This window comes from Vibrio hepatarius (assembly GCF_018860525.1).
In the GTDB taxonomy this organism is placed as follows: Bacteria; Pseudomonadota; Gammaproteobacteria; order Enterobacterales; family Vibrionaceae; genus Vibrio; species Vibrio hepatarius_B.
In genome coordinates this window covers 1-106,416 of record NZ_JAHKPM010000035.1, presented here as the reverse complement: position 1 = coordinate 106,416, position 106,416 = coordinate 1, and the positions used below count along the sequence as shown (strand labels likewise).

The 106,416-nt window shown below is 41.3% G+C and carries 90 protein-coding genes and 3 pseudogenes; 50 read left to right on the top strand and 43 right to left on the bottom strand.

Features of this window, described 5'->3' with window-relative positions; translation table 11 throughout:
* Positions 1 to 207 precede the first annotated feature (207 nt).
* Positions 208 to 744 (top strand): GNAT family N-acetyltransferase, encoded by a 537-nt coding sequence (locus tag KO511_RS10435; RefSeq protein WP_215987376.1) that lies wholly within the window; start codon positions 208 to 210, stop codon positions 742 to 744.
* Between the two features lie 324 nt (positions 745 to 1,068).
* On the opposite strand, the pseudogene KO511_RS10430 reads toward KO511_RS10435, so the two are convergent.
* From KO511_RS10430 to KO511_RS10415, 4 genes and pseudogenes are all read right to left on the bottom strand, one after another.
* Positions 1,069 to 1,621 (bottom strand): annotated as a pseudogene (locus KO511_RS10430) (GNAT family N-acetyltransferase).
* A 56-nt stretch (positions 1,622 to 1,677) separates the two neighbouring features.
* Positions 1,678 to 2,451, bottom strand: coding sequence for a peptidoglycan binding protein CsiV (locus KO511_RS10425; RefSeq protein WP_215987375.1), 774 nt, complete (start codon positions 2,449 to 2,451; stop codon positions 1,678 to 1,680).
* 53 nt (positions 2,452 to 2,504) lie between these two features.
* Positions 2,505 to 5,966: a transcription-repair coupling factor gene (gene mfd / locus KO511_RS10420; protein WP_215987374.1), complete on the bottom strand. Its 3,462-nt coding sequence runs from the start codon at positions 5,964 to 5,966 to the stop codon at positions 2,505 to 2,507.
* 7 nt (positions 5,967 to 5,973) lie between these two features.
* On the bottom strand, positions 5,974 to 6,543 hold the full coding sequence (locus KO511_RS10415) for a PilZ domain-containing protein (RefSeq protein ID WP_215987373.1): 570 nt from the start codon (positions 6,541 to 6,543) through the stop codon (positions 5,974 to 5,976).
* A gap of 165 nt (positions 6,544 to 6,708) precedes the next feature.
* Between KO511_RS10415 and lolC the strand changes: the two genes are divergently transcribed.
* From lolC to lolE, 3 genes are read left to right on the top strand one after another with little or no spacing between them, the layout of a single operon-like run.
* Positions 6,709 to 7,917 carry a lipoprotein-releasing ABC transporter permease subunit LolC gene (gene lolC, locus KO511_RS10410; protein WP_215987372.1) on the top strand — a complete coding sequence of 403 codons (1,209 nt, stop codon included), beginning with the start codon at positions 6,709 to 6,711 and terminating at the stop codon, positions 7,915 to 7,917.
* Positions 7,910 to 8,596 (top strand): lipoprotein-releasing ABC transporter ATP-binding protein LolD, encoded by a 687-nt coding sequence (gene lolD, locus KO511_RS10405; RefSeq protein WP_215987371.1) that lies wholly within the window; start codon positions 7,910 to 7,912, stop codon positions 8,594 to 8,596. Before lolC ends, lolD begins: the two co-directional genes overlap by 8 nt.
* Before the next feature lies 1 nt (position 8,597).
* Positions 8,598 to 9,842, top strand: coding sequence for a lipoprotein-releasing ABC transporter permease subunit LolE (gene lolE / locus KO511_RS10400; protein ID WP_215987370.1), 1,245 nt, complete (start codon positions 8,598 to 8,600; stop codon positions 9,840 to 9,842).
* Positions 9,843 to 9,916: 74 nt separating this feature from the next.
* On the opposite strand, the gene KO511_RS10395 is transcribed toward lolE, so the two are convergent.
* Positions 9,917 to 10,462, bottom strand: a complete 546-nt coding sequence (locus tag KO511_RS10395) for a DUF2062 domain-containing protein (RefSeq protein WP_215987369.1) — start codon at positions 10,460 to 10,462, stop codon at positions 9,917 to 9,919.
* Between the two features lie 8 nt (positions 10,463 to 10,470).
* On the opposite strand from KO511_RS10395, the gene KO511_RS10390 reads away from it, so the two are divergent.
* The 5 genes from KO511_RS10390 to kdsB are packed head-to-tail and all read left to right on the top strand — an operon-like array spanning position 10,471 to position 16,410.
* The gene (locus KO511_RS10390; protein ID WP_215987368.1) at positions 10,471 to 12,708 is read left to right on the top strand and encodes a DNA internalization-related competence protein ComEC/Rec2; all 2,238 of its coding nucleotides are present in this window, start codon (positions 10,471 to 10,473) and stop codon (positions 12,706 to 12,708) included.
* A 30-nt stretch (positions 12,709 to 12,738) separates the two neighbouring features.
* Positions 12,739 to 14,487, top strand: a complete 1,749-nt coding sequence (gene msbA, locus KO511_RS10385; protein ID WP_215987367.1) for a lipid A ABC transporter ATP-binding protein/permease MsbA — start codon at positions 12,739 to 12,741, stop codon at positions 14,485 to 14,487.
* A 3-nt stretch (positions 14,488 to 14,490) separates the two neighbouring features.
* On the top strand, positions 14,491 to 15,498 hold the full coding sequence (gene lpxK / locus KO511_RS10380; RefSeq protein WP_215987366.1) for a tetraacyldisaccharide 4'-kinase: 1,008 nt from the start codon (positions 14,491 to 14,493) through the stop codon (positions 15,496 to 15,498).
* Positions 15,479 to 15,658 carry a Trm112 family protein gene (locus tag KO511_RS10375; RefSeq protein WP_125320194.1) on the top strand — a complete coding sequence of 60 codons (180 nt, stop codon included), beginning with the start codon at positions 15,479 to 15,481 and terminating at the stop codon, positions 15,656 to 15,658. Before lpxK ends, KO511_RS10375 begins: the two co-directional genes overlap by 20 nt.
* The gene (kdsB, locus tag KO511_RS10370) at positions 15,658 to 16,410 is read left to right on the top strand and encodes a 3-deoxy-manno-octulosonate cytidylyltransferase (RefSeq protein WP_215987365.1); all 753 of its coding nucleotides are present in this window, start codon (positions 15,658 to 15,660) and stop codon (positions 16,408 to 16,410) included. The genes KO511_RS10375 and kdsB overlap by 1 nt, the downstream gene beginning before the upstream one ends.
* Positions 16,411 to 16,591: 181 nt before the next feature.
* On the opposite strand, the gene KO511_RS10365 is transcribed toward kdsB, so the two are convergent.
* From KO511_RS10365 to pflA, 5 genes are all read right to left on the bottom strand, one after another.
* On the bottom strand, positions 16,592 to 18,130 hold the full coding sequence (locus tag KO511_RS10365; RefSeq protein ID WP_215987364.1) for a SpoVR family protein: 1,539 nt from the start codon (positions 18,128 to 18,130) through the stop codon (positions 16,592 to 16,594).
* Between the two features lie 10 nt (positions 18,131 to 18,140).
* A complete protein-coding gene (locus KO511_RS10360) occupies positions 18,141 to 19,409 on the bottom strand; it encodes a YeaH/YhbH family protein (protein WP_215987363.1) in 1,269 nt (422 codons plus the stop codon).
* A 135-nt stretch (positions 19,410 to 19,544) separates the two neighbouring features.
* Positions 19,545 to 21,479, bottom strand: a complete 1,935-nt coding sequence (locus KO511_RS10355) for a PrkA family serine protein kinase (RefSeq protein WP_215987362.1) — start codon at positions 21,477 to 21,479, stop codon at positions 19,545 to 19,547.
* A 308-nt stretch (positions 21,480 to 21,787) separates the two neighbouring features.
* Positions 21,788 to 21,937, bottom strand: a complete 150-nt coding sequence (locus tag KO511_RS22535) for a YfbU family protein (protein WP_215987361.1) — start codon at positions 21,935 to 21,937, stop codon at positions 21,788 to 21,790.
* Positions 21,938 to 22,056: 119 nt separating this feature from the next.
* Positions 22,057 to 22,797: a pyruvate formate lyase 1-activating protein gene (gene pflA / locus KO511_RS10345; protein WP_215987360.1), complete on the bottom strand. Its 741-nt coding sequence runs from the start codon at positions 22,795 to 22,797 to the stop codon at positions 22,057 to 22,059.
* Positions 22,798 to 23,022: 225 nt separating this feature from the next.
* On the opposite strand from pflA, the pseudogene KO511_RS10340 reads away from it, so the two are divergent.
* Positions 23,023 to 23,488: pseudogene (locus KO511_RS10340) on the top strand (methyl-accepting chemotaxis protein); the annotation flags it as partial.
* A gap of 101 nt (positions 23,489 to 23,589) precedes the next feature.
* Here KO511_RS10340 and KO511_RS10335 read toward each other — a convergent pair.
* From KO511_RS10335 to KO511_RS10325, 3 genes are all read right to left on the bottom strand, one after another.
* Complete coding sequence (locus tag KO511_RS10335) at positions 23,590 to 24,597, bottom strand: lipid A deacylase LpxR family protein (protein WP_436840217.1); 1,008 nt, start codon at positions 24,595 to 24,597, stop codon at positions 23,590 to 23,592.
* 179 nt (positions 24,598 to 24,776) lie between these two features.
* Positions 24,777 to 27,053 carry a formate C-acetyltransferase gene (pflB, locus tag KO511_RS10330; RefSeq protein ID WP_215987359.1) on the bottom strand — a complete coding sequence of 759 codons (2,277 nt, stop codon included), beginning with the start codon at positions 27,051 to 27,053 and terminating at the stop codon, positions 24,777 to 24,779.
* Positions 27,054 to 27,341: 288 nt separating this feature from the next.
* Complete coding sequence (locus KO511_RS10325; protein ID WP_215987358.1) at positions 27,342 to 28,889, bottom strand: DUF3360 family protein; 1,548 nt, start codon at positions 28,887 to 28,889, stop codon at positions 27,342 to 27,344.
* 620 nt (positions 28,890 to 29,509) lie between these two features.
* Here KO511_RS10325 and KO511_RS10320 point away from each other — a divergent pair.
* The 4 genes from KO511_RS10320 to KO511_RS10305 all read left to right on the top strand — a co-directional run bounded on the left by KO511_RS10320 (position 29,510) and on the right by KO511_RS10305 (position 32,679).
* Positions 29,510 to 30,280, top strand: coding sequence for an ABC transporter ATP-binding protein (locus KO511_RS10320; protein ID WP_215987357.1), 771 nt, complete (start codon positions 29,510 to 29,512; stop codon positions 30,278 to 30,280).
* A gap of 63 nt (positions 30,281 to 30,343) precedes the next feature.
* A complete protein-coding gene (locus KO511_RS10315; RefSeq protein ID WP_215987356.1) occupies positions 30,344 to 31,114 on the top strand; it encodes an ABC transporter substrate-binding protein in 771 nt (256 codons plus the stop codon).
* Positions 31,115 to 31,257: 143 nt separating this feature from the next.
* Positions 31,258 to 31,998 carry an ABC transporter permease gene (locus tag KO511_RS10310; protein WP_215987355.1) on the top strand — a complete coding sequence of 247 codons (741 nt, stop codon included), beginning with the start codon at positions 31,258 to 31,260 and terminating at the stop codon, positions 31,996 to 31,998.
* A 3-nt stretch (positions 31,999 to 32,001) separates the two neighbouring features.
* Positions 32,002 to 32,679 carry an ABC transporter permease gene (locus KO511_RS10305; protein WP_215987354.1) on the top strand — a complete coding sequence of 226 codons (678 nt, stop codon included), beginning with the start codon at positions 32,002 to 32,004 and terminating at the stop codon, positions 32,677 to 32,679.
* A 46-nt stretch (positions 32,680 to 32,725) separates the two neighbouring features.
* Here KO511_RS10305 and KO511_RS10300 read toward each other — a convergent pair whose 3' ends face one another.
* The 7 genes from KO511_RS10300 to KO511_RS10270 form a co-directional block, all read right to left on the bottom strand.
* Entirely contained in the window at positions 32,726 to 34,408 is a 1,683-nt protein-coding gene (locus tag KO511_RS10300; protein WP_215987353.1) for an aspartate:alanine antiporter, read from the bottom strand.
* Between the two features lie 179 nt (positions 34,409 to 34,587).
* Positions 34,588 to 34,854: a GrxA family glutaredoxin gene (locus KO511_RS10295; RefSeq protein ID WP_215987352.1), complete on the bottom strand. Its 267-nt coding sequence runs from the start codon at positions 34,852 to 34,854 to the stop codon at positions 34,588 to 34,590.
* Positions 34,855 to 35,055: 201 nt separating this feature from the next.
* Positions 35,056 to 35,910 (bottom strand): MurR/RpiR family transcriptional regulator, encoded by an 855-nt coding sequence (locus KO511_RS10290; protein ID WP_215987351.1) that lies wholly within the window; start codon positions 35,908 to 35,910, stop codon positions 35,056 to 35,058.
* A 274-nt stretch (positions 35,911 to 36,184) separates the two neighbouring features.
* Complete coding sequence (gene panP / locus KO511_RS10285) at positions 36,185 to 37,831, bottom strand: pyridoxal-dependent aspartate 1-decarboxylase PanP (protein WP_215987350.1); 1,647 nt, start codon at positions 37,829 to 37,831, stop codon at positions 36,185 to 36,187.
* 140 nt (positions 37,832 to 37,971) lie between these two features.
* Positions 37,972 to 38,487 carry a hypothetical protein gene (locus KO511_RS10280; RefSeq protein ID WP_215987349.1) on the bottom strand — a complete coding sequence of 172 codons (516 nt, stop codon included), beginning with the start codon at positions 38,485 to 38,487 and terminating at the stop codon, positions 37,972 to 37,974.
* 101 nt (positions 38,488 to 38,588) lie between these two features.
* A complete protein-coding gene (locus KO511_RS10275; protein WP_215987348.1) occupies positions 38,589 to 39,503 on the bottom strand; it encodes a lysine exporter LysO family protein in 915 nt (304 codons plus the stop codon).
* Positions 39,504 to 39,531: 28 nt separating this feature from the next.
* Positions 39,532 to 40,452 carry an HDOD domain-containing protein gene (locus tag KO511_RS10270; RefSeq protein WP_215987347.1) on the bottom strand — a complete coding sequence of 307 codons (921 nt, stop codon included), beginning with the start codon at positions 40,450 to 40,452 and terminating at the stop codon, positions 39,532 to 39,534.
* A 345-nt stretch (positions 40,453 to 40,797) separates the two neighbouring features.
* Here KO511_RS10270 and KO511_RS10265 point away from each other — a divergent pair, with 345 nt between their 5' ends.
* On the top strand, positions 40,798 to 41,385 hold the full coding sequence (locus KO511_RS10265; RefSeq protein ID WP_215987346.1) for a TfoX/Sxy family DNA transformation protein: 588 nt from the start codon (positions 40,798 to 40,800) through the stop codon (positions 41,383 to 41,385).
* 48 nt (positions 41,386 to 41,433) lie between these two features.
* Here the strand turns inward: KO511_RS10265 and KO511_RS10260 are convergent, their stop codons facing one another.
* Positions 41,434 to 41,988, bottom strand: coding sequence for a hypothetical protein (locus tag KO511_RS10260; RefSeq protein WP_215987345.1), 555 nt, complete (start codon positions 41,986 to 41,988; stop codon positions 41,434 to 41,436).
* Positions 41,989 to 42,435: 447 nt separating this feature from the next.
* Here KO511_RS10260 and KO511_RS10255 point away from each other — a divergent pair, with 447 nt between their 5' ends.
* Entirely contained in the window at positions 42,436 to 43,704 is a 1,269-nt protein-coding gene (locus tag KO511_RS10255) for a DUF945 family protein (protein WP_215987344.1), read from the top strand.
* Positions 43,705 to 43,828: 124 nt separating this feature from the next.
* The gene (gene serC, locus KO511_RS10250; RefSeq protein WP_215987343.1) at positions 43,829 to 44,911 is read left to right on the top strand and encodes a 3-phosphoserine/phosphohydroxythreonine transaminase; all 1,083 of its coding nucleotides are present in this window, start codon (positions 43,829 to 43,831) and stop codon (positions 44,909 to 44,911) included.
* Positions 44,912 to 44,982: 71 nt separating this feature from the next.
* Here serC and KO511_RS10245 read toward each other — a convergent pair whose 3' ends face one another.
* The gene (locus tag KO511_RS10245; protein ID WP_215987342.1) at positions 44,983 to 47,244 is read right to left on the bottom strand and encodes a YgiQ family radical SAM protein; all 2,262 of its coding nucleotides are present in this window, start codon (positions 47,242 to 47,244) and stop codon (positions 44,983 to 44,985) included.
* Between the two features lie 193 nt (positions 47,245 to 47,437).
* Here KO511_RS10245 and KO511_RS10240 point away from each other — a divergent pair, with 193 nt between their 5' ends.
* The 3 genes from KO511_RS10240 (at position 47,438) to KO511_RS10230 (ending at position 50,994) form a co-directional block, all read left to right on the top strand.
* Positions 47,438 to 49,900, top strand: coding sequence for an EAL domain-containing protein (locus KO511_RS10240; protein ID WP_215987341.1), 2,463 nt, complete (start codon positions 47,438 to 47,440; stop codon positions 49,898 to 49,900).
* 144 nt (positions 49,901 to 50,044) lie between these two features.
* Positions 50,045 to 50,725 carry a hypothetical protein gene (locus tag KO511_RS10235; protein WP_215987340.1) on the top strand — a complete coding sequence of 227 codons (681 nt, stop codon included), beginning with the start codon at positions 50,045 to 50,047 and terminating at the stop codon, positions 50,723 to 50,725.
* A 68-nt stretch (positions 50,726 to 50,793) separates the two neighbouring features.
* Positions 50,794 to 50,994: a DUF4250 domain-containing protein gene (locus tag KO511_RS10230; RefSeq protein ID WP_215987339.1), complete on the top strand. Its 201-nt coding sequence runs from the start codon at positions 50,794 to 50,796 to the stop codon at positions 50,992 to 50,994.
* 29 nt (positions 50,995 to 51,023) lie between these two features.
* Here the strand turns inward: KO511_RS10230 and metR are convergent, their stop codons facing one another.
* On the bottom strand, positions 51,024 to 51,935 hold the full coding sequence (gene metR / locus KO511_RS10225; RefSeq protein ID WP_215987338.1) for an HTH-type transcriptional regulator MetR: 912 nt from the start codon (positions 51,933 to 51,935) through the stop codon (positions 51,024 to 51,026).
* Between the two features lie 321 nt (positions 51,936 to 52,256).
* Between metR and metE the strand changes: the two genes are divergently transcribed.
* From metE to KO511_RS10210, 3 genes are all read left to right on the top strand, one after another.
* A complete protein-coding gene (metE, locus tag KO511_RS10220) occupies positions 52,257 to 54,539 on the top strand; it encodes a 5-methyltetrahydropteroyltriglutamate--homocysteine S-methyltransferase (protein ID WP_215987337.1) in 2,283 nt (760 codons plus the stop codon).
* Positions 54,540 to 54,708: 169 nt separating this feature from the next.
* Positions 54,709 to 55,167 (top strand): MarR family winged helix-turn-helix transcriptional regulator, encoded by a 459-nt coding sequence (locus KO511_RS10215; RefSeq protein ID WP_215987336.1) that lies wholly within the window; start codon positions 54,709 to 54,711, stop codon positions 55,165 to 55,167.
* A gap of 217 nt (positions 55,168 to 55,384) precedes the next feature.
* Complete coding sequence (locus KO511_RS10210) at positions 55,385 to 56,176, top strand: hypothetical protein (RefSeq protein WP_215987335.1); 792 nt, start codon at positions 55,385 to 55,387, stop codon at positions 56,174 to 56,176.
* A gap of 56 nt (positions 56,177 to 56,232) precedes the next feature.
* Here KO511_RS10210 and KO511_RS10205 read toward each other — a convergent pair whose 3' ends face one another.
* Both KO511_RS10205 and KO511_RS10200 read right to left on the bottom strand, forming a co-directional pair.
* On the bottom strand, positions 56,233 to 56,832 hold the full coding sequence (locus KO511_RS10205) for a thiol:disulfide interchange protein DsbA/DsbL (protein ID WP_215987334.1): 600 nt from the start codon (positions 56,830 to 56,832) through the stop codon (positions 56,233 to 56,235).
* A gap of 71 nt (positions 56,833 to 56,903) precedes the next feature.
* Positions 56,904 to 57,137 carry a hypothetical protein gene (locus KO511_RS10200; protein WP_215987333.1) on the bottom strand — a complete coding sequence of 78 codons (234 nt, stop codon included), beginning with the start codon at positions 57,135 to 57,137 and terminating at the stop codon, positions 56,904 to 56,906.
* Between the two features lie 330 nt (positions 57,138 to 57,467).
* On the opposite strand from KO511_RS10200, the gene KO511_RS10195 reads away from it, so the two are divergent.
* Positions 57,468 to 57,860 (top strand): GFA family protein, encoded by a 393-nt coding sequence (locus tag KO511_RS10195; protein ID WP_215987332.1) that lies wholly within the window; start codon positions 57,468 to 57,470, stop codon positions 57,858 to 57,860.
* A 3-nt stretch (positions 57,861 to 57,863) separates the two neighbouring features.
* Here KO511_RS10195 and KO511_RS10190 read toward each other — a convergent pair whose 3' ends face one another.
* Entirely contained in the window at positions 57,864 to 58,883 is a 1,020-nt protein-coding gene (locus tag KO511_RS10190) for a helix-turn-helix domain-containing protein (protein WP_215987331.1), read from the bottom strand.
* Between the two features lie 185 nt (positions 58,884 to 59,068).
* Here KO511_RS10190 and KO511_RS10185 point away from each other — a divergent pair, with 185 nt between their 5' ends.
* The 3 genes from KO511_RS10185 to KO511_RS10175 all read left to right on the top strand — a co-directional run bounded on the left by KO511_RS10185 (position 59,069) and on the right by KO511_RS10175 (position 60,411).
* Positions 59,069 to 59,404, top strand: coding sequence for a DUF805 domain-containing protein (locus KO511_RS10185; protein ID WP_215987330.1), 336 nt, complete (start codon positions 59,069 to 59,071; stop codon positions 59,402 to 59,404).
* A complete protein-coding gene (locus KO511_RS10180; protein WP_215987329.1) occupies positions 59,398 to 59,883 on the top strand; it encodes a hypothetical protein in 486 nt (161 codons plus the stop codon). Before KO511_RS10185 ends, KO511_RS10180 begins: the two co-directional genes overlap by 7 nt.
* Before the next feature lie 219 nt (positions 59,884 to 60,102).
* Positions 60,103 to 60,411, top strand: a complete 309-nt coding sequence (locus tag KO511_RS10175) for a hypothetical protein (RefSeq protein WP_215987328.1) — start codon at positions 60,103 to 60,105, stop codon at positions 60,409 to 60,411.
* Positions 60,412 to 60,519: 108 nt separating this feature from the next.
* Here the strand turns inward: KO511_RS10175 and KO511_RS10170 are convergent, their stop codons facing one another.
* The 6 genes from KO511_RS10170 to KO511_RS10145 all read right to left on the bottom strand — a co-directional run bounded on the left by KO511_RS10170 (position 60,520) and on the right by KO511_RS10145 (position 69,177).
* Positions 60,520 to 61,560, bottom strand: coding sequence for a hypothetical protein (locus KO511_RS10170; RefSeq protein WP_215987327.1), 1,041 nt, complete (start codon positions 61,558 to 61,560; stop codon positions 60,520 to 60,522).
* A gap of 318 nt (positions 61,561 to 61,878) precedes the next feature.
* A complete protein-coding gene (locus KO511_RS10165) occupies positions 61,879 to 63,135 on the bottom strand; it encodes a Y-family DNA polymerase (RefSeq protein WP_215987326.1) in 1,257 nt (418 codons plus the stop codon).
* A 10-nt stretch (positions 63,136 to 63,145) separates the two neighbouring features.
* Entirely contained in the window at positions 63,146 to 63,547 is a 402-nt protein-coding gene (locus KO511_RS10160) for a LexA family protein (RefSeq protein ID WP_215987325.1), read from the bottom strand.
* A gap of 212 nt (positions 63,548 to 63,759) precedes the next feature.
* The gene (locus tag KO511_RS10155; RefSeq protein ID WP_215987324.1) at positions 63,760 to 66,567 is read right to left on the bottom strand and encodes an Hsp70 family protein; all 2,808 of its coding nucleotides are present in this window, start codon (positions 66,565 to 66,567) and stop codon (positions 63,760 to 63,762) included.
* A 52-nt stretch (positions 66,568 to 66,619) separates the two neighbouring features.
* The gene (locus tag KO511_RS10150; RefSeq protein WP_215987323.1) at positions 66,620 to 68,545 is read right to left on the bottom strand and encodes an Hsp70 family protein; all 1,926 of its coding nucleotides are present in this window, start codon (positions 68,543 to 68,545) and stop codon (positions 66,620 to 66,622) included.
* Complete coding sequence (locus KO511_RS10145) at positions 68,545 to 69,177, bottom strand: DUF2760 domain-containing protein (protein WP_215987322.1); 633 nt, start codon at positions 69,175 to 69,177, stop codon at positions 68,545 to 68,547. Before KO511_RS10145 ends, KO511_RS10150 begins: the two co-directional genes overlap by 1 nt.
* A gap of 308 nt (positions 69,178 to 69,485) precedes the next feature.
* On the opposite strand from KO511_RS10145, the gene KO511_RS10140 reads away from it, so the two are divergent.
* Positions 69,486 to 70,016 (top strand): 3'-5' exonuclease, encoded by a 531-nt coding sequence (locus tag KO511_RS10140; RefSeq protein WP_215987321.1) that lies wholly within the window; start codon positions 69,486 to 69,488, stop codon positions 70,014 to 70,016.
* A 45-nt stretch (positions 70,017 to 70,061) separates the two neighbouring features.
* On the opposite strand, the gene KO511_RS10135 is transcribed toward KO511_RS10140, so the two are convergent.
* The 3 genes from KO511_RS10135 to KO511_RS10125 form a co-directional block, all read right to left on the bottom strand.
* Complete coding sequence (locus tag KO511_RS10135; protein WP_215987320.1) at positions 70,062 to 71,609, bottom strand: methyl-accepting chemotaxis protein; 1,548 nt, start codon at positions 71,607 to 71,609, stop codon at positions 70,062 to 70,064.
* Between the two features lie 15 nt (positions 71,610 to 71,624).
* On the bottom strand, positions 71,625 to 72,188 hold the full coding sequence (locus KO511_RS10130; RefSeq protein WP_215987319.1) for a hypothetical protein: 564 nt from the start codon (positions 72,186 to 72,188) through the stop codon (positions 71,625 to 71,627).
* A 359-nt stretch (positions 72,189 to 72,547) separates the two neighbouring features.
* Complete coding sequence (locus KO511_RS10125) at positions 72,548 to 74,155, bottom strand: BCCT family transporter (RefSeq protein ID WP_215987318.1); 1,608 nt, start codon at positions 74,153 to 74,155, stop codon at positions 72,548 to 72,550.
* A gap of 304 nt (positions 74,156 to 74,459) precedes the next feature.
* Between KO511_RS10125 and KO511_RS10120 the strand changes: the two genes are divergently transcribed.
* The 9 genes from KO511_RS10120 (at position 74,460) to KO511_RS10080 (ending at position 81,010) form a co-directional block, all read left to right on the top strand.
* Positions 74,460 to 75,188: a substrate-binding periplasmic protein gene (locus tag KO511_RS10120; protein WP_215987317.1), complete on the top strand. Its 729-nt coding sequence runs from the start codon at positions 74,460 to 74,462 to the stop codon at positions 75,186 to 75,188.
* Between the two features lie 225 nt (positions 75,189 to 75,413).
* Positions 75,414 to 75,812 carry a VF530 family DNA-binding protein gene (locus KO511_RS10115; protein ID WP_215987377.1) on the top strand — a complete coding sequence of 133 codons (399 nt, stop codon included), beginning with the start codon at positions 75,414 to 75,416 and terminating at the stop codon, positions 75,810 to 75,812.
* A gap of 105 nt (positions 75,813 to 75,917) precedes the next feature.
* Positions 75,918 to 76,463, top strand: coding sequence for a GNAT family N-acetyltransferase (locus tag KO511_RS10110; RefSeq protein WP_215987316.1), 546 nt, complete (start codon positions 75,918 to 75,920; stop codon positions 76,461 to 76,463).
* 25 nt (positions 76,464 to 76,488) lie between these two features.
* On the top strand, positions 76,489 to 76,860 hold the full coding sequence (locus KO511_RS10105) for a DUF4440 domain-containing protein (RefSeq protein ID WP_215987315.1): 372 nt from the start codon (positions 76,489 to 76,491) through the stop codon (positions 76,858 to 76,860).
* 713 nt (positions 76,861 to 77,573) lie between these two features.
* Positions 77,574 to 77,993 (top strand): rhodanese-like domain-containing protein, encoded by a 420-nt coding sequence (locus tag KO511_RS10100; RefSeq protein ID WP_215987314.1) that lies wholly within the window; start codon positions 77,574 to 77,576, stop codon positions 77,991 to 77,993.
* A gap of 41 nt (positions 77,994 to 78,034) precedes the next feature.
* Positions 78,035 to 78,337, top strand: coding sequence for a hypothetical protein (locus KO511_RS10095; RefSeq protein ID WP_215987313.1), 303 nt, complete (start codon positions 78,035 to 78,037; stop codon positions 78,335 to 78,337).
* Positions 78,309 to 78,980, top strand: a complete 672-nt coding sequence (locus KO511_RS10090) for a hypothetical protein (protein ID WP_215987312.1) — start codon at positions 78,309 to 78,311, stop codon at positions 78,978 to 78,980. Before KO511_RS10095 ends, KO511_RS10090 begins: the two co-directional genes overlap by 29 nt.
* Before the next feature lie 36 nt (positions 78,981 to 79,016).
* Positions 79,017 to 79,886 carry a methyl-accepting chemotaxis protein gene (locus KO511_RS10085; RefSeq protein ID WP_215987311.1) on the top strand — a complete coding sequence of 290 codons (870 nt, stop codon included), beginning with the start codon at positions 79,017 to 79,019 and terminating at the stop codon, positions 79,884 to 79,886.
* An 83-nt stretch (positions 79,887 to 79,969) separates the two neighbouring features.
* Entirely contained in the window at positions 79,970 to 81,010 is a 1,041-nt protein-coding gene (locus KO511_RS10080) for an IS481 family transposase (RefSeq protein ID WP_215987310.1), read from the top strand.
* Positions 81,011 to 81,062: 52 nt separating this feature from the next.
* On the opposite strand, the gene KO511_RS10075 is transcribed toward KO511_RS10080, so the two are convergent.
* Both KO511_RS10075 and KO511_RS10070 read right to left on the bottom strand, forming a co-directional pair.
* Complete coding sequence (locus KO511_RS10075; protein ID WP_215987309.1) at positions 81,063 to 81,233, bottom strand: hypothetical protein; 171 nt, start codon at positions 81,231 to 81,233, stop codon at positions 81,063 to 81,065.
* 60 nt (positions 81,234 to 81,293) lie between these two features.
* Positions 81,294 to 81,485: a hypothetical protein gene (locus tag KO511_RS10070; protein WP_215987308.1), complete on the bottom strand. Its 192-nt coding sequence runs from the start codon at positions 81,483 to 81,485 to the stop codon at positions 81,294 to 81,296.
* A 722-nt stretch (positions 81,486 to 82,207) separates the two neighbouring features.
* Here KO511_RS10070 and KO511_RS10065 point away from each other — a divergent pair.
* The 9 genes from KO511_RS10065 (at position 82,208) to KO511_RS10025 (ending at position 93,930) form a co-directional block, all read left to right on the top strand.
* Positions 82,208 to 83,215, top strand: a complete 1,008-nt coding sequence (locus KO511_RS10065; protein ID WP_215987307.1) for a TauD/TfdA family dioxygenase — start codon at positions 82,208 to 82,210, stop codon at positions 83,213 to 83,215.
* A 30-nt stretch (positions 83,216 to 83,245) separates the two neighbouring features.
* Positions 83,246 to 84,445 (top strand): pyridoxal phosphate-dependent aminotransferase, encoded by a 1,200-nt coding sequence (locus KO511_RS10060; RefSeq protein WP_215987306.1) that lies wholly within the window; start codon positions 83,246 to 83,248, stop codon positions 84,443 to 84,445.
* Positions 84,442 to 86,355, top strand: a complete 1,914-nt coding sequence (locus KO511_RS10055) for an FAD/NAD(P)-binding protein (RefSeq protein WP_215987305.1) — start codon at positions 84,442 to 84,444, stop codon at positions 86,353 to 86,355. Before KO511_RS10060 ends, KO511_RS10055 begins: the two co-directional genes overlap by 4 nt.
* 17 nt (positions 86,356 to 86,372) lie before the next feature.
* Entirely contained in the window at positions 86,373 to 86,966 is a 594-nt protein-coding gene (locus KO511_RS10050) for a cysteine hydrolase family protein (protein ID WP_215987304.1), read from the top strand.
* A 27-nt stretch (positions 86,967 to 86,993) separates the two neighbouring features.
* Positions 86,994 to 88,289, top strand: coding sequence for an MFS transporter (locus KO511_RS10045; protein WP_215987303.1), 1,296 nt, complete (start codon positions 86,994 to 86,996; stop codon positions 88,287 to 88,289).
* Entirely contained in the window at positions 88,290 to 88,646 is a 357-nt protein-coding gene (locus tag KO511_RS10040; RefSeq protein ID WP_215987302.1) for a cupin domain-containing protein, read from the top strand. It abuts the gene before it with no gap.
* 75 nt (positions 88,647 to 88,721) lie between these two features.
* Positions 88,722 to 90,671, top strand: a complete 1,950-nt coding sequence (locus KO511_RS10035) for an aconitase family protein (protein ID WP_215987301.1) — start codon at positions 88,722 to 88,724, stop codon at positions 90,669 to 90,671.
* 237 nt (positions 90,672 to 90,908) lie between these two features.
* Positions 90,909 to 92,486: a 2-isopropylmalate synthase gene (leuA, locus tag KO511_RS10030; RefSeq protein WP_215987300.1), complete on the top strand. Its 1,578-nt coding sequence runs from the start codon at positions 90,909 to 90,911 to the stop codon at positions 92,484 to 92,486.
* 169 nt (positions 92,487 to 92,655) lie between these two features.
* A complete protein-coding gene (locus tag KO511_RS10025; protein WP_215987299.1) occupies positions 92,656 to 93,930 on the top strand; it encodes a valine--pyruvate transaminase in 1,275 nt (424 codons plus the stop codon).
* Between the two features lie 183 nt (positions 93,931 to 94,113).
* Here the strand turns inward: KO511_RS10025 and KO511_RS22435 are convergent.
* From KO511_RS22435 to KO511_RS10010, 3 genes and pseudogenes are all read right to left on the bottom strand, one after another.
* Positions 94,114 to 94,365 (bottom strand): annotated as a pseudogene (locus tag KO511_RS22435) (HopJ type III effector protein); the annotation flags it as partial.
* Positions 94,366 to 94,494: 129 nt separating this feature from the next.
* Positions 94,495 to 94,767: a hypothetical protein gene (locus tag KO511_RS10015; protein WP_215987298.1), complete on the bottom strand. Its 273-nt coding sequence runs from the start codon at positions 94,765 to 94,767 to the stop codon at positions 94,495 to 94,497.
* A 162-nt stretch (positions 94,768 to 94,929) separates the two neighbouring features.
* Positions 94,930 to 96,039, bottom strand: a complete 1,110-nt coding sequence (locus KO511_RS10010; protein ID WP_215987297.1) for an FAD-dependent monooxygenase — start codon at positions 96,037 to 96,039, stop codon at positions 94,930 to 94,932.
* A gap of 249 nt (positions 96,040 to 96,288) precedes the next feature.
* Here KO511_RS10010 and KO511_RS10005 point away from each other — a divergent pair, with 249 nt between their 5' ends.
* A complete protein-coding gene (locus tag KO511_RS10005) occupies positions 96,289 to 97,200 on the top strand; it encodes an N-acetylmuramoyl-L-alanine amidase (RefSeq protein ID WP_215987296.1) in 912 nt (303 codons plus the stop codon).
* A gap of 42 nt (positions 97,201 to 97,242) precedes the next feature.
* Here the strand turns inward: KO511_RS10005 and KO511_RS10000 are convergent, their stop codons facing one another.
* From KO511_RS10000 to KO511_RS09990, 3 genes are read right to left on the bottom strand one after another with little or no spacing between them, the layout of a single operon-like run.
* Positions 97,243 to 97,698 carry a TerB family tellurite resistance protein gene (locus tag KO511_RS10000; protein WP_215987295.1) on the bottom strand — a complete coding sequence of 152 codons (456 nt, stop codon included), beginning with the start codon at positions 97,696 to 97,698 and terminating at the stop codon, positions 97,243 to 97,245.
* 42 nt (positions 97,699 to 97,740) lie between these two features.
* The gene (locus tag KO511_RS09995) at positions 97,741 to 99,684 is read right to left on the bottom strand and encodes an alkaline phosphatase D family protein (RefSeq protein ID WP_215987294.1); all 1,944 of its coding nucleotides are present in this window, start codon (positions 99,682 to 99,684) and stop codon (positions 97,741 to 97,743) included.
* Entirely contained in the window at positions 99,684 to 100,052 is a 369-nt protein-coding gene (locus KO511_RS09990; protein ID WP_125321956.1) for a hypothetical protein, read from the bottom strand. The genes KO511_RS09995 and KO511_RS09990 overlap by 1 nt, the downstream gene beginning before the upstream one ends.
* A gap of 153 nt (positions 100,053 to 100,205) precedes the next feature.
* Here KO511_RS09990 and KO511_RS09985 point away from each other — a divergent pair, with 153 nt between their 5' ends.
* The 3 genes from KO511_RS09985 (at position 100,206) to KO511_RS09975 (ending at position 106,196) form a co-directional block, all read left to right on the top strand.
* A complete protein-coding gene (locus KO511_RS09985; protein WP_436840218.1) occupies positions 100,206 to 101,492 on the top strand; it encodes a MipA/OmpV family protein in 1,287 nt (428 codons plus the stop codon).
* Positions 101,493 to 101,634: 142 nt separating this feature from the next.
* A complete protein-coding gene (hrpA, locus tag KO511_RS09980) occupies positions 101,635 to 105,564 on the top strand; it encodes an ATP-dependent RNA helicase HrpA (protein ID WP_215987292.1) in 3,930 nt (1,309 codons plus the stop codon).
* Between the two features lie 131 nt (positions 105,565 to 105,695).
* Complete coding sequence (locus KO511_RS09975) at positions 105,696 to 106,196, top strand: outer membrane beta-barrel protein (protein WP_215987291.1); 501 nt, start codon at positions 105,696 to 105,698, stop codon at positions 106,194 to 106,196.
* Positions 106,197 to 106,416 lie beyond the last annotated feature (220 nt).

Below are 106,416 nucleotides of genomic sequence, written 5' to 3'. Positions count from 1 at the left end.
ATGTAACCGGAGAAGAGCCAATAAAACTTATCAAAACTCACCCACCCAGAAATTATATCTCACAGCGCAGACTAACTTTTTAATTTGCTGACTTAGCTAATGATTTTTTGTTGAAAGCTTGAAAGAAAGGCCACATTATAACCTCGTAAAAACGGCTTATCGCTGTACGAAAGCGATATATGACAATCGGAAGTTATAAGGGAAATCATGCAATTGAAACTAGACGGTTACTACCTTCGCTCACTGGACGTCGAAGATAAGGAAGCATTTTACCGGTGGTCTCTAGACCGTGAAGTTACACTTTATAGTCTTTCTTCATACGCGTATCCTCAATCAAAATCAGATATTGAAAAATGGCTTTTATCCATAAATTCAAACGCTAAAAATGTTTCTTTTGGCATATGTAGTGATGAGAATGATAAGCTACTTGGATATGCTGGTATATCTGGGATTAGTACTCTAAATCGTAGCGGTGAATACTTCATTCTTATTGGAGAAAAAAGTTATTGGGGTAAGGGTGTTGGCACATCAGTAACGAAACTCGTAACAGATTACGCTATACGCACTCTTGGTTTACACAGAGTTCAGCTTACAGCAAGCTCCCTTAATTACGGTGCAATTAAGGCTTATGAAAATGCAGGTTATCAACATGAAGGTGTGATGCGACAATCAGGTTTTCGTAATGGTGAATTTGTCGACAAAGTACTCATGTCAGTCCTGTCTACAGAGTGGTCAGGCAAATAACAAACTGTTCAGATGTTAGCTTGGTTGAGTTGACAATATCGCCGCTGATCACTGCGATCGGTTTAGAGGTAGGCTCCACATTAAAACTCCTTCTTTCATGTAGATACCAACTTAGTCTTTTATGGCTAATAGATGGGAGTTAGCCATTTAGAGCTAAACGGTTCATGAAACTTGTCGTTACCTTAGTTTGACTGTCATCGCTTTTGCGAGTGCCGTTCGACTACTGTGGTAGTGATCCAATATGATCAGCACCATCAATAATGAATACTGAGTTAAGCGACTTTTCCATACTTGAAGTAATTCATCAAATGGAGTTGAAAGAGTTTAAGACTCAGGTGGTAGGATGGAGTAAACCAAACCTTGATATGGCTTACCATTGTATATATATCGGTTAGGTGAACTGACTTCAAATACTGCTCCACATGACTTGGCGAGATTTTGGCTTGGAATATTATCGGGGTCACACACCACTTCGATGCGAGTTATTTTCAAAATTGAAAAACAAAATTCAATCAGTGCATTGACCGCTTCTCTTGCATAGCCTTGTTGCTGATAGTTATCGCCTAGCCAATAGCCAATAGCCAATACTAGCCATGTTGAAGGTATGGTATAGCTCATTTATCGCTACCATACCGATGAAAGTATGTTCTTTACGTGTATAAAGACCGAACCCATATGCCTCAGACCTAATCCAGTTGAGACGCGTTGCAAGAATAAACTTTTCTGCATCATCAAGAGAAAAGTCTTGATGACACCAGTCTATCCAACGGTGTAAGCCAGGAGAGGCGATAACGCATTGAGTAAGCTGCTTGTCGTCTTCCTGAGGTATCAATTTTAAAACCAATCTAGGGGTAATAATCTGATAGTCTGGCTTCATAATATACCTCAGTTTGACAAACAGCTCTTATAAAGAGCGACTTTAATTTTCAATAGTTATTGTGGCACACGCCTTACTTGAATGATGATCCCGAGTAATGGGTGATCCAAAAAGTGGGTTTCTGTGCTGCGCATACGTCTTTTTTGGTCCATACGATAGCTTTTAAGAAATTGCTCTGTGTGTACCTCAGGTGTTACGTCTTCCATTAACCCAGCTTGTACTGTCTCTGTTTGCTCGGAATCATTGAGCTGAGTAAATACCATAGGGTTATTTTCAAGCTTAACCTCATGAGTGCTTGGCGCTCTCATATCGAGTTGAACATCGGCATATAGATAATGTTCAACGTAGATTTGTAATTTGCCATCTAATTCGTATAACGGTCTGGAGATACTTTCTTCGGTGACACCATCAATAATTTCTGTTCCTAAATTGGTTCCTTTAGGGCTACCATCAGAATTAAATTGCCCTGAGAAATCTCGTCCTGCTTTGATACGAAAAGTTGGGGCAACGTAACGATTGCCGTCACCTTGGCGCCAAGCCATATGCGAAAGAATTTTAAAGCCAGCATGGCTTTTTAACTTCTGCACTTGTGGGTTTAGTTTGTAAGACGAGCTAGGCAGCAAAGTGACACCTTTTCGGTTGCGATAATTAGTGTCATTGAGATAGCCAACTTTATCCATCGATAGTTCAGGCAGGGAATCGGGCCAAGACTCAGAAGTCTGCTCTGGATTCAATGCGCGTTTAAAAATGATCACTTCTATATCGAATTGACGCTGGGCCCATGATGGCATTGCGACAACGAGTAGTAGTAGTGGGATCAGTTTTTTCATTGCAACTCCGTAATAAAGGTGAATTCACCTTGAATTAGTTAAGCCTGAGAATATCAGGCTTGTGGTAGAAGGTTATGGCGGAACTCTCCCAACATATCACCAACAAATTGAATCCTCTTGCGTCTATCCACTAATGGTACCGTAAACTTAAACTTAGTTGGGCCTTCCATTGCGAATTTTTGCGGTTGTGATTGCAGTAGTTTAACCAAATAGGTCGGATTAATGTCAGCGTCTGGGTAGAACTCAATGAATCCACCTTTATCATGCGCTTCTATTTTTTTCACTTTTAGGCTGCCTGCTTCGAGCTTTACTTCAGAAACGGCGAGTAAATTCTTTGTGGCATCTGGCAGAAGACCAAAACGGTCAATAAGTTCAATTTTCAGGTCTTCCAACTCTACTTGATCTGACACACTAGCAATTTGCTTATACATGGACAAACGAGTATTAACATCGGGTATGTAATCGTCAGGCAGCAAAGCAGGTAGGCGCATTTCGACTTCTGTTTGTTCACGAAGTAGCTCATCGAGAGAAGGCTCTTTACCTTCCTTGAGAGCTTCTACAGCCTGCTCGAGCATTTCCATATAAAGAGTAAAACCAACGGACTGAATTTGCCCGCTTTGCTCATCGCCTAGTAATTCCCCGGCACCACGAATCTCTAAGTCATGCGTTGCTAGAGTAAATCCAGCGCCTAAATCTTCGAGTGATGCGATAGCGTCTAAGCGTTTTATCGCATCTTTGGATATGGCTTTAGGTGGCGGAGTAAGTAGGTAAGCATATGCCTGGTGGTGAGAGCGTCCCACTCGGCCACGTAGCTGATGCAACTGCGCAAGGCCTAGATTATCGGCTCTGTTCATTAGGATAGTATTGGCGGTAGGGACATCAATACCGGTCTCAATAATGGTGGTACACACTAAAAGATTAAAGCGCTGGTGATAGAAATCGTTCATGATCTTTTCAAGTTCACGCTCACGCATTTGTCCATGTGCAACGGTAACGCGTGCCTCGGGAATCAATTTTTCTAGATCAGCGGCTACTTTTTCAATGGTGTCTACTTGATTGTGCAAAAAATAAACTTGTCCACCCCGCATGATCTCACGCAGTGCTGCTTCTCTTATCACCGCGGTATCATACTGGCGAACGAAGGTCTTGATTGCTAAACGTCTAGCAGGAGGTGTGGCAATAATTGACAAATCACGCATACCACTCATGGCCATATTTAAGGTACGTGGGATTGGTGTTGCCGTAAGAGTTAAAATGTCCACGTCTGCTCGCATCGCTTTCATTTTTTCTTTTTGACGAACACCGAAGCGATGCTCTTCGTCAACAATAAGTAGCCCAAGATCGTTAAATTTGATGTCATCAGATAAGAGTTTATGGGTTCCAACGACCAAATCGACTTTACCAGCTTCGATATCTTTTAGTATTTGTTTTTGTTCTTTTGCTGTTTTAAACCGTGATAAGACTTCGACTCGAATTGGCAAGTTTGCAAAGCGATCTCTAAAGTTCTCAAAGTGCTGCTGAGCAAGGAGTGTCGTTGGAACTAATACCGCTACTTGCTTTCCATTATCAGTTGAGACAAATGCAGCCCGCATGGCGACTTCTGTTTTACCAAAACCTACATCGCCACAGACTAGGCGGTCCATAGCCTTAGCTTGGCACATGTCAGACATGACCGCGTTGATTGCTGTAGATTGATCGTCAGTTTCTTCAAATGGGAAACCAGCTTTAAACGTGGCATATTGATCGCGGTCTAAGGCGAATTTATAACCAGGTTTGAGTTCCCGTTTTGCGTATACATCCAGCAACTCGGCCGCGACATCACGTACTTTTTCCGCCGCTCTTCGCCGAGCTTTGATCCAGGCTTCGCCTCCTAACTTGTGCAGCGGTGCTGATTCTTCGGCGCCTCCTGAGTAACGACTGATTAAATTCAGTGATGCCACAGGCACGTAGAGCTTGGCTTCATTTTGGTATTCTAAAGTAACATATTCGGTTTTTAGACCGCCCGCTTCGAGCGTTTGTAGACCAATATAGCGTCCGATGCCGTGGTCTATGTGGACAACAGGTTGACCTGATTTAAGCTCTGCAAGGTTACGAATTACTGCATCACTATTGGTTGTTTTGCGATCTTTACGACGTCGTTGAATGACTCTATCGCCAAGCAGATCACTTTCACATATGAATGCTAGTTGTTGGTTACCGTATAAAAAACCATGTTCAGCAGCGCCAAGCACTAAAGCAAATTTATTGTCTGCTTTAATTGCTGAAGAAAAGCTATCTAGCTCAATGGGTCGAAGCTTGATACGTTGCAACAGTTCTAACAACGCTTCTCTGCGGCCTTCTGATTCGACTGAAAATACAATTTTGCCGGAAAACGTTTCACTAAATTGGCGTAGTGCTGCCATTGGTTCTTTATTCTGATGTTGAGCCGAGAGATTCGGTAAAGGCTGAATGCTTGGATTGACTCTACCTTGTTTTTCGACGATTGCATCTGTTGATAAATGAATTTGAGGCAATGCTTTGAAGTGACTAAACAGCTCATCTTTTTTTAGCCAAAGTTCAGCCGGTGGCAGTAGAGGCCGCAGTGGGTCTATTTTTCGCTGCTCATAGCGATAATCAGCATCTGAGAGGAAATGGTCAATGGCGCCTTCAAGATCGCCAACAGTAATTAATTGACTATCGTCTGCAATATAGTCAAACAGTGTTTCCGAATGTTCAAAGAATAAAGGTTGCCAGTATTCTATTCCAGCGGGCCATGTCCCTTTTGATACTTGAACGTATATAGATTCTGGCTCTCTTCTTGTTTCAAATCTTTGGCGCCAGCGGATACGAAAGTCTTCAATTGCTCCTTCAGAAGTTGGGAATTCGTGTGCAGGAAGCAGACAAATTTCCTTAACATCTTCTATTGAACGTTGATTTTCTGGATCAAAAGTTCGTATTGTGTCTATCTCATCATCGAAAAAGTCAATTCGAAATGGGTCACTAGAGCCCATAGGGTAAAGGTCAATAATCGATCCTCTACTGGCATATTCACCGGGGCCAAAGACCTGTTCTACATGACGATAACCAGATTTTTCGAGTTGGATACGGAGTTTCTCAAGAGAATACAAGTCGCCAATTTTTACCATCAGGCTATGTTGCAATAGGAAATCTCTAGGGGACTGCCTTTGCAATAATGTGCTGACTGGAATGATGGTAATTCCATGCTTTTGAGTGGGTAGCTTGTATAAACGAGCAATGCGATCAGAAATGATTTCTTGATGAGGGGAAAAGCTGTCGTAAGGCAGCGTTTCCCAGTCAGGAAATAGTGACACTTCTTGATCTGTAAATTGCTCAATTTCCTGTAAAAGTTTTAGAGCAGTTTGTGGGTCGGCGACGGCTAATAAAGTATGGCTGTCATGCTGGTTTGCGAGTTCAGAAACCGCAAGCGCCATGCTAGCACCCTGCAAATTACCGACCTGTTTTTTATCTCCGGCTCCAGTTGCACTGGCCAGATTGAAGAGTAATGTAATAGGCATAATAAGATTATTTTTTGTCGCGATCCTTGGAGCGCTGACGGAGTAATTTTTGTTGTTGATAAAGTGCCGCTTTAATTAAGAGATCTTCATCCTGATCGCGTAGTAAATCATATTTTATAGTGATTAGGAAATCATCGCCATCTTGTTCACAGGTTTCTACATGTCCATAGCAGTAGACAGCTGTCGCTGGATGCTCAATAAACATTTTCACAAGGACTTTGGTTGCTATTGCAAGTGCACTTTCCGCGCTATAGCAGAATTTACTCGCACCAAAAGAGTGAGTTTGATGGCGATACTGAACTTCATCTTGCTGAGAGAGCATAAAAGTCAATAATAAGTTGAGCTTAGAATTTTGTGCATCGAGTAGATCAATGACATGTTTGAAATCATTATTTTTCAGCTCAATTCGAGCTTGGTCATTTAGCATATCTAGATGGCTGAATTCACTTGCGACCAGAAAAGGAGCTGGAATTTCTTTTTCGAACTGATCATAGCTTGGTAGAATCTGGCTTGTAGGCAAAGGCTCAACGTTAACAGACATGTTGTGATGAACGGTAAAATATTCTTGATCAGACATAGGCAAATTCCTTGAAACTATGTGTTGATTATCGCCATAAGCAGCAACTAATCAAGGTATGTCATTGTTTAGCACTTAAATTGACGTCATTTTGTCTATTAAAGGCTACAATCCGAGGCGATAAATCGTTACAGTAGCGTTTATCAAACGTTTTTGGTTATAACTATGTTCCATCCTGTATCTGCCTTCATTGGCTTTCGTTATTTACGAGGTCGCTCTGGCGATAGGTTCAGCCGTTTTGTTTCATATATGTCGACAGCCGGCATTACAATCGGTGTGATGTCCTTAGTCACGGTTCTTTCAGTGATGAACGGTTTTGAAGCACAGCTTAAAGGGCGAATCCTCGGTGTTTTACCTCAGGCTATAGTGTCTAAATCTGATGGACAAACTCCTTATACTTCGCCACCACCTGAATTTGCTAGCCAGTTGTCTACTGCAGCGCACCCTGAGCCTATTGTTCAGAGTGAAGCTATCATTCAGAGCGCTGACAATCTATCGGCTGGTTTATTAATTGGCATTAAACCAACTGATCATGATCCGATAGAATCATTTTTAGTTTCGGGCAGACTTTCTTCTCTGCAGCCAAAACAATATCAAGTATTTATCGGCCTGAATTTGGCCAGAGCAATGAAGGTATCTCTTGGTGATAAAGTACGTCTTATGGTGACTAGTGCGAGTCAGTTTACACCGCTAGGGCGTATTCCCAGTCAAAGAATTTTTACTGTTGCAGGTATCTACAACACAGGTTCCGATGTTGATGCTCAATTGATGCTGACTCATATCGATGATGCTGCACGTTTGCTGAAGTTACCAAGCGATAGGATAACTGGATGGCGGCTATTCTTTGATGACCCTTTTGTTGTCAGTGAATTAGGTAAACAACCTCTACCAGAAGGATGGCGCTGGCAAGATTGGCGTGACCAACGCGGAGAATTATTTCAGGCAGTTCGTATGGAAAAAAACATGATGGGACTTATGCTTGGTCTTATTGTGGGGGTTGCTGCATTTAATATTATTTCTGCTCTTATTATGGTGGTTATGGAAAAACAGTCAGAAGTGGCGATTTTGAAAACTCAGGGGATGACAGATAGACAATTACTCGCTGTTTTTATGGTCCAAGGCGCAAGTAGTGGAGTCATTGGCTCTTTATTTGGTGGAACACTCGGTGTGTTGCTGGCGAGTAATCTTAATACTTTGCTCGACAGTGCAGGTGTTGCTTTATTTTCTGTTGGTGGGCAGTTACCAGTTTTAATTAACCCTGTCCAAATTGGTACCGTGATTGTTATGGCCATTCTACTTAGTTTGTTGGCGACACTTTTCCCTTCCTATCGTGCATCTTCTGTTAAACCTGCTGAGGCTTTGAGATATGAATAATCTCCTTCAATGTCATAATATTTGTAAAACATATCGTGAAGGCTCTCATGATACTCAAGTACTCAAAGGGGTGAGTTTTGATCTCCAAATTGGTGAACTGGCTTCTATTATGGGGTCTTCAGGATCGGGTAAGAGCACCTTACTCCATATTCTTGGTGCCCTTGATGATGCAACACAAGGAGAGGTTCGTATTCTTGGTCAAGAAATTGCTAAGTTAAGCTCGAATAAACAGGCGAAACTTCGCAATCAGCATCTTGGCTTTGTCTATCAATTTCACCACCTTTTAGCCGATTTCAGCGCGTTAGAAAATGTGGCAATGCCACTGCTGATTGGTGGGGAGAAGCCGGCTCAAGCAAAACAGTCTGCCAGAGCATTATTGGATAAAGTAGGGCTCACTCATCGAATTGAACATCGACCGTCTGAGCTTTCTGGGGGGGAACGCCAACGTGTTGCCATTGCACGCGCATTAGTGAATAACCCTTCTTTAGTTCTTGCCGATGAGCCAACAGGTAATTTGGATTATAAGACTGCCTTATCTATTTACGATTTAATGAGGGAGCTTAATCAACAATCAGGCACTGCATTCTTAGTCGTTACCCATGATGGGGAATTGGCTACCAAAATGGACAAGAAGTTACATATGCAGGATGGCTTGTTACTTGATAATAAGGAGGCATAACTTGTTCTCTTCATTATCTTTGTTTATTGGTGCGCGTTTTAGCCGTGCTAAGCAACGCAATAAAATGGTGTCATTCATTTCCCTATCTTCAACAATAGGAATTGCTGTTGGTGTTGCTGTGATTATTATTGGCCTGTCGGCAATGAATGGCTTTGAAAGAGAGTTGAAAAATCGCGTTCTATCTGTTGTGGCTCATGGTGAATTTGAAGGTGTGCGTGGTCCAATATTTGAGTGGGAATCGGTGATGAAGCAAGCCGAGAAGCATCCCAAAATTGAGGCAGCGGCCCCCTATGTGGCCATTACCGCATTAGCTGAAAAGGGTCAAAAAGTGAAAGCTCTAGAAGTTCGTGGAGTTGAGCCAAATATGGAAGCAAAAGTGTCTAATATCAATGATTATATTGATGGACAGACATGGAAAGAGTTTGTTCCTGGTGAGCAACAAGTGATCCTTGGGCAGGGGGTAGCGACATTTTTAGATGTCTCAAAAGGTGATTATATTACTTTGATGATCCCAACTTCAGGTTCAACAAGTCAAGTACAAGCACCAAAGCGAGTGCGAGTGAAAGTAACTGGGCTGCTTAAGCTCAATGGCCAAATTGACCATACTCTTGCTTTAGTACCGCTGAAAGATGGCCAAAAGTATGCGCAACTAGGTGAGGCTGTAACTGGCGTTTCGTTAAAAGTATCTGATGTGCTAAATGCAACACAAATTGTACGCGAGGCAGGGAATACCTTAAACGTTTATGTCTACCTGAGAAGTTGGCAGCAAGAATATGGTTTCCTGTATCGTGACATACAACTGGTGAGGACCATTATGTATTTAGTTATGGTTCTTGTGATAGGTGTTGCGAGTTTTAATATTGTCTCTACTTTGATGATGGCAGTGAAAGATCGTGCAGGTGAAATAGCCATCTTGAGAACAATGGGTGCTACTGATGGATTGATTAAGCGTATTTTTATCTGGCAAGGTGTTTTTTCTGGGGTACTAGGTAGTTTAATTGGCAGTATAATTGGTGTGTTAGTTGCCACTAACTTAACTTACTTGATAAACGCGCTAGAAAAAGCCATTGGCCACCAATTTCTTTCTGGGGATATATATTTCGTTGATTTTCTTCCATCGCAAATTATTTGGACGGACATATTACTCGTGTCTGGGACTGCGCTGATTTTGAGCCTACTCGCTACGTGGTATCCAGCTTCTCGAGCATCTAAACTTAATCCTGCTTCGGTATTGAGTTCGAAATAAAGTTAGGGCCATTATGGTCCTTTCATCTTCACACAACACATCAGTTACAAAAAGCCTACAACTCCATCGTAAGGCTAGGGTTTGCGCTTTCTTTTTTTAAGTAATCTACCTAATCTAATTTTTCGTTGCTGCCAACTTCTTACAACTGAATAACGCCAAAGTGCTTTAATGCCAAAATACCCAGCCATGGCTGAGAAAACACCACAAATCATACACCCAAGTATAAACGGAGGACCGATGGTGCTCATTTGTTGCATGATAAAGTCCCAAGAAAGTTCAAAATGAAAAGCTTGGGGAGGAGTATGCATGACCCAAGCGCCAATTTTGTATGCGAAGTAAAACATTACAGGCATGGTAATAGGGTTGCTTACCCAGACAAGAGCCACCGACAGGGGTAAATTTACACCACATAAAATGGCTAAGCCGGCAGACATAATCATTTGACTTGGCAGGGGCACAAAAGCCATGAATAGCCCCACAGCAAATGCACCAGATGCAGAGCGGCGATTCAGGCACCAGAGATTGGGGTTATAAAGCACATTACCAAAGATTTTTAGTGCTTTTTGGCGCTTTATCACCTCGTGGTCGGGCATAAAACGTTTTATGAGTTTTCTTGGCATAGGGAAATATGACTCTCTCTTTAAATTACTGGACACTCATTTCGTTTTGTTTCCTTATATCCACCATCTCGTCATGGTGGTTTATACCATCATGGGAATGGCTATTTCCCTGTCTCTTGATCCTGATATTCAGTATAAGGTTAAAATGGCTAAGATGGAGCCTAGGATCTGTGGTCGCATGCCTGATATTAATAATACACAACAACTTTTTACGCCATCAGCAAGGAATACTTTTCCAAGCTGGGAAGAATATTACCATAAATGCGGAGGTTGACAGCTTTTTTAAGCAAGTAAGTCATGGTTTTCAAGGTGAAGTGACAGTGTTTTCTATTAATGGAAAACACATTTTAGCGCCGCTGAGGCCAAGTATTTGGTTAGTGTCTCCGACGATTCTAACCCCTAACGATGAGATTAAGGCGCAGGTAAGGGTAAAGCCGATCGTAGGGCTACTCAATGATGTGGGTTTTGATGCTGAGAAATATGCGCTGCAAAAACGTATTGTTGGTCGAGCACATGTGTTAACCAATCAAAGTTATTGGGTAAGGTATGTGGCATCTTTACGTTCTGAATGGTTTAAAAAAATGGTAAGTTCGGTGGAAGAGTTACCGAGTAAAGGAATTATATTTGCTTTAACATTTGGCATGCGTGATGAGTTGTTAACCAAAACAAAACAGAAACTTAAGTTCAGTGGTTTGAGTCATGTAATTGCTATATCAGGGCTCCACATTGGCATTGTTTTCTCTATTGGCTGGTTTATTGGTAAGGCACTTTTCCGAGTTGTTCATAGTTGGGTCTCTGCTCCGATGCTGATTGCTGTTTTGCTGAGCGGTTGTTACGCTTGGTTAGCGGGGTTTTCTATTCCAACTCAGAGAGCGATATGGGCATGCTGTTTAATGTCCATATTATTGACTTCATTAAAAAGAATACCGTCTAGTTATCAATGGCTAATCATTCTCTCTTGGTTGCTATTTATAGACCCCTTTTCCTCGGTATCGGCGAGTTTATGGCTAACAATGTGGGCTGTAGCCATTATTTTGCTCTTTATGTCGCTGCAACCTTACCATAGCGCATATTGGAAAAAAGCATTACTACTCCAATTCTCATTGGTCTTAGGGATGATGCCTGCCATTGCCATGCTCTTCTATGGTGTGAGTTTAAGTAGCTTTTTATACAATATTCTGTTTGTCCCATGGTTTAGCTTTGTTGTGGTGCCATCAGCTTTGCTGGCACTTTTGCTTGATATTGGATTTGATATAACCTTTTTATGGGATTGGGTCGACTGGACAATACAACCTGTATTTTATGCGATTACTTTCGCAGAAAAGAGTTGGCTCTCATTAACGAATCAGCAAGTCATATGGTTATGCTTTTTGATAGCTCTATGTGGTGTGGCTCCCTTTCTTAGTTGGAGGGGAAAGAGCCTATTGCTCACATGTGTATTGACCGTTTTAATTGACTGGAAATCTAGGCCTACTTGGCAAGTTTTTGTGCTTGATGTCGGTCATGGACTAGCGGTAGTTATTAAGCAAGGACCAAATGCCATCATTTATGACACTGGTATAGCTTGGCAAGAAAGCAGTATTGCAGAGCGGATTATAACCCCTTTTCTCCATTATCATGGCATTAAGAAAGTGGATATTTTAATTTTATCGCATGCAGATAATGATCATGCTGGTGGAATGGAGACGATTATAGAAAATTGGCACCCAGAGAGCATAGTCAGCAGTCAGAAAACGATCAATGGGCCAAAATGTATAGCTGGCCAGAAAATGGTTTGGGGGGAACTAGATATAGAGTTTATATGGCCAAATCATTCAGTATTTAGGGCCTATAACCCTCATTCATGTGTCGTGAGAGTTATTCATCAAGCGACAAGCAATTCACTCCTTTTAACTGGCGATATTGACGCTGTCGTTGAATGGATGTTGGTTAGACATCCTCAGTTATTAAGGAGTGATATTTTAATTGTGCCTCACCACGGTAGTCGAACTTCTTCAATTAACCAGTTTATAAAAGTGGTAGGTCCAGAAGTCGCCATTGCCTCAACCGCTAAAATAGGAAAATGGTCACTTCCCGACCAGAAAGTTGTTGAACGATATGCTGAAGCTAATGTGGACTGGTTAGATACAGGGACGTCTGGTCAAATAAGTATCAGCTTTTATCACTCGCACTGGAATGTCGATGTATTAAGGGAAGGGAAAGGGCAGTCTTGGTATAGGCAGATGCTACGTAAGGGAGTAGAATAAGCACCATATTGTAAAAAAATAAGCTCTTTTATGTCTCTTAATCAAGATGAAACGACCTGGCAAACTTTTAAACGCCTGTGGACATACATTCGCCTATATAAAGCGGGGCTCTCTGTAGCTATTGTTGCTTTGATCATTAATGCGGTGGCTGATACCTACATGGTATCATTATTGAAGCCCCTTCTTGATGAAGGTTTTGGCGATGCAGAGTCCAACTTTCTTCGTGTGTTGCCTTTTATTATATTTGGAATGATGCTCCTAAGAGGAGCGAGTGGTTTTGTTTCTTCTTATTGTTTGAGTTGGGTGTCGGGCAATGTAGTGATGTTAATGCGCCGGCGTATTTTTAGTCAATTCATGCATATGCCAGTTGCTTACTTTGATAAAGAATCTACCGGAGGTTTATTATCACGCATTACTTATGATTCCGAGCAAGTTGCTGGTGCAACGAGCCGTGCCTTAGTAAGCATTGTCCGTGAAGGAGCTAGCATCATTGGTTTTCTGGTGCTGATGTTTTGGTATAGCTGGCAGCTTTCCCTTGTACTATTTATTGTCGCTCCTGTTGTTGCTTGGGGGATTGGTGTTGTGTCAAAGCGCTTTCGTAAAATCTCTAAGAATATGCAGGATACAATGGGGCACGTTACGGCATCTGCAGAGCAAATGCTCAAAGGGCACAAAGTGGTATTGAGTTACGGTGGTCAAGAGGTTGAACGCAAACGCTTCGATGCTGTGAGTAACCAGATGCGCCAGCAGTCAATGAAGCTTGTTGCTGCTCAGTCTATTGCCAACCCTGTTATTCAGACTATTGCATCTGTTGCCTTAGTTGTTGTGCTTTTTCTAGCGAGTGTAGATTCGATTAAAGAGCAACTCACGCCGGGTACTTTTACTGTGGTGTTTTCCGCCATGTTTGCTTTGATGAGACCACTTAAAGCCTTGACTAATGTGACCTCCGAATTTCAACGTGGTATGGCTGCTAGCCAGACGCTGTTTGAGTTAATGGATCTAGACACAGAGAAAGATAAGGGTATATACAAGATAGCTAAAGCCAGTGGAGAAATTAGCGTTAAGGATGTAACTTTTACCTATCAGGGTAAAGATGCCCCTGCTCTGCGAAGTGTAAGCTTTGATATCCCTCTTGGAAAAACAGTCGCACTCGTTGGTCGTTCTGGTTCAGGTAAGAGTACTATTGCTAACCTGTTTACACGTTTTTATGATGTTGATTCTGGAAGTATTGAACTTGATGGCCGTGATGTTCGTGATTATAAACTGACAAATTTGCGCAGTCACTTTGCTTTAGTTTCGCAAAACGTATATTTATTCAACGATACTATTGCTAATAATATTGCCTATGCTGCAACTGAAGAATATAGCCGTGAGCAGATAGAAGAAGCAGCACGCCTTGCTTTCGCGATGGATTTTATTGAAAACATGGAGCAAGGCTTGGATACGGTGATTGGTGAAAATGGTGCTAGTTTATCTGGAGGTCAGCGTCAGCGTATTGCCATTGCTCGTGCTCTACTGCGTGATGCTCCGGTACTAATTTTGGATGAGGCTACATCGGCTTTGGATACAGAGTCGGAAAAAGCTATTCAATCTGCATTGGATGAATTACAAAAAAACAAAACGGTATTGGTCATCGCGCATCGGCTATCTACAATTGAAAATGCGGATGAAATCTTAGTGGTCGATGAAGGCGAAATCATAGAACGTGGCCATCATTTGAGCCTATTAGAAAAAGATGGCGCTTATGCTCAGTTGCACAGAATTCAGTTTGGTGCTTAAAGCATGATTGGAAAAGTCTGGTTTGAGAAATCTGTTCTTTTTTATATATTGTGGCCATTCTTGTGGCCGCTAAGCCACCTATTTGGGATACTAAGTCGTCGTCGACGTGAGGCTTTTTTGTCAGGGAAACGGCCAAGCTACCGTCCTCCAGTCCCAGTCATTGTTGTGGGCAACATTACAGTTGGTGGAAATGGTAAAACTCCTGTTGTCATTTGGTTGATTGAGAAGTTACAGGCCCAAGGTTATAAACCTGGTGTTGTATCGCGTGGTTACGGTGCAAAGGCGAACAACTATCCATTGATTGTTGAAGAGCAAACATCAACTAAGCATTGTGGTGATGAGCCCAAGCTTATTTTCAAGCGAACTGGCGCTCCAGTCGTTGTTTCTCCAACGCGCAGCGATGCGGTAAAGGCGCTACTCCCTTTCGGTATCGACATTATTATTGCGGATGATGGCCTACAACATTATGCCTTAGAGAGAGACATAGAGCTGGTTGTTGTTGATGGCCAGCGCCGTTTTGGCAATGAGCATCTTATGCCTTTAGGGCCATTGAGAGAGTCTACTTCTCGTTTATCAGAAGTTAACTTTATTGTGACCAATGGTGGTGAATCAGAAGCTGGCGAAATGGCGATGAATCTAACACCAAGTCTAGCGGTTAACTTAAAAAATAACCTAAAGGCACCTGTTAGCCAATTGGAGTCACTTGTTGCGATTGCGGGGATAGGTCACCCCCCTCGCTTTTTTGATACGCTTGAAGGCTTAGGTGCTAAGCCATTATTAACCAAAGGTTTTTCCGATCATCAAGACTTTGAACCTTCAGAATTACACGCTTTAGCTGCCCAAGGGCAACACATTATTATGACCGAAAAAGATGCGGTGAAATGTGGTCATTATGCTGAAGATAATTGGTGGTATCTCCCTGTAACGGCTACATTCAGCCCACAAGACGAAACGCGTATTTTAAGTAAGATTAAAGAGGTTAAGGAACAGTATGGATCATCGCCTACTTGAGATAGTTGCATGTCCAGTTTGTAAAGGAAAACTGACATTCGATAAAGATAAACAAGAGTTGATTTGTAAGTTAGATCGCTTGGCTTACCCAATTAAAGAAGGTATTCCCGTATTATTAGAGCCTGAAGCACGTAGTATGAGTATGGAAGAGGGGAGGTAATGGCCTTTACAGTTATTATTCCAGCCCGATACGAGTCAACACGTTTGCCGGGTAAACCGCTTGCTGATATCGCTGGAAAGCCGATGATACAGTGGGTTTATGAACAAGCTATTCAAGCTGGTGCTGATGAGGTTATTGTTGCGACCGATGATCAACGAGTAGAAAACGCGGTTAAAGTTTTTGGTGGTCAAGTGTGTATGACCTCTCCGGAGCACCAATCAGGGACAGAGCGTTTAGCGGAAGTTGTTCAAAATATGGGGATCTCTGACGATCAAGTGATTGTTAATGTTCAAGGAGATGAGCCATTAATTCCGCCAGTTACGATCGCTCAAGTCGCGAATAACTTGGTGAATCATCAAGCGCCAATGGCTACTCTTGCGGTCGAAATTTCTCATAAAGATGAAGTGTTTAACACTAACGCTGTTAAAGTGGTTACGGATAGCAACGGTTATGCGTTATATTTTAGCCGTGCATCGATTCCTTGGGATCGTGATAACTTTACAGGTGGCGAACAGCTTGTTGTGCAGCCGTTAATGAGACATATCGGTATTTATGCTTACCGGGCAGGTTTTATTAACACCTACATTAATTGGGCGCCAACAGCTTTAGAGAGAATTGAAAGTTTAGAGCAGCTTAGAGTACTTTGGTATGGCGAAAAAATTCACGTTGAGGTTGCAAAGCAGGTGCCTCCTTCAGGTGTAGATACACCCGAAGATCTCGAAGCCGTAAGACGTATTGTCAGTACTATGTGAGTTTACGGGCACATGCTCAGTAAAAATTTGTCATATAAGCAGATACTACCATTCTCGCATCCAGCGTGTGAATTAAAGCCTAAGTTAGGTTTGTGTCTAGCGACGGTTAATGTTGGTTAAAAACGAAAAATGGAGGTCACTTCAAGTGAACTCCATTTAAGATTAGGTTTGGCTTTCAGGTTTAAATTTGACCGTCATAATCATTTCTCTTAGGGCAAGTCGTGAGAATCTCCCGTCGTCCTGATTCCTTAACTTCTTCGAGAATGATATCAAATCCCCAGAGGCGATATAAATGTTTCAAGACTTCTTCATAACTTTCATCAAGCGGGATCCTGTCATGAGGTACATATTGAAGTGTCAGAGATCGATCACCTCGTACATCAACGTTAAATACTTGTATATTGGGCTCTAGACTGCTCAGGTTGTACTGGCCAGCTAGCTTTTCCCTTATATCTCGATAGCCTAGATCATTATGTATAGCAGTGACTTCAATGTGATTTTTTCGGTCGTCATCAGTGATAGCAAAAAGTTTAAATTCACGCATGAGCTTAGGTGACAAGTACTGGCTTATAAAGCTTTCATCTTTGAAGTTTTTCATAGCGAAATGAACGGCTTCCAGCCAATCAGTATCGACAAGTTCTGGGAACCACTCTCTATCTTCATCTGTAGGCTCTTCGCAAATTCGGCGTATATCGCGAAACATTGCAAAACCGAGAGCATAAGGGTTAATGCCACTGAAATATGGACTATTGTAAGCGGGTTGTGCAACAACGCTGGTATGGCTGTGGAGGAATTCTAGAATGAATCGGTCAGACACTAAACCTTCATCGTACAAATGGTTGAGAATAGTGTAATGCCAGAATGTGGCCCAGCCTTCGTTCATTACTTGGGTTTGTTTTTGCGGGTAAAAATATTGACTAATTTTACGCACAATACGGACGGTTTCACGCTGCCAAGGTTCAAGAAGAGGAGCATGTTTTTCAATAAAATAGAGGATGTTTTCCTGTGGTTCAGAAGGGAAATGGATTTTTAGCTCCTCTGGTTCGACCTTACCTTTTGGTACTGTACGCCAAAGATCATTGACTTGAGATTGAAGGTAAGTTTCGCGCTCTTCCTGACGCATTTTTTCTTCTGCAATAGAGATTTTTTCTGGTCGTTTATAACGGTCGACTCCGAAATTCATTAAGGCATGACAAGAATCAAGTAATTCTTCAACTTCTTTTACACCATATTTTTGCTCACATTCAATAATATAGTTTTTGGCAAATAGAAGGTAATCAATAATAGAGCTAGCATCTGTCCATGTTTGAAATAAGTAATTGCCTTTAAAGAAGGAGTTATGCCCATAACAAGCGTGAGCCATAACCAAAGCTTGCATAGTAACGGTATTTTCTTCCATTAGATAAGCAATACAAGGGTCTGAATTAATTACGATTTCATATGCTAATCCCATTTGCCCATGTTTGTAACCTTGTTCTGTTTGGATGAATTTCTTGCCAAATGACCAATGGTTATAATTAATTGGCATACCAATACTAGAGTATGCATCCATCATTTGTTCAGATGTGATAACTTCTATTTGATTCGGATAGGTGTCTAATCGGAAGAGTTCTGCCACACGCTTGATTTCTACATGATAGCGATCGAGTAACTCAAAGGTCCAATCTGGCCCATCTGGCAGAGTTTTTTTCTTAGTCGCTTTTTTCGTTTTTGTTGCCATGTTAGCCTCCCTAAGCTGTTTCTTTTCTGAATAGCTCTCGGAATACAGGGAAAATATCCTCAACACTACGGATGTTTTTCATCGCAAAGTTGTCGAAAGCATCTTCCAATTTTTCATATTCATGCCACAGGGTCTGATGGGAACGACGAGTAATTTCTATATACGAATAATACTGGCAATTAGGCAGTAAATTTTTTGTAAGTAGTTCACGGCAGCGTGGTGAGTCATCAGCCCAGTTATCCCCATCTGAAGCTTGAGCGGCGTAAACGTTCCATTCAGCAATCGGATATCGCTCAGCAACAATCTCTTTCATTAACTTTAGTGCACTAGAAACAATGGTTCCCCCGGTTTCTTGGGAGTAGAAAAATTCATGCTCATCGACTTCTTTGGCTTGGGTATGATGCCGGATAAACACAACTTCTACATTTTCATAAGTTCTTGTTAAGAAGAGATATAGCAATACATAAAAACGTTTAGCGATATCTTTTGTTGCTTGATCCATAGAGCCAGATACATCCATTAGACAAAACATGACTGCTTGGCTAGAGGGAATGGGTCGACGTTCGTAGTTTTTAAATCTTAGGTCAAAGGTATCAATGAAAGGGACCGAATCAATCCGCTTACGCAGCGCTTTAATTTCCTTTTTAAGTCTTTTTTCTTCGAGTAGCTGAGCGGGTTCACTCATTTTAACGTTATCTAGCTCTTCTTCTAGCTCCCTCATCATACGCCTTTTACCAGCTGTCATAGCCGTTCTGCGTGCAAGAGATTGTTGTAATGACTTGACAATGGCGATGTTGGCTGGAACCCCGGCAGTTTGGTAGCCTGATCTGTGAGTTTTCCACTCTGTGATTTTGTTGATTTGATTCTTTTCTAAGTTTGGCAGCTCCAGATCTTCAAATAAAATGTCTAAGTACTCATCTTTTGAAATCTGAAATACAAACTCATCTTGACCTTCTCCATCTGGGCTAGCATCACCTTCTCCGGAGCCTCCTTGGCCTCCACCTTTAGGTCGTTCTATTTTGTCCCCAGTAATAAATTGATCGTTGCCTGGATGCACACGTTCTTTAACGCCGCCTTTTCCCTGATGGAAAATAGGCTCTTTAATATCCTTATGAGGAATTGCAACGTCTTCGCCGGTTTCTGTATTAGTAATAGAACGGCGATTGACTGCGTCTGCAACAGATTCTTTGATTTGTTCTTTATGACGACGTAAAAATCGCTGGCGGTTTACCGCGCTTTTATTTTTGCCGTTCAGTCGTCGGTCAATAAATTGCGCCATGAGTCATCCCTCGTTTTATACATGTTCTTGTTAAAAACATGTTGTCGCATCCAATAAACAGCCAGATATTTAAGTCTGGCTGCTAAACCATTGGTATATTCCTCTGTTAAGCAAAGAGGAATATTTTATTAGCTATTATGATGATTTACGAACTCGTAAATACCATTCCGACAGTAAGCGAACTTGCTTCTCGGTATAGCCTTTCTCCATCATACGAGCGACGAAATCGTCATGTTTCTTCTGATCTTCAGAAGATGTTTTCGCATTAAAGGAGATAACAGGTAATAGCTCCTCTGTATTTGAGAACATTTTTTTCTCAATGACTGTGCGAAGCTTTTCATAGCTGGTCCAAACTGGGTTCTGCCCCTTATTACTTGCACGTGCTCGAAGAACAAAATTGACAATCTCGTTACGAAAATCTTTAGGGTTGCTAATTCCAGCTGTTTTCTCGATTTTTTCTAGCTCGTTGTTCAGCGCCGAACGGTCAAATAACTGACCTGTTTCCGGATCTCTGTATTCTTGGTCTTGAATCCAGAAATCAGCATAAGTTACGTATCTATCGAAGATGTTTTGTCCGTATTCTGAATAAGATTCAAGGTAAGCGGTTTGAATTTCTTTACCAATAAACTCAACGTAACGCGGTACTAGGTAACCCTTGAGGAACTCTAAATACTTTTCGGCCGTTTCTTGCGGGAACTGCTCGCGTTCAATTTGCTGTTCAATAACGTAGAAGAGGTGAACAGGGTTGGCAGCTACCTCAGTCTGGTCAAAGTTAAATACACGAGAAAGTATTTTAAATGCAAAACGTGTCGACAGACCTGACATGCCCTCGTCAACACCAGCAAAGTCTCTATATTCTTGATAACTTTTCGCTTTGGGATCGGTATCTTTTAACGTCTCTCCATCATACACACGCATTTTTGAAAAAACGGATGAGTTTTCTGGGTCTTTTAGCCTAGACAAGATACTGAATTGTGATAACAGCTCGAGAGTGCTGGGAGAGCAGGGTGCTTTGGATAGTTCAGAGTGATCAAGCAGTTTTTGGTATATCTTGATTTCTTCTGATACTCGCAAGCAATACGGAACTTTGACTATATAAACGCGATCGAGGAAAGCTTCGTTATTTTTGTTGTTACGAAACGTTTGCCACTCGGACTCGTTGGAGTGCGCTAGAATCATTCCATCAAATGGTAGAGCTGATAGTCCTTCCGTCCCGTTGTAATTACCTTCTTGGGTCGCAGTAAGGAGAGGGTGAAGCACTTTAATCGGTGCTTTAAACATCTCAACAAACTCCATAACCCCTTGGTTAGCACGACATAGAGCACCGGAGTAGCTATAAGCATCAGGGTCATCTTGTGAATAATGCTCTAACTGACGAATATCGACTTTACCTACCAATGAAGAAATGTCTTGGTTGTTTTCATCTCCAGGTTCGGTTTTGGCAATCGCAACTTGATCTAAGATAGATGGGCGCACTTTGACGACTTTGAATTTAGTGATATCACCGCCAAACTCATGTAAACGTTTTGCTGCCCAAGGAGACATGATAGAGCGAATATAGCGTTTTTCTATATCATACTCACGTTTAAGAAGATCCCCATCTTCTGTAACATCGAATAAGCAGAAAGGGTGGTCATTAACTGGGCTTCTTTCGCCGTTAGCGGATAGAACGTAAATAGGAACTTGTTGCATTAATGCTTTGAGCTTTTCGGCTAACGAAGATTTACCGCCGCCTACAGGGCCTAGTAAGTAAATGATCTGTTTTCTTTCTTCAAGCCCCTGTGCGGCATGTTTTAGATAGGAAACAATTTGTTCTATCGCTTCCTCCATACCGTAAAAATCTTTAAATGTTTCATACTGAGATATCACCCGATTGGAAAAAATTCGGCTTAGGCAAGGATCTTGCGCAGTATCAATTAATTTTGGTTCCCCAATAGCCATCAGAAGACGCTCTGCGGCATTTGCATAAGCACTTTTATCATCTTTACAAAGCGCCAAGAATTCTTGTAAAGACAATTCTTCATCCTTGGCCGCTTCGTAGCGCGCTTGGTAATGGTCGAAAATACTCATAATGACTTCCCCTCTGAACCTGCCTTTATAGACAATCACCCGCATAGAAAAAAACAAATCCCTTCATAATAAAGGTTAGTAGATTTTTAGAATTTTACTTAAAAAATATGTATTTATTTGCAAATTGTGATGTTTGACCACTTGTTTCTGGGGAGGTAGTAAATACTTATAAAAAGGTAGTAAATTGGTGATGACTAGGTTGATAATTTTATTAAATCTTGGAAGGTTACGCTGGGTCTAGGCTACTGGTCGCGTAATGGTGTTATGGGTAAAAAAATGGAGAGTTGTCAATAAACAGCTCTCGTCGTTTATGCATTAAGTATCTGCTTGATTTTATTATCGCATAAACGATATTGATGTCGACAACTAAGCCAAATTTCTAACATTTGGCAATATTTGTCTAATAATGGCATTGATGTATTGAATAGCCGAGTCTGGTCAACACTAGGGGGACGCACCTTAAAAATCTGTTAAAAACGCACTTAATAGACATGCTGTGACTCAGTATTTATACCAAAATTAAGAAATGTGAATCGTCTAGTCTCAAAATTGTTTATGCAGTGATAGTGAATTGGGATTAGTATTTGACATTAGAGTGGTATTGCTCAAGGATTGTAACAATATTATCCATAGTTTGCTTGGATGGTGGCTCAACGCCCTCTAAAGGATAGTCTAAGCCTAATGCTTCCCACTTATGAGTACCTAACTTGTGGTATGGCAACAGCTCAACTTTTTCTATATTATCCATTTCTTTAATGAATTCACCAAGTAGGTGAGCGTCCGTGTTATTGTCAGTATAACCAGGAACGATAACGTAACGAATCCACGTTTTTTGACCCACTTTTTGAAGGTAACGGGCGAAATCTAATGTGCGTTTGTTGGAAACACCAATGAAATCATGATGGATATCATCATTAATGTGTTTTATGTCCAGCATAACTAGATCGGTTGCTTCAAGGACCTCGTCAATAACGTCACTGTGTTTTCGAATGTAGCCGTTTGTATCAAGGCAGGTATGAATACGTTCAGCTTTGGCTGCTCGGAATAAATCGCGCACAAAATCCGGCTGTAACATGGCTTCGCCACCAGAACAGGTAATACCACCCCCAGATGCATTCATAAAATGACGATAACTTTTGGCTTCATTTATGATTTCTTCAACCGTTATTTCCTTGCCTTTATGGATATCCCATGTGTCTCTGTTGTGGCAATACATACATCGCATTAAGCATCCTTGCATAAAAACGATAAAACGAATCCCAGGCCCATCGACTGTTCCACAAGACTCAAAAGAATGGATACGACCGATAGTCGACATATGCACTTCTCTATTGATGAATGTTCACGCCATTTTATTACAAAAAGTAGGGTTTATGTAGAGTTTTTCGGAAGAAGGGCTTGGTTTTTATCGACTAATAAAAAAACGTTATTTAAGCTAAAATGTATGTAAGGAAAATAATACTAATATGAAAGTTTATAACCATTAATATATAACTTGGCTAGGTAAGCTTGAGATATAACATACTGATGTAAAGGATCTCATATGAATATACTTGCGCTTTCACAGAAACAAAAAGTTACTGCGTTTCTAATTGTGCTGACAATAGGGTTTATTACTCTAGCTATATTTACTTCCTCAGGCTCTATTTCAATTTATAAAACTCAAAGTAAAATTTTGACCTTAAGCAGTGGATTGGATAATTTGCAAGGCTCCCAAGTATCAAAAGCGAAAGAGGATATTGTAAGCATCGTCGCTGCAGTAAATAAGGATATTTCTTTTTTAAATACGCTGGGTTTGCAGAGCTACGCTAATGAACTAGGAACAAGTATTGGAGATTTTGAAGCCGCAGTGAACCCATGGCTGGCACTGATGCAAGAATTGGGATTTAAGATCGATGAAGGTAAGTTGGGCGAACTGAAAATAGCTTGCCAGTATTATTGAACAGAAAGTTGCTGAGACAGGTATGGTAACGCTCAATTCTGATTTTCAAGCAATGGTAAAATCACAATAAAATTACTTGCTTCAGCCTAATGAGCAGCTACGCTCTGTAAGTCAAGTTGTTGAGCAAAGGGCCGGCAGTCTAAATAACGACTGCCAAAGATTTACGATTTAGAAAAATGCGTATAAGGCTAAGCCCCCAGAAGTGTAGATAGACTTTTTAGCTTCGTCATAATCTGGAGTTTTGGCTGCGGCTGTTACTGTTGCTCCAAAATGGTCATTGTACCATGCAAGCCCTGTTACCGCTGTAGCTTGCTTTTCCTCTAAGGTGACCGAATAAATACCTGGATTTTCTCCGTTTTGAATAGCATATTTATTTACGCCAGAGCGATCGCCCTCGATAGTAATATCATTAAATCTGTATCGCGCTTCAATACCACCAAATAGAAACCAACCTGTTTTGGAAGCTCCAAGCATACTTGCTCTGAATGGATTCTCGTTATCAATGTTTGCAGCCCCTATACTACCGGCAAGATCGGTACCCCAGCGAAACATCAAACCAGTAGATATATCACTGCGAAAATTACCTACATTGACCTCTGAAATATTGGATAATTCCCAATCTGTATTGGCTAGTGCGGTATTTCGCCACAGATTAAAGTGAGTTAGGTAGCCAACACTTCCAACTATTTTGTCATCAACTTGGTAAGCCCAGCCTCTGGGTTCATCTGAGCCAATAATACCATGAACGATATCTTGAGCATCTTCCGCTAATGAGTCTTCGCCAGTAGTGCCGATGGTAAAATTGAACCTCTGCGCTTGTTCAGGATGTATGCTTATGTAGTTAAATTCGCTATGTAAGTAACCAGCATATGGGCGATCATTAATTTGTGGTGTGGTGGCCTCAATATCTGATGGAGTGTACATCTTATGGCCAAGAAGAAATTCAAATTTATCTAATGATGTACCACCCCAATATGAAAGACTTAACGGGCTAAATAAAGAGTAGGGTGTGATTGCACCTGTTGCGTAGCTCAAAAATAGGCCATTAGTATAGTCTTGATCGACACCAAAAATACCATCGTTATCAATAGAAAAAACAATAGTAGACTTTTCTGAAGCTAGGCCGAAGGCCGAGCTGAATACTAAAGGAAAAATAAGAATACTTTTAAATTTCACAGGTTTGCTCGCAACTCAATCAGAATTTAGATAGTACAGTATAGGGTGAATTAATCGATGGAAATTTACACCTGAGTACAAGCATTTGTGCGCTATATCTCTGAATTCTCATCAAAGGGAGGTAATTAAAAAAGCCCTGAGTATTTCAGGGCGTTTAAGTAGAGTGTTATGAGTGGTTATTATATAGACTCAGTAAATGTACGCGCAATAACATCTTGTTGTTGCTCTGCTGTCAAAGAATTAAACCTAACAGCGTAGCCTGATACTCTTATGGTCAATTGTGGGTACTTGTCAGGATTTTTAACTGCGTCCTCAAGTGTATCTCGGTTAAGGACATTAATATTAAGATGTTGTCCTCCTTCAATACCGGATTCATGATGGAAATAACCATCCATCAGTCCTGCGAGATTGGCTCGTTGTGAACCTTCCTCTTTACCAAGTGCATTAGGTACGATTGAGAAGGTGTAAGAAATACCGTCTTTGGCGTGGGCAAATGGTAGTTTTCCGACTGATGTTAAGGAAGCTACTGCTCCTTTTTCATCTCGTCCATGCATAGGGTTTGCTCCTGGAGCGAATGGTGCTCCGGCACGTCGTCCATCTGGAGTATTACCTGTTTTTTTACCATATACAACGTTCGATGTTATGGTAAGTATGGACTGTGTTGGGGTGGCATTGCGGTAAGTTTTCAGTGAACGGATTTTGTTCATAAAGACTTCCACTAGCTCACAAGCGATATCATCAACGCGAGAATCGTTGTTACCAAATTTTGGATAATCCCCTTCGATTTCGAAGTCGATTGCAACACCATATTCGTCACGAACTGGTTTTACTTGAGCGTATTTAATAGCAGATAAGGAGTCTGCTGCTACTGATAAACCAGCAATGCCACAGGCCATAGTACGGTGAACATCGCGATCATGAAGTGCCATAAGCGCGGCTTCATAACTATACTTATCATGCATAAAATGGATACTATTTAGTGCAGTTACGTATTGTTTTGCAAGCCAATCCATGAATAGATCTAACTTACTCCAGATATCATCGAAATTTAGCACTTCATCAGTAACCTTAGGCATTTCAGGGCCGACTTGAATTTTGAACTTCTCATCAACACCACCATTGATAACATACAGCAGTGTCTTCGCAAGGTTTGCGCGAGCGCCAAAGAATTGCATGTGTTTACCAATAACCATAGGAGAAACACAACAGGCGATAGCATAATCATCTGATGCAAAATCCGGACGCATCAAGTCATCATTTTCGTACTGGATAGAAGACGTATCAATTGAGACTTTCGCACAGAACTTCTTAAAACCAGTAGGTAGTTGTTCTGACCAAAGTACAGTAATGTTAGGCTCTGGAGAAGGGCCCATGGTGTATAGGCTGTTTAGGAAACGGAAGTTGGAACGTGTAACGAGAGTACGGCCGTCAAGCCCCATACCACCCATGGATTCGGTTGCCCAGATAGGATCACCGGAGAATAGGTCGTCATATTCAGGCGTACGTAGGAATCGCACCATACGCAGCTTCATTACGAAGTGATCAATCATTTCTTGAGCTTTAACTTCATCGATTTTTCCTGCGGCAATATCACGTTCAATATAGATATCTAGGAAGGTAGAAGTGCGGCCAAGAGACATCGCGGCGCCATTTTGAGATTTAACGGCCGCTAAGTACCCAAAGTATGTCCATTGAATTGCTTCTTGAGCTGTTTCTGCTGGGCGAGAGATGTCAAAGCCATAAGATGTCGCCATTTCTTTCATTTGGCCCAAAGCTTTGTGCTGCTCAGCAATTTCTTCCCGAAGTTGCATCGTCATCTGTAGATCTTCGCCATTTTCAAAACGTTCTTGCAACGAAGAAAATTGTGCCAGTTTATCTTTCATTAGGTAATCTATGCCGTAAAGTGCTACTCGGCGGTAGTCACCGATAATACGGCCACGACCATAGGCATCAGGAAGGCCAGTTAGAACACCGGACTTACGGCATTTCAATATATCAGGGGTGTAGATATCAAAAACACCAGCGTTATGCGTTTTACGGTACTCAGTGAATATTTTTTTCACTTGGGGATCTAATTCGCGATCGTATGCTTTACATGAACCTTCAACCATTCGGATACCACCATTGGGAATGATGGCACGTTTAAGAGGTGCTTCAGTTTGCAGGCCAACAATAGTTTCTAAATCTTTGTTGATATAGCCAGCTTGGTGAGAGGTTATGGTTGAAATAACTGATGTGTCAAAGTCGACAGGGGAGTGAGTCGCATTTTCTTGCTTTATCCCTTCCATAACTTTTGCCCACAAGACGTTAGTTGACTCTGTGCCTTCAGAAACTAGAAAAGATTCGTCGCCTTCATAAGGTGTATAGTTATTTTGAATAAAACTACGAATGTTGACTTCAGTTTGCCAATCACCTTTAGCAAAACCTTCCCAAGCTTTAGCAAATTTCTCTGCCATGACATACCTACCTTATTTATTAAAACGAGTGTTTCTGGCCTTTTTAAGTCAGCCAGCACTCCCATTCAGGAGTGGCGCTCTATCTATGAATTACAATATGTATGGTCGAACTAGTATATATGGGTAACTTGTCTACCATACATATTGTTACTAGGTAATAAAATTTCTTAGCCTTGATAGGTACAATAAATTAAAAAAAATCTGCAAACCTTAAACTAAATCAATAAAAGATGAACTTTTAGAATAAAGTTTAGGGCGATAATTACACCGCCCAAGGAAAATATGATTTTATAACCAAGATTGAATTCCGTATTGACCTTCAAGCATCCCTACGGCTAGCATGGCCGTTAAACAAATAATCAAAACCACGACAGGAATAATAATCTTATCGACAACGGATAAGCGTGCAGCACGTGCTTTATCACCAATTAAACCATTGTTATCTAAAAGCATAGTTAATGCCCAAGCGAATACAGGGTTAACAATTGCAGAACCAAAAATGCAGATACCAGCCGCTTGAGAATCTTTGGAATCTTTGACCATTTGCATACCTGCCTCGAGAAGTGGCAGTGATACGCCTACCAGCAAAGCGACCCGCATTACGGGAGGCCAAACAGCTACATCCATTGGAAAACCAAGAATAGCGATTAACATGACAAGTAGGCCAAGAAGAATAGATCCTGCTGGAATCGGTCGCTTGGCAATGGCCGCAGGAATCATGTATGTTCCCCATGACGATGTAATATTGCCCCCACCTATTGCAGTGCCGACCATCTGTCGAACGGAGCACATGGTCATAGTATCATCTACGTCCATAAGAACTTTTTCAGTTTTTTTAGGGTAGTTTAATTCTTGGAATATACGGTGACCGAGAAAGTCAGGTGACCACATAGCGACAGCTAAAATTGCAAAGGGCAATGAAGCAATAAAGTGCTCTGCGTTTGGTAGGCCAAGCATCCAGCCTTCTTCAGTGCTCCCCCACCAGTAAACAGGGCTTAGGTTTGGTAGGCCTGTTTCAGTGACAAATTGAATGTCAAAGCCAGCGCCTAAGCTTAGAGCTAGTACCAAGCTTGTAAAAGCACATACAGGTATCGCGAGCCAACGCTTGTTTAGTTTTGCTAACAAAGCGTATAAGGCTATGGTAACGCCTAACACAATAAATCCGATATACCCCATACTGCCAGATGAAACCGATCCAGATTGTAGCCCTACAGCCCAATCTTGAATCGAGTTAATTTGACTTATTGTTCCAGTTAGGCCAAGAAAGATGAGTAAGCCTCCAGCTGTTCCCTCTGAAGTGAGATTAACCAGTTTAGACCCCCCTTTGAAAAAACTGAGTAGTAGTCCAAACATGCCTATCAGAATAGCGAGAGCTAGAGGGTGCGCACCAGCTAGTGCAATGGTTCCGATTAAAGGGATCATGGGGCCGTGGTTACCCGCTAAGTTTGCTTTTGGGTTCACTATTCCGGAAGCTAATACACAAAATAAAAGTGCAGGGATTAGCATTTCAACCCGTGAGACTTCTATCGCAAACTCTTTACCTAAGTTAACGTGGTCCCAAGCTGCTGTTAGCCCTTCTGCCCAAGACATCATCACAGCAGAATACATGGCGATGATGCCTAACGTTCCCGCTAATGCAGGTACAAGATCTTCCAGTTCGAACCTGAAATCTCGTATAGGTAGGTTTAAACCAAAGCGGCGAGGTTTCATGATTTTCAGTTCATGATCTAAGTAATCTGATCGACATTCAAACTGAGAAGCGGGGCGGTGCAGATCGCGATAGCTTTTAGCTTCGATATCTGAATCAGAGTGCGGTATTTTGACTGCGTCTGACATAGATTCCTCATATTTAATCTAGAGAGTGGTTGTGGCTAAGGGAGTACATAATGTTTGCGACAAAAATAAGCGCGCCTTACCACTTTATTGAGGCCGGTATACGGTGATTGGCCAACACTAAGAAAGACACACCCATTATTGAGAGTTTTATCTTTTGTATGAGTTTAAATGTCAATATAGAGGGGGTAGTTGATTTAGATCACCTTATAAATAGATATGAAAATAAACTACATTCCGATTACTTTAGGCGATACAGAGCAAAAAAATGAAAGCGACTTTCATTGAAATAAATATGACACTATAACCAATAGTGCAACGAGCAATGCTATTGATTAAATTATTGAGATAGTTCCGGTTTTTTACAGAAATGTTAAATTATAGAGAGTTGTTGATAAATGCTTTTATTTCACTTTATGCATATGTGAATTGCAATATGGCTGTTTTTTTGATTTTTAATTTTAATATATTGACTATTAATTCACTTTTTGATGGTTAATGATTTGTTGCTTATTAAGCGGTGCAGTGCTAGTTTGTAGCGAGATAAGGCATGATTCTAGCACTTTCAGTGCCAAGCTTCTTTGTTTGGGGGAAGTGATAATTAAACAGGGAGTAACGAGCGCATGAATGATGCAGCAGCGCTAGATATAAGGGAACTGCATAAGACATTTGGTCACAATGAAGTGCTGAAGGGGATTTCGCTTCAAGCACACAAAGGCGACGTTATTTCTATCATAGGGTCGTCTGGCTCTGGTAAAAGTACCTTTTTAAGATGTATTAATCTTTTAGAAACACCGACCAAGGGTGAGATATGGGTCAATGGAGAATTGATTCAGATGAAAGACGGCCGTCAAGGCGAAGCCATGCCTGCAAACGAGAAACAAGTCCAGCGGATACGTTCGAGGTTGGCAATGGTATTTCAAGGTTTCAACTTATGGTCTCATATGACAGTGCTTGAAAATGTGATTGAAGCGCCCGTTCATGTATTAGGTGTTTCAAAAGCCCAGGCCAAAGAGGATGCAGAGCGACTGCTAAAAAAAGTTGGCCTTTACGAGCGAAAGGATTATTACCCTGGTCACCTTTCTGGTGGACAACAACAACGAGCAGCTATCGCTAGGGCGCTTGCTGTCGACCCTGAAGTGATGTTGTTTGATGAACCTACCTCTGCACTTGATCCTGAATTAGTGGGTGAGGTGCTTGGGGTAATGCGAGATCTTGCTGAAGAAGGTAGGACAATGTTGGTTGTAACACACGAAATGGCATTTGCACGCGATGTTTCTAATCATGTCATGTTCTTACATCAAGGCTTAGTGGAAGAGCAGGGTAACCCTGCTAAGCTCTTCACAGATCCAGACTCAGAGCGTTTACAACAGTTTATCTCATCGATTTACTGAGTTTGTTGTTAATGCCGAAGCAGGTTCTGCGAATACTAAAAATCATGACGAAAGGAGTATCAAATGAAAAATTGGTTAGTGGTTGCAGCTTTGACTACGACTGTAATGACAGGCGTCGTTCATGCTAAAGATTGGAAAACGGTTCGCTTTGGCATAGAAGGGGCTTATCCACCATTTAGTTGGACTGAAGCCGACGGTTCATTAAAAGGCTTTGATGTTGATATGGCCAACGCTCTTTGTAATGAAATGCAAGTAAAGTGTAAGATTGTTGCGCAAGACTGGGATGGGATTATTCCATCACTTTTAGCTCGAAAATACGATGCGATTATAGCCGCTATGTCTATCACTGAAGAGCGTAAAAAGAAGGTAGACTTTACCGGAAAGTATGCACTCATCCCGAATAAATTTATAGCAAAGAAAGGTGCTAACCTAGATTTTGATAACTTGGATGGACAAAAAATCGCAGTGCAAAGAGCGACTACTCATGATAAATACTTGACCGATAATTACGGTGATAAAGTTGAAATCGTACGTTATGGCTCTTTTGATGAAGCATACCTTGATTTAGCCAATGGGCGTGTGGTAGCAGTACTTGGAGATGCTTCAGCACTTGAGGAAGGGATGCTAAATAAAGCAGGTGGTGATGCTTACGAGTTTGTTGGACCATCACTCACTGATCCGAAGTGGTTTGGGGATGGTTTTGGTATTGCGGTCCGCAAACAGGATAAAGATCTAACTCAAAAATTGGATAAAGCCATTATGTCACTTCGTGAGAAAGGTGAGTATCAGAAGATTGCTGGCAAATATTTTGACTACGATGTATATGGGCAATAGGCCTGATTAACATAGCTGCTGATTTATGTTCCTAGGGTAGATCAGCGGCTTCGCTATTTTTGTGGTTGATTGTTGAAGTTGTTCTATTTATAGCTGAGATAAGTACTTTCTAACCACATACCTTAGGGCTTAGGAACTCACCTATGTTGGATTTACAAGGATACGAAGCTTCTATATTAAAAGGGGCTATCGTCACTATAGAAGTTGCATTGTTTTCTTTACTACTTGCTATGGTTTTGGGGATGTTGGGGGCATTGGCAAAGATGGCTCCTTACCGTTGGGCACGAGCGATTGCAACTCTTTATACCACAGTCATCCGTGGTATCCCTGATCTCGTTTTAATGATGCTAATATTCTTCGGTGGGCAGATTCTACTCAATAACAGCTTATATTCGGTTAATGAATGGTTAAATGAGTGGTTTGCTGCGAGTGATCCAAATCACGAGTGGACATCGTACCTACCTGATTATGTTGACGTTAGCCCGTTTATCGCCGGAGTACTTACAATAGGGTTTATATTTGGCGCTTATATGGCTGAAACATTTCGAGGAGCCATTATGGCTGTCGATAGAGGAGAATTAGAGGCAGCAAAAGCCTATGGTATGAGCTCATCTCTCGCTTTTCGTCGTATATTACTGCCACAAATGATCCGCCATGCACTACCTGGTTTTGGAAATAATTGGTTAGTACTACTCAAGACAACAGCGCTGGTATCCATCATTGGTCTTGAAGATATGGTTCGTATTAGTGCGTTGGCAGCAGGCTCGACCAAAATGCCATTTACCTTTTACATGACAGTAGCAGCTATATTTCTTTTCTTCACTAGCGTATCGACTGGTTTACTCAAGCTTGTAGAGCGCAAATTTAGTATTCATGCGAGGTAAAAGATGGACTTGTCATTGATAATAGAAAGTTTGCCAATCTACCTTGCGGGGCTGTGGACTACAACTTGGCTAGTTGCACTTTCACTGATTATTGGTTTGCTTGTAGCGATTCCGTTAGGTATAGCTCGAAATAGTATACATTATGCTGCGAAGGGGCCTAGCTGGGCATTTATCTATTTCTTTCGTGGTACACCGCTCTTAGTTCAACTCTACCTTATTTATTATGGCATGGACCAATTTTTCCCAGTTAAAGATACGTTGTGGGAAAACGCGTGGTTTTGCGCGCTTGTGGCTTTTGTTCTTAACACATCGGCTTATACTGCAGAAATTATCCGAGGTGCGATAAATGGATTACCTAAAGGTGAGGTTGAAGCTGCAAAGGCATATGGCATGAGCACATTCATGACATATCGGCGTATTATTCTTCCAAGTGCTCTACGACGTGCTTTACCAGCATACAGTAACGAAGTTATTTTTATGCTCCATGGAAGTGCAGTTGCAGGCATTGTAACTATAATGGATTTAACTGGCGCGGCTCGCTTAGTTAACTCCCGCTACTATGCACCATTTGAGTCATTCTTGACTGCGGGGGTATTCTATATGTCGCTAACGTTCATTATTATTTGGTGCTTCAAACAGGCAGAAAAACGCTTTTTGGCTTATCTAAGACCACTAAGCTAGCTCAAAAAAGGCTTCTTCAATGAAGCCTTTTCTCTATCAGATAGGTTCAACTCAAAATAATGAGTACAGTACCTGCTAAGGTCATCAGTATATTTGCGATGGCATAGGTACCTGCGTAACCAAGAGCTGGGATAGTTGACTTGGTATAGTCGTTAACAATATCCATTGCAGGTGCACAAGTTCTAGCACCAATAATTGCGCCAAACAATAATGCTCGATTCATTTTAAGTATGTAAGCACCAACAAGATATGCAAGTGCAACAGGAACGACGCTGACCAAGAAAGAAAGCCCAATCACCTGTGGCCCAAATTCTGCGAGGTGTTCAAACATTTTTCCACCAGCACTTAGGCCAATACCCACCATGAAAAACATCAAACCTAAGTCTTTGACCATGTTTAAGGCACCTTGAGGTACGTAACCAAAAGTTGGGTGATTAGCACGTAAAAAGCCTAACAAAATTCCAGATATCAACAAGCCTACAGCATTACCTAAGCCAAACGAAACCTGACCAAAAGTCATGGTAATAAGGCCGAACATAATCCCGAGAATAAAGAAGCTACAAAATGCTAGCAGATCGGCCATTTGGCTATGAATGGATATAAACCCGATCTTTTTTGCCAATCCATGTACACGACTTTTCTCACCACTAACCTGAAGAACGTCACCTTTAGCGAGTACAATATCGAGATCCATTGGCATTTCTATTTGCGCTCGAACTACTCGATTAAGAAAACAACCGTATTCGGATAAATTCAGATCAGATAGACGTTTGCCGGCCATGGCATCACTCTTCACGACGATTTCTTCTTCTACGATTCGTAAATCAAGTAGGTTGCGATCGAATACTTCTTTACCATGGCGAAAGCTCGGGTCTAGCCGAGCGTGGCTATCGGGAAAACCGAGCAGTGCGATTTCATCACCTTGCTGCAAAATAGCGTCTCCATCCGGATGAGCAAGAATACCATTGCGGCGAATACGCTCGATATAGCAACCTGTTTGGCGGTAAATACCTAACTCGCGGAGATTTTTGCCATCTATCCAATCGATGAGTTCTTGTCCCACACGGTAAGCACGAATGATTGGCAAATAGACTTTACGTTGGCCGTTACTTCCTAGTCCTCTTTCTTGGGCGATTTGTTGAGCGGAGTCAGATAAGTTTTGCTTTTGCAGCTTGGGCAATAATTTAGCAAAAGCAATCATACTTATTAAGCCTACAAGGTAGGCCATAGCGTATCCTACGGATAGATTTTCAATCACTTCAGAAAAATCCATAGCATGTGGTGTTGTGGCAAGGCCAGAATTGAGTGCGTCTTGCGCACCGACTAAAACAGGTGTGGCGGTTAAAGCGCCTGCCATCATTCCAGCCGCTAATCCGAAGTCAAGACCTAGGTTGTGACTGGCAAAATAAGTAATAAAGATAGCACTGGATAATACCACCATACTTAGGATGAAATAGTGTTTACCATCTCTAAAAAAGATACCGAAAAAGTTGGGACCAGCTTCTATGCCCACACAATAAATAAATAGCATGAAGCCAACGGTCAATGCATCCGCATTAAATGTAAACCCTAGGTGACCCATAACTAATGAAGTCACTAAAACACCAATTGAATTGCCGAGTTGGAAGTTGCCGAATCGAATTTTTCCTATGGCTAAGCCAATCGCAAGGGCAACAAAAATTAATAGGATAGGGTTTTGTTCAAGCAGATTTAAAACGTTGATGTTCACGGGGCAGCTCTTACTTCAGTGCCATAGAATAAGTGAGCAAATTGTAACTTAATGTGGGGAAATGATAAGTGCTAAATTATATAATTGACGATTTACTGACTTGTGCCATATATTTTTTAATACGATTAAATAACAGGCACAAAAAAGCCGCTATCAGGAGCGGCTCAATAAATTTGTGATTATGCGTCAAAAAGGCCTAAATGCTCTTTTGCATACGCTTCAAATTCATCACAGCCACCGATATGATTCTCATCAATGAAAATTTGTGGAACCGTTTCTACTGGTTTACCAACCGTTTTTTCTAGATCAGCTTTTGAAATGCCTTCTGCATGAATATCCACATAACGGTAGTTGAAGTCATCACGCTTGGCTTTTAATGTTTCCGCGTGTTCTTTTGCACGAACACAGTAAGGGCAAGCTGGACGACCAAAGATAACTACGAACATATTGTGATTCTCCTTTATTCTGATTGCCGCCACTATGCCCGAATCGCACTGGAAAATAAAGTGGCATTTATCTTTTGCTTTAATAGGTCAAAGCTATCCCTTTCGATTTGGTTATTCTTTAACTCCCACGTTATTCAAATGGAGTTAATAGGGGTAATTGTGTCAATATATGAGAGAAAAAGAGCGCGTATGCGCTCTTGGTTAGAATTGAGAAAGCTTATCGTAGCGTGAATCCTTGAGTGCTTCTTTCACTCGTTTTAGATTGTCCCTAAAGCCGGAACCACGTCTTAAGGTAAAGCCTGTTGCCAAGACATCAATCACAGTCATTTGTACGACACGACTTGCCATCGGCATGTATACATCGGTGTCTTCAGGCACGTCTAAAGAAATAGAGAGCGAACTGGCTTGATCGAGAGGAGACTCTTTTGCTGTAATAGCAATGACGGTTGCCCCATTTTCACGAGCAAGATTGGCAATTTCAACTAGGCTTTTGGTCCGGCCAGTATGAGATATCAGCACAATAACATCATTGTCTGTACAGTTTATACAGCTCATGCGCTGCATAACGATATCATCAAAACAAGTGATAGGGATATTAAAGCGAATAAACTTATTTTGTGCATCGCGTGCAACTGCTGATGATGCGCCTAGACCGAAGAACGAAATGCGTTTAGCTTGGGTAAGCAGATCAACGGCTCGATTAATTTGCATAGAATCCAAGCTATTTTTCGCAACATCCAAACACGCCATAGTAGACTCAAAAATTTTATGTGTGTACGCGTCCGGACCATCATCTTCCTCAACATTGCGATTCACATAAGGCGTACCATTGGCAAGGCTTTGTGCTAGATGAAGTTTAAAATCAGGGAAGCCTTTAGTGTCTAATCGACGACAAAAACGGTTAACGGTTGGTTCACTGACATCTGCCATTTTAGCCAGCGTTGCGATACTAGAATGTATGGCAGTCTGAGGTGATGCCATAATGACTTCAGCAACTTTACGTTCAGATTTGCTGAAGTTTTCTAGATTTTTTTGGACTTTTTCTAATGTATTCATAGTGTTCACAAAGGTATAGAGAACAACTCGCTGGATAGACCTGCTCGTTGATAGGCCATAGTCACCTAAGGGTAATTCCTATCCAGCGCCATGGGCTCCAGTATAAACCCAAGCCAAAGGTTTATTGTAATATTTACACCTTTCGAGAGGTGTAAACATGACAAGCCTCAAACTAAATCGGACCAAAGCGCCTTTCGCGATAGCTATTGGTAAAAATTCGTTCGATTTGAGGCAATTAATGGTCGGCAAATTACAAGTGTACAGAAAGAAGTTTTCAACTTTCCACGATAGTGTGCCCTGCGGCTAGTATTTTTGCCATCAAGTTAGGAGCTTGGCTGGCTATCGCTCTTTGCTCTTCTATTACTGAGCTTAGAATATCGTGCCCAGTTAAAGGATTAGCAAGTACAACACGAAAGACAATAGTATCGAGTCTGTCCCATTGTTGAGGGTTTAGGCGTGTTCTAGAAACAAAAGACTTGCCCGTTTCTCGTTGGCGCTTTTGAATAAACTGGGTCAATTCATTGATTAGCCCATTGAGGTGCACTTTTTGTTCATGGTCAGCAATGTCTAGCGCTTTACGGACTTTTTCGGGAATATAGCGATAAGTGAGTAAGCAAAGCTCTGGTTCAGATACCAGCTCGAAGTCGTCTTGTTGCTTAATCAATTCGGCGAAATATCTTGCCTTATCAATACTTTGATCAATCAGTAATTCATAACCAGGTCGACTAATGATGTGCATTGCAGCGTACACCAGCATTGCCATACCTGAACGTGATCCTTCTAAGGTATGGCTACCCAGATCTTTTGAGCCTTTACGTAGGATATATTGAGCATGATGCTCTATTGATTTCATTGCTTCAGGGTTTTTGAAAAGTACCATGCCAGCACCCATTGGAACATAGAGCTGCTTGTGGGCATCAATGGTGACTGAATCTGCTTTTTCTATACCATTCAATAGATTACGGTAGTTATTCGACATTAATGTGGCGCCACCCCAAGCTGCATCTACATGAAAGTGGCAGTCGTGTTCGCTACATATTTCGGCCATTTCTAATAGTGGGTCGACAGATCCCGTTTCTGTTGTACCTGCAACACCCACAACGGCAAAGGGTTTGATGTTTTTCTGTTTGAGCTCAACGATTTTTTCAATTAAGGCTTGGGGGCAAATACGGTTATTTGAATCGGTTTTAACCGCTACCAGACCTTGTTGCCCTATTCCGAGAATATCGGCGGATTTTGTCAACGAATAATGTCCTCTCTCAGAAACCAGAATGGCTAGACCCTGATAGCCATAGTGTTGCATCGCTTGGTAAAGTCCTTCTTTCTCAACACCTTTGAATTTACCTTGCGCTTTTAAAGCGCTGTTTCTTGCTACCCATAAAGCGGTAATATTTGCAATCGTTCCACCAGAACAAAAAGCGCCTAGTGAATGCTGCGCACTGTGCATCCATTTTGAATAGAAGTGGTCATCTTGGTTGTACACTAACCGGTGTAGCATACCTAATACTTGGCGCTCTAATGGTGTAAAAGCTTTGGAAGTTTCAATCTTCACCAAGTTTTGATTCAGCGCGATCATGATTTTTGATAGCGGCATTAAAAAATAGGGTAGTGCTGACGTCATATGGCCGATAAAGCTTGGCGCAGATGTATGGACAGAATGAGATACTAAGGTATCTAGAAGGTGTTGAGTATGTTCAGAAACAAATTCAGGTATTTCAGGAATGGATGCAGAAGAGAAGTCTTTTTCAATTTCTTTGAGCGGTTTTTCTTCAGCAACAATATGCTCACGCAAAAACTGGTTAAGGTTTTGTGAGAGGCTTTCTTCAATTTTTGTAAGTGTGGAGTCTGGTCCTTCAGGGACGGTAAATATTCGCAGTAGGGTGTCGAAGCTTACATCAGCCTTTCTATGTGTGGTTATCATACAACTACTTTGCTCTAATCATTGTTGTTGCAGCGCGTAAATCTAAACGAAAACGGGCGCAAAGTCCCGTTTAATTTTCTGATACTCGATATCAATGTGTGGACGATCACTACTGAGAAAAAATCTCAATAGTGATTGGGTTAGGTCTCACATGAAAGGCTTTCTAGATCTTTAATTGCTGTGTTGTAACGTTTAAGCGCAACATCAATTTTGGTTGGATGGCTGAGTAAGTCAGCGAATGCTGAGCGAAGATCGTAGTTTTTATCATGGGGTTTGGACTGGCGGTCGCTAAACGTTACTTGTGCGAGCCGACCTAATTCATCACTGCGAGTGGACAAGGTTTTAATATCTTTTTGTTCAAGTTGAAGCCAAGCCTCAACGGGCTGATTCGTGGCGATCTTTGAAGGGTCGTTTTCTAAATAGTATTGGACTGCCGCTCGATTCAGTTCAAAATGATTTTTTCGACCTTCTAAAAACCATTCGCTAACTTCCTTCAGATCTGGGTACTGCTCAGAAGTCAGTTTGGCTAAATCTTCGTACCAATGAAGAGAAGCATCAATATAAGCATTGTATTTTTTGGACAAACATGCATTGTCAGCAGCAGTAACCATAGTGGAGGTTGCGCTTAACAGCAATGCAATCAGTAAACGTGTCATAATGATTCCTTTGAAGAACATTTATTATAAAGCCACTGAATGTGAATTATTAAATTGTATAACATGGCTGAGTTATTAATATAATGAACTGAAATATAAAATCATGCGATCTGCTCTGCAAGAGAGACAAAGACCAGCATCAATATAGGTACCAAAAGGCTTAATATGAATCCGCTGACTATAGCAATTGGTACGCAACGCACCCCTCCAGTACTTTGAATAACCGGAAGTGTAAAATCCATCGCAGTCGCTCCAGCATACCCAATGGCCACACTGGGTCTTGAATGTATAATCAGAGGAATCATAACTAAGGCAACAAGTTCTCTTACTAGTTCAATCATAAACGATGCTCCGCCAAAAATTGGCCCAAAGGCGTCACCCATAAGAATTCCAGAAAGAGAATACCAACCGAAACCACAAGACATAGCGATAGCTTGGTAAAGATTAATATCGAGAATTCTGGCTGCAATAACTCCTCCGATTAAGGATGTAGTAATGATGGTTGTTGCGATTACCATACCTTGCTTGTTGAGTAATATCTGACGTAGAGATAAGCCGCTGTTGCGCAATTGTATGCCGATAAGGAACAGTAATATGAACAAGACTGACTCGCTGGCTATATCGACCCAATTGAGCTCTAACGGTAGTTGCGTGCCCGCTAATAGCCCGACACCGACGAATAATATAAGCTTCATAGACTCCAAAGCCATACTAGACAGGGGAAGTTTGGTTCGTTTGCCATCAATCTCAATCGGGAACAGTTTATCTACCAATGGAAGTGCCCCTAAGTTACTGACACTAATACAAGTTGAGAATACGACAACATACTTAAGTATAAGTTGTAGGTTCTGACCAAGGTTATCAAGTGCCGCAAGGCTTAATCCCATTAAGGTCAAGATAACATATATTAGATATGAGGTGGTTTTGTTAATCTTGGATAGAATGGATGGGTTGGTACTAGGAATCAAATACCCCGCAAAGAGCGGGGCAATAATAAAAAGCATTCCGGAAAACATGATACTCCTGAGTTATAATTTGTATTCGTTAGAGCCCGCTGGCGCTAATGAGCTGATTGATTTTTGTGTTGAACTCAATATCACTCAAATTACTCAGTTTGTACAGTATGTCAGCTCCTGCTACGTCAAATTCGACAGTATGTTCATCTATTTTATCATCTTGACGACGGAACAGTAAAATGTGATTTGCTATACGTGCGATGTCAAGATAACTGACATTCACATCCTTTGATTGGATTACTTGGTTACTTGCGACTTCAAGAAAATCATGATCAAAGCCCCATTGCTTTAATACTAGCTCACTAGCACTGGTACATAAGTTATCAAATACCTGAAATGCAATTTCTTCGTTTAAGTAGTTACCTTTTTCCAGATAAGCATGGTACTCACTAACGATACAAAATAAGCCAATGTCAGCTAGCAATCCTGTCAGCAAAGCCTTATCAGTTTCAAGGTTGTCATATCTAGCTGGGTCAATTTCTTTGAAGCCTTTAACCACCATAACCATAGTTGCGGCTAGTTCTCTGGAAGTATGGGCACTATTTATTAGAATTTGGTTACAGTCACGACTCAAATTCACTGAATGTTTTAATTGTTCAATCGCTTGAGCTGTAACAATATCACGAACCCTTAAGATACCGAGGCGGGAAACTGCAGTTACTATGTCTGTACAAGTGATATTACGACGGTTAAATATCACCGAGTTTGCTACCCTAATCACGATGGCGGCAAGACTTGGATCTTCAAATAAGCAGTCAGCAACATCAAACACAGTTGTACAATCTCGAGTGCAGAGCCTTTGTATTTTCAATACGACATCAGGAATTGGTGGTAAAGTGATTTTACCTAATGTTATTGCGTGTTTAATTAAAACACTAAATTCAGATTCAATGCCTTTAACGAGGAGATCATTGTTTTCTGGGAGCCAGAAAAAAGATAGATGGTTCATTCTTGATTAGCTATATGTAATACCCAATACATTTTACCTGCCTTAGTAATCAATATGCAAATCATTGATATAACATATGGATTGGCGTATGTGTATATTGGTGTTGACTTTACTTGGGTTGCGACTTTATGTGATTTCAATCGCGCTTTGGAACGAATATAAGCTGATTAATATAAGCTGTGCATAGATTTATTTTTTATCGTTAACTACCATTTACTGACTTGAAGTCAGTGTACAAAACAAATCATAATTTATAGTGGTACTGACACAGGCTATATTTTTCGCTTACAGCTGCTGCTATCTGGTGATCGTCAATAATCGGGGTTTTCTGGGTTAGAAGGATCAATGGATATGACAGAGCAAAAATTTATCTCGTACGTTAATAAGTTTGGTAGTTTCCAAAAGCGCTCAATGTTTGGGGGGTTAGGCCTTTTCAGACATGATGCAATGTTTGCCTTAATCAGTTCTGGGCAGGTGTTTATTCGAGGCGGTGAGCAACTTGATAGACAACTCACGCAACTAGGCTGTACCAAATATCGCCATATCAAGAAGCATACGACAGCAACGGTAAACTATTATGATGTCACGCGTCTTTTTGTTTCGCGTAATGCAATGCTTGACGATATTGTGCAGCAATCAATTCAATTTTCAATCTCTCAGCGTGATCATAAAAAATCGTCGGCCAGCCGTCGTCTGCGTGACCTACCGAACATGCAGCTCACACTGGAACGTATGGTGAAAAAATCCGGTATTGGTGATGTAGATACTTTTGTTGAGCTAGGTGCACCGAAAGTATTTTCAAAAGTAAAGGCGACATACGGAAACGATGTAGACGTTAAGCTACTATGGAAGTTCGCAGGTGCGATAGATGGTGTGCATTGGAAGTTAATTCAAGAACCCCGCAAGCGGCAGCTACTTGCAAGTTGTATATAAATTGATGAGGAGAACGACAAGCCGAGTTTGTACTCGGCTTGTTAGTAATTAGAATTTAAAACGAGTTGTGAACATTAATTGGTCACCATAGAAATCGTTGATTCTGACTTCGCCACCGATAGAAAAGAGTTCTGTTGCATGGAAACGAGCATAAGCAGAGCCAATCCAATCGTCATTGTCATCAATATTTACATAGCCGGCTTTACCACCAACCTCGAGTTGAGGTCCTAGCCATTGGCGAACTCCTAGATTTAATTCCATGCCAGTGTCGGTACCTTTGCCATCTTTTCCACCAAAATCCACTACACGGAAAAGCATTTCACCTGTGAAATCTGCCCAATTGTTAATTGGAGCATGAAAGCCAAAGCCTGCTGCAGCATCGTAATCACCTTCGAACTCAGAATCAATACGGCCAATAACATGAGCATTCGGATGGATAGACTTACTGACAGCTGTGCCGAAAGTCACTGGGCTTGCGCCGATACGAGCTTCTAAGTAATCGTAACTAAAGTTACTCATTACGGCGGGGCTGTTTGGGTCTGTCTCTGCAAGAGCTTGACCAGATGCTAGCACAATGGCAGCAGCTAAGATTGTATTACGCATATGAAAGAAAAACCTTTTCTTGTTAATTTCCTCGGTCTATTGCGACTGAGCACTGTCATACCATAACATCATAATGCATTCTCGTAGTGCGACACCACTAAAATGTCATTGTTTTGTCGCTATTTCTGTCAACATGCAAAACCCACACCAAAATCAATTTTAAAAAGAGACCTATTACACATATTAATACCCATTTGTATTTTGTATGTTTAAGGAGCTAGGCAATACATAATTGCGTAACTTATGCTGACTTAATTGTTGATTATATAGTGGGCTGAAAAAACCTTGCCTCGAATTGACCAAGCTTTAGATAGTTTGCACTAAACTGGTATCATTGATACCAAATAAGAGGTTGTGAGCCTTTTAATTTGGCTTTAAGCCAATACTCTGATTTAACAGAGTGTTTTTTGGTGTAAACTGCAATAAATACATGAGTAAAGATAAAACATGCATCAATTGAAAAAATATGGCGCTATTGGTGGCGCGATTGCATTAGTACTATGCTGGCCTTTGGCTGTTGGTCAAATTGGGCAAAATGTTATTGAGGATGGGGTTGCTCATTTAAATAATGAATCTATCAAGGCTGAGGTTGTCTCCTATGATCGAGGTTATCTATCTTCTGAAGTAACAACTCGTTACACGGTGGTAGACCCAATTCTAGCAAAGGAGTTAGAATTGGATGGTTTGCCAACAGAGTTCGTCGTAAATAGCCACGTTACTCATGGGCTATTAAGTTTGCAGGCAGAGTCGACTTTAGAGGATAGAGAACGCTTTCCGTTGGCACTGACTACGGTTACTCAGCTTAATGGCAACACGGACTATTCACTTGAGCTGGGTAATTGGCATCAATCTTCAGAGGGAGACGATGCTGCGATGATATCTGTCACTTCCTCAACTCTCAAAGGGCATCTGACTGTGCTCGGGGAAGTGAGCTATGACTTAAATATTCCTTCGATCGAAATCGACTTTAACTCTGGTGAAAAAATGCTGATATCAGAAGTTAAAGGCTCGGGAAGTGGCCGAAAGCAGGATAATTTTTGGTTAGGTGAGCAAGAAATAAGTATTACTGACGTAAAAGTTTCTGATGCGCAGCAGTCTTCCTTGTTTACGATGGAAGATGCTAAGTATCAGTTTTCTTCATCACTTGATGACGCGTCTTCGCGTGTCGACAGTCAGCATGTGGTAAATATCTCTAAATTGCACATGCCGGAAGGTAAAATCGAGAATGTTGAGCTTGATCTGGAGTTTGGAGGTTTCGACAGTAGCTCATTTAACCATCTAATTAGTCTTTATCAAAATAGTCCGGTATTAGCACCCGAAGATATTCAAGAAGCAATGCCTTATGTTGATATTCTATTTGATAAAGGATTCTACCTTTCATTGAATAAGATGACGATGACATTGGGTGATAACGGTGAGTTTAACAGTGTTGGAAAAGTGACCGTTCCGGTAGGTACAAATGATATTACTAAAAACCCCGCTAAGCTTTTACCTGCTCTAACAGGTGACCTTGATACCTTCTTTTCTAATGGCCTTGTGGAGCAATATCCATTTATTAAGCAAGGCGTTGATGAAGCATTAGTTCAAGAGTTTATCTTCCAGAAAGAGGAAGGGTATCAGCTTAAAGCTCAGTTGAAAGATGGCAACATAGTGTTTGAGAGCGGTCAAAAAATTCCTTTAATAGCTTTATTGTTCCCCGCAGTTACTCAGCCTTAATCATCTACTTTGTGTTGTTTCATGAGAAAAGAGGTTGTAAGACCTCTTTTCTTGCTTTTTATACATCGAAAAACATGGTATTAATCCCCTAAACCTTTTTGAAGTATAAGCAAGGAATTTGGGAATGGAGAATGTATATAACTTTAGTGCTGGCCCAGCAGGTCTGCCTAGAGAAGTCATGCAAACAGCGCAAGCAGAATTCATTGAATGGAATGGGCTTGGAACTTCAGTGATGGAAATTAGTCATCGTAGTAAAGAGTTTATTAAAGTGGCTGAGGAAGCAGAACAGGATCTTCGGGACTTACTTTGTATACCAGACAACTACAAAGTTCTATTCTGTCAAGGCGGCGCTCGCGCACAATTTGCTGCTGTTCCTCTTAACTTGCTTGGAAGTGCTAAAAAAGCCACTTACATAGATGCAGGTTATTGGGCCCAGAGCGCAGTAAAAGAAGCTGGAAAATACTGTGTTGTGGACGTGTTTGAGGCGAAAACAACAAAAGACGGTAATGTGGCGGTTATTAATCCATCGGATTGGAAGATAGATCCTCAGTCTGCCTATGTCCATTTCTGCCCAAATGAAACGATTGATGGGATTGAAATATCGGATCTTCCTGACACACATCTCCCTATTGTTGCTGATATGTCTTCTAACATACTTTCACGTAAGATAGATGTTTCACAATATGGTGTCATTTACGCTGGTGCTCAGAAAAACATAGGCCCAGCTGGGATTTGTATTGCCATTGTTCGTGATGATTTGCTTGATTTGGCTCATGATCTTTTACCAAGTTTTATTAGCTATAAGGTTTTAGCGGAAAAGGACTCAATGTTTAATACCCCACCAACTTTTGCTTGGTATCTATCAGGCTTAGTCTTCAAATGGCTGAAAGAGCAGGGTGGAATAGAGGTTATTGAGCAAAGAAACGTTGAGAAAGCTAGGGTCTTGTATGACTATATCGACAGTTCTGAATTTTACGCAAATGGTGTGCATACTCAGAACCGCTCTCGCATGAATGTACCTTTCCAGCTTGCGAAACCTGAATTAGATGAACTTTTCCTCATTCAAGCATCAGAAAGAGGTCTCGTTTCGCTTAAAGGGCATAGGGCAGTAGGAGGAATGCGCGCATCAATTTATAATGCGATGCCGCTAGAGGGAGTGAAAGCACTGGTAGAATTCATGCAAGAATTTGCTGCTGACAACGCTTAACCCCCCCTACCTATGAAAAAGAGCATTAGATTGTTGTATCAAGTGCTCTTTAATGTATAGGCATCTATATTTTAGTGGTATTTCTTGCTGCGTTTTGCCTGGTGATTGCCCTTGGCGTTAGCATCAGACTTGGTGTTTGCATTGTTTTTACTAGATTTATTGGTGCTTTTAGTACCAAGTTTGCGCTTAACATTACTCTCTTTACCATGCATTTTTTCAAAACCAGGTTGGCTTTTTGTATGTTTGGTAGCGAAACGGTTTGCGCCATGCCTGCCAGATTTTCTTCGCTGAGCTGGAGTTAATGCCTGTACGTCTTCTTCGGGGACGAGGCAGCTAGTTTTATCACCAATCAAGTGCTTCTTACCCATGTGAATGAGTGCTTCACGGATGATGGGCCAATTTGCTGGATCATGGTAGCGCAGTAAAGCTTTGTGTAAACGACGTTGGCGCTCACCTTTCGCGACAGGAACGTCCTCACGTTGTTTGTATTTCACTCGTTTGAGTGGGTTTGTTTCTGAGTAATACATAGATGTTGCATTACACATAGGCGATGGATAAAAGTTTTGTACCTGATCGCACTCAAAGTCATTTTTCTTAAGCCATAGAGCTAGATTAAGCATATCTTCATCTTCAGTGCCTGGATGCGCTGAAATAAAGTAAGGGATAAGATATTGTTTTTTCCCTGCTTCTGCGCTGTATTTTTCAAACATCTCTTTGAACTTGTCATAAGTGCCCATCCCAGGCTTCATCATTAAATTAAGTGGTCCTTTCTCTGTATGCTCTGGAGCGATTTTAAGGTATCCCCCGACATGATGGGTCACAAGCTCTTTAACATATTCAGGAGACTCGATCGCCAAGTCATAGCGAACACCAGACGCAATCATCACCTTCTTGATACCTTTGACTTTACGTGCTGCACGATAAAGGTCGATAGTATGTTGGTGATCTGTGTTGAGTTTGTTACAAATTCCGGGGAAGACACAAGATGGTCGTCGACAATTTGCCTCAGCTTTAGGGTCACTACAACCTAGGCGGTACATGTTAGCTGTTGGACCGCCAAGATCTGAAATTGTGCCAGTAAAGCCAGGTACTTTATCTCTGATTTGTTCCAGCTCATTGAGGATGGACTCTTGTGAGCGATTTTGAATTATGCGCCCTTCATGTTCAGTAATTGAGCAAAAAGAACAGCCCCCAAAACAGCCACGCATGATATTTACGGATGTTTTTATCATGTCGTATGCAGGAATTTTCGCTTTTCCGTACTGAGGGTGAGGGGTTCTTGCGTAAGGAAGGCCAAATACATAATCCATTTCTGCCGTTGAGAGAGGAATAGGTGCTTGATTTACCCACAATTCACGATCGCCATGACGCTGTATTAAAGCGCGGCCAGAATAAGGGTTAGTTTCTAAGTGCATAATACGACTGGCATGAGCATAGAGAATCCGATCGTTATTCAACTTCTCAAAATTTGGAATGCGGACGGCTGTAGTTGCTGCATCATGGCGTGAAGGCCGGATCGTGATTGGTTTTGCTTGTTGGTTTTGTTCTTTAGCTTTGGTTTCGCATTGCTCTTCCACCACATAGGGATTTGGCGGAACAAATGCTTCTTTGCGAGGTTTTTCAATGCGTGAAGAATCAATGATCTTATAGTCTTCAGGTTCAGAAGGTAAGCTGATAACCGTACCACGTATATTGGTCATGCTAGCAATACTCTCACCGTCTGCGAGCTTGTGTGCAACGTCGACTAATGCTCTCTCAGCGTTACCAAATAGCAAAATATCCGCTTTGGCGTCAAATAAAATTGAACGACGAACTTTGTCTGACCAATAATCATAATGAGCAAGACGACGTAAGCTAGCTTCAATGCCACCAAGTACAATTGGAACCCCTTTATAAGCTTCACGACAGCGCTGAGAATAAACAAGAGTGGCTCGATCTGGTCTTTTACCGCCTTCATTATTTGGCGTATAAGCATCATCATGACGCAATTTTCGATCAGCGGTGTAGCGGTTGATCATTGAGTCCATATTGCCAGCGGTGATGCCAAAAAATAGATTGGGTTGCCCCAATTGTGTGAAAGCATCTTTGTTGTGCCATTCAGGTTGTGCGATGATCCCGACTCTAAAACCTTGAGCTTCAAGTAATCGGCCTATGACAGCCATACCAAAGCTTGGGTGGTCAACATAAGCATCTCCCGTGACTATGATGATGTCACAGCTATCCCATCCAAGAGCTTCCATCTCCTTGCGACTGGTCGGTAGGAATGGAGCAGTACCGTAGCATTCCGCCCAGTATTTTTTGTATTCATGGATAGGGGTTGTTTTACCGTACATATGATCATCTCTACTTCAAGGAGCGCGAATTATAGCGACTTGTCTGTTTGCTATCTACCCCAATAAAACGTTGAAGTAAAATGCTTGAAATGGGTAAAAAATATTCAAGCTGCAAACCGCTTAACGAAAATCCTGCCAATATGCGGCTAACATCATATTATCAGTAGGCATCAGCAAAGTAGGACAAGTCAATATGGAGAAAAGTCATTCAGACGTGGTTATATCTGGATCTAAGCAATCATCTCGTTGGCATAAATACAAAAGTTATGTATGGCAGCTTGATCTGGTTAAGCAGGAGTTTAGTTGTGACCCCGAAGCGATGAGTTCACTTTTTGGGCACTCGCAATCGTCGATTGCAGCTAAGAAATTGCTAAAATTATTACCTAAGGCACAGAGGTGTAAAGCTCGTGCTGTGTTCAAATCTGTCATTGCTTCACATAAAACACGCTATTTCCACTGCTGTGTAATGACGCCTAACAGTCTTTTTAGCTATGTAGAATTTAGAATTACAGCAGAAAGCCAATCATTGTTAAAAGGCACGGTGTTACCTTGTTTAGTTATCCCTTCTGGTGTTGTTGCAGCAGAATTATTTTACTCTATATTCGAGAACCAACACCATGGCATATTAGTGACTGATAATAAAACACGTATATTAGCCTGCAATCGTCATTTTGAAAAAACTACGGGGTATGTGTTGGAAGATCTCATTGGTTTAAAAACCAGTGTTTTTAATGCTAAAAAGTTGCATGAAAATTTCTATCAGACTCTATGGGAGAATATCGAGACTGATGGCCACTGGAATGGGGTTATTCTCACTAAAAAAGCGGATGGCACAACATTTCCTCAAGAATTGACCATTCATAGAGTTTCTCCAGGTAATGGAGAATCTTATTTTTTAGGTTTATCAACTGACTTATCTAATCAGTTGCAACGTATCGATGGGCGAGAAGCTGGTGGGGTTGATTTACTGACTCAGCTGCCTGATGCCGAAAATTTTATTAGAAAAATGGAAAGGGAGAATGAAGAAACAGGTGAAAATAATCTTCATATTATGCTTGCTCTCCAGCCACAGTTTCCGGTTATAAATGGGCCTGAAGTAAAACGCCAGTTCGCGAGTTATATTATGGAAAACAAGCTGGTATCCCTTGCAAGCTATGTTGGAGAGGGACGTTTTGCGGTTGTCTTGCGCGCAAACATTACCCAAGAGTATGAAAATATTCGCATCATCAGGCAATCAATTAATGCATTTTTCCACAGCTTTAAACATGCTCAAATACCGGTTGTATTGGCTTTAAAGCACGGTTTAACAGGAGTATCATTGAGTGACTCTAAAGCAGTGGCACCAAAGAAATTACTGTCCCATGCATTACAAGCATTATTAGAACTTCACTTAGAGGAGAATAAACGAGTCGCGTTTTATGACCGACATTTTCACGCACAAGTTGAACGTACCAAAAAATTAGAGATTTGGGCTAATGATGTTATATCGAATGGTCTGGTTGAGGTTTTTTTCCAACCTATAGTCGATATTAAGAAAGGTCGAATTGATAAGTTTGAGGCGCTTTGCCGTTTTCCTCAACACCCAGAGATAAAGGTTTCTACACAAGAAATCATTAGCATTGTTGAAGATATTGATAAAGTCGTTGAGCTTGATGATATTGTTAATCTCAAAGCCATTTCTACCCTAGCAGAATTACAGAGCCTATTTGGTGAGCATGTCGGCTTGTCGGTTAATCGTTCATTCAATTCCACGCAAGACATTAGCACAATATTGAGCCACTCCATTGAACTTATTGAAAAAACAGGTGTGTCAATGGATAGTATGACGATTGAATTTACCGAAAGTGCTTATTTTGAGGGTGATAGATATCAGGAAGCGTTACTCTCCTCAATACGTAAAGCTGGGGTATCAATTGCAGTTGATGATTTTGGTACTGGCTTTGCCTCGTTTGATTATCTAAATAAAAACTATTTTGATGTGCTTAAAATTGATCAGAGCCTAATTAAAGGTATTGGCGTTAAAAACAGACAGTATCATGTGGTTAATACGATTGTTCAGTTGGCACAAAAACTCAAACTTAAAGTGGTTGTCGAAGGGGTAGAAACACAAAATGAATATATGACGTTGCGGGATTTAGGTGTCGATTGTATCCAAGGGTATTTTTTCTCTAAGGCATTATCTATTGATGAACTGAAAAAGGTGAATGAATATTGTGTTTTGCCTGTGATAAATGGGAATGCAGAAAGTACGCATGGAACGATTTTAGATCTGGTTACACCAAATTTGCCGCGTGTTGACCCTGGAGAATCGCTGTCTTTGATTTACAATTATTTTGGTGCACACGATCTCGAAGTATTACCTGTAGTTGAATCTAACCAGTGTGTTGGCTTAATTGATAGGGGAGCGATGAACTTACATATGACACCCAGTATGGGAACTGACCATGAGACCAATAAAGAGCAGAGCATTTGGCAAAAAGCTGCACATCGCATGATGTCTGCTCATCATTCTACTCTAGATTGGCAATTACCTCTTTGTGAAGTTAAGACCTTACTAAGCATGCATCCATTACCATGGGTACTTGTCGATAGCGATTCTCGATTCAAAGGAGTGGTTGAGCAGCGGTTTATTATTGGGCATTTAATCGCAATTTAGCCTAGCACCCAACTTATCACATATAGATAGAAAAGGTTTATGTCTGTACTTTTCTAAAGCGTGAGGAGGATGGCAGTAGCCGTTTGAGTCATATGTTTGCTATTATTCGCTCCCATATACATTAACTACAATTTTTTGGCAGTGATGATTCAGCCTATTATATCCTTTTTTCCACCTATGCTTTTGGGTGCTCAATTAGTATTAACTCTTATTTTGGTGAAAGGGGATATCTGTCCTGGTCAAAGAGGGCGGATTCATAAAGTTTTGCCCGCCATCGCTTTGATGTGGCTTGCTGTCGCCTCACTGAAAATCGAAGCTATGGTGGTTGTATTTGCCATTGCGTATTTCTATTCTCAAGTACAAACGGGGAAAACGCGGGTACAGGGACCGCTTTGGGCTATGCATCTCGCTAATGGCTTAGCCTTCTCTTACGTGGGTATAGTGATAAGCGAACAATTTGATATTGTGACTGCAATCAAGGTGTTTGTTGAAATATTGTTGCTTGGCGCCCTGTTTTCTCACCTTCTCCTCACTGTGGCAAAGACTCGTTTACAAGCCTTTCACCGTATTTTGCCTGTTACTGGAGTAGTATCAGTCATGTTGCTCAGCTTGGTTGTTCTGGTGAAAAGTACCCAGATAAACCAGCAAGTGTTAGTTGATAATACTCAGGCTCTACTGAGCGGTTTTGCATTATTGATTACTTCGGTTCTTATCTGGTGCTGGCATCTTGTGTTTTCTAAGGCAGTACATAAAGTTCAGCTTTGGGTGGCACTTTTTACCCTGTTCGTTGCGATGTTTTTCGTTCAGCGGCTATTCTCTCTTTAGAGTACATTCTCTTCTATTTCTTGCAATTGACGCTACGCTTAAAAAGAGATGGTTAATACGGGCTGGCTATGGACTTAAGTAATGTTACGAGATTAGATAGCAATATTCTACTGGGTATTGTGAACGAAAAGCTTAGGCTTGAATGTGGTAGTTTTGAGGAGCTGGTGGCCATGTATGAGATGGACACAGCCGTGGTGACCCACAAGCTTGATAGTCTTGGCTATCACTATGACCCTTTGACCAATCAATTTAAGTCTTACGATAGATAATACAGGTTAAGCCTTCTTTTAAGCGATTATTAAACCATTTTTATCCCTTCTAAGTGGTGGCTAGATTGCTGTTTGGCAGTGCTATAAAATGCCTGTAAGTAACGTTTATCTTTTTCACATTGACGAGTCGCAGCAAACAATCGACGCCATAATCCCTTGCCCAAAGGTAGGCTACTAATCAGCCCTTGACGGGAAAACTCATGAATGGCCCAATTTGGTAAAGCAGCGACTCCAAGCCCTGCTGAAACCATTTGTACGAGCATCAGAGTATTGTCGGCTTGCTTCCATTTGGCTGGCTCAACTCCAGCAGGTTGAAGGAAGTGCTTGACCACATCGAGGCGATTTTTTTGTACTGGGTAAGAAAGCAAGGTTTCGTTTTTTAGATCTGATGGTTGGACTTGTGTCTGACTTGCCATCGGATGGTTGATAGCGGTAACAAGGCGCATTTCAAAATCAAATAAAGGTTCATAGTGGACTTCTGATCTTGGTTGGATATCTGATGTGATGACTAAATCCAGTTCACCGCTAAGCAATGCTGGAAGTGGCTCAAAACCAAAACCTGATGAAAAGTCGAGTGCTACATTTGGCCATGCTTGTTGGTAATCTCTTAATGCAGGCATCAGCCACTGGAAGCAAGAATGGCATTCAATCGCCATGTGTAATCGCCCATTGGCATCTTCATTGAGACCAGCCAAATCATTTTCAGCTTTAACCAAACGCGGCAAAATTTGATTGGCTAGTTCAAGCAGAATCTCTCCTTCAGAGGTGAATTTAACAGGTTTTGTTTTACGCAGAAAGAGCTGTCCACCGATCCGGGCTTCAAGATCTTTTATCTGGTGAGAAAGTGCGGACTGAGTAAGATGTAACGTGGTCGCAGTCGCGGTTAATGACCCTGTATCTCTCAATGTGGCGAGTGTTTTCAAATGTTTAAATTCAATCATTAGCCTTGTTCAACTGCATCAGTTCAAGATGAATATAACTAATCTACTCTCAAAAAAAAGATGTGTAAACATCTAGACGTCTATTGATGTGTGTTTTTTGTCAGTGTAAGCAGATTCCGAGCTTTTAGAGCCACATGAAATTTTCTAATAAACAAGTTGAATGATTGGAGATTGCCACTGCATCAGATTAGCGCGATAGTTTAGCCATCTAGACGCCTTTTGGTGTTCTACATAAAACAATCTAGGGACGAAACTTTACCGATTAAGTGATATTAAGCGGTATGTCATCCTAAAAAATTAACCTACAGAAGGATTGGTAACATGGCGACGACAACTCATATTTTAGGTTATCCAAGAATTGGTGAACAACGTGAGCTCAAATTTGCGCTTGAAAAATACTGGCGTGGTGATATTGATCAGCAGGAACTAAAATCCGTTGGTTCTGAACTCAGACATAATAATTGGCGCACGCAGTCTGATGCTGAGCTAAGTTATGTGACAGCAGGAGATTTTGCATGGTATGACCATGTGCTAACAACCACTTTATTGCTTGGTCATGTGCCAAAGCGCCATCGTAATGGCTTTCCAGATATAGATACTCTATTTAAGGTAGGGCGAGGCCAATCTAAAATTGATTGCGATTGCAGTGGTTCGGCTGCATCAGATATGACTAAGTGGTTTAACACAAACTATCACTATATCGTCCCTGAGTTTAGTCAAGATGATACGTTTGAAATCAGTTGGCCTCAATTATTTGAAGAGGTTAATGAGGCAATTAAGGCCGGTCATAAGGTAAAACCGGTGTTACTTGGGCCTTTGAGTTATCTGTATTTGGGCAAAGAAGTAGAGGAAGGGTTTGATCGCTTAACGTTATTGCCACGCCTTCTCAAGGCTTACCAAACCATTTTGTCTAAGTTGGCAGGACAAGGAGTGGAGTGGGTTCAGATAGACGAACCGATTTTATCACTTGAGCTCGAAAAACCTTGGCTAGAATCTTTTAAATTGGCCTATCAAGTGATTCGTAGTGATGTAAAAGTACTTTTAACGACGTACTTTGATTCATTGGAAGACTCACTAGAAAACATCATTGAACTTGATATTGATGGTATACATATTGATTTATCTGCAGCGCCACAACAGCTTAACAAGCTGGTGTCTAAGCTTCCTCAGACGTGGGTATTGTCAGCGGGAGTTGTGAATGGGCGTAACGTCTGGCGAGCTGATCTTTCAGCACAATTAGAGCTGCTGAAGTCAGTGAAAGATCAATTAGGTGATAGATTGTGGGTCGCAAGTTCTTGCTCTTTGCTTCATTCACCGGTTGATCTTGATCTTGAGTCTGAACTTTCTGAAGAAGTCCGTAGCTGGTTCGCATTTGCAAAGCAGAAAGTATCTGAAGTGGCGCTGTTGGGTAAAGCATTAGATGGCGATCAACAAGCTATCGAGGCCTGCGATACCTACAGCGCCCCAGTTAAAGCGAGAAAAACTGCCACGCATGTGAACAAACCTCAGGTTCAAAAACGCCTTAGCCAGATCACTAAAGCGCAAACTGAGCGAAGTGCTCCCTATGAACAACGTGCGCTTGCCCAAAGCAAATCGCTCGATTTACCGCTGTTTCCGACTACAACCATAGGATCTTTTCCCCAAACGAGTGAAATTCGAGTACAACGTAATGCTTATCGCATTGGCCAACTCTCGCAATCAGATTACACCTTTTTGTTACAGGGTCACATAAGGGAGGCAGTGAAACGCCAAGAAAAATTGGACTTGGACGTATTAGTTCATGGTGAAGCTGAACGAAATGATATGGTGGAATATTTCTCAGAAAACTTAGCAGGCTTTCAAACCACAAAGTTTGGTTGGGTTCAAAGTTATGGCTCACGTTGCGTTAAACCGGCAATTGTAGTGGCTGATATTGAACGAGAAAAGCCGATTACTGTTGAATGGACCAAATACGCTCAGTCACTAACGTCCAAGAAGATGAAAGGCATGCTTACAGGCCCAGTCACTATCTTGTGCTGGACTTTCCCCCGAGAAGATATTAGCCGCAAAGAGATCGCTAACCAGTTAGCATGTGCACTTCGTGATGAGGTTGAGGATTTACAAGCAGCGAGTATCCACATCATTCAAATTGATGAGCCGGCTATTCGTGAAGGTTTACCCCTTAAAAAAAGTGATCATGCTGAATATTTGGATTGGGCGGTAGATGCGTTTAAGATTTCTGCAGCAGGGGCGAACCCAGAAACTCAGATACATACTCATATGTGTTATTCCGAATTCAATGAAATTATTGGATCTGTCGCAGCGTTAGATGCAGATGTCATCACTATTGAAACGTCCCGTTCTAATATGGAGTTACTGAAAGCGTTTGAAGAATTTGACTATCCTAATGAAATTGGCCCTGGAGTGTACGATATTCACTCGCCCAATATCCCAAGTAAAGCGTGGATAGAAGGCCTTATCAACAAAGCGGCAGAGAAGATCCCAGCTAAACGTTTATGGGTCAACCCTGATTGTGGCCTTAAGACCAGAAACTGGGCTGAAACCGAAGCGTCATTGAGTAACATGGTGTCAGCGGCGAAGAAGCTACGTGTGGAATATTCATAAAGTTTAATCTGTCGATTAGACTAAATGCCGGCCAGAAGGTCGGCATTTGACGTTTAGGAAACGCAATGACATTTTTAAGTTAGCAATTTAATTACTTGCAACCCTACATCGAAGATTTATTATAATACAATTATATTGTGCGCAATTTAACAAATGTAAAAGAGCCGTTATGAATAACACTCAAAAATCCAGACAACAGGCGGAAAACCCTATGCTTCTTCTTAGTGATCAGGTTTGCTTTCCACTGTATAGCGCAGCAAATTCAGTCACTCGTGCCTATCGCCCTTTGCTGGAAAGCTTAGATCTGACGTATTCACAGTACTTGGTGATGTTGCTGTTGTGGGAAAAGGACGGTGCCAGCGTTAAAGATCTCGGCACTCGACTGTATCTTGACTCTGGGACATTAACGCCATTATTGAAAAGGCTAGAAAGCAAAGGATTTGTTGTTAGGCAGAGAAGTGAAGAAGATGAAAGAGTGCGAGTTCTTAATTTGACAGAACAAGGTAGAGCTCTTCAACAAGCAGCGAAATCCGTACCTGGTAATATGTTATGCAAGATTGATCTTGAAGTGGATGAACTAGCTTCCCTAAAACGCTTGTGTGACAAGGTGTTATCTAACCTCACATAGATTAACTCCAGTTATCCCCTTTGATTTGAGAATGGCAAACTTCTAGAGGTGGAGCTGAAAGGGTACTCTCTCTACCTTCTGCTCTTCGCGATATAAGCTGAGTTACTCTAGTATTATTGATAGAATACTGGATTTTAGTACCGAAGACTGACCAACCTCATTTAATTCAGCATAGCAGTTTCTTTACTATTATCTCATTGTTATTGCGAGAAATTTCATGGAAAAGAAATTCTATTATATGCATTTGGATGAGAGTTATTTTGACCCAAGTATTTTGGAAAAAATGGGTAAATGCTTTGAGTCAATCCATATTGGTTTACTCAAAGGGGACGGCTTGATCAGAGTGGTCGATATGGATGGTTGGAGCCGTGAAGAATTAAAGCACTTCAATCAGGGTATAAAACAAACTAAAGGTGAATTTCCTTACATTATTAAAAATGCACTAGATAATAAGCAGGCAAATTTACGACCCTACTCTTGGTACATCGGAGAGGACTACTTGAAGTCGGCACTCGCTATGAGCAGCGGTGAGGTTAAATTAAGCAATCATAATTACCTTTATCATCTCGTACATCATGAAGCATTACCCTTAATTGAATCGACCTTATATAAGGCTATTCCAGAGATAAAATCTATCGAAAATTCAGGTTCGTTTATCTACCCGCCAGACGAAGGAATGATGTCTTGGCACACCAATGAAGCAGCATCCTCAGCACCTGTTAGAGTGTACTTCGTTTATGCACCAGAAGATCGTAAATCGTATTTTAGATATATTGGTGTAGATGGAAGAGTGTATACATCTTGGGATAAAAAAGGCTGGAATATCAGAACGTTTCATTGTGGTAGTTTGCAAGTAGATGGGTACCGTTTATGGCATTGCGTTATGTCGAATACCCATAGATTCTCATTTGGCTTTAGATTGACCGGTATTTCAATAGATCAGCTTTCTTTTATGGCAAAGGAATTTGATTCTGGGTACATGAATATTGAAAACTGGAGAGCGTGGTGATTAAGTATTCCAAGGCCAATTGAGTAACAATTGGCCTTGTTTTGTTCTAACTAGCCCTACAAAGTCAGAAGATAGTTGACCAGTTGGCTATACTCTTCCATCGAGTTAATTTTATCCGCTTTAACTATGTATTTGTCATTAATCAAAACGCCAGGGACGCCTGTTAAGGTGCTTTTTTCAAATTGTTTATCAAAGCTTTTTTGCATAGAGTTAACCACGAAACTGTTGTAGGTGGCGTCAAACTTTTTAGCATCTACGCCATTATCGATAAAAATTTGTCTAAGCGCTTTTTCATCTTTTGGTGCACTGCGCAGCTGATGAATTTGCTTAAACATGGTCGGAACCATGGTTTTTTCTACACCTAGTGTCACCATAGTGGCGTAAGACTTTGCCATAGGTATTGCCATATCACTGCCCATAAATGCCACGTGAACTTTTTCAAACTGTGCGCCTTTAGGCAGTGAAGTTTTGACTTGATTGATCACAGATTCAAAGTTGTAACAGTGCGGACAATAAAACGAGAAAAACTCAGTGACTTTTGGTGTGGCTGATTTCTCTGTGTCAAGTACATCATAATAAGTCCCTTGCTCAAATTTTGCAGCATGAGCACTGAGTGAAATCGCAAGAGTTGTGAACAAAGCAAATAGTTTTTTCATTAAATAATTCCTAATAAATACAATTGACTCCGACTAGTGTAGTCGGTAATAACTGAGTGAAAGATTAAGAATTAAGCTATCGGAGGTCGAAACAAAGTTTGAATGCGAGCCACGGCTTTTTCTGATTTGTCGCGTTTAATTAAAGCCAGTGAACTTTGGCTAATGTGCGCTAAGTTCAGCTCAGAGAAGTAAGGGACTTTTAGCGGACAAAAAGAAGCGCAGCAATGGTGTGCAGCACTGTTTTTATTGTGATTTTCAGCTGGGCATTGAATCTCAAGAGCTAACGAGCTCTTGGATACTGACATTAAAGCTTTTTGACTACTTTGAATACCGTTCACAAGGCTAACGTAGACCAGTGTGAAGCAAAGAAAGGCAACAATATATGATGAGAGTCGAATCAGCAAAGCTACAAATTCCTAGAAGTTATAGCCCTAGCTTAACGCATTTATTTTCAATGATAAATGAGGAAAGTTAATCTTCGATAGTTACATTCACTGCTTGTATTTTTCATTTTAATCAATAATATAACTCCAGTCCCCAATCTGTAATTCAAATTATCCTACAAAATTGAACATATAACGTTGTTTGAAGCCAGAGTAGCCTAATGCTAATTGAGTACTATAGTGAGGTTTAACATGATCACAGGCAGCTGTAATTGCGGTGCGATTAAATACCAAATTACTGGAAAAATCCAAAAAACAGTCAACTGTCATTGTAACTTGTGCCGAAAAATGAACGGCAGTGCTTTTTCAACTTATGCGGCAGTATTGCAGTCAAACTTTGAATTGATTTCAGGAAAACTCGCTTCTTTTAAGGTGTCGGAAAATGCCCGCAAGCATCTTTGCCATCAATGTGCGACTCCAATATACAATAGCAGTTCAAACTATGTTGGCCTGAACATCTTACATATAGGAAGTCTTGATTCTGTTGATGAGCTCATCCCTGAGGTAAACATATACGGTGAATCTAAACTCCAGTGGTTAAGCCGTATCAGTGAATTACCTACGTTTGATCAATCAATGAAGTAAGTACTATAGCCCTGCTTCATTGTGCCTCTGTTTTCTATACTGGCTTGGACTCATTTCAGTCACACGAGCAAACTCACGATTAAAATTGGATTTGGTTTGAAAGCCGCTATTGATGAAAATTTGTGTTACGGATTGATCGGTATTAATTAAAGACCGTTTTGCATGTTCAATACGATATTCATTGACCAACCTTGAGATGTTTTTACCATGGATTTGGTTGACCGCCGACGATACCTGTTTGGCGGGAATGCCGAGCTTTCGGGATAAACGTGCAAGTGTGATATCTGGTTCTAGATAGATCTCTTTTTCGCTTAATAATTTATCGAGCTTGGCAGCGATTTCCTGAATTTGAACTGATAACATTTCTTGTTTAGGTTCGATAGTAGTGGTTTGATTTGTCGTTATAGTTGCGATTCCTGTTATTACTACTGCGAGAGACAATACGGGGAGAAGAGTTAAATGGGCAGCCGTTAGTATATAGGGCACCCACTGACTTTGATGATAGGTAATATCAATATATATAAAACTATCTACCGCCGCAGAAAAAATCAGCACTATACCGGCAAGGCGCTTTGCTTTTGTTACCCCTTCCCAGCTTCCAAGTGTCACATTGATATAAGGCTCCGAGGTATTCGGTTTTTTAATCAGTGCCAATCCATACAGTAAATACCCCAAAGTCAGCAGTTCATCTATCGGAGCAGGCCAGAACAAATGGCTGGCAACAAAAGTTACGATTAAACAAGGTAGCACTAAGTGTTTAAAGGAAATAAGCCTGTGTGGGCTTTGAGTACGTTTAAAAGTATACCAAGCCGCAACTGGGACTAATGAAGCCAATATCGGCTGAATAATGGGTAATAAATGAGATGGGTAGGCCCAGCGAAGCCCAATGACTGCAGTAGACAAGGTACAAAAAAGTAAAAATACACAAGCAGCTCTGGCTTTATCTCGGTGAGTAAAATAGAGGCCAATGGTTAATAACCCAAATAATAATGACACGACAAGAGGTATGGGAACAGAAAGCATTATAGAGCTCTATACAGTAATGAGAAAATAAATATTCTAGATATATCATAACCTTACTTTATAGATATAAAAACCTTCCTATGGCCTAAATCCATGTTCAGGACGTCCTAAAACCTGTTATAGGACGCATCTTCTTCGATGAAGGTGCAAACTGATACTCGATTTTACTAGATAGAGGTTTGGGTATGTATTGGTATTGGCTGGGTTGGAAGCGAGGGCTGGACTTTACTGGTTATTCTTCAAGAAGAGAGTTTTGGGTATTTATGCTTGCCCATTTAATCGTGACGGTACTATTTATCGCTGTCGATGTGGGTCTATCATTTCCATGGATAGACATTTTGTATAACTTGTTAAGTATTATCCCTTTATGTGCACTAATTGTGAGGCGCTGTCATGATATTGGCAAAAGTGGTCTCTGGAGTTTGATATTTTTTATTCCAGTGATTGGCCCTTTTGGGTGTATGTATTTGTTAGCTCAACCAAGTTTGTTAGTGAATAGGCAGAGGGAAGAATTATGCTAAGAATAACGATCTTTTCATTAGCTATTCTCTTTTGTGGCTCGCTGTATGCTCACTCTACTAATTTGCCCACTAGCGCGATTGGGGTATTGGAGGTAAATAAAATGACCTCCGGAGAACTAATTTGGATGAAAGGTAGAGTAGGAGAGGCAAGTTATACCTCAGTGGATAGAGAAGGGCAGCATTGCACAGCTAAAATACCGCTCGCTATTGGTCAACTTACACGCTCAGGTATAGGTGTGGAAATGTCACAAGGTGTAAAAATTATAGTCACGAGTCAGCGACTTGATGCGGCTCTTAGAAGAGGTGAACGAATTATTAGCCATGAGTGGGTATTTGGACAATTGGGGCAGAAAACACTCCCTCAAAGTGATGGTTTGATTGTGTTTGGTATCCATCCTCAAGAATCCTTTGTTTTAAACTCGCGTCGTCGTTGGCTCTCATGGTTATCAGGATCTCAAGCAAGTGCGCTCTGTCACTGAACTCAATTTCAACCGCTAGATATCAGGCTTGATAAGAGGAGGGTGTAAAGATCAATCACCCTCCTCGATTGCAGCTACAATTACATTTGCATCAATTAATATTTGAGTCACTAGCGAGTGTTTTACGCTTTTTATAATGCGATTGCAACTTAGCTGATAGTCATCGTTTGTAAGCGGTTGATGGTTTTGCGTGACGATTAGAATGGTAAGGTGATAAATATGTGTAAACGTTTCAAGATAGTCATTGTAGGCTTATGTATTCCTTATAGTGCAATAGCTGGTATCAATATGTCGGAAGTCAATGCTTATGCATATGAAGGGCTTGCGAATATATGTGCTACTTCTAGGAAAATATCTGGCGCGCAAGCACAAGAGATGAAAGCTATCCATGTTGAAAAAAAACATCAAAGGCAAAAAAAGGCCTCCTCTGACACCAGTTTTTCCTATTATGCTGCCAAGCAATTATGGGGTATTCAAAGAGGTGACAGCCCATCTTATGAAGAATGCGCGTCCCTTTTGAAAAAATAATTATTGTCAAGCGGTGCTGTTTGGAGCTATTTTTTAAAAGATCTTTGCAGTCGGTCAAAACAAACTTATTAATTTTTTTAGAGGGTGATAAGGAAGCTAAATAGCTCCCTATAAAAAGTAATCCAAAGGGGCAATCTCTTTAAAAACAATATTGTATAAACGACCACTTCTTTTTGGTTTCATCTGCAATGCTTTTATACCAGGATAGGAAATTAACAGCTCTTTACTTAACGGTTTCATTTTTGCCCTGAATTCAGGTTTTACATTGAGCCCGAAGTAGGTTTCGTAAAGATATAATAGCTCTCCAAACCCTTTTTTTCTTCGTTCCGCTTGCTTACACCACGAACTATAAATCAATGAACTAAGTTCTATAGAGTCAGCACTTTGCCTCCACTTTCTTGCGTTCTCATAAGTATGTATCACCTTGTCGGTATGCAAGAATAGAGATGGGACTGGTACTCTTCCCGCGAGATAAAAATTCCCTCTAGTATTGAGGAGGTGTTCCATATGTCTGGGAGTGACACCTCTAGGATCGGAACCAAAGCATGTCTTGCCATATATCGCAACGGATGCAGACTCGTATGCTGCAACAGCGAGCTGTGAACAAAACATATCAGGGATAATGTTAGTACCACCATAAACAAACCTGAGTATATCCTCGATATACTCGTTCGTTGATGCATGAAATGTTCTTTTACTATACAGAGATTTGGCCGCACCCACCATGTCGTAGCGACCTCCTTCTGCTGGAAGGCCCTTTGATCTTATATCGACCTCAAGTCTACATAATGCTTTGGTTATTGTTACTGCTGCTTTGGCCAACTCTTTGTCAGTGCATTTATAGACAACCGCTGCTGTATTAGGTGTATCATCTTTCCCATGAATCTCCGCGGCTGCTTCAGCGATCTCAGTGGCTGATAAGCCAATAGCGACGTGTTCAGAAGCCGCAGCACCCTGTAGCTTCATACCTGCTTTTTCGTCAGGTGACTTCCAATGGAAGTATTTTTGTGCTTTGGTAATCGAAGACGCAATTTTGTCATGAGCCCATCCTGGGAAGACTTTAACGATGAGTACATCGCCAGGCTCTATCTCAACTTCCTTCAATCTATTATATTGTCTAAGATTTGCAATAACATCACTATCAGACACTGGTAACTCCTACTAGAAATGATTCTTAGTCGTGCCCCTCAGAACAGGTTGCAGTTCGCTACAAGGGCTTTTATGTCTCCACCCTTTTTGGAATCTCAGGGTACACTAATGATAATGATATTAATAAAATCATGAATCCGCCATTTTAGATTGTCAGCTCAAATAATATCACTACCTTTAAAAGGTAAAGTCTACAATCTGAGGTGTTTAACCCAGTGTTTGGTTAAGTCAAGTAGTTCATCTCTTAGGTTACAACTTAAAAAATCATATGGTTGATCGGATGTTAACCAACCAATGGCCACATTCTATTCAAGATGTTCAGCACAGGATCTTAGGTATGTCCTTCCAACACGTAGTATATTGAGGCGTTAAAAACTGGCGGCGCATTTGCCATTTAGGTGCCATCCCTTGTGCGCCTAAGAAGATCGTATTTTGCCCATAGCGTTGATTCAATCCATCAAACACTGTCATAAGCGCCATATTATTTGGTACTGGATTAAACAAATCCGGTTGTTCTTGGTAGCTGTCCACTAAGTCTAATAAGCCTACACCCACTTTATAAAATCGCACACCGTCAGAAAATAACTGCTCGGTCAGCTCAGACACCACTTTAGTTACTTGGTTGACATCTGAGGTCGGGTAAGGGAAACGATGAATGGCTCGTTGGCTATAAGCAACGTCATCGAATGGAGAACTTGAGGCAAAGCACATTAGTACCTTACACAAAGAGTCTTGTTTTCTGGCTTTACGGGAAGCAATTGCGGCATGATGACACAGCGCTTGGCGTAGTGATTTAGCATCCTCGATACGTTCACCAAAACTACGAGTAGAGAATATCTGCTTTTTATCTGCTCTAGCTTCATCCCATTGCTTGCACACTTGCCCGTTAAGTTCACGTATTGTTCGCTCTAACTCCACACTAAACATTTTTCGTGCAAGTGGGGCGGGGTATTTAGCCAATTGTAGGGCAGTGGTGATGCCTGACTGCTTTAAATGTATGGTTAGCCGTTTGCCTACTCCCCATATATCACTCACAGATAACTGAGCGAGCACTCGATCTCTTTCTACAGTGGTATCGAGAATGCACACTCCATTAAAACCTTGTACCTGCTTTGCCGCATGATTGGCAAGTTTAGCTAGGGTTAATGTTGGTCCGACACCAACGCATACAGGCAGCCGGCATTCTTTCCAAACGGATTTTCTCAGCGTATGAGCATGAGTTTGCAAACAAGGTATCGCTGATACAGTGCGTTTGAATGAGAGAAAAGACTCATCAATTGAGTAGACGTGCTGATCTGGCGCAAACCGCCCGATGACTTCCATCATTTTGCTTGATAAATCGGCGTAAAGCTCGTAGTTAGAAGACAGTACAATCACCCCGTGCTGCTTACACAGCCCCTTCATCTGAAAGTAGGGCTTGAATTTCTGTATACCGCATTCTCTGGCTTGGCGATTGGCAGCGACGACACAGCCATCATTATTTGAAAGTACGACCAAAGGCATACTGCGCCATTCAGGCCTAAAAACTTGCTCTGCACTACAATAAAACGCGTTGGCATCAACTAAGGCAAACATTGTTAAGCTGTTATCCTAAAAGGTGACTAGAACGGTGACAGCGTATTGAACGTATTACTACGCCTTCAATGGTAAAGGTGTCACATTCTTGCACCAGAACTGGTGCATGAATAGGATTTGCAGAAAGCAGTTGGCGATATTTTATATCAAGCAATTTACAAACAAACTCACCATTTAGGTTAGCAACGATCACATCCATGTTATTGAGCGAAACATGGCGATCTACGATCAATATATCACCGTCGAAAATACCCACGTCTTGCATAGAATCACCATAGGCACGTCCTAAAAAGGTGGCACTTGGGTGGTCAATTAGTAATTCATCAAGATCGAGTGAAAGCTGGCGGTATTCAGCCGCAGGTGACTCAAAACCAGTAATGCCAGCTCGAGCAGTAATCGGGATCACTTTCATAAAATAACACTGTTCATATACACAGTATTATTTTGGTGGAAAATGGTTCATTTGACAAGGGGAAAAAATTTTACGGTGTACTTGGCGGCCTAAATATAAGGCTTTTATCGATGATTAAGGTAAAAAATGGAGAAACCTGAGCCTCAGTTTTATTTGATGAAGGCAGTCTATTAACGATAATAGTCTGCCTTTTATTTTTTAATAATAACCACTTAACGAGTGATCAGTGATAAGCCTGCTGGAATGGCATCACCAAAGGCACGTTTGGATTCGGTATGAGAGAGCTCTTTGACTTCAGCAACTAAATCCACCCAAATATCGGGTACTTTGCTTTGTTTGAGTTTAGCCAAAACTTGCTGGCGAAAGTCATCAGATATATCAAATAAACGATCGCCAGTTTTGCGACATATCATGACGGTAGCAAACGCAATCATAGTCTCTTTTTGCCAGTTTTGTTCAAGCAGCTTAGGAAGCCATTGTTCAGCTTGTTCACGAGGAATGACATTATGCTGACTGCCATAAAGTGGCATGCGTGCGGCTAAGCGGCCTAGTGCCCACCAATGTGCCTGTCCAAATTGATTGTGGTTAATGGCTTTACTTAAAAACCAACTGGATAATAAGACTTTATCTTCAACTTCCAAATGTTCTAATGAAGCGGCTAGTCGTACCATAGACTCATAACCCATATCGTGAGCGGTCTTAGCGGACTGAGGATTTTTCATTGTACCTGGGTGGAGGTATTTGGCGATATCGGCAAGTATGGTCTCTTGCTGCTCTTGATTGAGTCCACCTGCAATACGGCGCCAAAACACCCACCAGTCAGTCCAGCTTTGGTGGTTTTTAAATTGAATACCTTGCTGGTATAAGCTCCATACTTGTTCTAATCTCCACGAGTCTGTCGCATCACCAAACCCCGGGCGCATAGAAAAGCCAGCTAAACGAAGCCAGTTTTTTTCGTGAGCTTCAGAGCGTCGTCGACGCTTCCGCCCTTGGGCAAAGGTATCAAACAATTGGCGCAGAGTGACGAAATCCCAATTATCACGTTGACCGAGCTTTTTCTCTAAATCTTTAGCCAATGTTTTGATTTTCTTTGAATCGGCACTTTTTTTGTTGCCGCTATAAAGGCTGGTGATAAGCTCTTTGCACTCTGCTAAATGTGGATGAAGCCTTGCTTGCTCAGATTGATCGGATTGTTGATTGCGAACTTCAAACTCCAATCCCCAACGCTTGTGGTCATCGTCGACGTTAACACATTCTAATTTTAACGTGCCGACTTCGGTAAGTTGACACGCCAACTGGACTTCAACGCGCTCTTTTTGATTGGCTTGAAGTGCAATGCCTTTGCCTTCTAACGTTGAGATATAAGGGGGCAGGGGAGAGAATATATCAGGGTCCACATCTACCATAACGCCGTTTTGGCTCGCAGTCCCCTGAGTCAGAGTATCGTGAGTTGACGTTAGCAAATTAAAGCGTACTGGTTCTCCCAATGTGAGAGAGAAACGTCGGCCGCTTAAGCGGATTTCTTGATTTTCTTCAGTTCCCTTTGCGAGTAAACATAGTGCTTTACCCAGCTTGTTTTTTTCTTGCAAATGTAGGAAATAGGAACGAGCAGCGCCACCACCAATTTTTAGTTGGGCACCGCGCCTTGCTTTACCGTAGGCAACTGCGCCAAGTGCCACGGACCAATCTGGATGAGGATTATCAAGCACAGCAATCGGCGCGCCACGCCAATTTTCAAGCAGTTGTGTTATACGCTCTGTGAGCAGTTCACTGTTAAATACGCCGCCATTGAGCAGTAAGCCAACAGGTATTGCAGGTTTAGTACTATCTTGTTGTTCAAGAGCGGAGCAAGACACTTGTTGATGCTGGTGGAGAAATTCGGCGAGGTGTTTACTGACCGCAGGATCTGCCACATAAGGTAATCCAAACTCAACCATGGCACTGCGGCGCTTACTTGGAACATCAGAAAACTCAGATAACGGGAAGAACCCATCTAAAGCAATTTGGTGCACTTCTTGTTTGTTGAGGCTTATGCTTTTTGTGCCGCCAAGCAGTTTTGAACCACTGCCAAGCATGGTAATTTTAACTTCTTCGGGGGCATTAAGAGACAGAAGTGCTTCTTTCGCTTGTCTTGTTTGCTGAATAAGCTTGATGAGACTGGCCGCGTTGAGCTTTTTACCTTGATTAAGGCGGCTTTCGGCAAGGTGTGCTAAAGCTAAATCTAGGTTGTCGCCTCCGAGCATCAAGTGTTCACCCACGCCGATTCTATCCAGTGCAAGTTCCTCAGTGTTGTATTTGGCTTCAATCAAGCTTAAATCCGTGGTGCCACCTCCGACATCACACACTAAGATAAGTGGTAGTTGCTTAAGTTCTTCGCTCGCGGTTTTCTGATGGCGAGCATACCAGTCGTAGCATACCGCTTGTGGTTCTTCGAGAAGAACAATCTTGTCTAAGCCAGCTAGTGAAGCGGCTTCTAATGTTAGCTTGCGTGCCGTTTCATCAAAGGAAGCTGGTACAGTGATGACTACATCTTGATCTTCAAGTTTGTTACTTGGGTGGCGATAGTTCCACGCTTGTTTTATATGGTTGAGATAGCTGGCACTAGCAACCACAGGGGAGACTTTATCTACATCACCTATTGATGCCCATGGGAGGATGTCAGAATTACGGTTGACCGCTTGGTGAGATAACCAGCTTTTCGCACTTGATACCTGACGACCCTCCACTTTGGCGCCCAGTTCTCTTGCCCATTCACCAATAATGACATTGGTGATATCGCCAGCAACAGGTTGTGATCCCCACGGTAAAGTGAGATCAGCCGGTGATACTTGCTCCATGGCAGGATGGTAGCGAAAAGATGGCAAAAGAGGCTTGCGAACGACTTCGCCCGGCCCAATAAGTTGGTCGATATCAAAAAGAGCGACGTTTGATTGCTCTAGGTTGTCAGTGATTTCACAAAAGGCAACGACGGTGTTAGTTGTGCCTAAGTCTATGCCAACAAGAAAGCTAGGAGATGCCATACATAACCTTGAAAATAAGAAGTAACGGCACCGATTAAGGTGCCGTTAAACATTAAGCAAGCTCGTTTTGAGGTGAGTCTTTGCTTGCGTCTTCGCGAACGTCGAACTCAACGTGCCATTTTTGGCCATTATCGGCGGCAATGGCTTCTAGGTAGAGTGTACCAAGTTCAGTTACCCGAGAAGCTAAAGTTACAGGAACCACTTCGCCTTCTCGGCGGCCTTCAGAAATCGGTAAGGTAACTTGAATTTCGGGCAGTTCTTCCAGTTCTTCTGGGCCCCAATGATCTAGATGAATACCTGCGAGATCATCGCGGCGCACGTTTGAGCCAAAGAATTGAAAATTCACCGGTTGGCCAATGATTAAGCCAAACTCTTGGCTCGGTACTTCCACCGACGATCCTTCTTCCATGCCAAATGGCGCAACGCACAAGGCTTCAAGTGGAGGTGCCATCCCCGGGATTGCTGGCATAGCACTTTCGATACCCACATAATAGCTAGAGGCTATACCACCACGGATACGAACACCTTGACCGAGGCGAACAGCGCCATAATAAGATGCGCCGCTGGCAACTGCGAGATCCAGATCAACGCCAGTAAGTCGCTGCGCCATTTCGCAATCTGAGTTGATTAACCAGTCGTTAAGCGTGTCTTCTAATCGAGTTGCAAGCAGCTCTGATTTTAACACACCGCCGTTAAATAAGATGGCAGTTGGTTTGATAAAGTCAGCATTAGATGTTTGGGTACCGCCCATACCGGGCATTGAAGCAAAGGGGTTGTACTCAATTTGTGCAGCCTCACTATCTTGCGCATTGGCTTGCTTGGTTAGGAAAGCAGCAATGTGACGTGTGATGCCAGCATCTTGAGCGTACGGTAAGCCCATTTGGGTTAACGCGCCGCGATTACGTTGCACAGGGTGTTCAGTGACAGGAATTTTTGGGAAGAAGCCATCAACCAAGGTTTGTTGAACTTCTTCTTGCGTTAGTTCGGTTTTGAGTGTGGAACCAAGGAGTTTTGAACCTCTACTTGGCACTACGATTGGAACCGACTCAAGCTGAGTGTCATTAAGCAGTGCTTCTTTGGCGTCACGACAAGCATGGGTCATTGCCTGAACTTGCCATGGTTGAAGCTCTTTTCCATCTTGTGCCAGCTTCATTTTAAGACGATAAGCGAGCGCTAAATCCATATTGTCACCGCCAAGCAAAATATGCTCACCGACCGCGATACGGTTTAATGTTAAATTGCCTTCTTGTTCGGTGACTTCGACCAAAGAAAGGTCGGTTGTACCGCCACCGATATCCACAACCAGCACAATGTCGCCGACCGATACTTGCTCTCGCCATTGGTCATTGCTGTTATCGATCCAGTTATAGAGCGCTGCTTGAGGTTCTTCTAATAGGGTTAGGTGCCCCAGCCCAACATTTTTTGCCGCTTCAGCGGTTAAGTCGCGCGCAGCAGGATCAAAAGAGGCAGGGACAGTAATGGTAACATCTTGCTCCGTAAGTGGAGAATTTGGGTGAGTGTGGTTCCAAGCATCTTTAAGATGTTCTAGGTAGAGCTCTGTGGCCCGAAGTGGGGATATTTTTTCTACTTCATCAGGGCTGCCCGCAGGAAGAAACGCATCACGCCGATTGACTCCGGCATGGCAAAGCCAAGATTTAGCACTGGCGATAAGGCGAATTGGGGTTTTAGTTCCCAGATTACGTGCAATGGCACCAACCAGAACATTGGGTTCTGATGACCAAGGCAGTACTCGTGATGCTGGGTTCATCTCATGTTCGTGAGGCTGATAAAGAAACGAGCCAAGCTGGTTTCTTGTTTCAACTGTACCAGGCGCGGTTAATTGAGCAATCGGCATGACCTCAACCTTGGCTTGCTCGTTCGAGGTATCAAGGTATGACAGTACGCAGTGCGTCGTACCCAAGTCAATGCCAACACTGTATTTGGGCGCTTTAGCTTGGTCTGGGGTATGGTTTTCCATTACAGCTCTACCTCGGCAGGGGCAATAATTGAAGCATCGTAGTTTTCGGCTAATTTAGGTAGATTCATACCGCTGGCTTTCCAGCCTTTATGAATGAGAGTCCCACTAAAAGGCGCATTGCCTGTTACATTACCTGTTAGGCGGATCTGTTGTGAGTTAAAGCCTTCTTCGATAGTGATACGTGTCTCTTCGTCTTCGCTGCGAATAGCTTCTAGCGTAACGTAATCGCTCAGTACTTTTTGTCCACCAGTATGAATAACTCTTGCAGCTGCACCCACATCTTCATCAGAAAATGAAGTCAGGTCTTCTTTTAAGAAGTCAATCAGGCGAGACTCTTGCTGCATAATCGACAGTAGCTGCATGGCAGAGTCGGTAGAAGCCGTTGCGAGTTTGGATTCGACTTCGACTACTTTCTCAATCACTTTTTCGACTTCGACCACTTTTTCAACTTCAACGATTTTCTCAACTAGCTTTTCCACTTCGACAATTTTTTCTACTGGTTTCTCAACTACTTTTTCGACGACTTGGGATTTGCGTGATACGGCAATAAGAAGCAAAAAGATGCTTGATACGGTAAGGCCTGCGTGCAGCATATCGAACGTTTGAGGGATCATCTGTAAATCGAACGTCATGACATTTCTCTTAATCAATGGGATAAATAGCAGCCATAGTAGACCGCTATTGTCGTTATTATTAGGTTAAATTGGGGCAAATATTATCACATTCAACCAGCTAGGCCTTCAGAAAAGGGGTCGTTGGAGCTTGAACGTCTTTTTTTTAGTCACTTTAGCGCCTTGTAAAAGAGACCAAGAGGTTTAGAAATGGGGACGAAGGGTATAATTGCAGTAGTTTTACTCAATTGATTCGTTGTCAGTCGAGTTTTGAGCTTAACTAAGATAGACTTTGGCGCTTTGTTAGAAACTTAAACAATAGGCGAGTAATGAACCATAACCGTATAGTTTGTTTCGATTTGGAAATGTGCTGCTGGAATGAAAACGGCGTCGGAACAACAGGTGAAATTATAGAAGTTGGGCTAGCAGAAATCGATCTTGCAAAAGGCGAGATCGTAAAGCGTGCTCAATACTATGTGAAGCCAGAACAGGATGAAGTCTCACTGTTTTGTGCAGAGCTTACAGGTATTACTCCCCGTAAAGTTGAAAAACAGGGTCGTCCACTCGCTGAAGTGATGAAATCAATGGTTAAAAACTTCGGTGGAACGAATAAAGTCTATGCCTCTTGGGGCCGAGACGATCTGATTTTGGCCAATGAATGTAAGGCTAAGGGTATAGATATGCCTTTCAGAGAATTTATTAACTTAGCTACGCTATATCGAGTGCAGCACCGCTTAAAAGACAAACGTATTGGTCATAGAGCGGCTCAAGAAGCCCAACAAATTGAGTGGGAAGGCCGGCAGCATTCTGGTTATGTCGATGCCTATAATCTTGCCAAATTAGCCTTGACCATGTTGTGACTTTATAAAGGGTTTTATTAATTAATAAAACCCTTTATTGCAGTGCTACAACGCTAGATTGTAGCTAGATAAATGCTGACTGGTGCTACTTGCCTGTGAGAAAAGTTTGGCACTATTAGTTTCGATGTGTTGTGAATCCTCGACCAAGCTATCGATTTGTTGATCGACACTGAGTAACCGTTCGACTAGCTCTGACATGGCGTTAATTTGTGATTCCGATGAATTTGCAATGGTTGAACACATTCGATCAGCCTGAGAGACATCTTCGAGCGCTTTTTCGATGTCTTTTACTGCGTTTTCAATCGAGCCCAAGCTTGCCTCACTGGTACTACTTCCTTCTTCGGTAATTTTAATTAAAGAATTGGAAACATTGCTCAAGTTGGTCAATATTCCTTCAACTTGGTTAGTTGAGTTAGAGGTCTTTTCAGCTAACCCACGTACTTCATCGGCCACCACGGCAAAACCTCGACCTTCTTCACCTGCTCTAGCAGCTTCTATAGCGGCATTAAGGGCTAGGAGATTGGTTTGCTCCGCTATATTGCGGATGATCCCTAAAATCTCAGTTACCTTCATAACTTGCCGATTGACCTCATTGGCCGCTGTGTACAAATGCGTACTTTTCTCAGACATTGAACGATTGTCTCTTAATGCGCTAAGTAAGCACTGTTGCCCTCCCTTGGCACTTTTTACTGCGCGGTTAAGTGAGTCTAAAGTATCGAAGGTATTGTTTTTTACTGCTGAGAATGATTGTTGTGCTTGTTCACTAAACTGTACTGTTGTCTTGATTGCATCCCTTTGGCGAGTGATCTTACTGCCTATTGAGGCCAAATAATGATCAAGATCTTTGGAAATCGATGTAACAGAATCCGCGCCTTGATGAATGGGGATTAAGGTTTGTTCCATCTTTTCGATAAAGCGGTTCATACTGCACGCTAGCATGCCCAACTCATTTTGACGTTTGAACTCAAGACGTTTGTTTAGATCGCATTCACCGGAACTTAGTTCATCACAAAGACCAATGAGTTTTTGTAACGGTTGAACCATAAGTGTGTTCAGTAATGCGAGTAGAATTGTCACACAAGCGACAACAGAGATTAAAGCAATAATACATGACTGGATACTGAGTTGATTTCCAAGCCCTTTGGCTTGAGAAAAATTCCAGTCTGTAACTAGGTATCCAACTAATGTTTTTTTCTTGCCTGCATATAGGGGAACACCAATTTGATGGTGATCGGGATTGTCTATTAGGATAGTTTTTTTCTGCAAAATACTGTTCAATGCAGATTCTGTTACTTCGTGATTACTGTACAACAAAGACAGATCAGGTCGATAAATTTGTATTGCGTTTAAACTTCCATTTTGACTTTGAAGTGCGACATCGACTTTCTCCTTTATATTGGTGATTTTCTTAAACCTAACAGGGGTAGCCAGTTGTTCACCTAAGGCATGACTCGACTGCATGTACGACGATTTACTTAATTGGTAGATAGCATCAACGCTACTGCTCCAATTGAAAAATGAAATCGTCGCCATGGCAATAATGGTTAGAATCGAGGCACTGGCAACAACGAGCTTACTAATCGTAACTCGCATACTTAGCTCCAGTCGTTATAGTTCTTCCACGTTAACACCAACAGTAACGGCGCCGATCACTTTTCCAGAAGCTGGATCAGATATGGCATAGCTCACCTGAGACTGAAACATCTGTGTGGACTCATCTTCTTCAATTTCGCCAATATGGTATGCATTAGGGCCAACTAAATAAGTTTGCTGCCATTTATCCTCATCACCTTGCCAATAGTCTGAAGTTATAGAGCTTTGGGCAACGTTTAGTCCTTTATTATCCATAACAAAGATTTCAGTGATAACACCTTGGCTATTTTCCTGCATCGTTGCAAGCTTTTTGGACAGCTCACTACTTAACTTATTGCTGATTAGTGGTGCATTCTCTTGTCCAACTTGGCTGCGCCAATCTTTGTCTAGTGAAGTGATTTGGTTTTGATCTAGCTGACTGCTGTGCTGATTTTGTGCTTTGATTTGTGAAACGACATCCGCATCAGCCGCAATGCTTTTGACATCCTTCATCGCAAACTCTTTAAGAGCTGCTTCAAACTCGTTAGCAAACGTTGTTAATGGGAATAAAAGAGGGATTGCGATATAAAGCCTTTTCATTATTAAGTCCTTTTTAGTCTGACGCTGTTCAATAAAAGCGTAGATGAAAAAACTAAATATGATACAAGGTGCTTATTGTTTTTCTACAGATGAGGAATGAACTCTGATGTACCTGGTACATCATGCGTAATACGGTACAAAATCATTCGGGAAAAGTGTGATGTGATCCGGTATAAGGGGCCTTAGCGATTAAGCTTCGATGATTGGAATATAGCGATACTTCGGCGCGCGCAAAAAGCTGATTACTAATGTTGGTTTTGATCTTTATTGATAAGGGCGAACCATAATATTAGTTCGCCCTTTATTCTCTTAGGTACCGGCTCTATTTAAAATCCAATAACGGTATATTTTGCATTGAATCAATGCTGATTTACGATAAGTCCTTGTTCACGAGCCATTTGATAAGCAATACGGGGTGCTTGCCATAAACAAGGGAGTAAAATGAACGAAACCGGTACAGCGGTCACTACGATGAAAGACTGCAATGCAGAGATACCACCTGAACCCATAGAGATAAGCGCTATGGCCACTACCCCCATGATCACACCCCAGAAAGCTCGTACTAACGGGTTTGGTTCGGTTGAACCTGTCATGACCACGCTAATGGTGTAGGTCATTGAGTCACCAGTGGTAACGATAAAGGTAGTGGTTAGGATTAAAAACAGAACTGAAATCAATAGTGGTGCTGGTAGTTGATTGGTGATCGCCAACAAAACAGCAGGTAGATTAAAGCCTTCAAATGCAGTGGTAATGCTCCCAGGGTTGGTAAGCTCAAATGCTAAGCCACTACCACCGACTACGCTGAACCAAAAGCAAGTGATCAGCGGTGCAACCACGCTAATGGCTAAAATCAGTTGGCGAATACTGCGTCCACGTGAGATTCGAGCAATGAAAATCGCCATCATAGGGCCATAACCAATAAACCAACCCCAGAAAAATACTGTCCAAGAACCTAACCAGCCTGTATCTTGACGGAACAAAGCTAATGACGTGAAGTTGTTTACCATTCCACCTACACCTTGTAAGTAACCATCAATGATGAAGCTTGTGGGGCCAAACAGTAGAATAAAACCAATTAAACCAACCGCAAATATGATGTTATAGCGGCTGATGATCTGAATGCCTTTGTTGACACCACTTAATGCAGAAAGCGTGTACATGGCAATGGCTAATACGATGACTATGGTTTGAGATAATAAGTTGTTATCAATATTAAACAAATCGTTAAGTGCATAACTAAGCTGTAGGCCCAGAAAACCGATTGGACCTATTGTACCAGCTGCTACAGCAATGATGCTGCAAGCATCGACAACATTGCCAAGCCAACCATTAATCGCTTTATTGCCAAATAAAGGGTAAAGCAGAGTTCTTGGTTTGAGTGGTAAGCCTTTATCGTAATGTAAATGCATCAAAACAATGGACGACAATCCACCAAGAATCGCCCATGCAAGAAATCCCCAATGCAGGAATGATTGAGACAGTGCGTTAACTGCCATGTCTTCCATATTGGTCTCACCAAAAAATGGCGGAGGAGACACAAAGTGCGCAATAGGCTCAGCTGCGGCCCAAAATACACCGCCGCCGGCAAGCAAAGTACATAATACAATCGACATCCACTTAAAAGTGTCAATTTCAGGTATGTTTAATCCGCCTAACTTTACATCACCTGTTCGGCTTACCGCCAAAAATAGACCAACGACAAAATTTAGCAGCAGCAATACTTGCCAGAAAGCACCAAACCATTTTGTTGCGTATGTGAAGCTAGTGGAAACGATGGAGGAAAGCAAATCAGTATTGACTAGTGCAAGTAACACAAACAACATCAAAAAACTGCCGCTGAGCCAAAAAACTGGGTTATTGAACTCTAATTTCTGGCTAAGAGAATGAGACGTTAGAGGGCTAGGTTGAGCAGAGTCTTTCGATGAAACTTCTAAAGAGTTTTCTACTATGTGTGTCATATCTGACATAAATCGTTCACTATTTTGGGTAATGATGGCTGATGCATAAATTCACATAGAACTTAAAATGTGAGATGCATCAAAAAAAAGGCCGGCTACAATACCACAAAAACGTTGCTCAGGCTAAAAATTACAAAATAGTTACTTAACAAATAGGGGTTCCTGAAAAAATAAGGGTATAAATGGTTATACAGACATACCGAACGTCATTGCTTGAGTGCTCCTACTAAAATCGCAGTCCATTCACAATGGGTAAAAACTAATCTAGGGTTACAATAGATAGCCATGTGGTCTGACTCTTTAGGTACAGCAGATGAAAACACCACTCACCCTTATGCTGGTTGTGCTTTGTTTTAATGCATTTGCAGAAAAAATCACCTTAACAACTACGGATTGGCCGCCTTTATATGCAGAGGATCTACCCAACTATGGTTTTTTGGCTGAGCTGTCTCGCGTTGTGTTTAAAAAAGCGGGCTATGATTTGGAGATCGAATTTGTAAAGCCTTGGGTAAGAGCACTTGAGTGGGCTAAAGACGGTCGATACGATGGCCTAATGGGCGCATACTACAATCCAGAACGAAGCCAGTTTTTTGATTACCCAGACCCTATTTACTCCGTCAATGAAATCTTCATCCAGAAATATGATAGCAACATCACTTACAACAACCTCAATGAACTCAAATCATATTCGATTGGCGGGATGAGAGGTGGCGCGCACCTACAAGTCCTGCAAGAGCAAGGTTTTGATATCGATGAAACGGCAGATGATTTGCAAAGTTTAAGGAAACTCTCTGTTGGGCGGGTGGAATTAGTCCTTATGGCTGAGCATCAATTCTACTTTTTGGTCAATCTGCATCCTGACTTGACCGGTAAACTTAAAGCCGTTTCTCCACCTTATAAGAAGTTCAATATTTATACGCCAATAAGCAAAAAAAGAGAGGGAAATAACGAAGTACTGATCAAGAAGCTCAATGATGCTATCCAGGTTTTAAAGGCAAATGGCACCTTTAACGAGATGTTAGCCAGTGGTGAGTCGCAATAAGAAAACACTAGGGTCCGTTGAATATTAGTGACAAGTATAAAGTCGACAATATTCAACTTAACGGGCATGTGTACACCTGAAAGCTCACCCAAATTAGGGAAAGAAGGAGAATTCTGCTAGAATCCGCAACTTTGCTTTCTTTATAACAGAATATATCGTCTTATTAAGATCGCAAACCACACCAGCCAGGACCTCGGTTCGTTAGATATTTGGAAACTCGTTATGATGACGGATGAAGAAAGAATTGAATTACAGCAAAATAATCCTTTGCACGGTCTTAAGTTAGACACCATGATCCAAGAGCTGGTCGATTTTTATGGCTGGGACATTCTCGATACGGCCATGCGTTTTAACTGTTTTCATATCAACCCTTCGGTAGCGAGCAGCGTTAAGTATCTCAAAAAGACTGATTGGGCGAGAGAAAAGCTTGAGAATTTTTACCTATATCGCTTTAAGCGCATGCCTCGCGCCTCTAGTGAAGAATTTAACTTACCGCCCCGAGCGCGAACTTTTCCACATGGTCTTAAACCCAAAGAACCAATGGTATTGACGGTGGACTCAATTTTAGCATCACAAGCAAAAGCAGCATCGTCGCACAAAGAGCGTTCATCTCGCCGTCGTTAATACCTGAGCCACGTTTGTTCTGAAAAACGTGGCATTTAACGATTGCTGGCATCACTGCCAGCAATCAAATCAATAATAAGTAACTCATCGGGTACAGAGTAATAAATGGAAGTAGTGGAAGCGGAAAAATCGGATTTAGAACCATTCTTTGTTTATCTTGAAAATCAGCTGTCTGAAAATGGCAATGGAGAAATTCCTCTTTTCCAACCAATGTCCAGAGAGCAAAAAGAAATTCCAGAGCCCACAAAAGAAAAATTTATCCAAGGGTTTGTTCATCAGTTTGGAGATTCTGGTTGGAGGAAACTTTGGGTCGTTAAAAATAAATTTGGAAATATCAAAGGTCATATTGATCTTCGTCATCACAGTGTTGAAAGCCGTTCTCACAGAGTTTTACTTGGTATGGGCGTAGATGCTTCTTGTCGTAAGCAAGGCCTTGGTCAAAGACTCATTGATGCCGTTATAGATTTCTGCCAAGAAAAAGCAGAAATTGACTGGCTTGATCTTTGTGTGTTGTCAGACAATATTCCAGCCAAGAATCTCTACCTTAAAACAGGCTTCAACTTTGTGGGGGAGTACAAAGATCAGTATAGAATCGATGGCCTATCAGTCTCAGAGACAGCCATGACAAAGTACGTTAAAAAACACTCATAGCAAGCCGTTATATATTGGAGCAATTATGGACGTTCTAATTGAACAGGAAATCGCTTTACACCAATACGAAACTAGGCAAAACCTTGATGAAGTAGCAAGGTTACTTCATCCGAGTTTTAATGAAGTCGGTCGTTCTGGGCGCAGTTTTAATTATTCTTCTATTGTAGAAATAATGCAAAGTGAAAAGCCATCTTTGGGGTATATTCACTCACAGGGATACGATTGTATCCAGCTAGCTCCTTCTGTTCAGTTACTTTTGTATAAATCCGCTTGGGTTTCAGATACGGGTGAAATCAACACTTTTTCAAAGCGTTCTTCTATCTGGGTATTTACTGGCCAAGGTTGGCAAATGAAATACCACCAAGGTACCCCATGTTCTGAGTTCGAACTTATATAGTTGAATGCTAGAACAAATAAAGGGACTGGCTTACCTAAAAGTAATTTAAAGGACATATATAGTCACCTCGAATTAATCTGCTGTGTGTCCTCGTTAGTCTCAATAAATAAGGACAAAATACAGTTGGTTTTTGTTCCTTCGTTAATCAATGCAAGCAGGTTCGCTACACGTGGCATTTTGTGTTTTCATTGGCTTAAGTGTTTATTGCAAAATAGCTTAGTTTAAGTTGTAGCGTTGCTTACAGTCCTTTTGGTGTGTGCTGAGTTATATGGCGGAGGAAGAGGCTGTAATAGTCAAAATTTACCAATAAGTGACGATGGCACAAATTATGCCCGTTCATTATTTTTCACTAAAACAATGAATTAAGCAGAACTACAATAATGTTCAGATCATCAAATTCCCTATTGACCCACGCTCTCCTGTATCAAAAATGAGATTTTGTCCGTAAATTTGACAAGGAAGAGATCTTGATCCAACTTTAAAAGTATATTTACGCAGTTGTGATCGTCGAATTTCGTAAGCATTGATGATGAAGAAAGACCACTGAGATGCCCAATGGCTACGGGTTCTGATCGGTTTTTCATTGGTGGCAGTAAACATTTAGGACTTGACTCTTTCTTGAAAAGGGGTGAAAGGCAGCAGCGCTAAGACGCGCGCCTCATTAAACACGTTGAACGTCTTTGGAAGTCGAAATTTAGTACGGAGACAATTTAATGACTTTATTTTCACGAACTTTAGCGGTTATCTTTTTCACCTTTCCTCTTACGATTCTGGCGGAGGGAAAGGCGCCGGATTCGATACCAGGCACCACAAAAATCACTGCGGAAGGCTTGATTGATTTGGTCGACGAGATGGACGACTTGGTCATTATTGATAGCCGGATCGAAAAGGACAGAACCGATGGCTTTATCGAAGGCGCGGTTGCCTTGCCTGATGTTGATACAGCGCCCGCTACTTTGGTGCAACACATACCGTCAAAAGCGACGCTGGTCGCCTTCTACTGTAACGGTCCAAAGTGTGGTCGTAGCGTGAAAGCCTCAAAAATTGCTCTTGAAGCCGGATATACGAATGTATATTGGTTTAGAGGAGGATGGGAAGAATGGCGGCAGAAAGGGTTCCCTGCTTCGATGTAGAAACAATGAAACAATGAAACAGGGAATAGGGGAGTGGGCCGATGACGATATCTGTAAGAACGCTAGTTGTGAGTGTGATCAGTGTGTTTGCACTGCTTACTTTAATTGGCTCTCTGGTGACAGCATCATGGTATAAAGAAGAGGCTTTCCGAGCCAAGCTCAAAGTCTCTTCGCGTTTTATCGAAGTGTCGAGTAGAGATTCGATTGTCCACCTATCGGATTTGGGCGGTAAACTTGGCCAAGAACTCAGCAACGATAGAACGTTAAGAAAATTGCACTCCCGAGTGTTGAAAGGTAAAAGCGCAACCCAGCGAATTGTCGAGCAAGCTAAACGAGTCGTTTAATCTTGGTATGCATACATCTGGGGCTATTGACGTGAGGAAAATTAGGGTGTTCGATGCCGATTTAAAGCCTCTTGCATCAAGTACCCAAGGGGGAGCGTTCGGCGCAGAAATGGTTCCTCAGCTCAAAGGCCTGTTAGGTCAACGTCAAGGCGCCGAAAAACTCAAATCCTACACCTTTTTTTGGAACAACAAGAACCAAGCCCATTTCTCGGTCGTATTCCCGATTGGCGGCCTCAGGGCGAAAGGATATGGGGAAATCATTCTGAATCCAATACACAACCTCAAAGGTATAGAAACCCTGTTGAACAGCTCGATTCAACTCACGCCAAATCAAGGCGATGTGGTGTATCGGTCTGCTGATTGGCCCGATGATTTGTCCTTGTTTAGTGTTGCCCAGTATGCGGTGAGCAATAAGGCGGGCGATGAGGTATTATCGATTCGAGCAGCCTTTGATAGCAGTGAACTGATCAATGAAATGAACATGACACGAAACATTGTCTTGTTTGGTTTTTCCGGATTGGCAGGGGTGTTTGTGGTAGGTTCATTGGCTTTTTTGAATCGAATGCTCTTCCAGCCTTTGCAGGATATGGTTCAAGATCTTGAGCAAGTGTCTAAGGGTAACCTGAAAGTCGAGATTCACTAAGAAGGCGTTAAGGAAGCCAAACTGTTGGGTAGGACATTGGGCTCGCTCATTCAGATACTCGTCAACAACATCTCCCTGATTAAAGACAATGCCGACAAGCTCTCGGTCTCGTCGAGCGCATTATTGGCGTCGACAAAAGTGTCGAAAAATGGCACGGTTGAGCAGCAAGGACAAACGACGATGGTGGCGACGGCCGTCGATGAGATGAATGCGACGGTTCAAGAAATTGCGGCGAAAACCGAAAGTGCATCGAGCTCGGCGCAAGAATCGTTGCAGAAATGTAAAGCGGGTGCGGAAAATGTCAACCGAGTGGTGGATTCGGTCCATCTTTTGTCACAGAGTATTTTGTCTTCCGAGCAAGAAATCAAGAAACTCAGTGAAGAAACGCAAGACATCAGTTCCATCTTGGATGCGATCTCAGGCATCTCGGATCAAACCAATTTGCTCGCGCTCAATGCGGCGATAGAGGCGGCCCGTGCCGGTGAAGCAGGTCGTGGATTTGCTGTTGTAGCAGATGAGGTACGCACCTTGGCCAATTCGACCAGTGACGCTGCCAATGACATTCGTACCCGCGTAGAAAAATTGCAGAACGGAGCAAAGAGTGCCGTAGAATCGATGAGCCTAAGTCGTAGCCAGACTGAAAAGGCTGTCGAGCAGAGCGAGCAGACAGGGGTTGCGATTGAAGAGGTCGCGGAGAGCTTGTCGATGATGAGTGACATCAATATGCAGATCGCTACTGCCGCTGAGCAGCAAACCGCCGTTGTTGGAGAAATCAACCAAAGTATTGTCAGCATTAAGGATTTTAGTGACAGTAACTTAAACACCGCTGATGTCACGACCACCAAAGGAGAAGAACTGGTTGGGATTGCTGAACAATTAAGATGTATTAGTTCAGACAAGATCTGACACATCTTCTTGAAAAGTTGAGAGTTACCCGTTTTGATAAAGGTGATGAACTTTAAATCAAAACAAACAAAGAGGTAACTCTCATGCTTCATACTAACAATCCGATCATCAAACACAAAGCAGGTTTACTCAATTTAGCAGAAGAGCTAGGTAACGTTTCTAGAGCGTGTAAAGTCATGGGCGTATCAAGAGATACGTTTTATCGTTATCAAGAGCTCGTCAACGATGGAGGCATTGATGCCCTAATCGATAAAAACCGTAGAGCACCTAACATTAAGAATCGAGTCGACGAAGCCACCGAACAAGCAGTCGTGGAATATGCTGTTTCTCAACCAGCTCATGGTCAACATAGAACCAGCAATGAACTGCGTAAACAAGGTATCTTCGTTTCAGGCAGTGGTGTACGTTCAATTTGGTTACGACATGATCTAGAAAACTTTAAGAAACGGCTAAAAGCACTCGAAGCCAAGGTTGCTACTGACGGTATTATCTTAACGGATGCCCAAATCTCCGCCCTTGAGAAAAAGAAACATGATGATGAAGCCTGTGGTGAAATTGATACTGCGCACCCCGGATACCTTGGTTCACAAGACACGTTTTATGTAGGTAATCTCAAAGGTGTTAGGCGCATTTATCAGCAAACCTTCGTTGACACTTACAGCAAAGTGGCCTTTGCCAAGCTTTATACGACTAAAACCCCCATCACAGCAGCTGATATATTAAACGATAAGGTGCTGCCATTCTTCGAGCAGCATGAGCTTCCTATGTTGAGAATATTGACTGACCGTGGCACTGAATATTGTGGTCGAATAGATCATCATGATTATCAGCTATATTTGGCAATTAACGATATTGATCATACAAAGACAAAAGCGATGTCACCTCAGACAAATGGTATCTGTGAGCGGTTCCATAAGACAATTTTAAATGAGTTCTATCAAATCACTTTTAGGAAAAAGCTCTATGCTGATATGGATGAATTCCAAAAAGATCTGGACGAATGGATAGATTACTACAACAATGAACGCACTCATCAAGGTAAAATGTGCTGCGGTCGAACACCACAAGAAACATTAATTGATGGTAAATCGATTTGGTCTGAAAAGAATTTAGCTCAAATCTAAGCTAACAAAACACCGTTAAAAAACGGGTAACTGTCAGATCAAGTCTGAGCTACTACAAATAAACAACAAAATTACTTACTAGCTCGCTGTACACTCCCAAGTTAAAAAGCACCATGTTTGCAAACAAAATCGCTATTCTAAATCGTGCAAAGCGCTTTTGCTTCCCTTTTATCGCTTCAATAAGAACAACCACCATCAAAATTGATGTAATTAAGTGCGTCATATATTCACCCTACCTTTCTAGCTGAATGCCAGTAAGCCATGTCCCTTTCCCTTAATGCGCCTAAATATGCGTAGTAGACAAACGCTTTTCTGCTTCGTTTGCACATTTCAAAAGTTCTGCTTCAGCGTCGAATTTAGGATTTTTCTTCTTCTCGGCTTTCACATAGTCAACGCAAGTGTCAAGAATCATCCAACGGTCAATGACATCTTGAGCTGTTCGATATTCACTCGCTATAGCAGTATTTGCAGTCACAGCTGCAAAGACTGCTACTAGTATATTTTTAACCACAAACTTTACCCTCGTTATTTGGTTAGTGGGATAAGTTCAGCACGAAAAGGCCTTTCAACTTGAATCAGCTTGTCTTTGAAAGCAGGGGCAAGACTCATAAATTGACGGTTGAAATACTGTTCGACAACTGGCGACCAGTACAGTTTAGAGATTTAGACATGAGATTACAGACTTAATTGAATTTAGCCGATCAGATCGTAAGTTTTATGTTTAGTTCCCGCGATTTACGCAACAAAGCCACCTAGGGGGCAGAAACAATTAAGTTGTCGTCTGCATATACATTACTGTGCGTATTTTCATTGATATTAAGTTCATTTCAATTGGATTATTATGTTGTGAATTTGTAAAAAAAACTCAAATGCTTTAATTTTTTGTTTGTTTTTTAGTGGTATATGTTGATTTTTTTTATTTTGATAAATTTATAAAATGATCAGTAGAAATATTTACAAACATCCTGTTACAATTGGTTACAGTTACTTACAACTGATTGCAATTAGTCTTACTGCATATAACTAATTGCATAAAAATTGATTGCCTTTATATGTGGATAACTAATTTATATCAGTGATATTTTCACTTAAATACTGAATGTATTCATCGCGACAGGAAAGGTTTACTCTTTCTGATTCTTACTCGTGAGTTTATGTTTATTTTCAATCTGTTTACTAATTAGAATAAGGTTGGTTATGAAGCCGTTTTACTCATTTTCAGACGATGAGAATAAGATTTTATTTGATACTTTGAATATGATTTCCGTCAGTCCATATGAGTCTTACCCAGACTTTAAAAAAGAAATTCAATCGATGGTCAATAATAATTTTATTCCTGAATTTTATGTGGATGTTTGTAAAAGGATATTGAATGAACGTAAAAGTGGGGTTAGTGAAGTTCACGCCCTAAGAAATTGTCCGATTGACGATGAAATTCCGTTATTAGATCTAGACGACCCTGTTAAAGATAAGTATCTGAAAAAAAAGACATTCATTTCTGAATCGCTTCTAGAACTAACAGCAATTTTAACCGAGACACCACTTCTGTCATATTATGATCGAAATGATGGGTGCTTCTTCACCGATGTAATTGCTCGTAACAAATATAAGGGAAAACTGACAGGTTATAGTGACAGTGAGCTGGTTTATCACAATGATAGAACCGCTCATAAGGTGAGGGCGGATTATGTGACATTACTTGGTCTCCGATGCCCTGAAGGTGAAGTTACATATACAGGATTTGTTCATTACAAAGAAATTTTTTCCTTACTACCTGAAGAAACAATTGAAATTTTAAAGAAAAATTACTTTGTAACAGACTTCGATGTTTTTTCGAGAGAAACAAATAATAAAAATACAGTTTCAGAAAAGCACCCTATAATATTGAGTGATCATTCAATAAGATATATGGATACATTGACTTTTGTTGCTTCAGACAGCCCTGAAGAAGCAAAGGATGCATTGATATCTTTTATTCATGCCCTAACACGCTCTATTAAAGTTAAGCATCGAATTTCTGAAGGTGATTTACTGATATTTTCAAACCAATATGGTTTGCATAGCCGTGAAAAATTTGAAGTCAATGAAGATGAGTCTGTCAGTACTAGGTGGCTGCAGAAGACTTATGCATTTAAAAATAAATCCGTCGCAGATAAGTTTTCAGAGCATTGGGTTAACAACACTTATGGTCTTGTTGCTGATTAATAATTTTTTAACTTGATATAAAGGGATAAAATGAGTGTCAACTTATCGAGTCGTGTTTATTCGATCCAAAGATCAGCTACTTATGAAATATTGGATAGAGTTCGATTTTTAAAATCTGAAGGGAATGATATTTTAGATTTTGGTGGTGGTGAACCTAACTTTTCTACCCCTGAAAATATTTGTAATAAAGCAATAGAGTATATTCTCGATGGAGATACGCATTATACGCCAAGTCGTGGAAAGAAAGAGCTTTTGGATTCTATTTCAAAAAAATTATTTGAAGAAAATCAAGTTCAAGTTAACCCAGATAAAGAGGTAATAGTCACACCATCGGCAAAACATGCTTTATTTATTACGCTAATGGCAGCTTTAGATAGTGATGATGAGATCATCATTCCAACACCAAGCTGGGTAAGCTATCAGGAAATGGCTCGAATGGTTGGTGCAGTGCCCGTATCATTGCCATTGAGTCAGTCAAATAAATTCAAGATTACCTTAGATGGATTAGAAGAAAAATATAGCGAAAAGACGAAAGCTATTTTAATAAATAATCCCAATAATCCGATGGGTAAGATGCTCACTGAAAAAGAAATTGACGATATTATTTCTTTTTCAGTGGATAAAAATATTATCCTAATTGTCGATGAGATCTATGAAAAAGTTATTTATGATGACCATCAACATTTCAGTGTTGCTGCTTTCCCAGGAGCTATTGAAAGAACGATAACTATTAATGGATTTTCGAAGGCCTACGCAATGACAGGGTGGCGGCTTGGTTATGTTGTTGGTCCTGAAGCCATGATTTCAGAAATTTTGAAAATCCAGCAGCATACGGTGGGCTGTGCTGGTTCATTTGTTCAACAGGCGGGGATTGAAGCATTAAACGGCGATCAAACAAAAATCCATGAAATGCTGGAAGAGTATCAGGCACGTCGGAAATTGATTGTTGAAGGGCTCAATGAAATTCCGGGAATAAAATGTGATTATCCGGATGGTGCGCTGTATGTATTTGCAAATATTGAAGGAGTTCAGATTGGAAACTCAGCAGAGTTTTCACATTGGCTATTGAACACGGCTGGAGTGGCGGTGACGCCAGGCATCGCTTTTGGTGAAGGGGGAGAAGGATATGTTCGTCTTTCATTTGCAACATCTCGTGATGTTATCAGCCAGGCATTAGAGCGAATTCGCCTAGCAATTGAAGCACTACAATCTGGAGGAGTGTATTCATGAAATCGCAAGAGAAATGTTTAAAGATAGGGATTGTAGGTACGGGTCCCAGAGGTTTATCCATTCTGGAGCGTCTCGCAGCACGACTGAACGCAGACTCTGTAGGTCCAGTGAAAATTTACCTGATTGATAATTTTGAAGTTGGTTGCGGCCGCATTTGGCGGACAACGCAGGCAGAACATTATCTCATGAATACACCGGCCAATGAGGTTTCCGCATTTTCTGGGCAGTTAGTACAGGGAGAAGCTCGTCCAGGTGCTGGCCCATCACTTGAGGAGTGGTGGGAAAAGACACAAGAGGATTATCCTGGCCCAAAAAGTTATGCTTCGCGCAGACTCTATGGCCACTATATGAAATTTGTTCTTCAGTCAATTGAAAATAGCTTTAGTAATGATGTTGAACTGATTCAGATAAAGGGTGAAGTGACTCAGTTGCTCAGAGAAGAAAGTTGTTATGAATTAGTGCTGAAATCTGGGGGGAATATTGTTGTTGACTCAGTTGTATTAACGACGGGGCATGCTTTACCTCAACTGACAGGAAAAGCGCTTGATCTATCTTCTTTTTCACTCGTGCGGGGTGGATTGAAATATATTCAAGGTGACTCTGCTGCTGATATGAAGTTAGATCGCGTTTCTGAAAAAGAGAACGTAGGAATTATTGGGCTGGGGCTATCTTTTTATGATGTAATGGCTGAATTTACAATCGGCCGGGGTGGTAAATTTGTAGAAAATAGTGACGGGACTTATGACTATGTACGATCTGGTCGTGAACCCCAAATCATTGCCGGATCCAGAAGTGGAGTTCCTATTCCATCTCGTGGTTTGAACCAAAAAGATGGAAATCACCGCTACCAGCCGAAATTTTTCACGTCTGAGTGGGCGGAAACACTCAGAAGCAAAGGGAAAATAAACTTTGTACAGGATGTGCTACCTGTATTGATGGCGGAAGTACATTTCGTTTACTTCTTTACAGCGATACGTTTACATCGTGGCGAGCAGTCTGCACAGGCGTTTCAGGATTCTATTATTGCAAATCAATCGATGACTTTCTCAGACATTTCTTTGACTGCAAAAAGATTTGGCATTGAAGATTTACCTGAGCTAGATATCGAGGCGCTTGCAAGGCCTTTTCATAATCAGAAATTCTCAAGTGCTGAACAGTTTCATGATTCATTGCTGAGTTATTTGACTGATGACATTTTTAATGCTGAACAAGGCAACGTAAACTCAACATTGAAAGCCGCGCTCGATACCATTCGTGATACCCGATCTGTCGTCATGATTCTTGTAAACTTTGGTGGGTTGACGCCAGAATCACACGAACATGAATTTTTAAATTGGTATGTCCCAAGAAGTATGTTCTTAACAGCAGGGCCACCTCTGGAAAGGACGAAGCAATTTATTGCATTGGTGAAGGCTGGTGTTTTGAAAATACTTGGTCCTAATATGCAGATACAAGGCGACATTGAAAGTGGAAAATTCTTGATGAAGTCTGATTCTGTAGAGGATACGGCGTATTATGCAGACACAGTTATTGATGCAAGAATTCCAACGACAAATATCACAATGGATAGATCTGAATTAACTCAGAATCTAATCCAGAATGATATTTGGAATAATTATATTAATGAAGGGGAGAGCAGCTTTTTTGTTACGGGGGGAGTTTCTGTTTCTTCTGCACCATTCAATCCAGTCAATAAAAATAATCAGCGGATCAAAGACGTGTATGTAATTGGTATCCCGACAGAACATACTCGCTGGCTAATGCAAGCTGGTAGCAGCAGGCCGGGCTTCTGGACAGATTTCTTTAGAGATGCTGATGCTATTTCTGAGAATATTTTATCCAGACATATAGAGAAAATAGCAGTTAAACCGGTGTTTGATCGAGAAGTAGATTCTGTACTGGAAATTTAATTACCTGAGTGTTTGATATGATGATGAAGCGTGGCCAGGCCTTATTAGTCCTGGATATTATTAATGAAATTGTTCATCCTGATGGTGTTTATGCCAAAGAAGGTTATTTTGAGCAAGTAGAGAATAACGGTGTTATTGAGAACACCAAAAAACTGATACATGCAGCACGAGAAAAAGACATTCCAATTATTTATGTTGTTGTTGGTTTTTCAGAAAATTATGTTGAGTGTCCTGAATCATCAACTGTATTCTCATTAGCAAAACGACACAATTTATTAAAACTGAATACATGGGGAACGCAAATATTCCCTGAAATTGCGCCTCAGGAAAATGATATTATTCTTGTAAAGAACAGAGTGAGTCCATTTTATCAGACAAATCTTGATTTAATCCTGAAACAGTTAGATGTTGATTCACTTTTGCTGACTGGCGTATCGACAGAGTATGTTATTTTATCAACTGCTGCCGAAGCACATGATCGGGATTACATCAGTTTTGTATTTGAAGATGCGACCGCCGCAGTGGATGAGGAAACGCATCAAGCAGCACTAAAGCTTTTAACTCGAAAATCTACAGTACTAACTGTGGAGAAGTTTTTGACCTCTGAATAGTCAGAATATTTAAATAGGCTTATTTTTATGGAACCAACTAGAAATTATGCATCAAATCACTCCCATCGTTGGAGAGTGCTGTTCGTAGGGATTGCTGCAAATATCAGCTTTTCAATGGTTGTTGGGGGGATTCCTGCCAGTGCTGTTTTTATGAGGGCAGGCTATGAGTTGTCGACGATTCATTTAGGTTGGGTCATGTCAATGATTGGTCTTGGCGCCGCCGTGAGTGAGTTGCCATGGGGCCTTCTTACTGACCGTCTGGGTGACCGCGCTGTTCTGGTCATCGGTCTTCTTTCAACTTCTGTAATCCTGATTTTTATGACATTTTTCGTCGTACCCACAGAGGACTTTATTCCGGATTTGCCCTTACTTGCAACAAGTGTGTTGTTCATTGGCTTGCTGGGGAGCTGTGTGAATGGTGCAAGCGGGCGTGCGATCATGTCCTGGTTCCAGGAGGGGGAACGAGGATTTGCAATGAGCCTCAGACAATCTGCCGTTCCAGCCGGATACGGTATTGGTGCGTTGTTGTTTCCTTTTTTGGCCCTTAATTATGGTTTTGATGCTATTTATGGATTTTCTGCTGTTCTTTGTATTATATGTGCCCTTTACTCTTGGCGCTGGCTGTACCAACCGATAAGTGAAAAGCAGACATCAAGTAAAACTCATGTTCATGCGGCGACACAGACTCAGAAAATCACGAGTCCTCTGAAGCGAATAAGCGTATGGCGCATTGTTTTCGCTATAGGCATTTTTTGTGCCCCTCAGTTCGCCATTATTACTTTTGCGACTGTATTTCTAAATGACTTTGGAAAAGTTGGTGTCGCGGTTATTTCTACTTGTCTTGCTGTTATTCAGGTGGGTGCGATAGTTTCACGTATCTGGGCAGGTCGATGGACTGACAAACGTAAGAATCGAAGAGAGTTTTTACGGACATGTTGTTTGCTGAGTCTAGCGTCATTCTTGTTGCTTGCACTTGAAGTGGCGCTTCTTCCTCAGGATTCGGTATCTCAACCGCTTATCATGATTAGTTTGGTTGCCCTCATTACAATTTCGGGAATTTTTGTTTCTGCTTGGCATGGTGTTGCTTATACAGAACTTGCAATTATTGCTGGTGTTGAACGCACAGGAACAGCATTGGCAATGGGAAATACTGTTGTGTATGGCATTTTTTGTGTCACACCACTCGTGATTCCCGCTCTGCTTACTCTACATGGCTGGGATATGGTTTGGCTGGCTTCGGGATTGAGCGCATTAATGTCTCTTTACTTGTTTCCAAAACCCATTAAACAAACATTTATTACGAATGAAAACAGGAATTTCTAAATGAAAATGCCATCTGTAGTTAACTTTGATGAACTGATTAAAAATCCAGAAATAATCAATTGGGAAGCGCACAATACCCTTGGACGTAATGGCGCCAGAATAGCAACTTTATATCACTGTGAAAAGACGGCTCAGAAAATATCAATTGTGCAGTGCCAGCCAGGTGCAAGAGCTGATTGCCATATCCATGATGGACATGAAACCTTTTTGATCTTAGATGGCTGTTTTACTGATGATTTTGGTACTTATAGAAAAGGCGATTTTGTAATCTATGAACCCGGAAGTAAGCATGCCTGGTCGTCTGATGAGGGCGCTCTTATTTGTGCTATCTGGGGAGGAAAGACACGCGCCGAATGATTTAAATATATAATAATTAAAATATTTCGCTAATTATTTAGTGGAAAAAAACTAATTTTGACAGAGGGTATTTTCGTGTTATCACTGAAACCAAACGTATTATTTCTGACCCAAGATCCGAATAAGATAGAAAGCCAGTTAGCAGGAGAGAAATTTACGCTGGATATGGCAGGTACACTAAGAGATGATATTTCAACAGACGAGATTACACCAATCCCTTCATTATCTTATTATGATAGTGTTTTAGGTGAGTATCCTTATACAGGCTTAAAATGTGGAAATACATTACCAATTGGCCAAGGAGCAGTAAAAAAGTCTGGCATAGAAGTGATTGTTGCTGGTTACCGTTATGGTAAAGGATCTTCGAGAGAGCATAGTCCTGCCGCAGAGAAATATGCAGGTGTAAAAATTGTTTTTGCAAAAAGCTTTGAGAGGATTTATCGGCAGAATGCAGATAATCTCGGACTGTTAACCTCGACTGACTTTTCATTACTTGAAAGGGTCATGAAAGGCGAAGTCGTACAGATTGAGGATTTTGTTCAGGATCGTGATGAATTGTCTGCAAAGATTATCCAGATGGGGGGATTATTAAAGTTTGGAAAACAATGCCTTTCAGCTGAGAATATACTATCGACTGTAGGTCACGCAGATATAAAATCGCCCCAAACACTTTTTCAGAAAATTATTCAAAGGAATTTGGTACCTACGAAAGATACAGGTGTAGATGTTTCTATCAACAAAGGTGTTTTTGTTCATGCTCATTGGCGATTTTTTCATGAATACTATACCGGTATGTGTTCAAGCCTACTTAATGAAGTTTTCCCCGACACACTTTATCTGTATGAAAAGGAAAGCATTGTTGCTTTTGAAGACCACCTGTCTTACATGCATAAAAGTGTCATACATATGACCAATGGATTGGTCGATAAGCTTCAGGGATTGTCAGCTGTTCATCGTGAATTTACCGAAAAGCATGGTTTGATTTCACATGGATATCTAAAAAACTCGGAGGGTTCTGAAGGTATATCACACGCCATTATGGCTGAGCGATATGCACTACCTGGCCAGATTGTTGCGGGCACAGATTCTCATACTTGTCATAGTGGTGCCTTGGGCTGTGTTGCGTTTGGTGTTGGCTCTACCGAAATGGCCAATTGTCTTGTTACAGGGATGATTCGTTTAACCATGCCAGAATCAATTTTGATTGAATTAAACGGTGAGTTGCAGCCGGGTGTTTCAGCGAAAGATATAGCATTATATCTTCTTGCTTTGCCAGATATTAAAGGTGGTGTTGGTGTAGGCAAAGTTTTTGAATTCCGTGGTGATGTTATATCAGCACTGTCAATTGACGAACGGGCAACTTTGACAAATATGTGCGCTGAACTGGGCGGATTCACTGGGCTTGTTGCACCCGATGCAAAAACGGTTCGATTCTTAAAAGAACGTCGGGGTGTTGATTTCACGATAGATCCATGGATGACCAGTGATCCGAACGCATACTATACTGCTAATTTTGATATTGACTGTAGCCTGATTCAGCCGATGCTTGCATCACCAGGTGATCCCGGGAATGGGATCAGCATTGATTCTTTCTCTGAGCTGGTTGAAATAGATATTGCCTATGGCGGTTCTTGTACTGCAGGTAAGCGTGAAGATTTTGACGCATACCACCATGTGCTGTCTTGGGCTGTTTATCGGGGCATGAAGTTGCCAGACCGTGTTACTTTGTATTTACAGTTCGGTACCGTTGATGTCCGGGATTACTGCCTTGAACAAGGTTATTTGGATACCTTCCAAGAGATTGGTGCTGTTTTATTAGAACCTGCATGTGGCGCATGCGCTAACTGTGGCCCTGGATCTTCCACAGATTCATCACAAGTTACGATCAGTGCCACTAACAGGAATTTTCCTGGCCGCTCTGGTCCTGGTTCTGTATGGCTGGCGAGTCCGGAGACTGTTGCTGCCAGCGCCATAGCAGGCAGAATTATATCTTTTCAAGATCTAAAACAATCAAGTCCTTTATAAAAAGATTTGAAATCGAAGATAACTGTTCCTTTTAATATTTTATTTTAAATAAAAGGAACTTTTTTGAGTTATTTATAGTGAAATATAAAATCATAAAAAGTTAAATTTCTGATCGAGTAAATTATTTATAAACAAATTAAATCGAAGATGACTGTTCCTTTGGATGTTTTGGTAAAATAAATCAAAGGAATGTTTTGAGCTTTTAATGACTAAATATATAAAGTTGGGAAAAGGGAAATGTCTGACCAAATTATTATATTCGATACAACATTACGTGATGGTGAACAGGCCCTTACATCAAGTTTGTCAGTGAATGAAAAAATGCAAATAGCCTTGGCACTTGAACGGCTTGGCGTTGATGTGATGGAAGTGGGTTTTCCTGTTTCATCACCTGGTGATTTCAAATCTGTACAGATGATTGCTAAACAGATTAAAGATAGTAAAGTTTGTGCGCTTGCGCGTGCTTTAAAGAATGATATTGATGCTGCTGGACAAGCATTGAAAGTCGCTAATGAATTTAGGATACATACTTTTATATCAACTTCGAAAATTCATATTGAACATAAATTACGGAGTGATTTTGATAGTGTTTTAAAAAAAGCTGTTAGTTCTATTCAACATGCCAGAAAATATACTGATGATGTGGAATTTTCATGTGAAGATGCAGGGCGTACACCGATTGATAATTTGTGCCGCATGGTAGAGTCTGCCATCTCAGCAGGTGCAAAAACTATTAACATTCCTGATACTGTTGGTTACACTGTTCCAGATGAATATAGCATGATTATTCAGAACTTATTTAATCGTGTACCAAACATTGATAATGCTATCATTTCTGTACATTGCCATAATGATTTGGGATTGGCTGTAGCTAATTCTCTTTCAGCGATTCAAAGTGGTGCACGTCAAATCGAATGTACGATGAATGGCATTGGAGAGCGAGCTGGAAATTGCTCTTTAGAAGAAATAGCAATGGTTTTAAAAAACAAGGAAAATTCTCTGGGGTTCTTAACCAATATCAAATCAAAAGAGATTCATCGTACAAGTCAGATAGTTAGTCAGTTATGTGATATGCCTGTACAACCCAATAAAGCGATTGTTGGTGCAAATGCCTTTTCCCACTCATCAGGTATTCATCAGGATGGTATTCTCAAAGGAAAAAATACGTATGAGATTATAACGCCCGAAAGCGTCGGGTTAAATAAAAATAATCTCAACCTGACTTCTCGATCAGGGCGACATGTGATCAAACATCGTTTGACTGAAATGGGGTACACTGAAGACGATTATAACCTAGAAGATATCTATCAAAAATTTATAGATTTAGCTGATATTAAAGGCCAAGTATATGATTATGATCTTGAGGCATTAGTGTTTCATGACAATATGCATAGTGAAGTCGCCGAACCTTACAAATTTGACACTTTAAGTGTTATGACAGAATCTGATGAACGAACTAAAGCAACAGTAAACCTTACAGTTACAAGGGCTGGTAATGAAAGTAACGACAAGATCTCTCAAACAGCCACTGGTGATGGTCCTGTAAATGCTGTATTTGAGTGCATGAAACAAGCTTGTGGTTATGAGTTTGAAATAGATTATTATAATGTGACGACAAAGAGAAAAGGCATTTCAACTTATAACCAGGTAAATATTATTGTCAATTATCATGGCCGTAAACTTTATGGTACCGGTCTGAGTTTAGACGTTGTTAATGCATCAGTCCTGTCGATGGTGCAGGTCATGAATAGTATCTATTTATTGCAAAAAATATATGAACTAAGGAAAGGTAAGTATATCTTTAGGTGTGCTTAATTAATTTTTTTGATACCATGTAGATATTAAAGTATATAATTAAATATTGATTTCACTGTATTTAAAGTTTTTAGAAAGACTTTCAATTATTTCAATTATTTTAATATGCTATTGTTCAAATAAATTAGTGTAGTTTTAATTTAAATATCTATCCTATTAGGTAGGACACATGAAAATTTCATCCTTTGGCCAAAATTTTAACCAATATTCAGGCATTACTCAGTTGATGAATGATCTGAATGATCTGAATGAAGGGATTCGTACGCCCGGCACGTTAATGCTCGGTGGTGGTAATCCTGCAGCGATACCAGAAATAGTTGATTACTTTCAACAAATCAGTGAAGAAATGTTGCAAGATGGTGAACTGATTTCTGCAATGATGAACTATGACGGACCGCAAGGGAAGAATAGCTTTATAAAATCACTTTCTCTATTCTTGAAAAAGACATACGGCTGGGACATTTCAGAGAAAAATATAACGATCACAAATGGTAGCCAAAGTAGTTTTTTCTACTTATTTAACTTGTTAGCAGGTAAGCAACCAGACGGTAAAAAAAACAAAATTCTTCTGCCTTTAGCACCAGAATATATCGGTTATGCTGATACTGGTTTAGACGAAGATATCTTTGCTTCTTACTTTCCTGAAATAGAAATTTTGGATAATCGACAGTTTAAATATCACATTAACTTTGATGAATTAAGTGTCAATGATGATATTTGTGCCATTTGTGTTTCTCGGCCTACCAATCCGACAGGTAATGTACTGACTGATGATGAAATTCATCAGTTAAATAAACTCGCACGGGAAAATAATATCCCTCTTATTATTGATAATGCTTATGGACTGCCATTCCCTAATATTATATTTGAAGAGGTAGCTCCTTTCTGGAATGAGAACACAATCTTGTGTATGAGTCTTTCTAAATTAGGACTTCCCGGGCTGAGATGTGGAATAATTATTTCGAGTGAGGAAATGACACAAGTTTTAACAAACTTAAATGGTATTGTGAATCTTGCCCCAAGCAGTGTAGGACCCGCTATTGCAAACCGAATTCTGCATAGGAATGAACTTCTTCACCTGAGTGAAGACGTCATCCAGCCATATTATGCAGAGAAAGCAAAGTTTGCGGTAGACTTGTTGTTAAACTCAATTCCGGATCCAAAGTTTCGTGTCCATAAGCCTCAAGGCGCGATTTTCCTTTGGCTGTGGTTTGATGAACTTCCTATTTCTTCTATCGAGTTATATCAAAGGTTGAAAGCTCGTGGTGTTTTAGTTGTGCCAGGAGAGTACTTTTTCTTTGGTCAGGAAGTATTTCCTCAACATGCCAGCCAATGCTTGCGGCTGAGCTATGTGCAATCAGAAGAGACCATGAGGAAAGGTATCCAAATGATTGCTGAAGAGATTGCAAATGTATATGGGGCCGTTTTAGTTCCAAACGATTGAACAGGTTCTTTTCGTACGCTTTGACTGTACTAATTCAGACCTGATCTGACAGTTACCCACTTTTTCGACTCGGTGCCTGTCAGATTATATCTGGGTTAGATTCTTTTCCGCCCAGATTGATTTCCCATCCTTTAATGTTTCTATTGTTGTTCTGCCACAGCACATTTTTCCTTGATCGCTGCCATTTGGATTATTTAACACATCATCACGATAAAACTGGCCGAAGCAAGCTAAGGTTGATGACTCATCCAAGCCTTGCATTTGCGCGAAAGCAAAAATCTTACAAGAGCCATTGTTTTCTCCTGCTTGATTTTGAGTTTCTCCGTTTACAAAGTTAATTGGTTGAAAGTCAAAATACTCGTCTATCAATTGTATTGACTGATCAAACATAACGTCATTAGGTGCTGTGGTCAGTCGCTTTAGAAACTTATCCATTTATCTTTTTCCTTACCGTTGAATAGACTAACTACTATATCATTAGGCAAAGAGGAACTTAGGCTACAAGTGGCAAAAAGCCCCGTTTGTGGATATATGACTTTGCGAGTTGAGCAGAACACGGCTCTCTTACTTTATTCTAAGTTCTTTTCGCATCATGACAATAATGTCCGTATGGCTTAAGGTTTTATCATGTTCCATGGATTTTATTGCTTGGTAGATATCATGAGGGGCGGTTAAAGCAGCATAATCAGAGGCTTTTTTAACCTCACCCGCATTTAATAGAGACAAAATTTCTAAATAATTTTGCCGTTTTTCTTGATGTTTATCTTTGAGCAATGGGAATAAAATCCGCAAAAAATATCCCATTAACAGCATTGAAAGAAAAGATATAATCGACATTAATATCATCATAAGTTTTTAGCCTATTGGTTTTTCATGAATAATTTTTTTCTGGGCTATGAGCTTCTGTGTTTTACAAGCAAAGAAGCTGTCGTAGATGAAGAAAACCAAGCACACAGAGTGTGTGAACGTATCAACTGGGCCCAGTGTGCTGTGGTTATTCTAAAACGGTGAACGGCTGTTAACTTCAGTAAACTGCTGGTACAACTGGGCAACTTCTGCTGGGTTAAATGCCTCTGTATAGGTCAGCTCACTCAAGCGATGGGTGATGTTTTGTAAGTCATGGGCGCGTTGCTGCGCTCTGTTTTGGTAGCGTGCTAATGCTTGAGGAATATCGAAGAAGTTTGAAGCCAAGCTCTGGGCAAGGATGAACGCATTTTCGATACCAAGGCTAAAACCAATCCCCATCGTTGGCAGAACCGCGCAGCAGGCATCGCCAAGTAGGACTACATTATCACGTGACCATTGTTCAAATGGTGCAATATCAACCAGTGAAGATGGTAAAATCTGCTCCTCTGGTGTTTGCTTAATCATCTCCAGCAAGTAAGGGGAGTAATGGGCAAACTGGTCGAGTATTTTTTGCTTATCTAATGTCTCACCTGATTCTACTTTACAGGCTGCAAACCAATATTTGCCTTGGGTCTCTCGGTTATAGGTGTAGGTCACAATGCGTGACTGCATACCAGCAAAAACATAGCATTCGTCATCGCTCAAGGCTGGGTTGTGGTAGTCAACCATGCCGCGGCAGCAATAAACATTGGGTTGGCGAAGAGTGACGTCAGGAGCAACATATTTTCTTACCTGAGAAAATACACCATCAACACCGACTATGACATCTGCAACCAGTGGTTTACCATTGATTAGTATGGTGTCACGTTCAACGGTGCAGTGCTGGCCAGTGATAATATTATCCGCCCCATAGGCGTCAAGCAGTAATTGGTAGAGATCGCGGCGATGGAATAAACCCACATCCGCATTGACTTTGCTACCTGTTTGGCGCATAGAAAGCTGGTTCAAGATATCAGAATTAAACGTTGCTGTGGTGATGAGATCAACTGTGTTACCTATGGCTTTTACTTTCGCGGCATCGGTGAGTGCGGCGAGGACCTGCATTCCTTCCGGCCACATAATGATGCCAGTGCCATCAATCCGAGGCTTACTTGATGTTTCATAAACGGTCGCTTCGATGCCGAACATGCGCAGAGATAGTGCGAGGGCAAGGCCATTTAAACCCGCTCCGACGATGGCGACATTCAGAGATTTCTTATCCATTGGTTACTTTTTATTGTTTATACTGCTTGAAAGGTAACAGGATCCAGAGAGACTTAATAGGTAAGGGGATGTTTTTTCTTATGATTCAACGCAAAGTTAATCTTTAAGAGAATGTGTGTGGTTTTATTTAATGATATTTATACTTTTTAGAGAGTTTGATAAGCCGATCGTTTATAAGAGATACTACGTTTGGAACGGATAGGGTGAGAAATAAAATGCTTTGTCTGGTGCTAATGAGAAAGATGGATAATGATGAAAAAAACAATCAGCAATATAGGTAAGGCTTCTTTTTTAGCTGTGGCATTAATGGGCACCTCAGCTTGCTCGTCTTTTATTAATATGGATACTCCCAACAAAAATGATAGAGTTCAATCGGTCGTGATTCATTATACCCAAGAGAACACAGCGGAAACTCTAAAGCTATTTAGTACTCCAGAAGCTAGTGTCAGTGCGCATTTTGTGGTGACGGAAGAAACGGTCTACCAGCTTGCCGACTTAAACGAGCGAGCATGGCATGCAGGAAAAAGCTTTTGGCGAGGTAAAAATTCGCTTAATGATACATCAATTGGCATTGAGCTAGTGTATGAAGTAGATTGTAATGACGCGGCTAATATTGGTTACGCTGCTGAGAAAATGACGTGCTTGTATCCTGATTATCCACCTGCTCTTGTGGTCAACCTTATTAAAGTTTTGGATAAGATTTATCAGGCTTATCCAAATATAAACCCGGTTAATATTGTTGCTCATCAGGATATTGCACCAACAAGAAAAAGCGATCCTGGGCCTAAATTTCCTTGGCAGTATGTATATAGTCAAGGCTATGGAGCCTGGTATAACAGTGACGATTACTTAATAGAGTACAGTAAGCTTGATTCGCAAGAACTCAGTAGTGATATTTTCTATAAGGCGCTTGAGTTTTATGGTTATCAGCCAGCACAGACTTCAAACCAGACAGACATTATTAAAGCATTTCAAACTCACTTTACGCCGTGGTTAATCAGTGGAGAAGTAAGCCAAGAAAGTATGGCTGCTGTTCTGGCATTATTAAAAAAATATCAACCAGAACAATATCTTGAGTTAACGTCAGTAATGGATGGATTTATGTTACTTGAGCCTGATAACACTCAGTGTCCCTCTCAAGTTGAGGAATGCAGTCCATAACATACTCAAATTGTGATTTGGTTATAATACCTAGCCTTCGAGCTAAGTATTATTTCCTTCTATAACTTGGAGCTTTGCGCGTATAAACTCACTATGATCGACATAAATCAGTTCTGCTGTTTTTCGAATCACAGCGTCTTCTAGTGGATCAATCTCACCATCGGCATTAGCGACTTCCCACATAGACTTTACTAAGTCAAAACGCGCATCTTGGCTTAATTCGCGAAGTTGAGAAGTAAATTCATACAATGAAGCAGACTGGCGGCTTTTGGTTTTGGCACGAGATAATAGCTCAGCTGCGTCTTCGCTGTTTATCTTCAGCAGCCGTGCTAAGAGTGTATTCTGGGCCTGATTTTCAGCGTCGTTGGTCTTATGATCTGCATTGGCGACTTCGCAGAGTAAGCACGCTATCGCTAAGTTTGGATTTGTGCTTTCATGCTTGCCGAGATCGTGGCCTTCGACTAACTGCTTAAAAAGAGTCGATATAGAGTTCAACATGTAATATGCCTCAAAATATGGTGTTATTTCTATAAATAGTGACTATTCTCGACGAGCACAAGTACTTTGACAAAAAGATGACGTTTCATTGAGCGGAGGAAAGTCGATTTCTTTTCCTTCCCCGGTCAGAATAGAGATGCGTTTTGGTTTGCCATGTTCATCAAGCTTTAACTCCCCAACCGCACTGGCATTAACCAAATAACGAGAATTCTGTGTGCTGGGTTGACGCTTTTTAACCTTGAGTCGCTTACGTTTAGTAAAAAAATTGAGGGGTGAGCCCGGTGAGTAAAGTACTCTATCTAAGTGATCGCAATAGCCCAGTAAAGGTTCAGGAAACTGGTTTTTAAAACCACTAGAGGTTATCTGATAAATATTTGGGCTAGAACGTCGAAAACGCAGCTTAATATCATAGGCAAAAGAGTAATGCACATCACCAGAGAGTATGACAAAGTTACTTGGTGTTTTGGTATGTGTGAAGATACTCAGCAAGGTGTTAGCACTTCCTCTATGGGCCATCCAGTTTTCAGCATCGATGACTAAAGGTTGCCCCATCATTGTCATGCCCTTTTGTAGAGCTTCAATAAACTTAACACCAAACATGGGGGCAGGGGATACGACAATCACTTTGTCTTGATACATCAACTCTTGTTGAAACTCGATCAGTGCTTCCCAGTCCATTAAGCCAGAGGGCTTATTCATTCGAGATTCAGATCGCCAGCGCCGAGTTCGTGTATCGAGCACAACGACCTTAGGGGAGGTATCAATAGTAAAATGCCAACGTTCAAAACTGTACAAATAACGAATCAGGTCGCGGTGGTGCTGTTCACTCGGTTGTTTGAAATAGCCCAAGGCAAGAGATAAAAACTCTTGGTTAAAGTTATCTGGCTGATTTCCCCAGCCTTGGCACAGCCAATACGCCATTAAAGCATTACCGATGATTTGATGCGAAAAGGGGTTAGTGTAGGCCGCTTTTTCCCAACCTATGGTTAAGTTCCAGTCGTCTGTCACGTCATGATCGTCGAAAATCATGTAGGTTGGAATATGAGCTAATAGCCGCTGAACTTGTGGTAAGCCTTCAATAAAGCCTGCTATTCGTTCGCTCTCTCCTTGCCATTTTTGCTGATAACGGGCAGGGATTGTCTTGCCATTGGGAGCAAACCCTTTGTCTTGGAGACGTGTTCGATTTAAATATGGCCAAAGTGTTGGTGACCAAACCAGTAAATACATCGCGAAATATTCTGCAAAGGTGATGAGGTGGTTTTCACTCTCACGCGCACTAAATACCGGAATATGTCTTTTGGGTAATAATTTTCTTATCCATGTTTCCTCACCAAAGTGATGAGGTAATATTTTATCTCGGCCATAAAAGCAATCTGGATGTTGATATAGCTCTGTAGATGAAGCTAAAGGGCCTTCAACGAAAGTTTCGTTAGGTAACCCTAAGAGATCTATTGTTTGCAATACAGAATCAAGCATAGGCCCTGAGACGTGGTCAGCATAGATCTGATCACCACCCATAACCAGCATATCAGGCCGTTCACTTAGCGGTTGCTTTGCCAGCTTGGTGTCTATCGATACCAAAGCATCTTTACTGGGATGATCAGGGTTGCGGCAAGAGCCATGCAAAATATAATCAGCTTTGGTTGAAATTTTAAACGTTAATGCAGTTTCATCATCATGCAGTAAGTGCGGATATAGCTGACTAAGTGGCCCTTCTTGGGTATTGAATTCGTAACTCAGTGCTACGTTTGTCGGGAAATCATATTTGAATTGCGCCAAAGTCACGTAGCAATGAGTTCCAACCTGTACTTGATGACACTGGTTAAGAGGTTGCTCAAATATAACACCTTGATCAGGCTCATGATTAAGAAAGAATTGCCCCTCAAGTGGGCGGCTAGTGACTAACCAGAAAACCAACTCCTTGGCAGAGGATTTTCTTAATATTGGGCCGGCTAATAGGAAAGGGAGTTTAGGTTCTATCTTCATTAAATATCTGTTGGATCCTTTGGTACTTCTGGGTCTTCTAATATCTCTATGATTTCTGAACTCGACATTTCATGACCCATGAGAAATAAAGCCAGCATAGCATCAGCTTTGGTTTTTGTGTCAGAACTTTCATCGAGAATGAACTCAAACTTTTTGCGAATCATCTCTATCTCGTGCTCAACAAAACCACGGCCTTCTTCGTCCCCTTGCATCTCTTCAGGCGCATTATCGAATTCAAGGAACAGCATTTCTTGGTCGAGGTGAGTGTTGACCAAGCGTTCTGGCAACCAAATGTCCCCTGTTACAATTTCAGGGTCCTGAGTTTCATCAATTGAGTCGAATATTTTCTTTAAGTCTGATGCTTTCACGATTTTTTTAAATTAAGTCAACATATACTCTTATATTAACGGTGAATTGCACTTAGCGATAAGTAAAAACGTATTTAGTTTTATCGGTTAAGTGTAATTTTGTGTGTTCTGCTATTTTTAGGCATAAAAATGAACAGCATACAGACATATTCAATGCTGATGATGTTAATAACAACTCCTACCTGCTTTTTTTTTGCAAAAGCGCAAGAGCAAACTTGGGGAATAGCTGCGGTTTATCGGACTGCATCCATTCCATTTGAAACTGCTGACAACGATCAAGTTGTCGGAACCTTTGTTCCCATGATGTTCTTTGAAAATGAGCAAGTATTTATAGATGGGTTAGAAGGTGGGCTGCACCTCTACCAATCGCAAGATGATAGTGTGGAGTTCAACGCATTAATACGATTGAGGTTCGTCGATATACCCTCTTCCGCGCAAAATATCCATGGAGGCGATGCAGTCGATTTTGGAGGACAACTGAGTTATTCCTTAGCCGATGAGTGGCAAATGAATACCGAACTAATGACAGACGATGAGTTTCGATTTCATGCTAATTTGAGTTTGGAAGGTGAGTATGATCATGGAGGTTGGCAACTCAGCCCTTTTGCAGAACTTAGGTATAAGGATGCTGATTTTAATACTCATTATTATACCTTTTCAGATGTCACGGACGAAAAACTTGGAGCAGGTATGGACTTTAGAATTGGTCTAGATGCTCGTTATCATGTTTATTCCAATCTTTACTTGCTCGGTTCAACCAGTGTTCGTCGTCTGGATACTAATGCTTATCGATCTTCAACCGTCGAAGATCGATATCAAGGCGAGGTGTTTGTGGGTTTTGGTTTATTTAATGATAAATCTAATCCGTCTGATTCAAATTTGACGAATGCAAGATATATACGCATAGGTCATGGGTGGGCGACACCCTCAAATATTGGTGACATTCTAACGCTCGATGTGGAATCAGATAGCTATAACAATCAAATGACATCATTTTTCTATGGTCATCCACTCACTGATCAGTTGTTTGGGGTACCAATCGATCTTTACTTTACCCCTGGCATCGCACATCACTGGTCTTCAGAAGTGCAATCAGCTAGCACGGAGTATGTGGCAGCAATTAAAGCATATTATACGATAGAGTGGCCTTTTGCATGGAGAGTTGGCTTTGCAGAAGGCATTTCTTTTATCGACAGTATTACTTATATCGAGCAAACTGAAATGGACGAGAAAGGGTACAACGCGAGTAACCTTCTCAACTACCTAGATTTATCTATTGATGTGAATATAGGGCATTTGTTTGACTATTCTGAGCTAAACAATATGTGGTTTGGCTATTCAATACACCACAGAAGTGCGATTTTTGAGCAAGCCTCTCAATATGGTCGAATCAAAGGGGGGAGTAACTACAACACATTTTACCTGCAGTTCGAGTTTTAGCCCTAGTTTCATTTTAGTCTTGGTTTCAAAGTCGTTTAAGTCATTATTTCAACCTCTTTAAAGCCATTGGTTTAGAGATATTTTACTGTCTGTTGTGATACAATGTTCGCAGTTTTATGAAGTAAAAAGAATAGGTAATGCTTTGACGTCGTCACAGCCCAAAACACATCCCAATGCTGAGTCTAAAGCCCAAGCAAATTCAGCATCTTCTTTGCGTCACGCTTTAAGTCATTGCATGTTTAAAGATAGGTTTCGTCTGAGTAAGCGTATCTCTGGTGCAAATAAGATTAAAAAAGAGCAATCACGCCATGCTGTATTTGATGAAATCGCATTAGATATTGCCAAATCTATGCTGGAAGTTGAGCAAAGAACCAACTTCAAACCACTGATTGATTATCCAGAAATATTACCTGTTAGCCAAAAAAGAGGTGATATTGCTCAAGCGATAGAAGCAAATCAGGTGGTTATTGTTGCCGGTGAAACGGGCTCAGGAAAAACGACCCAGTTACCTAAGATTTGTGTAGAGCTTGGTCGTGGACAATATGGCCTGATTGGTCATACTCAACCGAGACGCCTTGCAGCGCGATCGGTTGCTAGCCGTATTGCGGAAGAGATGGAGACAAAACTTGGTGACTTTGTTGGTTATAAAGTTCGGTTTAATGATCAGATTTCTGACCAAACACAGATTAAGTTGATGACCGATGGTATCTTGCTGGCTGAAATTCAGCATGATCGTTTTTTGAGTCAGTATGACACCATCATTATCGATGAAGCGCACGAACGAAGCCTGAATATTGATTTTATTATGGGCTATCTTAAAGAACTTTTGCCGCGCCGCCCTGAACTGAAAGTTATTATCACCTCTGCGACAATCGATCCACAGCGTTTTTCTAAGCACTTTAATGATGCACCTATCATTGAGGTTTCTGGGCGTACTTACCCTGTCGAAACTCGGTATCGTCCTTTGTACGGAGAGGACGATGTTGAACGCGACCAGCTAGAAGGTATCTTCGAAGCGGTTGATGAGTTATGTGATGAAGGGTTAGGCGACATTCTCATTTTTATGAATGGTGAGCGTGAAATTCGCGATACTGCTGATGCACTTGGTAAAAGAAATTTAAAAAGTACTGAAATCGTTCCTCTTTACGCTCGACTTTCAGCAGGCGAGCAGAATAAGATTTTTCAACCACATGTAGGTCGCCGGATCGTACTTGCTACAAACGTGGCTGAAACATCTTTGACTGTACCTGGGATTAAATATGTTATTGATCCCGGAACCGCTCGTATTAGCCGCTATAGCTACCGTACCAAGGTGCAAAGACTCCCTATTGAGCCTATTTCTCAGGCTAGCGCAAATCAACGTAAAGGACGTTGTGGTCGGGTTGAGGAAGGCATTTGTATCCGCTTGTATTCAGAACAAGATTTTGAGTTACGCCCAGAGTTCACCGACCCTGAAATACTGCGCACCAATCTTGCTTCAGTCATATTGCAGATGACGGCACTTGGTCTTGGAGATATCCAAGCTTTTCCGTTTGTTGAAGCTCCGGATAAGCGCAACATTCAAGATGGTGTGCGCCTTTTGGAAGAACTGGGCGCCATCAATGAGAATGCTAAGGATCCGAAGAAGTGCCTTACTCCTATGGGGAGGCGGCTTGCCCGTGTGCCGATTGATCCTCGTTTAGCGCGTATGGTGCTTGAAGCACCAAAATATGGTGCGCTAAAAGAAGTGATGATCATTGCTTCTGCCTTGTCGATTCAGGATCCAAGAGAAAGACCGAGCGATAAACAGCAGTCTTCTGACGATAAGCACAAGCGTTTTTTCCATGAAGAGTCGGACTTCCTGACCTTTGTCAATCTTTGGGACTATGTTCAGAAGCAGCAAAAAGCTCTGTCGAGTAATCAATTCCGTAAGCAGTGTAAGCAAGATTTCCTCAATTATCTCAGGGTTCGGGAGTGGCAGGATGTATACTTTCAGATCCACCAATCAATGCGTGAGATGGAATATAAGCTAAATGATGAGCCTAGCAGCTATGAAAAAGTGCACAGCGCCATTTTAGTTGGTCTTCTTTCTCATATTGGTGTGAAGGACCAAGAGAAGAATGAATACCAAGGTGCACGTAATGCTCGCTTCCATATTTTCCCGGCTTCCGGCTTGTTCAAAAAGCAGCCCAAGTGGATTGTGTCGGCTGAGTTGGTTGAGACGTCCAAATTATGGGGCCGGATTATTGCGAAGGTACAACCTGAATGGGTTGAACCGCTTGCCAAGCATTTGATTAAAAGAAGTTATAGCGAACCTCATTGGTCGAAGAAACGCGCCGCTGTGATGGCACATGAAAAAGTCATGCTCTACGGAGTACCTATTGTTCCTAAACGCTTGGTGAACTACGGAAATATCGACGCCACGGTAAGTCGAGAGTTATTTATTCGTAGCGCTTTGGTTGAGGGAGAGTGGGAAACTAAGCATGCTTTCTTCAAGACAAATCGTAAGCTACTACAGGAAGTGGAACAACTTGAGCATAAATCGCGTCGTCGAGATATTTTGGTCGATGATGATGAATTATTTGATTTCTACGATCAACGTATTGGAACCGAGGTTGTATCTGGCAGTCACTTTGATTCTTGGTGGAAGAAAGCGTCTCAGGACAATAGTGAGCTACTCAACTTTGAAAAAGAGATGCTTGTTAAGGGAGATGCTAGTCATGTTACAGATTTGGACTATCCCAATTTTTGGCATCAGAACGGCCTAAAATTAAAACTCAGCTATCAATTCGAGCCTGGTGAAGATAATGATGGAGTGACGGTTCATATACCTCTGCCGGTTCTCAATCAAGTTGAGCCGTTTGGTTTTGACTGGCAAATCCCAGGTTTGAGGCATGAGCTGGTGGTGAGTCTCATTAAGTCACTGCCAAAAACAATTCGTAAGAATTTCGTACCTGCCCCCAATTATGCCGATGCATTTCTTGCTCGTGCTACGCCTGTTGAAAGCCCAATTTTAGATTCACTAGAGAAAGAACTTCGTCGTATGACAGGTTTTGAGGTACTACGTGAAGACTGGAATCCCGCACAGGTGTCTGAGCACCTTAAAGTGACGTTCCGTGCTGTTGACCATAGGAACAGAAAGCTAAAAGAAAACCGCGATCTCTATCTTTTAAAAGAGAGCCTAAAAGATAAGGTACAGGAGACATTGTCAAAAGTTGCTGATGATGACATCGAGCAGAGAGATCTAAAAAGCTGGAGCTTTGGTGAGCTGCCCAAAGTCTATCAACAGAAACGTGGTGGCTATGAGGTTAAAGCTTATCCGGCAATTGTCGATTCAAAAGATAGTGTTGAAATTAAGCTGTTTGAAACCGCAGATGAACAGAGCTTAGCGATGCAATCAGGGCAACGTCGCCTGATTCTGCTTAACGTGCCATCTCCAATTAAATATTTGCATGCTCATTTGCCGAATAAATCTAAACTTGGTCTTTACTTCAATCCGTACGGCAAAGTGCTGGATCTCATTGACGACTGTATTGCTTGTGGTGTTGATAAGTTAATTGAAGAAAAAGGTGGTCTAGTTTGGCAACCAGAAGAGTTCGAGCAGCTTAAAGAATATGTTCGTGCTGAGTTGGATGACACAGTTGTTGAAATTGCTAAACAAGTTGAAGTAATTTTGACTACAGCCTTCAATATTAACAAAAAATTGAAAGGGAAGATTGATTTCTCTATGGCATTCGCCTTATCTGATATAAAAGCACAAATTGAAGGACTGATCTTCAAAGGTTTTGCGACAGAGTGCGGTTGGAAGCGTTTACCGGATATACTTCGTTACTTGCAAGCGATCGAAAAAAGAATGGAAAAATTGCCAATCGATCCTAACAAGGATCGCCTGCACATGCTAAAAATTGAATCTGTTACCAATAATTATCAAGAGCTACTGAATAAAATCCCTAAAGGGTTAATGATTCCGGAGAAAGTGAAAGAGGTTCGGTGGATGCTTGAAGAGTTGCGGGTTAGCTATTTCGCTCAGCAGTTGGGTACACCTTATCCGGTTTCGGATAAAAGGATCCAAAATACGATTAACGACTGTTAGCACAGGTAAAAGTAGGAAAATCGCCTTAGGTACGTAATTTGCTTTATTTTAAAACATAGTAAACTTTTTGACTGGGATAGGCAGAGGATTGCCGCAGCAGTTTCTGTCATGGAAAATAGAGAAGGCTAAATATGAAAAAATCACTACTCGCGCTGGCATTGCTTAGTGCTTCAGCAACTGTATCGGCAGACTCGTTGATTTACGGCGGGGCTAGCGTTGGACAAACCGACTTAAATGGCGAGTCGACGACATCTTATAATGTTCACGTCGGGACCGGTATTCTACCTTTCATTGGTCTTGAGGCGGGCTATCAAGACCTCGGTAAGTTTGACCGTGTAGATTACGATGGTATCAAAACCAACCTAACAGGCAGCGCTATCTATTTTGCTGCCAAACCAAGCATTGATTTTGGTCCGTTGCATGTTTACGCGAAGGCCGGATTGCATTCATACAATTTGAAAGCAGATGGTAGTTTTGATGAAGATGAAATTGACGTGACTTACGGAGTAGGTGCTGAGTATTTTGCTGCAGGCCCTGTCCCGATTTCATTTGGCGTAAGTTACAATGTATTTGGCATGAAAGAAGACGATATTACCAACTTTTCGCTTAATGCGACGGTTCACTTCTTATAAAGTATCTCGTCATGTTTAATAAAAAAGCTTGGCTATTTGTGGCCAAGCTTTGTTATTTTGAAATGATAATTCATATCACCTTAAAAAGATTTTGGACATTTCTGTGCCAGTGTTTTTGCTAAATTAGCAATTTATTAATAACTACAGGGGCTCTTCTCCGCTTTCATGAGTCTGTATGCACAGGCTCATTCATCATAATCACATGATTTATAATGCTTAT

Excerpts from the sequence above, each read along its gene's own strand:
- KO511_RS10435 (WP_215987376.1), top strand. The coding sequence starts at position 208 with ATGCAATTGAAACTAGACGGTTACTACCTTCGCTCACTGGACGTCGAA.
- KO511_RS10425 (WP_215987375.1), bottom strand. The coding sequence starts at position 2,451 with ATGAAAAAACTGATCCCACTACTACTACTCGTTGTCGCAATGCCATCA.
- mfd (WP_215987374.1), bottom strand. The coding sequence starts at position 5,966 with ATGCCTATTACATTACTCTTCAATCTGGCCAGTGCAACTGGAGCCGGA.
- KO511_RS10415 (WP_215987373.1), bottom strand. The coding sequence starts at position 6,543 with ATGTCTGATCAAGAATATTTTACCGTTCATCACAACATGTCTGTTAAC.
- lolC (WP_215987372.1), top strand. The coding sequence starts at position 6,709 with ATGTTCCATCCTGTATCTGCCTTCATTGGCTTTCGTTATTTACGAGGT.
- lolD (WP_215987371.1), top strand. The coding sequence starts at position 7,910 with ATGAATAATCTCCTTCAATGTCATAATATTTGTAAAACATATCGTGAA.
- KO511_RS10395 (WP_215987369.1), bottom strand. The coding sequence starts at position 10,462 with ATGCCAAGAAAACTCATAAAACGTTTTATGCCCGACCACGAGGTGATA.
- KO511_RS10390 (WP_215987368.1), top strand. The coding sequence starts at position 10,471 with ATGACTCTCTCTTTAAATTACTGGACACTCATTTCGTTTTGTTTCCTT.
- msbA (WP_215987367.1), top strand. The coding sequence starts at position 12,739 with ATGTCTCTTAATCAAGATGAAACGACCTGGCAAACTTTTAAACGCCTG.
- lpxK (WP_215987366.1), top strand. The coding sequence starts at position 14,491 with ATGATTGGAAAAGTCTGGTTTGAGAAATCTGTTCTTTTTTATATATTG.
- KO511_RS10375 (WP_125320194.1), top strand. The coding sequence starts at position 15,479 with ATGGATCATCGCCTACTTGAGATAGTTGCATGTCCAGTTTGTAAAGGA.
- kdsB (WP_215987365.1), top strand. The coding sequence starts at position 15,658 with ATGGCCTTTACAGTTATTATTCCAGCCCGATACGAGTCAACACGTTTG.
- KO511_RS10365 (WP_215987364.1), bottom strand. The coding sequence starts at position 18,130 with ATGGCAACAAAAACGAAAAAAGCGACTAAGAAAAAAACTCTGCCAGAT.
- KO511_RS10360 (WP_215987363.1), bottom strand. The coding sequence starts at position 19,409 with ATGGCGCAATTTATTGACCGACGACTGAACGGCAAAAATAAAAGCGCG.
- KO511_RS10355 (WP_215987362.1), bottom strand. The coding sequence starts at position 21,479 with ATGAGTATTTTCGACCATTACCAAGCGCGCTACGAAGCGGCCAAGGAT.
- pflA (WP_215987360.1), bottom strand. The coding sequence starts at position 22,797 with ATGTCGACTATCGGTCGTATCCATTCTTTTGAGTCTTGTGGAACAGTC.
- pflB (WP_215987359.1), bottom strand. The coding sequence starts at position 27,053 with ATGGCAGAGAAATTTGCTAAAGCTTGGGAAGGTTTTGCTAAAGGTGAT.
- KO511_RS10325 (WP_215987358.1), bottom strand. The coding sequence starts at position 28,889 with ATGTCAGACGCAGTCAAAATACCGCACTCTGATTCAGATATCGAAGCT.
- KO511_RS10320 (WP_215987357.1), top strand. The coding sequence starts at position 29,510 with ATGAATGATGCAGCAGCGCTAGATATAAGGGAACTGCATAAGACATTT.
- KO511_RS10315 (WP_215987356.1), top strand. The coding sequence starts at position 30,344 with ATGAAAAATTGGTTAGTGGTTGCAGCTTTGACTACGACTGTAATGACA.
- KO511_RS10310 (WP_215987355.1), top strand. The coding sequence starts at position 31,258 with ATGTTGGATTTACAAGGATACGAAGCTTCTATATTAAAAGGGGCTATC.
- KO511_RS10305 (WP_215987354.1), top strand. The coding sequence starts at position 32,002 with ATGGACTTGTCATTGATAATAGAAAGTTTGCCAATCTACCTTGCGGGG.
- KO511_RS10295 (WP_215987352.1), bottom strand. The coding sequence starts at position 34,854 with ATGTTCGTAGTTATCTTTGGTCGTCCAGCTTGCCCTTACTGTGTTCGT.
- KO511_RS10290 (WP_215987351.1), bottom strand. The coding sequence starts at position 35,910 with ATGAATACATTAGAAAAAGTCCAAAAAAATCTAGAAAACTTCAGCAAA.
- panP (WP_215987350.1), bottom strand. The coding sequence starts at position 37,831 with ATGATAACCACACATAGAAAGGCTGATGTAAGCTTCGACACCCTACTG.
- KO511_RS10280 (WP_215987349.1), bottom strand. The coding sequence starts at position 38,487 with ATGACACGTTTACTGATTGCATTGCTGTTAAGCGCAACCTCCACTATG.
- KO511_RS10275 (WP_215987348.1), bottom strand. The coding sequence starts at position 39,503 with ATGTTTTCCGGAATGCTTTTTATTATTGCCCCGCTCTTTGCGGGGTAT.
- KO511_RS10270 (WP_215987347.1), bottom strand. The coding sequence starts at position 40,452 with ATGAACCATCTATCTTTTTTCTGGCTCCCAGAAAACAATGATCTCCTC.
- KO511_RS10265 (WP_215987346.1), top strand. The coding sequence starts at position 40,798 with ATGGATATGACAGAGCAAAAATTTATCTCGTACGTTAATAAGTTTGGT.
- KO511_RS10260 (WP_215987345.1), bottom strand. The coding sequence starts at position 41,988 with ATGCGTAATACAATCTTAGCTGCTGCCATTGTGCTAGCATCTGGTCAA.
- KO511_RS10255 (WP_215987344.1), top strand. The coding sequence starts at position 42,436 with ATGCATCAATTGAAAAAATATGGCGCTATTGGTGGCGCGATTGCATTA.
- serC (WP_215987343.1), top strand. The coding sequence starts at position 43,829 with ATGGAGAATGTATATAACTTTAGTGCTGGCCCAGCAGGTCTGCCTAGA.
- KO511_RS10245 (WP_215987342.1), bottom strand. The coding sequence starts at position 47,244 with ATGTACGGTAAAACAACCCCTATCCATGAATACAAAAAATACTGGGCG.
- KO511_RS10240 (WP_215987341.1), top strand. The coding sequence starts at position 47,438 with ATGGAGAAAAGTCATTCAGACGTGGTTATATCTGGATCTAAGCAATCA.
- KO511_RS10235 (WP_215987340.1), top strand. The coding sequence starts at position 50,045 with ATGATTCAGCCTATTATATCCTTTTTTCCACCTATGCTTTTGGGTGCT.
- KO511_RS10230 (WP_215987339.1), top strand. The coding sequence starts at position 50,794 with ATGGACTTAAGTAATGTTACGAGATTAGATAGCAATATTCTACTGGGT.
- metR (WP_215987338.1), bottom strand. The coding sequence starts at position 51,935 with ATGATTGAATTTAAACATTTGAAAACACTCGCCACATTGAGAGATACA.
- metE (WP_215987337.1), top strand. The coding sequence starts at position 52,257 with ATGGCGACGACAACTCATATTTTAGGTTATCCAAGAATTGGTGAACAA.
- KO511_RS10215 (WP_215987336.1), top strand. The coding sequence starts at position 54,709 with ATGAATAACACTCAAAAATCCAGACAACAGGCGGAAAACCCTATGCTT.
- KO511_RS10210 (WP_215987335.1), top strand. The coding sequence starts at position 55,385 with ATGGAAAAGAAATTCTATTATATGCATTTGGATGAGAGTTATTTTGAC.
- KO511_RS10205 (WP_215987334.1), bottom strand. The coding sequence starts at position 56,832 with ATGAAAAAACTATTTGCTTTGTTCACAACTCTTGCGATTTCACTCAGT.
- KO511_RS10200 (WP_215987333.1), bottom strand. The coding sequence starts at position 57,137 with ATGTCAGTATCCAAGAGCTCGTTAGCTCTTGAGATTCAATGCCCAGCT.
- KO511_RS10195 (WP_215987332.1), top strand. The coding sequence starts at position 57,468 with ATGATCACAGGCAGCTGTAATTGCGGTGCGATTAAATACCAAATTACT.
- KO511_RS10190 (WP_215987331.1), bottom strand. The coding sequence starts at position 58,883 with ATGCTTTCTGTTCCCATACCTCTTGTCGTGTCATTATTATTTGGGTTA.
- KO511_RS10185 (WP_215987330.1), top strand. The coding sequence starts at position 59,069 with ATGTATTGGTATTGGCTGGGTTGGAAGCGAGGGCTGGACTTTACTGGT.
- KO511_RS10180 (WP_215987329.1), top strand. The coding sequence starts at position 59,398 with ATGCTAAGAATAACGATCTTTTCATTAGCTATTCTCTTTTGTGGCTCG.
- KO511_RS10175 (WP_215987328.1), top strand. The coding sequence starts at position 60,103 with ATGTGTAAACGTTTCAAGATAGTCATTGTAGGCTTATGTATTCCTTAT.
- KO511_RS10165 (WP_215987326.1), bottom strand. The coding sequence starts at position 63,135 with ATGTTTGCCTTAGTTGATGCCAACGCGTTTTATTGTAGTGCAGAGCAA.
- KO511_RS10160 (WP_215987325.1), bottom strand. The coding sequence starts at position 63,547 with ATGAAAGTGATCCCGATTACTGCTCGAGCTGGCATTACTGGTTTTGAG.
- KO511_RS10155 (WP_215987324.1), bottom strand. The coding sequence starts at position 66,567 with ATGGCATCTCCTAGCTTTCTTGTTGGCATAGACTTAGGCACAACTAAC.
- KO511_RS10150 (WP_215987323.1), bottom strand. The coding sequence starts at position 68,545 with ATGGAAAACCATACCCCAGACCAAGCTAAAGCGCCCAAATACAGTGTT.
- KO511_RS10145 (WP_215987322.1), bottom strand. The coding sequence starts at position 69,177 with ATGACGTTCGATTTACAGATGATCCCTCAAACGTTCGATATGCTGCAC.
- KO511_RS10140 (WP_215987321.1), top strand. The coding sequence starts at position 69,486 with ATGAACCATAACCGTATAGTTTGTTTCGATTTGGAAATGTGCTGCTGG.
- KO511_RS10135 (WP_215987320.1), bottom strand. The coding sequence starts at position 71,609 with ATGCGAGTTACGATTAGTAAGCTCGTTGTTGCCAGTGCCTCGATTCTA.
- KO511_RS10130 (WP_215987319.1), bottom strand. The coding sequence starts at position 72,188 with ATGAAAAGGCTTTATATCGCAATCCCTCTTTTATTCCCATTAACAACG.
- KO511_RS10125 (WP_215987318.1), bottom strand. The coding sequence starts at position 74,155 with ATGTCAGATATGACACACATAGTAGAAAACTCTTTAGAAGTTTCATCG.
- KO511_RS10120 (WP_215987317.1), top strand. The coding sequence starts at position 74,460 with ATGAAAACACCACTCACCCTTATGCTGGTTGTGCTTTGTTTTAATGCA.
- KO511_RS10115 (WP_215987377.1), top strand. The coding sequence starts at position 75,414 with ATGACGGATGAAGAAAGAATTGAATTACAGCAAAATAATCCTTTGCAC.
- KO511_RS10110 (WP_215987316.1), top strand. The coding sequence starts at position 75,918 with ATGGAAGTAGTGGAAGCGGAAAAATCGGATTTAGAACCATTCTTTGTT.
- KO511_RS10105 (WP_215987315.1), top strand. The coding sequence starts at position 76,489 with ATGGACGTTCTAATTGAACAGGAAATCGCTTTACACCAATACGAAACT.
- KO511_RS10100 (WP_215987314.1), top strand. The coding sequence starts at position 77,574 with ATGACTTTATTTTCACGAACTTTAGCGGTTATCTTTTTCACCTTTCCT.
- KO511_RS10095 (WP_215987313.1), top strand. The coding sequence starts at position 78,035 with ATGACGATATCTGTAAGAACGCTAGTTGTGAGTGTGATCAGTGTGTTT.
- KO511_RS10080 (WP_215987310.1), top strand. The coding sequence starts at position 79,970 with ATGCTTCATACTAACAATCCGATCATCAAACACAAAGCAGGTTTACTC.
- KO511_RS10075 (WP_215987309.1), bottom strand. The coding sequence starts at position 81,233 with ATGACGCACTTAATTACATCAATTTTGATGGTGGTTGTTCTTATTGAA.
- KO511_RS10065 (WP_215987307.1), top strand. The coding sequence starts at position 82,208 with ATGAAGCCGTTTTACTCATTTTCAGACGATGAGAATAAGATTTTATTT.
- KO511_RS10060 (WP_215987306.1), top strand. The coding sequence starts at position 83,246 with ATGAGTGTCAACTTATCGAGTCGTGTTTATTCGATCCAAAGATCAGCT.
- KO511_RS10055 (WP_215987305.1), top strand. The coding sequence starts at position 84,442 with ATGAAATCGCAAGAGAAATGTTTAAAGATAGGGATTGTAGGTACGGGT.
- KO511_RS10050 (WP_215987304.1), top strand. The coding sequence starts at position 86,373 with ATGATGATGAAGCGTGGCCAGGCCTTATTAGTCCTGGATATTATTAAT.
- KO511_RS10045 (WP_215987303.1), top strand. The coding sequence starts at position 86,994 with ATGGAACCAACTAGAAATTATGCATCAAATCACTCCCATCGTTGGAGA.
- KO511_RS10040 (WP_215987302.1), top strand. The coding sequence starts at position 88,290 with ATGAAAATGCCATCTGTAGTTAACTTTGATGAACTGATTAAAAATCCA.
- leuA (WP_215987300.1), top strand. The coding sequence starts at position 90,909 with ATGTCTGACCAAATTATTATATTCGATACAACATTACGTGATGGTGAA.
- KO511_RS10025 (WP_215987299.1), top strand. The coding sequence starts at position 92,656 with ATGAAAATTTCATCCTTTGGCCAAAATTTTAACCAATATTCAGGCATT.
- KO511_RS10015 (WP_215987298.1), bottom strand. The coding sequence starts at position 94,767 with ATGTCGATTATATCTTTTCTTTCAATGCTGTTAATGGGATATTTTTTG.
- KO511_RS10010 (WP_215987297.1), bottom strand. The coding sequence starts at position 96,039 with ATGGATAAGAAATCTCTGAATGTCGCCATCGTCGGAGCGGGTTTAAAT.
- KO511_RS10005 (WP_215987296.1), top strand. The coding sequence starts at position 96,289 with ATGATGAAAAAAACAATCAGCAATATAGGTAAGGCTTCTTTTTTAGCT.
- KO511_RS10000 (WP_215987295.1), bottom strand. The coding sequence starts at position 97,698 with ATGTTGAACTCTATATCGACTCTTTTTAAGCAGTTAGTCGAAGGCCAC.
- KO511_RS09995 (WP_215987294.1), bottom strand. The coding sequence starts at position 99,684 with ATGAAGATAGAACCTAAACTCCCTTTCCTATTAGCCGGCCCAATATTA.
- KO511_RS09985 (WP_436840218.1), top strand. The coding sequence starts at position 100,206 with ATGCTGATGATGTTAATAACAACTCCTACCTGCTTTTTTTTTGCAAAA.
- KO511_RS09975 (WP_215987291.1), top strand. The coding sequence starts at position 105,696 with ATGAAAAAATCACTACTCGCGCTGGCATTGCTTAGTGCTTCAGCAACT.